85 protein-coding genes and 10 pseudogenes are annotated in these 108,742 nt (G+C 71.6%); 39 read left to right on the forward strand and 56 right to left on the reverse strand.

What is annotated here, in order from left to right; genetic code table 11:
- Positions 1-328: 328 nt before the first annotated feature.
- From WA762_RS21805 to WA762_RS21830, 6 genes are all read left to right on the forward strand, one after another.
- Positions 329-1,195: a DUF4132 domain-containing protein gene (locus WA762_RS21805; protein WP_335937665.1), complete on the forward strand. Its 867-nt coding sequence runs from the start codon at positions 329-331 to the stop codon at positions 1,193-1,195.
- Positions 1,192-6,111, forward strand: a complete 4,920-nt coding sequence (locus WA762_RS21810; RefSeq protein ID WP_335937666.1) for a DNA-binding protein — start codon at positions 1,192-1,194, stop codon at positions 6,109-6,111. Before WA762_RS21805 ends, WA762_RS21810 begins: the two co-directional genes overlap by 4 nt.
- A 136-nt stretch (positions 6,112-6,247) precedes the next feature.
- A complete protein-coding gene (locus WA762_RS21815; RefSeq protein WP_335937667.1) occupies positions 6,248-7,402 on the forward strand; it encodes an ATP-binding protein in 1,155 nt (384 codons plus the stop codon).
- Positions 7,399-11,178, forward strand: coding sequence for a vWA domain-containing protein (locus tag WA762_RS21820; protein ID WP_335937668.1), 3,780 nt, complete (start codon positions 7,399-7,401; stop codon positions 11,176-11,178). Before WA762_RS21815 ends, WA762_RS21820 begins: the two co-directional genes overlap by 4 nt.
- Positions 11,175-13,049, forward strand: coding sequence for a hypothetical protein (locus WA762_RS21825; protein WP_335937669.1), 1,875 nt, complete (start codon positions 11,175-11,177; stop codon positions 13,047-13,049). Before WA762_RS21820 ends, WA762_RS21825 begins: the two co-directional genes overlap by 4 nt.
- A gap of 211 nt (positions 13,050-13,260) precedes the next feature.
- Positions 13,261-14,409, forward strand: coding sequence for a glycosyltransferase (locus WA762_RS21830; protein ID WP_335937670.1), 1,149 nt, complete (start codon positions 13,261-13,263; stop codon positions 14,407-14,409).
- A 272-nt stretch (positions 14,410-14,681) separates the two neighbouring features.
- On the opposite strand, the gene WA762_RS21835 is transcribed toward WA762_RS21830, so the two are convergent.
- On the reverse strand, positions 14,682-15,290 hold the full coding sequence (locus WA762_RS21835) for a TetR/AcrR family transcriptional regulator (protein ID WP_335937671.1): 609 nt from the start codon (positions 15,288-15,290) through the stop codon (positions 14,682-14,684).
- Between the two features lie 141 nt (positions 15,291-15,431).
- On the opposite strand from WA762_RS21835, the gene WA762_RS21840 reads away from it, so the two are divergent.
- Both WA762_RS21840 and WA762_RS21845 read left to right on the forward strand, forming a co-directional pair.
- On the forward strand, positions 15,432-16,223 hold the full coding sequence (locus WA762_RS21840; protein WP_335937672.1) for a cyclase family protein: 792 nt from the start codon (positions 15,432-15,434) through the stop codon (positions 16,221-16,223).
- Positions 16,224-16,277: 54 nt separating this feature from the next.
- Positions 16,278-17,210, forward strand: coding sequence for a fumarylacetoacetate hydrolase family protein (locus WA762_RS21845; protein WP_335937673.1), 933 nt, complete (start codon positions 16,278-16,280; stop codon positions 17,208-17,210).
- A gap of 70 nt (positions 17,211-17,280) precedes the next feature.
- Here WA762_RS21845 and WA762_RS21850 read toward each other — a convergent pair whose 3' ends face one another.
- Positions 17,281-17,406: a hypothetical protein gene (locus WA762_RS21850; protein WP_335937674.1), complete on the reverse strand. Its 126-nt coding sequence runs from the start codon at positions 17,404-17,406 to the stop codon at positions 17,281-17,283.
- Between the two features lie 146 nt (positions 17,407-17,552).
- Positions 17,553-17,777 carry a hypothetical protein gene (locus WA762_RS21855; RefSeq protein ID WP_335937675.1) on the reverse strand — a complete coding sequence of 75 codons (225 nt, stop codon included), beginning with the start codon at positions 17,775-17,777 and terminating at the stop codon, positions 17,553-17,555.
- Between the two features lie 408 nt (positions 17,778-18,185).
- Between WA762_RS21855 and WA762_RS21860 the strand changes: the two genes are divergently transcribed.
- Positions 18,186-20,369, forward strand: a complete 2,184-nt coding sequence (locus WA762_RS21860) for a TerD family protein (protein ID WP_335937676.1) — start codon at positions 18,186-18,188, stop codon at positions 20,367-20,369.
- A 258-nt stretch (positions 20,370-20,627) separates the two neighbouring features.
- On the opposite strand, the pseudogene WA762_RS21865 reads toward WA762_RS21860, so the two are convergent.
- From WA762_RS21865 to WA762_RS21885, 5 genes and pseudogenes are all read right to left on the reverse strand, one after another.
- Positions 20,628-20,835, reverse strand: a pseudogene (locus WA762_RS21865) (DUF2201 family putative metallopeptidase); the annotation flags it as partial.
- A gap of 500 nt (positions 20,836-21,335) precedes the next feature.
- Entirely contained in the window at positions 21,336-21,965 is a 630-nt protein-coding gene (locus WA762_RS21870; RefSeq protein WP_335937677.1) for a hypothetical protein, read from the reverse strand.
- Positions 21,962-22,402 carry a hypothetical protein gene (locus tag WA762_RS21875; protein ID WP_335937678.1) on the reverse strand — a complete coding sequence of 147 codons (441 nt, stop codon included), beginning with the start codon at positions 22,400-22,402 and terminating at the stop codon, positions 21,962-21,964. Before WA762_RS21875 ends, WA762_RS21870 begins: the two co-directional genes overlap by 4 nt.
- 659 nt (positions 22,403-23,061) lie before the next feature.
- Positions 23,062-24,184, reverse strand: a pseudogene (locus WA762_RS21880) (transposase); the annotation flags it as partial.
- 137 nt (positions 24,185-24,321) lie between these two features.
- Complete coding sequence (locus WA762_RS21885) at positions 24,322-24,543, reverse strand: hypothetical protein (protein WP_335937679.1); 222 nt, start codon at positions 24,541-24,543, stop codon at positions 24,322-24,324.
- Between the two features lie 1,089 nt (positions 24,544-25,632).
- Here WA762_RS21885 and WA762_RS21890 point away from each other — a divergent pair.
- The 7 genes and pseudogenes from WA762_RS21890 to WA762_RS21920 all read left to right on the forward strand — a co-directional run.
- Entirely contained in the window at positions 25,633-25,773 is a 141-nt protein-coding gene (locus WA762_RS21890; RefSeq protein ID WP_335937680.1) for a hypothetical protein, read from the forward strand.
- A gap of 896 nt (positions 25,774-26,669) precedes the next feature.
- The gene (gene rpmF, locus WA762_RS21895) at positions 26,670-26,855 is read left to right on the forward strand and encodes a 50S ribosomal protein L32 (RefSeq protein WP_335937681.1); all 186 of its coding nucleotides are present in this window, start codon (positions 26,670-26,672) and stop codon (positions 26,853-26,855) included.
- A 29-nt stretch (positions 26,856-26,884) separates the two neighbouring features.
- Positions 26,885-27,967 carry a radical SAM protein gene (locus tag WA762_RS21900; RefSeq protein WP_335937682.1) on the forward strand — a complete coding sequence of 361 codons (1,083 nt, stop codon included), beginning with the start codon at positions 26,885-26,887 and terminating at the stop codon, positions 27,965-27,967.
- A gap of 49 nt (positions 27,968-28,016) precedes the next feature.
- Positions 28,017-29,603, forward strand: a complete 1,587-nt coding sequence (locus WA762_RS21905) for an ABC-F family ATP-binding cassette domain-containing protein (protein ID WP_335937683.1) — start codon at positions 28,017-28,019, stop codon at positions 29,601-29,603.
- Between the two features lie 371 nt (positions 29,604-29,974).
- Positions 29,975-30,988, forward strand: coding sequence for an alpha/beta hydrolase (locus tag WA762_RS21910; RefSeq protein WP_335937684.1), 1,014 nt, complete (start codon positions 29,975-29,977; stop codon positions 30,986-30,988).
- A 105-nt stretch (positions 30,989-31,093) separates the two neighbouring features.
- Positions 31,094-31,303, forward strand: a complete 210-nt coding sequence (locus tag WA762_RS21915; RefSeq protein WP_335937685.1) for a hypothetical protein — start codon at positions 31,094-31,096, stop codon at positions 31,301-31,303.
- A gap of 74 nt (positions 31,304-31,377) precedes the next feature.
- A pseudogene (locus WA762_RS21920) lies at positions 31,378-31,587 on the forward strand (hypothetical protein); the annotation flags it as partial.
- A 63-nt stretch (positions 31,588-31,650) separates the two neighbouring features.
- On the opposite strand, the gene WA762_RS21925 reads toward WA762_RS21920, so the two are convergent.
- Entirely contained in the window at positions 31,651-31,920 is a 270-nt protein-coding gene (locus WA762_RS21925; RefSeq protein WP_335937788.1) for a hypothetical protein, read from the reverse strand.
- Positions 31,921-32,749: 829 nt separating this feature from the next.
- Between WA762_RS21925 and WA762_RS21930 the strand changes: the two genes are divergently transcribed.
- Positions 32,750-32,983, forward strand: coding sequence for a hypothetical protein (locus WA762_RS21930; RefSeq protein ID WP_335937686.1), 234 nt, complete (start codon positions 32,750-32,752; stop codon positions 32,981-32,983).
- Positions 32,984-33,231: 248 nt separating this feature from the next.
- On the opposite strand, the gene WA762_RS21935 is transcribed toward WA762_RS21930, so the two are convergent.
- Positions 33,232-33,477 carry a hypothetical protein gene (locus tag WA762_RS21935; protein ID WP_335937688.1) on the reverse strand — a complete coding sequence of 82 codons (246 nt, stop codon included), beginning with the start codon at positions 33,475-33,477 and terminating at the stop codon, positions 33,232-33,234.
- Between the two features lie 71 nt (positions 33,478-33,548).
- On the reverse strand, positions 33,549-33,986 hold the full coding sequence (locus WA762_RS21940) for a hypothetical protein (RefSeq protein WP_335937689.1): 438 nt from the start codon (positions 33,984-33,986) through the stop codon (positions 33,549-33,551).
- A 196-nt stretch (positions 33,987-34,182) separates the two neighbouring features.
- Between WA762_RS21940 and WA762_RS21945 the strand changes: the two genes are divergently transcribed.
- Positions 34,183-36,459 (forward strand): ATP-binding protein, encoded by a 2,277-nt coding sequence (locus WA762_RS21945; RefSeq protein WP_335937691.1) that lies wholly within the window; start codon positions 34,183-34,185, stop codon positions 36,457-36,459.
- A 420-nt stretch (positions 36,460-36,879) separates the two neighbouring features.
- Here the strand turns inward: WA762_RS21945 and WA762_RS21950 are convergent, their stop codons facing one another.
- Positions 36,880-37,242, reverse strand: coding sequence for a M15 family metallopeptidase (locus WA762_RS21950; protein WP_335937692.1), 363 nt, complete (start codon positions 37,240-37,242; stop codon positions 36,880-36,882).
- A 336-nt stretch (positions 37,243-37,578) separates the two neighbouring features.
- Between WA762_RS21950 and WA762_RS21955 the strand changes: the two genes are divergently transcribed.
- The 5 genes and pseudogenes from WA762_RS21955 to WA762_RS21975 form a co-directional block, all read left to right on the forward strand.
- A complete protein-coding gene (locus WA762_RS21955; RefSeq protein ID WP_335937693.1) occupies positions 37,579-38,577 on the forward strand; it encodes a sensor histidine kinase in 999 nt (332 codons plus the stop codon).
- Between the two features lie 249 nt (positions 38,578-38,826).
- Entirely contained in the window at positions 38,827-39,639 is an 813-nt protein-coding gene (locus WA762_RS21960; RefSeq protein WP_335937694.1) for a DUF6042 family protein, read from the forward strand.
- Positions 39,636-39,857, forward strand: coding sequence for a P-loop NTPase family protein (locus WA762_RS35730; RefSeq protein WP_443080648.1), 222 nt, complete (start codon positions 39,636-39,638; stop codon positions 39,855-39,857). The genes WA762_RS21960 and WA762_RS35730 overlap by 4 nt, the downstream gene beginning before the upstream one ends.
- Positions 39,858-40,022: 165 nt before the next feature.
- On the forward strand, positions 40,023-40,193 hold the full coding sequence (locus WA762_RS21970) for a winged helix-turn-helix domain-containing protein (RefSeq protein WP_443080649.1): 171 nt from the start codon (positions 40,023-40,025) through the stop codon (positions 40,191-40,193).
- Between the two features lies 1 nt (position 40,194).
- Positions 40,195-40,308: pseudogene (locus tag WA762_RS21975) on the forward strand (IS5/IS1182 family transposase); the annotation flags it as partial.
- 88 nt (positions 40,309-40,396) lie between these two features.
- Here WA762_RS21975 and WA762_RS21980 read toward each other — a convergent pair.
- From WA762_RS21980 to WA762_RS22015, 7 genes are all read right to left on the reverse strand, one after another.
- The gene (locus WA762_RS21980) at positions 40,397-40,999 is read right to left on the reverse strand and encodes a 2OG-Fe(II) oxygenase family protein (RefSeq protein WP_335937697.1); all 603 of its coding nucleotides are present in this window, start codon (positions 40,997-40,999) and stop codon (positions 40,397-40,399) included.
- A gap of 476 nt (positions 41,000-41,475) precedes the next feature.
- Positions 41,476-42,699, reverse strand: a complete 1,224-nt coding sequence (locus tag WA762_RS21990; RefSeq protein WP_335937699.1) for an MFS transporter — start codon at positions 42,697-42,699, stop codon at positions 41,476-41,478.
- Between the two features lie 77 nt (positions 42,700-42,776).
- Positions 42,777-46,766 carry a non-ribosomal peptide synthetase gene (locus WA762_RS21995; RefSeq protein ID WP_335937701.1) on the reverse strand — a complete coding sequence of 1,330 codons (3,990 nt, stop codon included), beginning with the start codon at positions 46,764-46,766 and terminating at the stop codon, positions 42,777-42,779.
- Positions 46,763-49,954: a non-ribosomal peptide synthetase gene (locus WA762_RS22000; protein WP_335937703.1), complete on the reverse strand. Its 3,192-nt coding sequence runs from the start codon at positions 49,952-49,954 to the stop codon at positions 46,763-46,765. Before WA762_RS22000 ends, WA762_RS21995 begins: the two co-directional genes overlap by 4 nt.
- Entirely contained in the window at positions 49,951-51,795 is a 1,845-nt protein-coding gene (locus tag WA762_RS22005; RefSeq protein WP_335937705.1) for a non-ribosomal peptide synthetase, read from the reverse strand. Before WA762_RS22005 ends, WA762_RS22000 begins: the two co-directional genes overlap by 4 nt.
- Positions 51,762-51,941: an MbtH family protein gene (locus WA762_RS22010; protein WP_335937707.1), complete on the reverse strand. Its 180-nt coding sequence runs from the start codon at positions 51,939-51,941 to the stop codon at positions 51,762-51,764. The genes WA762_RS22005 and WA762_RS22010 overlap by 34 nt, the downstream gene beginning before the upstream one ends.
- Positions 51,942-51,984: 43 nt before the next feature.
- Positions 51,985-53,868, reverse strand: coding sequence for a SidA/IucD/PvdA family monooxygenase (locus WA762_RS22015; protein WP_335937709.1), 1,884 nt, complete (start codon positions 53,866-53,868; stop codon positions 51,985-51,987).
- 915 nt (positions 53,869-54,783) lie between these two features.
- Here WA762_RS22015 and WA762_RS22020 point away from each other — a divergent pair.
- From WA762_RS22020 to WA762_RS22065, 10 genes and pseudogenes are all read left to right on the forward strand, one after another.
- Positions 54,784-55,355, forward strand: a pseudogene (locus WA762_RS22020) (IS5 family transposase); the annotation flags it as partial.
- Between the two features lie 332 nt (positions 55,356-55,687).
- Positions 55,688-55,891, forward strand: coding sequence for a hypothetical protein (locus WA762_RS22025; RefSeq protein WP_335937711.1), 204 nt, complete (start codon positions 55,688-55,690; stop codon positions 55,889-55,891).
- A gap of 203 nt (positions 55,892-56,094) precedes the next feature.
- Positions 56,095-56,394 carry a transposase gene (locus tag WA762_RS22030; protein WP_335937713.1) on the forward strand — a complete coding sequence of 100 codons (300 nt, stop codon included), beginning with the start codon at positions 56,095-56,097 and terminating at the stop codon, positions 56,392-56,394.
- A complete protein-coding gene (locus tag WA762_RS22035; protein ID WP_335937715.1) occupies positions 56,391-56,927 on the forward strand; it encodes an IS3 family transposase in 537 nt (178 codons plus the stop codon). The genes WA762_RS22030 and WA762_RS22035 overlap by 4 nt, the downstream gene beginning before the upstream one ends.
- Positions 56,855-57,283, forward strand: a complete 429-nt coding sequence (locus WA762_RS22040) for a DDE-type integrase/transposase/recombinase (protein WP_335937785.1) — start codon at positions 56,855-56,857, stop codon at positions 57,281-57,283. The genes WA762_RS22035 and WA762_RS22040 overlap by 73 nt, the downstream gene beginning before the upstream one ends.
- A 511-nt stretch (positions 57,284-57,794) precedes the next feature.
- The gene (locus WA762_RS22045; protein ID WP_335937716.1) at positions 57,795-58,676 is read left to right on the forward strand and encodes a class I SAM-dependent methyltransferase; all 882 of its coding nucleotides are present in this window, start codon (positions 57,795-57,797) and stop codon (positions 58,674-58,676) included.
- Between the two features lie 60 nt (positions 58,677-58,736).
- Positions 58,737-59,312 carry an AAA family ATPase gene (locus tag WA762_RS22050; RefSeq protein WP_335937717.1) on the forward strand — a complete coding sequence of 192 codons (576 nt, stop codon included), beginning with the start codon at positions 58,737-58,739 and terminating at the stop codon, positions 59,310-59,312.
- Positions 59,313-59,400: 88 nt separating this feature from the next.
- Positions 59,401-60,348, forward strand: coding sequence for an aldo/keto reductase (locus WA762_RS22055; RefSeq protein ID WP_335937718.1), 948 nt, complete (start codon positions 59,401-59,403; stop codon positions 60,346-60,348).
- An 86-nt stretch (positions 60,349-60,434) separates the two neighbouring features.
- Positions 60,435-62,222 carry an ABC transporter ATP-binding protein gene (locus tag WA762_RS22060; RefSeq protein WP_335937719.1) on the forward strand — a complete coding sequence of 596 codons (1,788 nt, stop codon included), beginning with the start codon at positions 60,435-60,437 and terminating at the stop codon, positions 62,220-62,222.
- Positions 62,219-64,030, forward strand: coding sequence for an ABC transporter ATP-binding protein (locus tag WA762_RS22065; protein WP_335937720.1), 1,812 nt, complete (start codon positions 62,219-62,221; stop codon positions 64,028-64,030). Before WA762_RS22060 ends, WA762_RS22065 begins: the two co-directional genes overlap by 4 nt.
- Before the next feature lie 76 nt (positions 64,031-64,106).
- On the opposite strand, the gene WA762_RS22070 is transcribed toward WA762_RS22065, so the two are convergent.
- The 17 genes from WA762_RS22070 to WA762_RS22150 all read right to left on the reverse strand — a co-directional run bounded on the left by WA762_RS22070 (position 64,107) and on the right by WA762_RS22150 (position 81,074).
- A complete protein-coding gene (locus WA762_RS22070) occupies positions 64,107-65,597 on the reverse strand; it encodes a peptide MFS transporter (RefSeq protein ID WP_335937722.1) in 1,491 nt (496 codons plus the stop codon).
- Positions 65,598-65,634: 37 nt separating this feature from the next.
- On the reverse strand, positions 65,635-65,835 hold the full coding sequence (locus WA762_RS22075) for a Trm112 family protein (protein ID WP_335937724.1): 201 nt from the start codon (positions 65,833-65,835) through the stop codon (positions 65,635-65,637).
- A 57-nt stretch (positions 65,836-65,892) separates the two neighbouring features.
- Entirely contained in the window at positions 65,893-68,139 is a 2,247-nt protein-coding gene (gene pabB / locus WA762_RS22080; protein ID WP_335937725.1) for an aminodeoxychorismate synthase component I, read from the reverse strand.
- A 53-nt stretch (positions 68,140-68,192) separates the two neighbouring features.
- A complete protein-coding gene (locus WA762_RS22085) occupies positions 68,193-68,930 on the reverse strand; it encodes an SDR family oxidoreductase (protein WP_335937727.1) in 738 nt (245 codons plus the stop codon).
- Positions 68,927-69,898 carry an ACP S-malonyltransferase gene (locus tag WA762_RS22090; RefSeq protein ID WP_335937729.1) on the reverse strand — a complete coding sequence of 324 codons (972 nt, stop codon included), beginning with the start codon at positions 69,896-69,898 and terminating at the stop codon, positions 68,927-68,929. Before WA762_RS22090 ends, WA762_RS22085 begins: the two co-directional genes overlap by 4 nt.
- Positions 69,895-71,355, reverse strand: a complete 1,461-nt coding sequence (locus WA762_RS22095; protein WP_335937731.1) for a class I adenylate-forming enzyme family protein — start codon at positions 71,353-71,355, stop codon at positions 69,895-69,897. The genes WA762_RS22090 and WA762_RS22095 overlap by 4 nt, the downstream gene beginning before the upstream one ends.
- On the reverse strand, positions 71,352-72,098 hold the full coding sequence (locus WA762_RS22100; protein WP_335937733.1) for a beta-ketoacyl synthase N-terminal-like domain-containing protein: 747 nt from the start codon (positions 72,096-72,098) through the stop codon (positions 71,352-71,354). The genes WA762_RS22095 and WA762_RS22100 overlap by 4 nt, the downstream gene beginning before the upstream one ends.
- Positions 72,088-73,248: a beta-ketoacyl-[acyl-carrier-protein] synthase family protein gene (locus tag WA762_RS22105; protein ID WP_335937734.1), complete on the reverse strand. Its 1,161-nt coding sequence runs from the start codon at positions 73,246-73,248 to the stop codon at positions 72,088-72,090. Before WA762_RS22105 ends, WA762_RS22100 begins: the two co-directional genes overlap by 11 nt.
- A complete protein-coding gene (locus tag WA762_RS22110; protein WP_335937735.1) occupies positions 73,245-73,538 on the reverse strand; it encodes an acyl carrier protein in 294 nt (97 codons plus the stop codon). Before WA762_RS22110 ends, WA762_RS22105 begins: the two co-directional genes overlap by 4 nt.
- Positions 73,539-73,596: 58 nt before the next feature.
- Positions 73,597-74,388 (reverse strand): 4'-phosphopantetheinyl transferase family protein, encoded by a 792-nt coding sequence (locus tag WA762_RS22115; protein ID WP_335937737.1) that lies wholly within the window; start codon positions 74,386-74,388, stop codon positions 73,597-73,599.
- The gene (locus WA762_RS22120; protein WP_335937740.1) at positions 74,385-74,903 is read right to left on the reverse strand and encodes an AAA family ATPase; all 519 of its coding nucleotides are present in this window, start codon (positions 74,901-74,903) and stop codon (positions 74,385-74,387) included. Before WA762_RS22120 ends, WA762_RS22115 begins: the two co-directional genes overlap by 4 nt.
- Before the next feature lie 35 nt (positions 74,904-74,938).
- Positions 74,939-75,994: a glycosyltransferase family 2 protein gene (locus WA762_RS22125; RefSeq protein ID WP_335937742.1), complete on the reverse strand. Its 1,056-nt coding sequence runs from the start codon at positions 75,992-75,994 to the stop codon at positions 74,939-74,941.
- 61 nt (positions 75,995-76,055) lie between these two features.
- Complete coding sequence (locus WA762_RS22130; protein ID WP_335937744.1) at positions 76,056-77,105, reverse strand: methyltransferase; 1,050 nt, start codon at positions 77,103-77,105, stop codon at positions 76,056-76,058.
- Entirely contained in the window at positions 77,102-77,404 is a 303-nt protein-coding gene (locus WA762_RS22135; RefSeq protein WP_335937746.1) for an acyl carrier protein, read from the reverse strand. Before WA762_RS22135 ends, WA762_RS22130 begins: the two co-directional genes overlap by 4 nt.
- A 238-nt stretch (positions 77,405-77,642) precedes the next feature.
- A complete protein-coding gene (locus tag WA762_RS22140; RefSeq protein WP_335937748.1) occupies positions 77,643-78,698 on the reverse strand; it encodes a hypothetical protein in 1,056 nt (351 codons plus the stop codon).
- Positions 78,695-80,386 (reverse strand): GMC family oxidoreductase, encoded by a 1,692-nt coding sequence (locus WA762_RS22145; protein ID WP_335937750.1) that lies wholly within the window; start codon positions 80,384-80,386, stop codon positions 78,695-78,697. The genes WA762_RS22140 and WA762_RS22145 overlap by 4 nt, the downstream gene beginning before the upstream one ends.
- Positions 80,379-81,074 carry a hypothetical protein gene (locus WA762_RS22150; RefSeq protein ID WP_335937751.1) on the reverse strand — a complete coding sequence of 232 codons (696 nt, stop codon included), beginning with the start codon at positions 81,072-81,074 and terminating at the stop codon, positions 80,379-80,381. The genes WA762_RS22145 and WA762_RS22150 overlap by 8 nt, the downstream gene beginning before the upstream one ends.
- 60 nt (positions 81,075-81,134) lie before the next feature.
- Here WA762_RS22150 and WA762_RS22155 point away from each other — a divergent pair, with 60 nt between their 5' ends.
- The gene (locus WA762_RS22155) at positions 81,135-82,043 is read left to right on the forward strand and encodes a hypothetical protein (RefSeq protein ID WP_335937753.1); all 909 of its coding nucleotides are present in this window, start codon (positions 81,135-81,137) and stop codon (positions 82,041-82,043) included.
- 134 nt (positions 82,044-82,177) lie between these two features.
- Here the strand turns inward: WA762_RS22155 and WA762_RS22160 are convergent, their stop codons facing one another.
- The 16 genes and pseudogenes from WA762_RS22160 to yhfZ all read right to left on the reverse strand — a co-directional run bounded on the left by WA762_RS22160 (position 82,178) and on the right by yhfZ (position 99,187).
- Positions 82,178-83,248, reverse strand: a complete 1,071-nt coding sequence (locus WA762_RS22160; protein WP_335937755.1) for a Gfo/Idh/MocA family protein — start codon at positions 83,246-83,248, stop codon at positions 82,178-82,180.
- Positions 83,249-83,250: 2 nt separating this feature from the next.
- Positions 83,251-84,066, reverse strand: a complete 816-nt coding sequence (locus WA762_RS22165) for an inositol monophosphatase family protein (RefSeq protein ID WP_335937757.1) — start codon at positions 84,064-84,066, stop codon at positions 83,251-83,253.
- Positions 84,063-85,442: an aspartate aminotransferase family protein gene (locus tag WA762_RS22170; protein ID WP_335937758.1), complete on the reverse strand. Its 1,380-nt coding sequence runs from the start codon at positions 85,440-85,442 to the stop codon at positions 84,063-84,065. Before WA762_RS22170 ends, WA762_RS22165 begins: the two co-directional genes overlap by 4 nt.
- Positions 85,439-86,692 carry an aspartate aminotransferase family protein gene (locus WA762_RS22175; RefSeq protein WP_335937759.1) on the reverse strand — a complete coding sequence of 418 codons (1,254 nt, stop codon included), beginning with the start codon at positions 86,690-86,692 and terminating at the stop codon, positions 85,439-85,441. Before WA762_RS22175 ends, WA762_RS22170 begins: the two co-directional genes overlap by 4 nt.
- A 79-nt stretch (positions 86,693-86,771) precedes the next feature.
- Positions 86,772-87,422 carry a bifunctional 4-hydroxy-2-oxoglutarate aldolase/2-dehydro-3-deoxy-phosphogluconate aldolase gene (locus WA762_RS22180; RefSeq protein ID WP_335937760.1) on the reverse strand — a complete coding sequence of 217 codons (651 nt, stop codon included), beginning with the start codon at positions 87,420-87,422 and terminating at the stop codon, positions 86,772-86,774.
- Positions 87,419-88,159 carry a class I SAM-dependent methyltransferase gene (locus tag WA762_RS22185; protein ID WP_335937762.1) on the reverse strand — a complete coding sequence of 247 codons (741 nt, stop codon included), beginning with the start codon at positions 88,157-88,159 and terminating at the stop codon, positions 87,419-87,421. Before WA762_RS22185 ends, WA762_RS22180 begins: the two co-directional genes overlap by 4 nt.
- A 364-nt stretch (positions 88,160-88,523) precedes the next feature.
- On the reverse strand, positions 88,524-90,563 hold the full coding sequence (locus WA762_RS22190) for a PhoX family protein (protein WP_335937764.1): 2,040 nt from the start codon (positions 90,561-90,563) through the stop codon (positions 88,524-88,526).
- Between the two features lie 292 nt (positions 90,564-90,855).
- A pseudogene (locus WA762_RS22195) lies at positions 90,856-91,434 on the reverse strand (phosphoenolpyruvate-utilizing N-terminal domain-containing protein); the annotation flags it as partial.
- Between the two features lie 57 nt (positions 91,435-91,491).
- Positions 91,492-92,721 (reverse strand): phosphopentomutase, encoded by a 1,230-nt coding sequence (locus WA762_RS22200; protein WP_335937766.1) that lies wholly within the window; start codon positions 92,719-92,721, stop codon positions 91,492-91,494.
- A 12-nt stretch (positions 92,722-92,733) separates the two neighbouring features.
- The gene (locus WA762_RS22205; protein WP_335937768.1) at positions 92,734-93,900 is read right to left on the reverse strand and encodes an alanine racemase; all 1,167 of its coding nucleotides are present in this window, start codon (positions 93,898-93,900) and stop codon (positions 92,734-92,736) included.
- Between the two features lie 2 nt (positions 93,901-93,902).
- Positions 93,903-95,027: an aminotransferase class V-fold PLP-dependent enzyme gene (locus tag WA762_RS22210; RefSeq protein WP_335937771.1), complete on the reverse strand. Its 1,125-nt coding sequence runs from the start codon at positions 95,025-95,027 to the stop codon at positions 93,903-93,905.
- Positions 95,020-95,967: a phosphotriesterase family protein gene (locus WA762_RS22215; RefSeq protein ID WP_335937772.1), complete on the reverse strand. Its 948-nt coding sequence runs from the start codon at positions 95,965-95,967 to the stop codon at positions 95,020-95,022. The genes WA762_RS22210 and WA762_RS22215 overlap by 8 nt, the downstream gene beginning before the upstream one ends.
- 23 nt (positions 95,968-95,990) lie before the next feature.
- Positions 95,991-97,340, reverse strand: coding sequence for a YhfT family protein (locus tag WA762_RS22220; RefSeq protein ID WP_335937773.1), 1,350 nt, complete (start codon positions 97,338-97,340; stop codon positions 95,991-95,993).
- A 39-nt stretch (positions 97,341-97,379) separates the two neighbouring features.
- Entirely contained in the window at positions 97,380-97,739 is a 360-nt protein-coding gene (locus tag WA762_RS22225; RefSeq protein WP_335937774.1) for a DUF2620 domain-containing protein, read from the reverse strand.
- Between the two features lie 33 nt (positions 97,740-97,772).
- The gene (locus tag WA762_RS22230) at positions 97,773-98,147 is read right to left on the reverse strand and encodes a transcriptional antiterminator (RefSeq protein ID WP_335937775.1); all 375 of its coding nucleotides are present in this window, start codon (positions 98,145-98,147) and stop codon (positions 97,773-97,775) included.
- A gap of 101 nt (positions 98,148-98,248) precedes the next feature.
- Positions 98,249-99,187: a GntR family transcriptional regulator YhfZ gene (gene yhfZ / locus WA762_RS22235; protein WP_335937776.1), complete on the reverse strand. Its 939-nt coding sequence runs from the start codon at positions 99,185-99,187 to the stop codon at positions 98,249-98,251.
- Positions 99,188-99,782: 595 nt separating this feature from the next.
- Here yhfZ and WA762_RS22240 point away from each other — a divergent pair.
- Positions 99,783-100,031: pseudogene (locus WA762_RS22240) on the forward strand (arginine repressor); the annotation flags it as partial.
- Between the two features lie 118 nt (positions 100,032-100,149).
- Entirely contained in the window at positions 100,150-100,698 is a 549-nt protein-coding gene (locus WA762_RS22245) for an RNA polymerase sigma factor (RefSeq protein ID WP_335937777.1), read from the forward strand.
- 768 nt (positions 100,699-101,466) lie between these two features.
- On the opposite strand, the gene WA762_RS22250 is transcribed toward WA762_RS22245, so the two are convergent.
- Together WA762_RS22250 and WA762_RS22255 are read right to left on the reverse strand one after the other, a co-directional pair.
- Positions 101,467-102,306, reverse strand: a complete 840-nt coding sequence (locus WA762_RS22250) for a serine/threonine-protein kinase (protein ID WP_335937779.1) — start codon at positions 102,304-102,306, stop codon at positions 101,467-101,469.
- On the reverse strand, positions 102,303-104,114 hold the full coding sequence (locus tag WA762_RS22255; protein ID WP_335937780.1) for an ABC transporter ATP-binding protein: 1,812 nt from the start codon (positions 104,112-104,114) through the stop codon (positions 102,303-102,305). The genes WA762_RS22250 and WA762_RS22255 overlap by 4 nt, the downstream gene beginning before the upstream one ends.
- A gap of 1,006 nt (positions 104,115-105,120) precedes the next feature.
- On the opposite strand from WA762_RS22255, the pseudogene WA762_RS22260 reads away from it, so the two are divergent.
- Positions 105,121-105,492: pseudogene (locus WA762_RS22260) on the forward strand (telomere-associated protein Tap); the annotation flags it as partial.
- A 553-nt stretch (positions 105,493-106,045) separates the two neighbouring features.
- Positions 106,046-106,168: pseudogene (locus tag WA762_RS22270) on the forward strand (IS630 family transposase); the annotation flags it as partial.
- Between the two features lie 357 nt (positions 106,169-106,525).
- Here WA762_RS22270 and WA762_RS22275 read toward each other — a convergent pair.
- Entirely contained in the window at positions 106,526-107,122 is a 597-nt protein-coding gene (locus WA762_RS22275; protein ID WP_335937781.1) for a TetR/AcrR family transcriptional regulator, read from the reverse strand.
- 65 nt (positions 107,123-107,187) lie between these two features.
- Here WA762_RS22275 and WA762_RS22280 point away from each other — a divergent pair, with 65 nt between their 5' ends.
- Positions 107,188-108,264, forward strand: a complete 1,077-nt coding sequence (locus WA762_RS22280; RefSeq protein ID WP_335937782.1) for an FAD-dependent monooxygenase — start codon at positions 107,188-107,190, stop codon at positions 108,262-108,264.
- A gap of 79 nt (positions 108,265-108,343) precedes the next feature.
- On the opposite strand, the pseudogene WA762_RS35735 reads toward WA762_RS22280, so the two are convergent.
- Positions 108,344-108,742 (reverse strand): annotated as a pseudogene (locus WA762_RS35735) (hypothetical protein); the annotation flags it as partial.

Here is a 108,742-nt window from a genome sequence, read left to right on the forward strand (position 1 = left end):
GGCCGGGGCCCCCCCCCCGCCCCGGTCTTCCTGCCCCGTTTCAGTGAGAGGTGGGCGGTCCCGGGGATCTCCGCGCAAGTGAACTCGCGTCGTCCGGGCGGGACGACGAGCAGCGCTCCGACGCCCCACAGGCGGGGGGAAGCGTAGGGCTGCCCGCAGTCGGCGGCCGGGCATCCGTCCATGCCAGGCCGCCGAGAGAGCGCCGCGGACCGGCCTGCGTTGTCAGTGGCCCTCGCTAGCCTCTCCTCTCATACCGCAGTTCAGGGGCTTCGTGGCCCTTGGTTCGGGCTGCGCTGACATCTGATGGACAGGCGGAGGGGCACGGCTGATGGCGTGGCTGGCAGCGGGTGAGGGGTACGAGATCACCCTTGAGGACAGGCGTGTGGTCGCCCGGCGGGTCGGGGGGCGGCAGCTGAAGGCGCTGCCGAAGGCGTTGCGCGACAGTCCCGAGGTCGACCGGCTGAGGCAGCTGGCCGAGTGGCTGGACCGGCATGCGGCCTCGTGCGTGGCTCAGGTGGATGCCTGGATGGTGTCGTCGCTTCCGGTTCCGACCGAGCTGATCGCGCGGGTGTGGCCGGACGAGGCGTGGCAGGCGGCGCTGCGCGACATGGCCGTCGTGGGCGACGATCCGGACGAGGTCGGCTTCCTGCGGGACGTCACCGGCGACGGAGGGCTCAAGGTGGTCGACCTCGACGGTGAGACCGTGCGGCTGTCGCCGCGCACGGTGACGCTTCCCCACCCCGTCCTCCTGCCGGACCTGGACGACGTACGGGACTTCGCGGCCGATCTCGGCATCACCCAGGAAGTGGAGCAGATCCACCGGGCGACCTGGACCAGGCCGGACGGGCCGGATGACGGGCGCCCGGAGACGGCGACGGAGATACGGGACTACGCGGGCGGGAAGTTCGCCTCGCGGTTCGGTCTCGCGGCGCGCGCCACAGGCCTCGGCTACCGGGTGTCCGGTGGCTACGCCACGTGCAAGGTACGTGATGGGGGCCGCAGCACGGAGGCGTCGGTGTGGATCGGCGAGCCGTACTGGGACGGGGAGTCGGAGACCGGCGGGCTGAGCTGGCACGACGAGGACGGCCGCGCGGTGCGGCTGACCGAGGTCGGGCCGGTGGCCTGGTCCGAGGGGATGCGCATGGCCGCCGCGCTGTACGCCGGCCGCACGATCGAAGAGGGTGGGGAAGCGTGACCAGGACGGTTGGGAACGACAACGAGGAGCTGCTCGCGGCGGGCGCGGTCCTTCCGGCCGACGCGCGGGATGCGGGCCCCTCAGCCGTCGAGCTGACCGCGCGGGCCTATCGCCACGCGGTCCTCGGCGAGGACCGGGTCGTCGTGCGGCTGGCCGCGGCCGAACTGGGGCCCGCCGAGGACCGCGCCGCCGGCTTCCTCGGACTCGAGCCGCAGGGCGAGCCGGCCGTGGTCGGTCTCGGTCGGCGCCGGGAACTCGGCTTTCCCGAGTGGGTGCTGGTGCACCACCCCGAGGACGGGCACCACGCCCTGGCGGTCGTGCCGGAGCTGGACCGGCTGGCCCGGCAGGTCAAGACCAAGCCCAAGGCCGCCCTGGACGCCTGCCACGAGCTGGCCGGGCGGCTCGCCTCGGCCGTCCCGCACTTCCTGCCCGTCTTCTACGAGCAGGCCGCGCGGGTCTTCCTCGGCGTCGAGAACCGCACGTACGCCGGCCAGCTGTTCGCCCGTGCCCGCACGAGTGAGGCGCAGTACGGACTGACGGTCGACCAGGACCGGCTCGACGCCCTGTTCCTGGAGTTCGCCCTGGCCGGCGCGCTGCCGGTGAAGGTCCTGACCGGTTACGGCAAGGACCTGTCGGCCCGGCTCGCGCCCGTCGAGGCGTACGAGCGGTTCCGGCGGCTGTGCGTGCGCCGGACCGCCGGCGGTCTCGCGCCGTCCGCCCAGGCCGCGGTGGAGCTGAAGCGGCTCGCCCGCGCCGCGGCCCTGTCCGGCGACGAGGCGGAGCAGGACTACCTCGCCGAGCTCCTTCCGCTGCCGGCCAGCTTGCGGGCCGCCGCCGGCTGGTGGAAGTCGCACCGCGGCGCGCTGGTCGCGCTGGCCCGGCGCGTTCCGTCCGTGCGGGGCACGCTGCTGTCGATGACCCCGCCCGGGGACAACGGGGACATGACCGAGCTGTGGCTGGGCATCATGGCGGAGTCGGGGGCCGATGCCGGTCTCGTGGACGCCGGCCTGCCGCGGGAGGAGCAGTGCTCCGACGGCGCGGCGGGCTGGCTGGAGCGCTTTCACGGTGCCCGGCACCGCGGTTGGGGGCCGCGCCCGACGCCGCCCGCTCTGCTGGAGCTGGTCGAGCGGGCGGCCGGCCGGCTGCGTGCCGATCTGGCGGCACGGCCCGAGGGCGAACGGTTCCTGCGGATCGGCGTCGAGGACGTGAACCTGCTGGATCTCCTGCTCTCGCTGGAGATCGCGGTCGCCGACCCCGAGGAGAAGTCCGCCCACCACCAGCGCGGCGACGCCCTGAACCTGTCGGACTGGGCCCGCGGCGAAGAGCCGCGGGACCTGATCGCGCTGGCGGCCGACCCGCGCTTCCGGCCCGCCTTCGGGCGCGGGGCGAACAGCTACAACAGCGCGTCCTTTGGTGCGGACGTGATGCGGCGGCTGGCCGCCTCGCCGGGCGGCCGCCCGATGCTCGCCGAGTGGATGCGCGAGGTGGCCGCCTCGTCGGTGGCGTCCGGGCTGCCCGGTCTGCCGAAGTCGATCGAGCGGCTTTCGTGGCTGCCCTCCGAAGCGCTCGCGCTCGCGCCGCAGGAGGTCGCGGCCGCGGCCGGCGCCGATCTCGGCGAGGCCCTGGCGCGCACCCTTCGAGGCGGTCTGTGGGAGGAGCTGCGCTGGCCGGCGTGGGAGGAGGCGCTGACGGAGCTGGCACCGGAGCGCCACACCACCGAGGGTCTGACGGTCGTCGAGGCATGGCCGTACCTGATCGTCGCCAACGAGACGCAGGTGCGCGTCATCGACGCCGACTCCACCGTTCTCGTGCACGATCTGCGGGTGCCCACCACGTCCGTGTGGCGGACGGGCTTCCACTACGTGGACGGTGCGTTGCTGGTGTTCTGGAACACGTACGGTCGCGGCGAGCCGCAAGGCTACTGGCACACCGCGCCCGACACGGTGTTCGCTCTCGCCGGAATCGGCGCCGGCTCCTGGGCCATGCGTTCGGATCACCTCAGCCTGCAGCTGCCCGGCGGCGGCCGCACCACCGGCGGCGGGGTCCTCCACGGCGGCGACACGAAGCTGCCCGCGGAGCGCGCGCTGCTGTCCGACGGCACGTCGTACTGGGTGTGGCAGGACAGGGACGGGAAAGACAAGGGCGGCTGGCTCGAATACGACCCCGTGGGCGGCGCGTACGGCCGGCGCTCGCAGCCCGGATTCCTCGCCGACGCGCTGCTGCCGCACGCCCCCGGGGCCGAGTTGGCGGCCGGCTCCTGCTGGCTGCGGCCCGCCCCGGAGGTGGCGGGTTCGGCCCAGGGGACGTCCGCGGACGGGCTCCTCGGCTGGCGTGTCGTGCGGCTGTCCGACGGCGGCCACCACGGCGAGGACACCACCGGACGGGTCGTCACCCTTCCGAAGGGCGCCGACAGGCCGGTCGCCGCGCTGACGTTCCCCGGCGACGACCGGCCGCGGGCGCTGACCCAGCAGTGGCGCGAGCTGTCGCTGAGCGACCCGGAGGGCACAGTCACGACGTCGGCCCGGTGCGACCACCGCAACGAGCTGTACGCGACCGCGGCTCAGGCCCTGCCGCCGCTGCCGTACCTGCACATGCTGCGCGCGCGTGATCCGCAGGGGTCGGCGGCGCTGCGGCGCGCCGAAGCGGAGTCCGCCGGAGCCCTGCTGAAGGCGGCTCTGCTCGCGGAGCGGGCGGCGGACCTGCCCGAGCTGGTGAGCGCCGCGCTGCCGCAGATCTCGGCCCCCGAGCTGGTCGCCGGCGTGGTGAAGGAGCTGCGCTTCGCGGTGCGGCAGCAGAAGACGCTGGACGCCGTGGCCGCACGGCTCGACCCCGACGCCGAGCCCGCGGAGGTCCGGGTCCAGGGACCGAGCGACCACGCGCTCGCCAAGGCGCTGCACGGCATCGTCGACACCGGCTACCACCGCTACGGCGCGGACGCCGACGTGACCCACCGATACCTGGAGACCCTGGCGTCCGTGCGCGCGGACACCGCCGCCACGGCGCTGCCGGGCCGGCTGCACTTCGATCTGCCGTCGCTGCCCTACTCGGGACTGCCGTTCGCCTCGCTCCTGGACGAGCCGGCCGCGATCGCCTACCGGGCCGTCGCGCCCGGCAGCGACCCGGCACACCGGGCGGCCCTGCTCGAAGTCCTCGACCGGGTGGACGCGCTGGGACTGGCCTCGACGGCGGCCTCGGCCGGTCACTGGCGCCGGGTCCTGGTCCGCCTGGCGACGCCCCACCTGCACACGCCGGACGGCCAGCGGCGCAACGTCGCGCACCGCAGTGTGCTGCCCCTGGGCGGCGGCGCTGTGCTCGGCATCACCGAGCACAACTCCGGCGTCGACGACGGATGGGAGTTCGGCGCGCTGCTCCACGACCCGAGCGGCCGTTTCGAGGTGCCCGGCCCCTACACCGTGAGCGGCGACGCGCCGGTGGGCGACCGGGTGCGCGGCGCCGACTGGCTGACCGGCTTCCTCGGGGAGGCGCGGTCCCGTGAGGCGGTGCCCTTCCTGCCCGAGGCCGCCGACGAGTTCAGCCGCCTCACCGGTGTGTCCCGGGCGCTGGCCCGGATCGTTCTCGCGGGCATGCCCGATGTGGACAGCTGGGAGAACAACTTCCTGCCGACCGAGCTGCGCAAGGCGCTCGGGCTGAAGGTGGCCGAGGCGGGACACGCCCGCGACGAACTGCGCGCGCTCCCGGTCGAGGTACGCCGGGCGGTGCTCGCGGCGCTCCTGCCCGACGACCCGGCACGGCTGTGGAGCGAGGGCCCGGACGTGGCGTCGGCGGCCGCCGTGTGGAACGAGAAGGTCGGGCGGCGCCGGCAGGTGCCCGACTGGCTGGCGGCGGAGGCTGCGCGCGCCGCGCGCGGCAACTGGCCCGTGCACCGGGCGCTCCCGGCGCTGCTGGAACCGGCGTCGTCGCCGGAGCTCGGCGTCGACGTGCCGTGGCGCATCGAGGGCGATCATCCGGCGACGGCGTCCCCCGCCGATGCGCCGTTCACCTCGGCGGTGCTGGTCGGCTCGATGAGCCTGATGGCCTGGCTGGCCCACCGGCTGCCCGCCGGCGATCCGGTGCGGGCGGCGCTGCCGAGTGCGCTGACCGCCGTGCGGCAGCGTCTCGCGGCACCCGAACTGCTGCTCTCCGCGGGGCACTACACGAGCCTCGCGGACTTCCGGAAGGCGGCCGGCGCCCCGACGGAGACGGCACAGGACCACGAGCGGTACGGCGCGGTGCTCATGGCCACGCAGGACGGCCAGCCCCAGCCGGCCATACGGCCCGCCCTGCTGGACTCCACCGGCTCCGACCCGTACCTGGTGGCCCTGCGCGGCGCCGATCAGCAGCCGACCGAGGTCGAGACGGCCCTGCGGCGGGCGTACGACCCGGCGTTCGCACGGCTGCTGGCCGATCCGGGCGCGCCCGCGGCCGGAACGGCGGACGACGAGGGCCTGTGGTGGCCGCAGGATCCGTCTCGTTCGGCGCCCCAGCGGGTGGCCGAGGTCGCCGAGGCACGCGGTCTGACCCCCGACGCGGCGACGCTGTACCTGATGCTGCTGGCCATGCCCGACCCGACGGACCGCAACATCGCGCGATGGACGGGGTGGAAGCCGGCCCGTCTCAAGGCGGCGCGGGCCGAACTGGCCGAGACCGACTTGGTGGTGTCGGTCGTCCGGGCCCGGGCGGGACGCTCGCTGGTCCTGCCGGGCGCCTGGGCGGAGCAGTCGGCGCCCGTCCTGCCCGTCGAGCAGTGGAAGCTGCCGATGTACGGGGTGGTCGCGGGCGGCCGCCCGGTGCTGGGCGCCCTGGTGCCGACCGAACCGGCCGCGGAACTGTTCACCCGGGCCTGGCAGCGGATCCTCGACGGCGACCTCCCGCGCTTCGAGGAGCTGAAGGTGCGGCGTACGAGGCGCCGCCGCTGAGGCGCCGCCGAACGCTGCCCGAGCCGCCGCCGACCGGCCGCCCGTCGTCGGCACGGCGCGGCGCGCCCGCCCGGGTGCGCCGCGCCGGTCCCCGACCCGTACGCACACCTGTCGAACCATTCCGAAGGAATCCCGCATGACCGCCACCGAACAGACCGCACCCGTCCGGCAGGGCCAGCCGGCCGAGGAGCGCCACGCCGCCGAACTCGCCTTCCTCGCCGCCCAGGACCCCGGGCCGCGGCCGCCCGGCTGGGCGCTCACCCCTCGCGCGGTGGTCACGTTCGTCTGCGGCAGCGACGGCGTGGAACTGGCCCTGCCCCGGCGCCGCGCCGGTCTGCCGTCGAAGCTGCTGATCGCCCCGAAGTTCGTCGGCGAGCGCGCGCTGGTCGAACGCTGTGTGGTCACCCTCGCCGGAGAGCGCGGGCTGCTGCTCACCGGCGAGCCCGGTACGGCCAAGTCGATGCTGTCGGAGCTGCTCGCGGCCGCTGTCAGCGGGACCAGCGCCCTGACGGTGCAGGGCACGGCGGGCACCACCGAGGACGCGTTCCGCTACGGCTGGAACTACGCCCTGCTCCTCGCCCAGGGCCCCACCCCGCAGGCCCTGGTGGACTCCCCGGTCCTCGCCGCCATGCGGGCCGGACGGGTCGTGCGGGTCGAGGAGATCACCCGCTGTCTGCCCGAGGTCCAGGACGCCCTCGTCTCCATCCTGTCGGACCGCCGGATCAGCGTGCCCGAGCTGACCTCCACCGAGGACGCGGTCGTCCGCGCCGTCCCCGGCTTCACCGTCATCGCCACCGCCAACCTGCGCGACCGGGGCGTCTCCGAGATGTCGGCCGCGCTGAAGCGCCGTTTCAACTTCGAGACCGTCGACCCGATCGCCGACGCCGACGCCGAGGCGGTCCTGATACGCCGCCAGGCTGTCGCCGCCGTGCAGCGGGCGGGCGCGGCCTTCGCCGTCGACGACGCCGTCCTCGACGCCCTCGTCACCGTCTTCCGCGACCTGCGCTCCGGCCGCTCCGACGAGGGCTGGGACGTGGAGCGGCCGGGTACGGTCATGTCCACCGCCGAAGCCGTCCAGGTGGCGGCGTCGCTGGGGGTCGCGGCCGCCTACCTGCCCGGCGAGGACGTGCTCGACCTGCTGCCGGGACATCTGCTCGGCGTGGTCCGCAAGGACGACCCCGCCGACCACGCACGGCTGCTGGGCTACTGGGACGGCCCGGTGCGCCGCCGCGCCGAGAGCGGCTCGGCGATGTGGCGCCGGCTCTGGGACCTGCGCGGGAGCCTGCGTTGACGACCGTCGATCCACGGACGGCCGTGGACGCACTGGCCGCATCGCGTGCGCCGTACCTGCTGGGAGTGCGCCACCACAGCCCGGCGCTGGCCGCGGTGGTACCCGCCCTGCTGGAAGAGGCGCGGGCCGAGGTGGTCTGCGTCGAGCTGCCGACCGACTTCCAGCCCTGGGTGGAACACCTGGCGGCCCCCGAAACCGTCGCCCCGGTCGCCCTGGCCGGGGTGGGCGAGGGAGGACGGCTTTCGTTCTACCCGTTCGCGGACTTCTCACCGGAGCTCGCCGCGGTCCGCTGGGCCGGAAGCCGCGGGGTGGAGGTCGTGTGCTGCGACCTTCCCCTCGGCGACCCGCGCTGGTCGGCGGGGGCACTCGGGCCGGTGCGCGAGCGGGGCGGGAGCGAGGCCGTGCCTCCCGAGACAGATGCGCCCTCGGGGGGCACGGGTGGGGACGATGCCGGTTGGGACGCCGGTTCTGACCCCGCTCCCGGCGAGGGGACGACGCGGACGCGGCGCTCGTACGCCGAGGCGCTCGCCGCCGCCGGGACCGGCCGGGACGGTGACGATCTGTGGGACCGCGCGGTGGAGGTGCTGGCTCCGGGGTGCGCCCCGGACGCGGTGCGCCGAGCCGCGCTGGGCGTGGGCTGGGCCCTGCGCGCCGACGCCGCCGTACCCGCCGCCGACCTGGCGCGGGAGGAACGGATGCGGCAGGTGATCGCCTCTGTCTCGGGGGACGGGCGCCGGGTGGCAGCCGTGATCGGCGCCTTCCACGCACCCGCGCTCCTCACGTCCACGGAGGCGGAGGCCGGAGCGGAGGCCGGGGCCGGGACGGCGAGTGTCTCCGGCGCCACGGGGCGGGCGGCCGTCCCGTCCGAGGCCGCGCCGCGCGGCGCGGGGCCCCGCGCATGGGGGTCCGGTACGGACGCGTCAGGAGTCCGGGCGGCCGGCAGGGCCGGGGAAGACGGCGCCGCGGCGACCGAGGGTTCGGCGGTGACCTCCCTCGTGCCGTACTCCTTCGACCTGCTCGACTCCCGGTCCGGCTACCCGGCCGGAATCCGCGACCCGTTGTGGCAGCAGGCGGTGCTCACCGCCGCCGGCGATCCGGAACGGATCCGGGAGGCGGCTGCCGACGCGGTGACCGGACTGTGTCGCGAGATGCGCCGCAGAGGTCACGCCGCGGGGACCGGCGAGGCCGCCGAGACGCTGCGCCTGGCCTGCGACCTGGCCGCGCTGCGCGGACTGCCCGCGCCCGGACGCGGCGAACTCCTGGAGGCCGTCACAGCTGTCCTCGGCCAAGGCGAACCCCTCGGTCGGGGCCGGGCCCTGGCCCGCGCGCTGGAGGCCGTGCTCGTCGGCACCGCACGCGGCCGGATCAGCCCGCACGCGCCCCGGTCCGGTCTCGGCCCCTCGGTCGAGGCCGAACTCGCGGAACTGCGGCTGCCCCGGCCGGACGACCCGGACCGCCGCGACCTGCGCCTCGACCCTCTTCGTTCACGGCTCGACGGCCGCCGCGAAGTGCTGCTCCAGCGGCTGCTGGTGATCGGCGCCTCGTACGGCGAACCCCTGGACGTGGCGAGCACGGGCGACGGCACCGCGCTCGGCACCAGGTGGCGTCTGACGTGGACGCCGTCCGTGCCCGCACGCCTCGACCTCGCGGGCGTGCGCGGGGTGACCGCGGCCCAGGCCGCGGCCGGCGCGCTCGTCGCGACCGCGCGCCGCGAGGCCGCCGAGGGCGGCCCCACCCCGGCCCAGACCCTCACCGGGCTGACCGCCGCCGCGCGCTGCGGCCTGCCCGAACTGGTCGACGCGCGCCTGTGCGAGGCCTCCGTCGTGCTGCCCGACAGCGCCGACCTGCCCGAGCTTCTCCAGGCCCTGGACCTGTTGGAGGGACTGCGGCGCGGCCACTACCCCGACACGACGCGGGACGCCCGCACGACGGCCGGCGCGCTCACGGAGGAACTCCTCGAGGCCGCGGTCCGGTCCCTGCCCGGCCTCGCCGGGAGCGACAGCGGCGCGGACGCCGCGGCGCTGGTGGCGCTGGCGGACGGGACGGCCGCCCGTCATCTGGGTCTGCGACTGGACAGGGCGCTCGCCGAGCTGGCAGCCGAGGGATCCCCGCTCATCCAGGGCGCGGCCCTGGCCGTACGCGTGCTGCTCGACCTGGACGACGCGGCCGGGCTGGGCGAGCGTGCGGCCGGCTGGATCGACGGGGCCACGGCTCCGGACACGCGCCGGGCGCTGGCGAAGCGTCTTGCCGGGCTGCTCACGGCCGCCGGGCCCCTGCTCCAAGCGTCACCGGACGCGCTCGCCGCGCTCATGGACCGGGTCGACGCACTGACCGACCAGGACTTCCTCGACCGGCTCCCGGCCCTGCGCGGCGGCTTCGACGCACTGGACCCGGCCGCGCGCGACAGGCTGCTCACCACCGTGACGGAGCGGCTCGGCGACCGGCTCGACCTGTCACTCGACGCCCCGCCCGAGCTGCTCGGCCTGTGGGCGGCGGCCGACGCGGCCGGATCGGCGGCGCTGAAGGCCCTGGGCCTGCCGGGCGCGGACGCTGACGCCGACGCGGGAACGGACCCGGGCTCGGACCCGGCCGACAACCCTCGCCTCGTGCCCCCACCCGCAGCCGACCGCGCCGCCGCGGACGACGCGGACCGACAGCTCGGCCGTGCCGACCGCTGGCGGTTGCTGCTCGGCCGCCACAAGGAACGGCTCACCCGCGACGCGCGCCGCTACGCCCACGCCCTGGACGAGCTCTACGGCCGAGGGCGCGGCGAAGGCGCCCAGGACCTGGCCGACGGCGCACCGGGCCGAGGCGGCGGTCAGGACCCCTCCTTCCCCACCGCGAGGGAGTGGGCGCAGGAACTGGAGGCCCTCTTCGGCGCCGACGTACGCGAGGAGGTCCTCGCCGAGGCCGCCGGCGCGGGTCGCACCGACGTGCTCGCGCACCTCGATCCGGCGTCGGTACGCCCGTCCGTGGAGTTGCTCGGTTCGGTGCTGTCCCTGGCCGGAGGCATGCCCGAGGCCCGACTCGCCCGGCTGCGTCCGCTGGTGAAGCGGCTCGTCGACGAGCTGTCCCAGGAGCTGGCCACCCGCCTGCGCCCGGCGCTCACCGGTCTGGCCACCCCGCGCCCGACCCGACAGCCCGGCGGACGCCTCGACCTCGACCGTACCCTGCGGGCCAATCTCGCCCACACCCGACGGACGGAGGACGGCCGGCTCGTCGTCGTACCGGAGCGCCCGCTGTTCAGCACGCGGGCGAGCAAGGAGACGGACTGGCGCCTGGTCCTCGTGGTCGATGCCTCCGGCTCGATGGAGGCCTCGGTGATCTGGTCGGCGCTGACGGCCGCGGTCCTCGGCGGGGTTCCGACCCTGTCCACGCACTTCCTGGCCTTCTCCACGCAGGTGATCGACCTGACCGACCGGGTCGAGGATCCGCTGTCGCTGCTGCTGGAGGTCCGGGTCGGCGGCGGCACGCACATCGCGGCCGGTCTCGCGCACGCGCGTTCGCTGATCACCGTGCCGAGCCGCACGCTGGTCGTCGTGGTCAGCGACTTCGAGGAGGGCGCACCGCTCGGCGGGCTGCTGGGCGAGGTGCGTGCCCTGGCGTCCTCCGGCGCCCACCTGCTGGGCTGCGCCGCGCTCGACGACACCGGCACGCCGCGCTACTCGGTGTCCGTGGCGCGCCAACTCGTCGCGGCCGGTATGCCGGTGGCCGCCCTCAGCCCGCTCGAACTCGCCCGCTGGGTGGGCGACCGCCTCCGTGGAGAACCCCGTTGAGCGCCGAACTCCTGCCCCCCGTCGCCCCCGACGTCCTCGCCGACGCCGTGGAGCAGCTCAGCGCACGGCTGCGCAAGAAACTCGACGCGGCGATCTCGGGCTGCGCCGACCGGGCCTCCGCCACGGCCGGCGGGGCGGTCGAGGTCCACTTCGGCGAAGACGCCACGGTCACGCTGCGCCCGGGGCCGTCCGGCACGGTCACGCACGCGGAACAGGCGGTGTGCACCTGCCTGCTGGCCCCGCGCTGCCTGCACCGGGCCGCGGTCCTGGGCGCGGCGCCCATCGCCGATGGGGAGGGAGACGCGGGCGGGGGCGACGACTCGGGAACGGACAGGGCCGCAGTATCGGGCACAGCCTCCGGCACGGGCGCGGGCCCCGAGGAGGCCGCGCCCACAGCCCCCGCCGCCGCCGAAGTCGCGGCCGCGGTGGTCCCGTCGGCCGCCCTCACCGCGGCGCAGATCCTTGCCGCCACGGCGCTGTGGGACGCCGCCGCCGAGGCCCTGTCCGCCGGCATCACGTCGGGCGGCGCCGTCGTACAGGCCGAGCTGCTCCGTGCCGCCCACACCGCGCGGCTGGCCGGGCTGCCGCGGGCCGAAGCGGCCGCGCTGCGAGTCGTACGGGGCCTGAGGGCCGCGCGGGAGCGGAGCGGGGGACAGCGTCTCGCCGACCTCACGGGAGCCTTCCGCGAACTGCTGGCCGACACCGCCCTGCTCGCCTCCGGGGCGGCGGACACGGATGCGGCGGGCTCCGCGCGCCGGGCCTACGAACAGGGCGGCAGCCTGCGGGTGTACGGCCTGTGCCGGGAGCCGGTGCTGTCCGCGACGGGGTACGGCGGAGTGACCACGCACCTGGTCGGCTCGGACGGTGCCGGTTACTCGGTGTCCGACGTGCGCCCCGGCGGCCTCGCCCGCGCGAAGGGTGCGGGGGCCGCGTCCGTGGCGCTCGGCGGCGCCGTCCTCGACCACGCCGGGCTGGCGCGCGGGGGTCTGCGGATCGTCGGCGCGACCGTCTCCGCGGACGGGCGGCTCGGGGCAGGGCGGGGGGTCGGCGCGACGCCACTGCGCGGGGTGGACTGGTCGGAGGAACCCGCCGCCGCCCTCTTCACCCGACCGGTGCGGGAGGCGATGGCCGCTGTGCTCGCCGACGGCGCGCCCGGGGCGGGCGGACTCGGCACGACGGCGCCGAGTCTGCTGGGCTGCGACGTCGAGGTGATCGGCACGGCAGGCGACTCTGTCGTCGCCCGCGTCGCCGGTGAGGGACCGCTGCTGCGGCTCCGCCCCGCACACCCCCACCCGGATCTGCCGCACACCGCCAACCTGCGCCGGATCGCCGAACACCCGGGGCTCGTCCTGCGTGTGCTCGGCCACCCCGACCTGGACCGGGCGGCGACGCTCCGGCCGTTGGCGGTCGGGCCGGTGCCGGGGGAGTCCGCCACGCTGCGGCTGCCGGACGCGTGGAAGGGCCGTGCCGACCTGGGCTATGACCGGCTCCAGGGCGAGCACCTCCCCCGCGAGAAGGCGGGATCCGCGGGCCGCGAGCCCGTCACCGCGGGCCCCGACCCGCTGGCAGAGGCGCCGCTGTGGCGTGTCCGGCGCTTGTTGGAGACGGGCGTCGCGGGCGGTCGCCGTGCCGTGGCCGAGGCGGGCCGAGGGACGGACGCGGCCGCGCTCTCCGCCCGCCTGACCCGGGCGGAACTCGGCGTGGCGGCCCGTCTCGCACAGGCCCTGACCACGGAGGCGGGCCGCCGGCCCCGCGATGCCTTCGGCCGCCTGACCGACCCCTCGGCCGACGCCTACGCGAGAGCCTGGCTCGCCTCGGCCGTGCACCTGGCGGCTGCGGAACGCTCGCTGGTGGCCGCGTCCTGGTCGTGACCCATGTGCCGCTGAGCCTGCCGGGCCGCCTGCGCCGCCCGGTGGGCTCAGGCGGTCCCGGGCCCGAGTGCTTCCGGCGTTCCGCACCACCGGGTGCGGCAGCCCGTCTGCGAACTCCTCCACCGAGCCGCTCCCGGACCATCGGTCAATTCGGCGGGAAGCCGGTGCGTCATGATCGGATCGCCAATCGGTGAAACCTCTTGGAGTCTCCGTGACATTACGGATAGCAATCACTGCCGAGCCGATACCTTCGCACGTGTCCGCGCTCGATTACGTCACCGGCCCGGCCCTTGAGCAGGGCCACGACGTCGCGCTCTACGCCCCCTCCATGTTCCGCCTCGAAGCCCGGCGGCGAGGAGTGGAGTTCCGCAGGGCAGGAACAGACTGGACCTGCCATCCCGCCGTTCAGCGGGCGGCGAGTGGGATCTGGAGGGGGTCCGGAAACGCACCCTTCAACCGCTACGTCTTCGGTCGGCTCTGGCCGGATCAGGCCGAACCGAAGGCCCGTGATCTGATCACCGCGTGGACACGGGCGCGGCCTGACCTGGTGATCGCCGAGTGCAGCGATCTCGGCGCGCACCTCGCGGCGAAGGTCCTGCGCCTGCCCGTGTTCGCAGCGGACAACGGACTCGGCCCGGTGCTCCTGGACCTCTGGGACACCGACATCGCGCCCGCGTTGGCTCCCCTCTACGAGCAACACGGGCAGGACACACCCGTACTGCCTCCGATGCTCACCCCCGCGCCGGTCCGGTGGTTCTACGAGACGCCCCCTCCCTCGGCACGCGCCGTCCGACGTACCGTCGCGGAATTCCGCACCGCCCTCCCCGAATGGCTGGACCGCTCTCGCTCCTCCCGCCCGCTCGTCTACGTGAGCCTCGGCACGCTGACCACCACGATGTCGGGTCTCCGTGGCGTCGTCGGGAGTGCGTACCGGGAGATCATGGCCGCACTTTCCGCAATCGGCTGCGATGCGGTCGTGTCCGCGGGTGACCTCACCGAGGACCTGCGCAGCGCGGACCCTCGCATCGCAGTCGTCGAGCACGTCCCGCAGCCCGCGCTCCTGCACCGTGCCGACCTGTTCGTGACGCATGGTGGCCGGGCATCCCTGCTCGACGCGGTGCAGGGCGCAACGCCCGTCCTGGGCATGGGTGTTCTCGCCGACCAGCCCTGCAATACCGCCGCTTTCGCCCGGCGCGGCCTCGGCCGCGCGCTGGAACTCACGGCGACGCGCGGCGAGATCGCCGACGCCATGACGGCCGTCCTCGGCAACTCCCGCTACCCCGCCGCCATGAACGCCGCCGGCGCCGAGCTGTCACAGCTGCCACCGCTCGACATCACGGAACTGCGGGACAGTGTGTGATTCACGAGGCGCTCGGCCTCGGGGCGAGCGCCTTCCTGTTCATCGTGCCACGGCCGACCTCGACGGACGCCGTGGCACGGCGTCCGGTGGCCCCGGCCGGCGTGGGTGGCCACGCTCATCAAGGATCCCCGGGATGGCAGCGCCGTCCGGGCCTTCGGCGGGGCAGTGGTGACCTTCGGCAACGCAGCGGTGTCGGCGCGGCTGCGGGCGGGGCGCCTCGCCTGCCCGGCGGGGCCTGGGTCTGGCCGGTGGGGTTCGGGGGCGGGTGCGGGTCAGGTGCCGGACGGGGTTTCGGGTCCGGTGCCGGTCAGCGCGTCGGTGTAGATGCCCGTCATCGCGGTCACGGCTCGTCGGCGGTCCAGGGCGGGGTCCAGGCGGTGCTGGATGTTGATGCCCAGAGTGCTGCCGAGCAGTGCCGTCGCGACGGCGTCCGGGTCGGTGACATGTGCCCCGGTCGCGCGCAGGTGGTCGGCGTACAGGCTGCGGATCCTGGCGTACTCCTCGGCGTACGTCGTGCGCAGGGCCGACTCGCGGCTCACCGCCTCGATCAGGAGCGTCGAGAAGATGTGCGCCTCGGGCCGTGACATCAGGGCGAAGTTCGCCTCGATCAGCGCCTCGATTCCCGCGTCCGGCCCGGCGGCGGCCAGGCGTTCGCGCATGAAGTCCGTGCCCCACCGGAACGCTTCCTCGATGACCGCCTTCAGCAGCCCGTCCTTCGAGCCGAAGTGCCAGGCCACGGAGCCCCGGCTGATGCCGGAGCGCTCCGCCACGGCCTGGACGGACGCCGCTGCGGCCCCGCCCTCGGCGGCGAGTTCCCACGCGGCTGCCACCAGCCGGCGCCGGGTCTCTGCGGAGATCTCCTGTTTGCGGGTCGCACCCACGCGGTGTCCTTCCCAACGTCGCGGTGGCCTGACACGGCCGATTCTGTCACGTCGGCCGGGCGACGCCGGGGCCGGCGAACTCTTGCCTATGTCGCCCGTCCAGTTCTATGCTGAGCGTCCAATAACTAGAGAGGGCTCGTCATGGAACTGATCGACCTCACCAGGACGCTGGACCCCGCCGACCGCGAGCGGCTCCCCGAGCAGCTGCGCGCCCTCGCCCCGGTGGTCGCGCCCGCCGTGGCCTACGCGCACCCGACGGGCGAGGGCCGAGAGCAGTTCGCCGCCGCCATGCACTGCGGCGTCGAGGACCTGCCCGACGGCGAGGGCTGGGGCGCGGAACTGCTCACCGACTTCAACTCCCACCTCGGCACCCACGTCGACGCCCCGCTGCACTACGGCTCGACCTGCGAGGGCGGGCCCGCCCGCACCATCACCGACATAGCCCTGGACGAGCTGTGGTGCGAGGCACTCGTGCTGGACCTGCGCGACCGATGCGAACCGGACGCCCCGATCACCGTCGAGGCGCTGAAGTCCGCCCTCGCCGACAACGGCGCCCCGGTCCCCGCCGGCGGAGCGGTCCTCCTGCGCACCGGCCAGGAGCGGTACGGGTTGTCCGACCCCGAGTTCTTCCGCTACCCGGGCATGAGCCGCGAGTCGACGTTGTTCCTGGCAGGCCTCGGGGCCAAGGTCCTGGGCACCGACGCCGCGGGCTGGGACCTGAGCTTCTCCGTGATGGCGCGCAAGTTCCGCGACAGCGGCGACAACTCCGTGCTGTGGGACGGCCACCGGGCCGGCCGCGAGCGGGAGGTCTTCATCGTCCAGCAGCTGACGAACCTCGCCGCGCTGCCCCCGTCGGGGTTCCGGGTGGCGTTCTTCCCGATCAAGATCGCCCGCGCGAGCGCCGCCCCGGCCCGCGTCGTGGCCTTCGTCTGACCCCCCGATCCCCGCAGACCGACCCCGGCACCCTGCTGAGGAGAGGAACCGATCGTGAAACTCGCAACCGTGGAGTACGACCGCGTCGAGCGGACCGCGCTCGTACTCGACCAGGGCGAGCGCCTGCTGCTGCTCGACCGCGCCCACCGCCTGGTGACCGGCGAGCACGCCCCCGCGCTGACCACCATGCAGACGATCACCGACGGCGGCGAACCCGTACGGCAGACCCTGGAACGGCTCGCCGCACAGGCCCCGCCCGAAGCGGCCGTCGCCGCGTCCGAGGTGCGCTGGCTGTCCCCGCTGCCCAGGCCCGTGCAGATCCGGGACTTCGGCAGTTTCATGGATCACTTCCGCAACGCCCGCTCCCGGATCCAGGGCATCCCGGCCGACCAGGTCGAACTGCCCGCCATCATGCTCGAACGCCCGCTGTACTACGTGACCAACCGGCTCTCCGTCACCGGCCACGACAGCGACATCCACTGGCCCGCGTACTCCTCGGTGCGGGACTACGAGCTGGAGTTCGCCTGCGTGCTGGGCCGCGGCGGCACGGACATCCCCGCGGCGGACGCTCCCTCCCACATCTTCGGCTACACGATCTTCAACGACTTCAGCGCCCGCGACACCCAACTGGAGGAGATCGCCACGGGGCTGGGCCTGAGCAAGAGCAAGGACTTCAGCGACTCGAACGTCCTGGGCCCGTCGATCGTCACCGCCGACGAGCTCGGCGACCCGTATCGGCTCACGATGACCGCCCGCATCAACGGCGAGGAGACCAGCCGGGGCACATCCGCCGACATGCACCACACTTTCGCCGACATGATCGCCTTCGCCTCCCGGTCGACCCGGCTGCACGCCGGAGAGGTCCTGTGCTCGGGCACCGTGCCCACCGGCTGCGGACTAGAGCACGGCCGCTACCTGAAACCCGGCGACACCGTGGAACTCGAAGTCTCCGGCCTGGGCGTGCTGCGCAACCGGGTCGTGTCATGAACCGCGAAGCACTCGTCCTCGGCGTCGGGGAGGGGGCGGTTCCGCCGGCCGAACCGGGCGACGGCCAACCTCAGTAGCGGAGTGCCCGGTCGCGCTCGTCGATGACGGCGGCCCGCACCTCCAGGGTGTTCGCGGCGATCACCTCGCCCGGGGCGACGCTGAGGTCACGGGCGAGCCGCCCGGGCCGCGCGCACACGGGGCCCGTCGGGCAGCGCGACCGATGCCCCCCACGAGCAGGAGGTGCAGCCGAGGCACAGGCGTGCCGTCCAGACCCTCGGCCTCGTCAAGGTCCCAGCCCCACGGGTAGAACTCTCGGTCAGACGACGATGCTGCCGAGCGCGGTCAGCCGGTTACGCTCGCATGCCCCGGGCCGTCGACCCGGTCGACGAAGTCCGCGATCAGCGCGAGCGCGCACGCCATCGCACGCGGCTCGCTGCCCAGGACCGGCCCGGCCTGATCCCGCCATGCAACCGGATCGCCTCCCTCGAACACGACACCCACGACCTGGCGCACCATCGGCAGGTCGGACGGCTCCACCGACCCGGACCACTGGCCCACCTTGTCCACCAGCGTGTCGGTGACCGCTCGGCGAACCGCTCGCCGCCGAGCCGGCCGCCGCCGATCAGCTCCGGAGCGCCGCCGATCAGGAACACGGTTCCCCGCGACAGCTCGTGGACACAGTGGAGGGCCGTTGCCGCCGCGGCGCTCGGACAGAACCGGCCACCCGCCCGGATCCGCGGTGGACGGAGACCGGCGTGGCGGGTGCGGGCGACACGGGCACCGGGTCTGTTGTCATGCCGTGTGCGGCAGTTCGTCCCCTGCCCGGTCAGCCGGAGCAAACCCCAGCCCGGGCCCGGACGGCTCCCTCCTCGGCACCTTCATCGGCCCCTCGTCCCGCAGGGTGGCGGGGCGAGGCTGCGATGGATGTTCGAAAACCAAGTGCCTCGGTTCGTATGGGTCTGGGAACATGCCCGGATGGTCCACCGTTTCGAGCCCCTAGTCATCCGGCACGCCCACCGCCTTCCCTCCACCCCTGGTCCAAGCGGGCACGGGGATGTCGCGGCACGGCAGTTCGACGCGGCGCTGATGTCCGTGGGATTCAAGCTCTCGGCAGACCTGTTGAAGCACCTGTCGGCGCTGTCCGAGGGGACGGTCGTCGACACTGCCGTACGGACGCTGGAGACCGTCCGGGCAATGGTCGGGGACCACGTTCAGCACAACACGTACTTCGTCGACTTCCCGGCCAATGTGCCGGACACATACGAGTTCTGGCACCAGTGCATCGCCCAGGCGCTCGCCGACCACATCTCCCGCGAGGGCACGCTCGACCAGCTCCGCAGCGGCGCGGTGGACCTGCTGACCCTGCCCTCGTACGGGACGTACCAGCACACGTACGCGGCCATGCTCGCCGTGCACGACGAGCTGATCGCCGCGGCGGGCGACCGCGTGACGGTTCTGCACCTGGGCGGTGCGCCGGACGACGAGATCAGCGCGCTGTACCTGGCCCTGGCCGGGAGCACGACGCCACTGGGCGACGAGGCCCTGCTCGACCTGGCGGCGCTCGCGGGGCACTGCGTGGACGGCCCGCAGCCCGAGGCCATTCCGGTGCGGGAGAACCGCGCCGTCGTCAACCGCGCACGGCTCGAGACCGGGGCGGACCTCCTCGTCGACACCGTGACCGACGTGCTGCGTCTCGCGTGCGCGCTATCGGACGGCGATGTCACACTCACCGACCCGACCCGGTTCCGGTCGCCCTCGCGCCGGGTCCGCCGCGCTCTGCTGGCGGGCCTCGACGCCGTCGTCGCGGCGTCCCCGGCCAAGCTGGCCGACGTGGCGGCGCACAGCGAGGCGTTCAAGCGGCTCGGCGAGCGCCTGCACGCGCACGAGTACCGGGCGCGCTGGCCGCACGCCGCCGAGGTGTTCGCCGTCGCCCGGGGCGAACGGGAGGCCCGGTCCCTCGACAGCCGGGTCGAGGAACTGCTCGGCGCGGGCGACGTCACCGGAGCCGTAGGGCTGCTCACTGCCGCGCCGGGCAGGCTGTTCCGCGCTCTGGACCGGCTGCTGCGCGCCGGCGCCACCCAGGAGGAACGCGAAGCGGTGGTCGTGGCCGCCGAACAGGTGGCCCCGCAGGTGGCCGGCCGGGTCCTGCTGTGCGTACGCGAGCACCTCCACAACCGCACCGAGCAGCACGAGGACGGCGGTGGCCGCCGGGTGTTCGTCAACCGGCTCGGACGCGCCTGGGTCACCGACGACACCCGCGCCCCGATGCCCGCAGCCGAACGCGGCCGCGTGCTCGCCGCCCTGGACGCCGAGCTGGGCCGCCGCCTGCCGGCCCCGGGACACCTGCTGATCGACCCGGACGTCCTGGATGTCGCCCTGCCGCTGAGCGGCAGGGCGACGGCGGCCGGCCTCGGCGTGCTGCCCCGCGGCTCCCGGTCTCCGGTCGACGGCGAACTGCTGCGGTTCTTCGTGTACTGGAAGCAGACGAGCCGCTCCACCGACTACGACCTGTCGGCGCTGATGCTGGACGCCGAATTCCAGACCATCGGGTGGCTGTCGTACACCGCCCTCACCCAGCTCGAGGGCGAGCACTCCGGCGACATCACCGATGCCCCGGACGGCGCCTCGGAGTTCATCAACCTCCGCCTGGGCACCGCGCGCGGCGCCTTCATCGTCCCGCAGGTCAACATCTACTCGGGCGAGGGCTTCGAGGAGACCGAGGAGTCGTTCTTCGGCTTCATGCTGCGCGACGCCGACCAGCGGGGCCGCCCCTTCGAGCCGCGTACGGTCCGCATGAAGTCCGAACTGCGCGGCCCGGGCCGCGTCGCGCTGCCCCTGGCGTTCGTACGCGAGGACGACGGAAGCTGGCACGCCAAGTGGCTGCACCTGTACCTCAAGGGCAACCCCGACTCCAACCGGGTCGAGGGCAACCGCGTATCGGTCGCGGCGCTGCTGCGCGCCGTCGTCGAGCGCGAGCAGCTCACCGTCCGCTACCTCATCGACCTGATGGCCGACCGCGCCACGGCCACCACACGGTGGGACGGCACGACGGCGCCGCAGGGCCCGGTCACGTACATCGGGCTGGAACGTCCGGACGGACTGCACCCGGGCTCACGGATCATCACGCCGGAAAATCTGCGCGACTTGATCCCTGGCTGACTGATAACGTCGACCCCGGCGAGGCCATGAAGGGACTTCCTTCTCACACCACTCCGAAATTAGTCCCTTCGCTTTCCTCGTTCCCGACTTGACGCCGGGTGCCACACGGCACCCGGCGTTGTCGTCTGCCCAGGCCCGATCCGCCCCTGACCCGGGCACGCCCCGCCCCACGCCGGGCTTGCCCGGTCCGGCCGTCGAGGGTCCGAAGGCGGTAGGGGCGTACCGACGGCGCCACCCCATCGACACGCCGGACAGCCCTCAGCGCCGACGGAACACCGGACCCCGGGACGTGAAGGGGAGCGAGGCCCCCGGGACGAGGTACGCGTGTTCGGTACGGACGCGGAGCACGTCGCAACAGCCGTCCGTGATGACGAGTACGGGGCGCCGTCGGCGGGAAGTCGTCCGCGCGCTGAAGGATGTCGATGCCCAGCTGGAGAACGGTGCCGCCACGACCGTGCACACGGACCCAAAGTATCGGCCGGTGTCTCATTTCAGCGGATTGGAGGCATACGGCCGCAAGGGCAGGCGGGGTACGTACGGCGCGTGCCCCCAGGCGACGCACCCCGGCCCAGGGGCAAGAGAGGTCGCGCCGACCCTTTCCGACCGCGCCTCGAACCGGCCCTCGCACAGCCGGCGCCGTACTGGTACCACTCGCTGTGCGGCCCTGACGCGATCGCCGCCTGGCTGGCCATCACCGAGCGCCGCGACGTTCTCGCACACCGGGTCGCGAACTTCGCCCTGGCCTCGGTACGGCGGCCGGCCCGGCCCGGGGGACCGCACCGGCCTTGTCCCGGCCGCCCTGAGCGCGCTGCGCGGTCGGGGCCGTACTCCCCCCGTCCCGGACGGGGCTGACGCCGGGGCTCCGTCTGCCGTCCGCGGTGGTCGTGAAAGGCGTTCGGCGACCCGGGTTACGCGGACCCAGGCGTGGCCACGTCCTCGGGCGTGCCTGTTGTCGGCCGCCGGTTGTCACCAGGTGGTGAGGTCGACCGCGTGGGCGCAGTGCGGGTCGGTGCCGGGTGTCCAGCGTTCTCTCTCCTGTACGAGTGTCGGGAGTGCGGCGAGCAGGGCGGTCAAGGCGCCGGTGAGGCGCACATCGACCGCGACCGGCCCGGCGGCCTCCTCGACCGCGATGTAGAGCCGCATGCTGTCCTGTCCGGTGAGGAGGAAGCCGCACAGCGGGGGACTCGGCGGTGTCTCGGCGAACGGCCAGGCCAGCGTACGCAGCACGCGCAGTACACGGTCCGTGCTGGTCGGCGGGGCGGGCTCGACGGCGGAAGGGTCCACCCGGACCAGAGCCATGCCCATCACGGACGCGTCCGGCTGTGGGGGGCAGCCGGATGCGAGCGTCCGCGTCCAGCCCAGCACCAGCGGGGCGGTGACCGGCTCGTCATCGTCGTCCACCAGCGGCACCTCGTAGGCGACCAGCTCGTCCGGTGCCACGGCGTCGACGCCACCGGTCACGATCCGGACCGCGTCCCGCGTCGGCAGCACCCCACGCAGGAAGGTCCCGTCGACGAGAGGCACCGCCGTGTAGTCGAGAAGGAACTGCGTGAGGTACGCCTGCTGCTCGACCGTCTCCCCGCACAGCCCACTCACGCGTTGATCCAGGCCGGGCACTTGGTGACGCCCTTGCAGTAGGCCGTGATGACGCCGATCTTCTTGCCCTTGCCCGCGTCGTACTCGCCGTCGGCCGTGCGGCGGGCGTACTGCACGATGACCACGACCTCGACGAACCGGGTTCCGTTGCGGGCGACCCCGTAGTACTCCAGGCGCCCCCCGCTCTTCTTGTCCACCTTCCCGGCCAGAGCCGCGTCGACGACCCGGCACTTCCTGATGTTGTGCTTGCCGGAGAAGTGATTCCAGCCGAGATCGCCGTTGCCGTACCGAGTAGGGATCACCCGGCCCTCGGGATCGGTCTCTTCGCACTTCGCTTTCTTGTTCCAGTACCGCTGCGCCGCCGAAGCGTCGGGCACCGGCCCGGCAACGAGCACGGCACCCACGGCTGCTGCGGCCAAGACGCTGATCAGCTTCATGACCGCACCGTGGCACGCCCCGGCCGGTCTTTGCCGACAGGATCGTTTCCCCGCCCCCGGACGAGTGACTCGGGCCCAGCACACGAATTGACCGGCCGGGGACGGCGAGCGCCGCAGCGCCACGCCCTGCGGTCCGGACCACCGGGTTTGCTGCACCCGCCCGTTCGTCTCGCCGGGGCGCGGTCTCCGCTCTCCGTACCGCCTCCCACCCAGCACACCGTCCCGCCGGCCGGATCCGCGGCCCGTCGCCGCGTACTCCCGGCCGCTCGGCGGTCCATTCACGATTCCGATCGGATAGTTGGTTCAGGCCGAAACTCCCGCCACCCGGACGCCAACGGAATTTCATGCGGGACACGGGCTCATGCAATCCATGCGGTTGAGAGCCCGGAGGCGTCGGTCATCTGGGCGTGGGGGCGTCCCGCGCGACCGCTGACCACCAGGACGCTCGCCCCTCGCGGTTGTGCCCCAGTCCAGCGGCCGGGCACAACCGTGCCCCAGCCCAGCGGCCTCACACTCGCCCGCCCCCGAAGCCGACGACACCTCCCGCTCTTCGCCTGCCACGGCCCGACGCTGCTCCTGGCCGCGGTGCTCGTGCTCGATCGGGTGGGAGAAGCGCGGGAAGCGCCCCCGCCCCGGACGGCCTGTCAGGTGTCGGCGTGGCGGGCCTTCGGGCGGGTCCAGCCGGGTGTCTGCTTCATCAGCCGGAAGGTGTGCTCCAGATCGAAGCGGCGGAGGAACGTCTGCCACCAGCGGTCGGCGTCCGTGCCGGTGGCGCCGATGGCCGAGCACCACAGCCACAGGGGTTTCGGGTCGCGGTCGCCCGGCAGGTGCTCGACTTTCAGGCGGAGCAACGTGCCGTGCAGGACAGGCAGTTCTTCCTTCGTGTGTTCCAGCCAGGGGCCGCGGTGGGTGAGCCGGGGGTGCATGCGGTCCCAGGCCATTGCTTCGGCGGTGCCGTAGTGGGTGGTGTCCGTGGACGTGGTCACCTCGGGGGTGTGCCTGGTCTCGGGCCGGGCCAGGGCGAGAACGCCGCCGTGTCGGCGCGGACGCCCGCCCCTGGGACCGGAACGGGCCGGACCCGGGTCGCGGAGCATGACACGGTCCGAACGCAGACGCCCGAGCAGCACGAGCGGCAGATCCGCCAGCGCGTGGGAGAGGTAGGCGACGTCGTAGCCGGAGTCCATGACGATCAGCATCTTCGGATCTCCCGGCTTCCACTGCCCTGCGAGGATCAACCGCTCTGCAACGCCGCCGGGGTTGGGCTGCCGTGACGGCGGTCGCGTCGTCGGCGGGCCCCAGACGCACAGCGTCCAGCAGCGCGACCCAGGAGGTGCGGCCCGTTTCCAGGGCGGCGACGAAGGAGTACGGCCAGCCCGGCACGAACTGGTCCTTGCTGCGGGCACCGCGTCCGCAGACGTGGCAGAACAGCCGGTCGTCGCTGGTCGGAGCGTCAGGGCGGAGCCAGTTACTCACGTCCACAGCCAGTACGATCCGCCCGTCGGCCGCCTTCGGCAACGGCAGGCCTGCCGGCGTGCGCCGCAACCGCACCGGCTCTGCCCAGCCCCGGTCCAACGCTGCGTACAAAGCACCATGCCCACGCCGGTGCTCGAGGGCCAGCGACAGCTCCACCAGCGTCTTCACCGGCCCGTCCACGCACAGCACCGCGTCCGTGAGCTCGAAGAGCGCATCCGCCCGAGCGTAAAGGCACTCGTAGAACGCGACCCGAAAGCGGGACAAGACATCCAACGCCTCGCCTGCGGGCCCTGGGACAGGGAGACTCATACGCAGCGGCCGTTCTCTCGTGCTTCGTGACTCGACATCTCGAAACGTGGAGAACGGCCGCCTCAGCTGTCCCGGGAAGAACCGCAGATCAGCAGGTTGGGTGACAGGCGAGGATAAACGTCAGGCTCAGGGCTTGATCAGCTTGCGGACCGCCGTGACGCCCCCGGACCCCGCCGCCTTGAGCGCGCGAGCCGCCGCCCGCGCACCGGTACGACGTGCTCGTACCAGACGTCGCGCGGGACGATCGCGATCGGCTCGCGCTTCTCCTGGCCCTCGCCGGCGGGGATTTCCTCGTCGGTCCGGTTGTCGGCATCGCCCAGCTCAGCGAGCAGGGCTTTCACGCTGTTGGACAGGTACATCTTCCGGACGCCGAGGGCGCCGTACTCCCGTTCCTGTCACGCCTTCACGGCGTCGGTGCCGCCGGTGGCCGCAGGGTCGCCGAGCTGGAAGGGCCTGAGCCACCCGGCCTTGCGGACCCCCTGCCGCCGCCGAACGCCAGCTCTGCTGCGAGGCCGTCGAGCGGTTCGGTCCGCGCCTGGTCGCCGTCCTTGAACGGGTACCGCCTGACCGCCCCGGCTTTCGTGAAGCCGGGGCGGTCGACCCGGCCCGTGGCCGGCGCACTGGAGACACTGCCGGAGACGGGGAACTCCTTCCCGGCAGTCGTCTCGTTCGGGACGGGCCGGGCAGCGAGCCCCGCGTCCCGGGCGAGGTCCTTCCGCGTCAGGCCGCTCATCTCGGCCGCGGACGGCCCGGGGCTTGGCGGTGCTGGGAGGGGTCAGAGCGCGGAAGCCTCGGCAGCGGCGCGACGAAGGCGCCGCTCGTGCAAGGAGATCGTGCCGCCGGGCGCCGGGTCGTCCGGACGCGGCTTCCTGTGCCGGGCCGGCGACGGCTCGGGCAATCGGTACCGGTCCCAGAAGATGGCATCGGAAGGCTCCGGCCCGGCCAGGGCCAGGCAGCGCGGCCATTCTTCCGGGCCACAGGCCCCGCAGGTGCAATCCCAGACGACCGGCACGGCCGGTGGGGGCGGGGCAGGTGGTCGCCTGTGCCGGCCGATACCGGCCTCGTGATCCATGCCCTGCTCAACGATGATCTGAGGCATCGATCTCGCGCTGGCCGGGCGCGAGGGGGAAAGATCACCCGCCCGAGTTCCCAGCGGCGAGCGTGGAGATCCGGCGCGGTGACGGCCCCTCTCCCTGCGGGACTGAGGGACACCAATCAGCGGCGAGGAGCGAGCGATGGCAGCGAAGATGATCCGGCGAAGCTGGTACGTCAGGCCCGGGACCTGATCGAGGACCTCAATCACGTGGTGCTCGACGACGCGCGCACGCTGTCGGCGCCGGCGCCGTCGGAGACCGTCCAGGCGCTCAATCAGCTGGTCGAGCGACTCCTGCAGGCATTCCAGCAGACAGCCGACGTGCTGGAGATGCTGGCCGGCCGGGGACAAGGTCGTGCTGGACGGGGGCCAGGACCCGAAGAAGGCCGTGGCCGAGACCGCAGCGGAACTCCGGACCGCCGCGACCGACGCCGAGCACCTGGCGAAGAACCTCTCCGATCCCGCCTCGGCCCTGTTCCTCATGGGCGGCCGATGAGCTGAGACCCGCCCCGCTGCCCGCTGGAACACAGGAAGGAGGGGCGGACCCACGGGCCGCCCCTCCTCGCACATCCCGCCGACCGGCGCCCGCTACCAGCGCATCCCGAGCGCGTTGTGGTCCGCGCGCCGCTGCTCGGTGAGTTTGCCGCCGCGGGGTTGAGCGCCCCGCCCCGCCGACACCTCTTCGTACGCGACAGCCGGACAAGGAGGTGCCGGGTTGTTCGGGGCAGGCCGGGCGGCGCGGCGGTTCTGCCCGCTGTTCCGTCCGGCCTCGGCGTTCACGGCGCCCGCGGTTGGCGCAGGCCGATCTCTGGTGCGCCGTGGACCGTCTCGCGCACGGCGGCGGCTCCGGCTTGGTGGCCGGCGTGGGGGTACAGCACGACCATCGAGCACGTACTGATGAAGAGCCGAGGCAGGTCCGGACCGCCGGCTCCTGCACACGTCACTGACGGATACGGCTGCGTACTGACCGGCAACGCAAGGCTGATATGATGGCGAGCATGGGACTGATTGAGGTAGACAGGTTCTAGCCACCGAACTGCCGGTGGCTTTCACTCGTGTGGGCGTCGTCCACATCGGTGAACGATCGTTTCTCGACGCACGCGCGTGAGTCCGCCCTTCCGGGCGTTGACACCGCCGCGTGAATCTCGCCGGCACGTTCGCATCGCATCGCACCGACCTTGGTCCCGGGTGCATGACTGCGAACGCGCGACTACGACCTGCTGAGAATGCAACCTCCTCCTGCCCGGCATTCGGGCAGCGGCTCCCATGCCGCAGGAGCGTGGCTCTTTGCCAGTCCCACTCGCACCTCTCGCCGCATCGACACACGGCCCCGTGGTCGGTTGTCCTGCCAGTTCCGCTGGCTCACACAACCCGTTCACGAATGGCATTCCCATGCAACATCGCACCTCGCGTTCCCGCACTCGTCATCGTCGAGCGCACTGGAAGACCGGCGCTCCGGCCCTTGCCACCTGCACGAATCCCGCCTGCGGCAAGGCCACGCCCTCGCATCGCGCCTGCCAGCACTGCGGCTTCTACCGGGGGCGTGAGGTCTTGCCTCCTACCGGTGGTGACGCATGAGCACGGTCCTGACCCCAAGGAGCCGTTGGATGCGCATTCGCGATCACCTCGCGCAGACGGGCATGCCCGCATTCCGGTTTCACCAGCTCATCACCGCGTGGCAGAGCTCGACGGCCGAGACCTTCGCCGACGTCCACGCCCTCCCGGCGCGCCTTCGCGGCGAGCTCGCGGAGCGGTTCGGGCCGCTGCTGCACCCGCTGACTCCGCTGGAGGTGCAACGGGACGAGCAGGTCGAGAAGGTGCTGTTCGCATCGGACGGCGGAGCGCGGATCGAGACCGTTGTCTCGCACTATCGAGCCGGATGGGACTCCATGTGCGTCTCGTCGCAGGCCGGATGCGGTCTGGGCTGCACCTTCTGCGCCACTGGGGCGGTCGGCCTGATACGCAACCTCACAGCGGACGAGATCGTCGCACAGGTGATGCATCCACGTTGGACGCGCACGGGCCTGCCGAGGCCGGCCAGCGTCGCGTTCATGGGCATGGGGGAGGCCCTTGCCAACCCGCATGTGTTCGACGCGCTGACGCTGCTGACGGACGCCGCCTACGCCGACATGTCCGCGCGACGGGTCACAGTCTCCACGGTCGGGTTCGCACCGAATCTCGCCCGCCTCGTGGATGAGCACCCGCAGGTGACGATCACGCTCTCGGTGCACTCGCCGTTTCCGCAGGAGCGGGCGCGGATCATCCCGCTCGAGGAGACGTTCCCGCTCGCGCAGAGCCTCGACATCCTCGACCGGCACGCTGCCACGCGTCGTCGCAAGGTCTACCTGGCCTATCTGCTCATTGCCGGCGTCAACGACAGCGACGACCACCGCGCTGCCCTCGCCGAGCTGGTCCACCGGCGCTCCAGGCCCGAGCTGTTCCACGTCAGCGTCATCCGTTACAACGAAGCGGTCGGCGCGGCGCCGGAGTATCGCGCACCGTCCTCGACCCGCGTGGACGAGTTCGTGCGCGGGCTCACCGCGCGCGGCGTGCACACGACCAGACGGCGCCAGTTCGGCACGGGCATCGAGGCCGCCTGCGGGCAATTGCACGCGAGGTATTTCGCCACGCCTTCCCCGGGGGCTGCCTCAGCCGACACAGAACTGATCCCCGTCACGCCCGTCGGTTGACGGACGAGAGAAGAGAGAAGCACTGACTATGTCTACGAAGTCCGCCGTCGTGCTGCGCGATCTGACCTTCGAGTGGCCCGAAGGCACCGTCGCGCTCGCCGGTGTCAACGGCACCTTCACTGCCGGTAGAACCGGGCTGATCGGCCGCAACGGCGCCGGCAAGTCCACTCTGCTCCGGCTCATCGCCGGTGACCTGCGGCCGACCGCTGGGCAGATCGACACCGTGGGCGAGGTCGGCTACCTGCCGCAGACGCTCACACTGCGGCAGGACACCACCATCGCCGAGCTGCTCGGCGTCCACGAGATCCTCGACGCGATGAAGGCAATCGAGTCCGGCGATGTCGACCAACGCCACTTCGATGCGATCGGTGACGACTGGGACATCGAGTCCCGTGCCGACGAAGCACTGCACCAGATCGGGTTCTCCGCCGCAGACCTCGGCCGCCGCGTGGCCGAGGTCTCCGGCGGAGAGGGCATGCTCATCGCGATCACCGGGCTGCGTATCCGTCGCACTCCGATCACTCTGCTCGACGAGCCCACCAACAACCTCGACCGCGCCACGCGCGCCAAGCTCGCCGAGTTCGTCGACCAGTGGCCCGGGACGCTCGTCGTCGTCAGCCACGACCTCGAACTGCTGGAGCACATGGACAACACGACCGAGCTCTACGGCGGCACCCTGGACACGTTCGGCGGCCCGTACAGCGCATGGAAGGAGCACCAGGAGCAGGAGCAGGCGGCCGCGGCGCAGGCCGCACGCTCAGCCCAGCAGGCGCTCAAAGTCGAGAAACGGCAACGCATCGAGGCGGAGACGAAGCTGGCGCGCCGTGAGCGGACTGGGAAGAAGACCCAGAAGGACGGCGGCATCCCGAAGATCCTCGCCGGCAACCGCGCCAGCAAGGCTCAGGCATCCGCGGGATCACTGCGCTCCACTCTCGACAACAAAGTCCAAGCCGCACAGGCCGCCGTCGATGTTGCGGACGCACGCGTCCGCGACGAGGAGCACATCCATCTCGTCCTGCCCGATCCGGACGTCCCACGAGGACGACGGCTGGCGGAACTGGAGGACGAGGGCCGAACCGTGGTGATACAGGGCCCGGAGCGGGTGGCGCTCGTCGGCGCGAACGGCGCCGGGAAGTCGACCCTGATCGAGCAGCTCGTTCAGCGTGTCGAGCCGACTCCGGGGCGACCGCGCGGCCGCCTTGTCACCGAACTCATCGGTTTCCTCCCGCAACGTCTCGATGGGCTCGATGATGACGCCAGCGCGATGGAGAACGTACAGGCTGTCGCCCCAGGCACGCCGGCCGGCACCATCCGCAACCAGCTTGCCCGGCTGCTCCTCCGCGGTGACAGCGTGGACCGCCCCGTCCGCACACTCTCCGGCGGGGAGCGATTCCGGGTCTCGCTCGCCCGGCTCCTCCTGGCGGCGCCGCCTGCCCAGATGCTGATCCTGGACGAGCCGACGAACAATCTCGACATCGCCAGCGTCGAGCAACTCGCCGAAGCCCTCGACGCGTACCGCGGCGCGCTTCTCGTCGTCAGCCACGACTTCGCGTTCCTCGAACGGATCGGCGTCGACACCATCATCGAGCTCGACGGAAACGGACGGATGCATCAGCGCCGGGACCTGGGCATCTGACCGTCTCGGATCGGGCACTACGACAAGCGGGCCAGGAGGCGGGTCGTCACATGACTGCCCCGCCTCCTCGTTCGCACGCCGTTGTCACGCGCCGATCCATGCGCGCCATCACGCGCTCACCGTGCCGTGGCGCCCGTGGCGTACGGCTGGGTGAGCCCCGTCTTCGTCTGCGGGGTCCGCCATCTTCCACGGCGAGTTCGGTGAGTGTCAGATACGGCTGGGTGACCTGGCGGTGCTCGGCATCAACACCCTCTGCGGCAAGCCAACCGATCAGCCGTTTCTTCAGTCACGACGTCGTACCTGGATCACGGCACTGCACTGCCCACTCAATTCCGAGATCTTCGGCGAACACATCGAGAGGAAGAAAGAGTATGAACAGCAACCGAGATCAGACGCGGCTCACGGCGCCGCCCGTGCCCTTCGCCCCCGAACTCAACGCGGAGTTGGAGAACCTGGGCACGCCCCAGGAGAACGCGCCGACGTCGGCCGACGATATCCCCCGGTGGCGTGCGCAACTCACCACGACGGACCCTTCACTCGAGGAGCTGCGCGATCACGGCAGGTTCGAGATCCAAGAGTTCCTCGCCCCCGGTCCGGACGGAGCACCGGACGTCTCGCTCCTCTTCGCACGCCCCACCGGCCTACGCCAACAAGCGCCGGTCATCTACCACATGCACGGCGGAGGCATGATCGGCGGATCCAACCGCACCGGAATGCAGACGATCCTCCACGAGTGGGCTGAGCCCCTCGAGCTGGCGGTCGTATCCGTCGGCTATCGGCTGGCACCTGAGCACCCGTACCCAGCGGCGATCGAGGACTGCTACGCCGGGTTGATGTGGCTCGCCCGCCATGCCGGCATGCTCAGCGTGGACCGCCAACGTGTCATCGTTGTCGGCGGCAGCGCCGGCGGAGGCCTCACGGCTGCTTTGGCCCTGATGGCCCGCGACCGAAAGGGTCCCGCCATCCTTGGCCAGTTGCTGATGTGTCCCATGCTCGACGACCGCAACGACAGCCCCTCGGCACACCAGATGACCGGACTGGGAGTGTGGGACCGCCGTGCCAACAGCCTGGGTTGGACCGCTCTTCTCGGCGAGAAACGGGAAGGCTCGCAGGTCTCGTACTATGCCGCGGCCGCCCGCGCAGCGGACCTGTCCCGGTTGCCGCCCGCCTATGTGGACGCCGGTGCCGCAGAGACCTTTCGTGACGAATGCACCCAGTACGCGACGCGCATCTGGCAAGCCGGCGGAGATGCCGAACTGCACATATGGTCAGGCGGCTTCCACGGCTTCGACCAACTGGCGCCACACGCTGAAGTCTCCCGAGACGCCCGCCGGACCCGCTTCCGTTGGCTCTGCCGTCTGCTGAGACAGTGTCCTGTGCGGTGAGCCGGAGAAGTCGCTCGTAGCAGCACAGTGTCGCGGCGAGGCTGGGAAGGGCCAGGTCATTGCAGGGGAGGCGTTCGCAGTCTTCGAACGAAACGGAGATCTATCGTGTCTTCGCGTGCCCTGCGCGTCCTGCTGGTCCTGACCCTGCTGCTGGTCCTGGTCGTCGTCATCGGCCTGGCGATGGGCGGACTCGCCTACATGACGCACCAGCACCCCACCCTCGCCACGCCGCTGACGGTCGCCATGGGTGGTGCGACGCTCCTGGTGACGTGCCTCGGCGCCGCCGTTGCCATCGCAGCCCTCGCCACCCGATGACGACGCACACATGCTCCCCCCCGGGGCGGCCCCGCCGCGCCGCGGCTCGGGAGCCGAGCCCCCCCGCACGGGAGGTGCGCCCGGGGTCGCATCTACGGGTCAACGTAGCGGTGCTGCTCGCGGTCATCATCGTGTTCCGGCTGCGCCGCCGTACCGAGGCGCGCAGTCGGCTGGACGTGAAGTTCACGGTGATCACCATCCTGGCCCTGGGCGTGCTCATCGCTCCGACGCCCGTGGGCCAGGGGATCATCAGCTTCCTCGGCCAGCTCGCGAGCGGCGTCACAGTCCGCCCGCTGAACAGGACCCGGATCCGCATCGGTACCTGTTCACGTTTCCCTGGTGTCCGTTCAGGACGACGGCGGCGGGAACGTGTGATCGCGGGCGTTCAGGTACGCGCCGATCCGCTCGGGGTCGTCGAGCATGAGCGCCGCCAGTTGCGAGCCCGCCCACAGGGCGAGGGGCAGGGCCATCTCCCGTGCGTCCTCGCCCTGGTGAAAGTCGCGGAGGTACCGCAGGTACAGGGCGCCGATGCGGACGGGCCGTTCGGTTCCGGCGGAGTCCTGCGGGCGGGGGCGGCGGTACACCTCATCGCCGAAGTCACGCAGCCACCGCTCCACCCGGGCCCGCTCCCCGACCTGCCCGGCGACGTAGGCGCACAGTTCGGGATGCCAGCCACTCGACCAGCAGCAGCGGGCTTTCGCGCAGCGTGCCCTCCTTCTGCCGGCTCTCCAGCTTTTCCGTCAGCGTACAGTGCAACTCCCAGTTGGCCGGCAGCGGTCCGTCCGCGCCCGGAGCGTGCCGGGCGGCTTCATCGAGGGTCGCCGTCCTGATCAGGGCAGCGCGAACGCGCCGGGCGCGAGCCGGGCGGCGGGCCGGGGTTCGGTGGCGGTGGGGCGGGACAGCGCGTGGTGGCCCTGGTGGATCGACGGCGCCGTCGCGGGTGATGGTGAGCCGGTCGGGGCCGGCCTGCATCCACGGGGTCTCGACCGGGTCGGTCCCGTGCGGCTCGGGCGGTCCGGTGTACCACCCTGCGCTTCTTGTCCCCGGCGGCGGGTTCGAGGGCCTGCTCGCACATCCACTGCTGCACAGTGGCGAGGTCCTAGCCGAGCCGGACCGAGCGCATGCGACGGTCCGCGGCGGCAACGACGCCGACGGGCACCCGCGACGGACACCCGGCACCGGAACCGCGACCCCGACGGTACAGCAGCAACTGCGCCGGCACGGTAGATCCGAGGCCCGGCAGAAGAACGCCGACCGTATTTCTGCCGGTGGGACTGCCTGGGACCGTGCCCGTCCACCGTGATCGACTGGGCCTGCCGCAGGGGCGCTGCCCGGCACCGGCGGGCGAACGGTACCGCCGACGCACAGCGCCCCCGTCTGGACCCCCTCGGTGGTCCAGGAATGAAAAGCGGGAAATGTCGAGCAGAGCGAAAGGCAAGAGCCAGCATGAAGCAGAAGAGCATTTTGCTTACCGGTGCCGTGGCCGTGGCCGGTGGCGTCGTCATCGCGGCCGCGGCCGCGGCCACCGGCCAGGCGTCCGCGGCGGACCGCGGACGGCCCGTTTCCGCCCCCGCCCCGCACGCGACCGTGGCCTTCGGCGACCAGATGTCCGTGACCGATCCCGGCCTCGTCGCGCCGCTCGGCGAGTTTGGCACGGGTCGGCGGACGCCGCGTCCCTAAGGGCTGTCCCGTAATCCCTGGCGGGCGCGCGACGACAGCTGCGGCGCCTCGCGGCGTTGTCGGAACGCCCACATACGTACCGTATGCGGGCACCCCTCCGCCTTGCGACGCACCACATCCGACGCCGCGCGCTGATCCACCACGGATTACGGGACAGCCCTTAGCCCGGGCCCGTAGACGGACCCGACACGGGCCGCCGTCCGCCATCCGCTGCGCGCGTCGCCGCCCCGGCGGCCGGTGTCGCTCGGTCAGCGGGCGCGGGGTGGTGCCTTGTCCGCGTGTGCTGTGTGTACGTACTTCACGGCGACCTCGGGATGGACACCGAAGAGCCGGACGAGATGGACGGGGGCGGCGCTCTCCTGGGCTTCGCAGAGGATCCGGTCGGCCCATACCTGGCGGGGCAGCGGGCTGCTCTGGTCGAAGGCGGCCCGCAGGGCGCAGTAGCTGAGCTGCGGCGACGCCGGGTGCCGGTAGGTCTGCGCGGTGATGAGCATGTGCGGTTGCGCGAAGGGCCTGCACCCGGACGGGTGCAGGCCCTTCGGCGTCACTCGCCGACCGGGAACGGTCAGGGCATGGGCTCGACGGAGACGCGGTGCCAGCCGGTGCGCGTGCCATCCGGCGCGTAGTCCTGACCCCACCAGAGCCCGCCGCTGCCCTCGGCCCAGATCTGGAACTCGACGTTGTCACCGACGCGCCGGGTGGGGGCGGTGTGGACGCCGCTCTGCCACCATCCGCCCATGGAGGACCAGTTGGTGCAGTTGTTGGAGGAGGTCTTGGTGCGGACGCAGGCGGCGCGGTCGGTGCCGATCGCGAACTCGTACTCGACACCGCGCTTCGAGGTGTAGGTGCCGACGCCGTATTCGCAGATGATGGTGCCGGTGCCGGTGCCGGTGCCGGTGCCGGTGCCGCGCTGGCAATGGCTGAGGGCCTGTGCCGGAGTAGCCGCGAGGACCGTGCCGTCGACGACCGCGGCCGTCAGGATGGCCGCCTTGATCTTCTTCATCGTGCTTTTTTCTCTGCCTGTATGGATGGTGTGCCCGGGGGTGAGCGAGCGGGATCGCGCTCGCTCCCGGTCTCACCACGGCCAGTCCACCACCGGCCACATGGCCGTCACCAGGAAGTCCCGCCGGCGGAAGTAGCATGCTGCGTACTTCTGCCGGACCGCGTACCGGCCGCACTCTGTACGGGGGAACCGCACGATGAGCACCGCCGACACCGCCCGCGGAGAGTTCGGGCCGCTGCTGCGCGGCCTGCGCCAGCGTGCCGGGCTCAGCCAGGAGGAGCTGGCGCACCACGCCGGGGTGAGCGTGCGGGCGCTGGCCGACATGGAGCGGGGCCGCACCCGGGGCCCGCAGCGGCGGACGGTGGCCGCGCTGGTGGCGGTGCTCGCGCCGGACGGGGCACAAGCCGAGGCACTGGAGCGGGCGGCGGCCTCGGGCCGGCCCCGGCCGAAGCATGCTCCGGTGGCGCAGGCCGGGCTGCATCTGCCGCGTGACGTACGGGACTTCACCGCCCGAGAGGAGGACCTGGCCCGGCTGCGGGCGGTGGCCGAGGGGGAGCCCGCGCCGGTGGTGCTGATCACGGGCCAGCCGGGGCTGGGCAAGACGGCCTTCGCGGTACGGGCCGCGCACAGCCTCGCGGACCGCTACCCGGACGGGCAGTTCACCGTCGACCTGCGCGGCACGCACGCGGAGCCGGCCGCGCCGCGCGAGGTCCTGGGACGGCTGCTGCACGCCTGCGGGGTCGCCGTGGCCGCCGTGCCGCAGGACACCGAGGACCGGGCCGATCTGTTCCAGACGGTGGCCAGGGAACGGCGGATGCTGCTGCTCCTGGACGACGCCGCCGACGAGGAACAGGTCCGGCCACTGCTTTTCGCGAACGGGCCCTCGCTGACCCTGGTGACCGGCCGCGGCACGCTCGCCGGCCTGGAAGGCGCGCACCGGATCACGCTGGGGGTGCTGCGTCGTGAGGAGTCCGTCGCCCTGCTGGCCAGGGTCATCGGCCCGGAGCGGGTGGCGGCGGAGGCACAGGCGGCGCGCGACCTGGCCGACCTGTGCGGGCAGCTGCCGCTGGCGGTGCGGATCGCCGCCCAGCGGCTGGCGGCCCAGCCACAGGAACGGCTCGCCAAACTCGCGGCGCTCCTCGCCGACGAGAGCCGCCGGCTGGACGCCCTGCGGGCCGGGGACCTCCAGGCACGGGCGGCCTTCGCGCTCTCGTACGCCCGCCTGGACCCGTCGGCGCGGCGGATGCTGCGGCGCGCCACGCTGGCCGCGGGGCCCGACTTCTCCCCGCGGACGGTCGCGCTGCTTTCGGGCACGACGCTGCGGCAGGCCGCGCTGTGCACGCATGAACTGGCCGACCGCGGGCTGCTGCAGCCCGACCCGATCGCCGAGCGCTATCGATTCCACGATCTCCTGCGGCTGTTCGCCGCCGAGCAACTGGCCGAGGACGACCCCGCCGAGCTCGCCCGCGCCCGGGTGGACGCGGCCCGTTGGACGCTGGCCCGGGCCGGGGCCGCCGCCCTCCACTTCGACCCCGAACACCCGCCCTCGGGCGACCCGGACCCGGCCACCGCGCCGCGCGGCCCCGAGCAGGCGCGGGGCTGGCTGGAGGCGGAGCGGGCACAGTGGCTGGACTCCCTGCACCAGGCCCTCGCGGACGGTCACCACCGGGAGGTCCTGGACGCGGCGGAGGCCATGCACTGGTTCTCGGACCGCGTCCAGCACTGGGAGCAGTGGACGGAGGTGTTCCGCTGTTCGGTGGCGGCGGCACGGGCTCTGGGCAACCGGCGCGAGGAGGCCGTGCACCTCAACTACCTGGCCTGGTCGTACAACCTGTGCCTCCACGATCCCGTCCGTGGGCTGGCCACGGCCCGTAAGGCGCTGGCCGTGGCGCGAGAGGTGGGCGACCTCCTCGAGACCGGCTGGGCCTACGGTTACGGGGCGGGGTCGTTGTACCGCCTCGGACGGGCCGAGGAGGCGGTGACGTGGCTGGAGAACTCCGCGGCTTGCCACCGGGAGAACCCCGCGCCACAGGCCCGGCTGGCAGAACTGTCGACGCTCAACACACTGGGCGGATACCTGCGTTCCATGGGGCGGCCGGAGGAGGCCCTGACCATCCACCGGCAGAGCAAGGAGCTGTGTCTCGCCGGGATCCCCGGCCAGTCGGCGGACCTTCTGACCTTGTTCCGGGCCAGTACCCTCCACCACCTCGGCCAGGACCTCGGCGCGCTGGACCGCTGGGCGGAGGCCGGGCCCCTCCTGCGCCGCGCCCTCGACGGCCTCGAAGCGGCCGGCATGGCCGCGTGGAGCGAACCGGCCCGCCTCGACCTGGCCATCGCGCTGCGCCGACTCGGCCGGGAGACGGAGGCCCGCACGGTGCTGGAGGCGGCCCGGCGGGGGCTGGCCGAACAGAGCCACCCCCGGCTGGCGGAGGCCGACCGGGAACTGGCCGCGGCCACCGCCTCCGGCCCCTGACCCGCACGGCCCGCAGAGTCTGGATGTCACGCCGAGCGTGCGCCTCGTCAGCCGCTGAGCGCCGCTGCAGGAAGTGCACATCGGCGCCCGCCGCTCAGTCTCGCGCTCAGCTGCCGGCTGTGGACATACCCGCTGGCCGGCCGGCCGGGCTGAGAGGCCGGCGCGCACTACGCCGACATCAACGCCTCCGGTTTCCGCGAACGCCGGGAGGGTCAAGCACCGGTCACCGTCGCAACGGCGCACGGTGTGCGGTCCGCACGCCGCGCCGAGCCGCGTTGATCCGATCCGTGCTGTACCGCGCCGATCAGTGCCGCCGCGCGGGCCGGGGCCGTGTCACCCGGGACAGCCGTCGCGGCCAGTGCCATCAGCGGGTCCCTCGCAGGGGATGCGCGTCGATCCGTTGACCGAAGCCATCGCCGGTCAGCCCGCCGCGTCCGTCAGAGGGACTGGGCAGGCGCCACCGGGCGTGGTGAGCAGCTCGAAGTGCCACATCTCGTTGTTGTAGACCTGGCACAGTCCGTAGTTCTCGCCGTGGCGGATGAGCCAGTCGTCGGCGTCGGTGGGGCCGATGTCGACGGCCTTCCCGGAGACGTGGGCCGACTTGGCCGGGGTGTTCACGAACCGCCGCGCCTCCTCCGCGCTTCCGTGCCTCCGGACCGCCTCGTCCAGGAGCCGTTGCTGGTGCTCCCTGCTGCGCCAACCCGAGGTGACCCGGAATTCGACGCCGTCCTCGCGAGCGTCCCGGGCCGCATCCTGCACGGCCTTGAGCAGGCCCTTGTCCAAACGGCCGACTGCCGGGTACTGGGTGTCGAAGGGAGTGAGTCCGCTTCTCCCCGGCCGCTCCCGCGGTCCCCCGCAGCGGTGGCCCGCGCGGCCGGCTCGTCCCGGCTCGCCATGCCCCAGACTGCCGCCAGCACGACCACCAGGGCAGCCCCGGCTCCGGCGGCCATACGGACCGGGGAGCGCCGTACGGCCGTGGCGGAGCGGTTCGCGAGGGGGTCGTGGTCGTGCATGGTCGCCTCCGGGCATCTGGACAGGCGGCTCTACCTTCTTGATCGGGTTGATCGAGCCATTCGTAGGGTTGGGTCACCCAGGGGTGCTGGGTGTGGCTACCTGGCCATGCGCTTCGTGCCCGACTACCCGCTGGGCGACGTGAACCCTCAGGCCGCTGCGGTCGCCACCCGCCCGGACATCCTCCACGCCCTGGTCAAGGCGTCCTGCGTGGCCCTGTTGCTCCTCGCCCTGATCGGGCTCGCCGCCGGCTGGCTGATCGCGGGCCGTGTGCTGCGCCCGCTCCAGGACATCACCCGAGCCGCCCGCCAAGCCGCCGGCGGCTCTCTCGACCACCGTGTCGGACTCGCCGGCCCGCGCGACGAGTTCACCGAGCTGTCCGACACCTTCGACATCATGCTCGCCCGCCTCCAGCAGTCCTTCGACGCCCAGCAGCGCTTCGCCGCCAACGCCTCACACGAACTGCGCACCCCTCTCGCCGTCAGCCGCACAATGCTCGACGTGGCCGCCGCGGACCCCGACGGCCAGGACTACCGGCGACTCGTCTCCCGGCTCCGCGAGACCAACCAGCGCGGCATCGACATCACCGACGCCCTGCTCCGGCTCTCCGCCCTCGACCACGTCCCGCCCGCCATGGAACCGCTCGACCTGGCAGACACCGCCCGGGACGTCGTCGACACCGTCCGCGAGGAGGCCGGGGCACGAGGCGTAACCGTCTGCGCCGACATCCATCCGGTCCCGGCCACCGGCAATGGCGTACTCCTGCGCCAACTCGTCCTCAACCTGCTCCACAATGCCGTGCGCCACAACCTGCCCACAGGCGGATCGCTCACCCTGACCAGCGGCCCCGATCCCGCGCGCCCCGGCCGTGCCCTGCTGACTGTCACGAACACCGGACCACCGCTGTCCGATACCGTCGACCGGCTCACCGAGCCCTTCCTGCGCGGCAGCGGCCGCCTGGCCGAACAGGACCGCACCCGCCGCGGCCACGGTCTGGGCCTGACCATCGCCGCCGGCATCGTCCGCGCCCACCACGGCGACCTGACCCTGACCGCCAACCCGGGCGGCGGCCTCACGGCCCAGGTGTCACTGCCGGGCGCAGCGTAACGGCTGCCGGCCCCGGAGCCCCGCGGCCGACGGCCGCACGGAGCCCACCTCAAGCGGAACCCGGCACCTTCCGCAGCGGCCTGACCCGGCTCGCCGAGCGTACCGGCGCCCCCAGTCATGCTGCGCCGAGGCCGGCGAGGAGCCGTACGTCGCCTCCTGCCATCAGGCCTGGGTTGGGCGCGCGTGACAACGCTTCGACCACAGTGCGTACGCTGCCACCGCTGACCGTTCCTCAAGGGAGAGCTGCGGATGACTGACAACCCGTCTGTGCCCGGACCGCGCCGGGACCTGGCGATGCACAACGACTGGTGGGCATCGGGCTGGGACCACGTCTTGCCCCGCCAAGGCTTCCCGCTGACGATGCTGATCGGAACCGCGAGTCAGCCCGGTTTCACCGGCTCCCTGGACGACCTCCTGCAGGAGCTCTTTGACGGGCACTGGGACATGATCGGCGGCAATCTCGACGGCGCGCTCACGTTCTCGTGGCCCGACGAGGAATGGGACTACGAGGAAGTGCCGGAGGGACGTGAAGCGAACGAGGCACATCGCTGGGAGAAGTTCGGCGCCGCGCTCACGGCGGCCGGCTATCCGGTGCCCAAGACCGTGCGGGACCTGTCCGAGCTCTACCTGACGTGGGGCCTGGCGCGCCGCGAGGAGACACCGGATGGCCCCCGATGGTCGATGCCCGCCGCGCTGCCGTTGCCCGGTGACCTGCTGCCCCTGGACGCCGACCTCGTCAAGCGGCTCGACCGGGTCCGCTGGACGATGCGCACCGGCCCGCTCGTCAACATGCTCATCAACCACTTGGTCGACGATCTGGGTGAACCGCAGGAGGTCCTTACTTCCCTGGATCGACTGGCGGCCGCCACCAGCCAGGATACCGACGACGTCCGCATCGCCCTCGCGGAGCTCGTGAAGTCCGGGGACGCCCGCGTGCAGCGTGGCCGGGAGCCGGCCGACGCGGAACGCCTGGAGGCGCACCAGCGCTTCCGCCTGGTCATGAACTGGGACCACTTCCATCAGTACCGGGTGCAGCTGAGTGTCAAGGGCGACGACACATGACGGAAAGCGTGCTGGGCATGGTGGGAACGGAAGACACGCGGCTGATCATGATCAGGGGCAACAGCGCCTCGGGGAAGTCGTCCGTCGCAGCCGGTCCGCGCGAGAAGTTCGGCCGCGATCTCGCGATCGTCGGCCAGGACGACCTGCGCCGCATCGTGACCACTCGCGCGACTGGTACCGGGAGAAGGGCCTGCTGCCCGACGCCACGGAGACCGTGATCGACGCGGCAAGCGCCCTGGACGACACCATCCAGCAGCTTCTGAGGCCGACACCGAGGGCAAAGCGACTTGAGGGAGAGGCTCTGTATGGGGGCTGGGCGGTGGGGTGCTCAGGCACATGGGTTCGAGGCTGATTTGTGGACGTCGGAGCGAGGCGGTCTGGTCGTGGAGCGCGTGACGGGGGTGTCCCCGTCACGGGCGACGGTGTGGCGACTGCCGACCGGCCGGCTGGGCTGGAGTCTGCAACGGCCCGAGCGCCGGGCGGTCGAGCGGGACGACTCCGAGACCGCCCGCTGGACCGCCCACGAGTGGCCCCGCATCAAAAAGGGGCGGTGAACAAGCGCCGGTCGAACGAAGCATCGCGAGACTGAAGTCATGGCGCATCTACCGCAGGGCCCGCTGCAGCCCCAGCCGCATGGCGGTCATCGCCGCCGCCGTCCTCACCCTGGAGCCGTCAAAGCCGAAAAGATTCCGTGATTTGACGGGTGAGTCCACCAACAGCCGAACGTGTCATTGCCCCCGGCCAGGACGAGATGGAGTCACTGACCTTCGGGTACCAAGAACATGACCAGCGAACCGCGCACACCGGAACGTACTTCGCTCACTTCGTGCAGCAGGTCGTTGGTGCCGACGAGAATCGAGCCGCGGCGAAGGGTGAACCGGCGGGCCTGTTCGTTGTCCAGGTGAGCCACAAAATCACCCCCAGTGTAGTCATCGCTGAGGCCGATTACGATGTTGGCGCAGTACTCCGGGTTCGATTCCGAGTCGGTGTGACGTCCTATGTATTGGCCACGCCGCATGTAGTTGACCTGCGACCGTCGCACGGACACATTGTGGCCAAACAACTCGCCCCAGTAGTCCATTGCCTCACTCTTGGCAATGATCTGAAGGATCTCCTCGGCGATGTGCGGCGCTGTCACCTTATGAGGCGCGGACCTGGAATTGGACACTGCGATGTCGAAGGGGTCGACGACTATGCGCCCGACCTCGACATTGTTGTTGTCGCCGATTCCTGTATCACGCGGCAGCTTCTCGCAGAGCCCAACCAGTCTATCGATCTCCTCTGCGGAGTAGGGCCCGTCATCGGGTCCGTCGATCAACAGGACGGAATTCAGTATGAGCAGTTCGCGGTTGGTACTCATGTTTAGCCTCCCTATTGGCTTGCGGGTCAGCGAAGCACCAGCAAGCAGCACTTGACGCTGCCGCCAGCTTTGAGAAGTTCCGATACGACCACTCCGATGGGGCTGAAACCTCGTTTCTTCACTGCAGAATCAGGCCGGTGCGCCCTTGGGCAGAAGAACGTTCCGGCCGTCCGAAAAGGCGTTGAGTCCGAACACCGCGGCGTCTTCGTCCGGCGCGATGACGGCGTCTGGGAGAGTCTCCTTCAGGCTTCCTGGCTGCTGTCGTGAATGCTGCCGGACAGTGCTTTATTTCAGTATCGGAGAGTACGGCCAGGGCGGTGTCCGAGTGGTAGTGCCTCGGGTTGACCAGGGTCAGCCCCGTGACCGGAAGCCCGACGGCGGCGGCGCGGGACATCCACCGCTCCGTTCTAGAATTCGTGGTTTCCACAGGGGACGGCGTCGAACGCCTCCGATACGGCTCGATTTGAATCTGGTTTTCAGCGGCTCCGAATCTCGTCGGTGCACCCGATGCCCTCCTCATCCGCTCGCGCGTCGCCCGCCGTCCGTGCTGCCGACCGCTCTCCGGGCATCCCACGCCGAGCGGAGATCCCGAGCGCCACCGCTGCGGCGAACAGAGTGCAGACACCCATGCCGAGCATGGCCGTCCGCAGTCCGTAGGCGTGTGCGACGACACCGGCAAGAATCGGAGGGGCCAGGCTGCCGAAGGACTGCACTGCCCTCCAGAGCCCCATGACGCGTCCGTGCATCTCCGCAGGAGCGGCCTTGAGGAAGGCGATCCTGCTCGCAGGGTTGAACAGACCCGTGGCCATTCCCCAGAGGGAGATGGCAGCGAACGCCATGCCCACACTGTGGGAAGAGGCGAACAGGGATTCCCCGGCGCCGACGAACACCACGGTCATGACGAAGAACCAACGGCGGACGACGAGAGTCTGTCCCTTCGACATCGCGTACGTCGCCGCCAGGAGCACGACTCCGAAGGCTACTTGCAGAGCCGCGTACGTCTCAGCCGGCTCGGACAACACCTCGCTGACGAAGAGAATCTCCAACGGGCCGATCCAGCCCAGGGATACCCATACAATGCCCGTCAACACCAGTGCCTCACGCAGCGACGGGTCTCTGATGAGGATCCGGTGACGGCCGCCCGTATCAGCGCCCCTGTCCCTACTGCGGGAGGGCACATCAACCCGCAGCACGCAGAAGATTGCGAATCCGACCAGATGGACGGCCGCGTTCGCCCACTGGGCGCTGTTGCTGCCCCAGTTCGCCAGCATGACGGCCGACAGGGTAGGGCCGGCAACGATGGGTACGCTGCTGGCGAAGCCCAGCAGAATGCTCGATTTCACTTCTTGGTTGCTCCCCAGCACCCTACTGGGGAATGCGTCGATGGCCACCTGGGTGACCGCCCTGGCCACTCCGCTGGTCAAGGCCGCCACGAGCAACCACGGCGCCGAGTCCGCGACGGCAAGGCCGACCGCCCCGCCGATGCCGACGGCAGTGCTCGCCGCCCCCACAACGGCGGGACTGTACAGATCAGCCAGACGCCCTATCCACGGCCCCAGGAGGATGGAGGGGGCGCCCCAGACCGTGGTCAACAGGGCGAGGTACAGCTCCGTCGCCCCCAGTTCGTAGGTCGCCCGTGCCTGGTTGGCGACCAGCGCCATCCACCAGGCGGTGCTCATGGTGAGCTGCAGGGCCACCACGAGACTCAGGGGAGCGGGCCTGGCCGGTAGCCATCGTCGCGAACGCCTCCCTGCGGTCGTTTCTCCATCACCCGCTTTCATGTGTGCTCGCACAGAACGCTCTTGAAGATCGCGGCCAGCTTTTTCACGCGGTCTCCGGACATCACGCTGTAGTGATCCGCGTCGACGTTGTGGATGCGGACCTCCTTGACGAAGGCTCCGATTCCGCGGTCGGCGGATTCCCGTACCTGCCGCGGGTAGGGGCTCTCCGCTTCATCCGCCGTGGCCCTGACGAGGTCGACGACCAGTTCCGACCGAGCTGGTCGGTAGGAACGAAAGGCTTTCAAGGTCCCGGCCAACACCCGCAGCATCCCGGCCTCCGCCTCACCGGGGAGTCCGTCCGGCAGCAGCCCGTGACGACGCAGCGTGCCCACTGCCTCCTCGGGGGTATCCCCTGCGATGTCCTCCAGGCTGTCCCGGATCCAGGAGTCGATGAGGACCGTGGCCAGCGGAGCGCGTCCACGGCGGTCGAGCGCCGCAGCGAGTTCGTAGGCGACGTTGCCACCGAAGGACCAGCCCGTCAGCACCAGCTGTCGTGAGGCGGCCAATCGCTCGACGAGCGGAAGGTAGACGTCGATGAACTCCTTCACTGAGCTGGGAGTCCTGGCATCCGACTCCAGACCGGGCGCCTGAAGCCCGAGGAAGGAACAGCGGTCCGCCAGCGCGCGGCTGAGCGGAAGGTACGGCAGCGCGGAACCCGTAGCCGCGTGCACGCCGATGACCAGCGGCCCTTCCTTTCGTGGCGTCAGCGAAACGACAATGTCCTGCTCACTGCTCGTCGTCTCGCTGATCCACGCGGCCAGCTCTCGCGGCGTGGGGTGGGCGAAGACCGTCGCCACGGACGGCTTGATGCCCAGGCGCTCTTTGCACACAGCCGTGAGCTTGAGCACTTGGAGGGAATGTCCGCCCATGGCGAAGAAGCCTGTGTCGGGATCGGCCGACGGGACCCCAAGTACGCTCTCGAAGACGGCACATACCCGAGCTTCCAGCGAACCGTCGGCCGCCTTCGCCCTCCTGCCCGTGTCCCCCGTCCCTCGCCCGGAACCCGCTGTCCGCTGCCTGTCCTTCCAGACTGCCGTCAGGGCGGCTTGGTCCGTCTTGCCGTTCGGGGTGGTGGGGATGGTCTCCACCTCCACCAGGGCGGACGGGATGATGTTCCGCGGCAGCCAATGCTCCAGATGTCTGTGCAGGGCGCGTGGATCCGGTGCGGCGCCCTCCACGGGCACATAGAAACCGATCAGTTTCTGTTCGGGTCCGTTTCCCATCGCCAGCACGCGCGCGGCGGCGACCTCGGCTGACGCCAGCATCGCCTGTTCGATCTCCGCGGGTTCCAGACGGATCCCTCTCAGCTTCACCTGCCGGTCGCTCCGACCGAGGTACTCCAGCCCGCCTTCCGGCAGTTGTCGGCAGATGTCCTGGGTGCGGTACATCCGGCCGCCCGGCACTCTGCTGTAGGGGTCCGGGAGAAACTTCTCCGCCGTGGCAGCGGGACTGCCCTCGTAGCCGTCGGCCAGCCCCAGTTCACCGGCTATGTACAGCTCTCCAGGCATGCCCACAGGGACCGGCCGCAAGTCGGCGTCGAGCACGTACAGGCGTACGTAGGGCAGCGGATGACCGATGGGTACGGTCCTCGTGGCCCCGGGCCGGGTGAGGTAGTAGCTCACTGCGCCGGCCTCGGTGGGCCCGTACAGATTGATCAGTTCGGCTTCGAGCTTCCGGTGGGTCAGGGCCACCAGCCCCGGCTTGAGCTCCTCACCGGCGGACAGCACATGGCTCAGTGAAGGGCAGCCGGCGGCGCCGAGTTGCCCCAGGAAGCTCTCCAGCATCGAAGGGACGAAATTCACCACGTTCACTTCATGCCGCTGGACCAACCGCGCAAGATAGCTCGGGTCCAGGTGGCCGTCAGGCTCCGCCACCACGATCGTGGCCCCATGGTGGAGGGGCCAGAAGAGCTCCCACACGGACACGTCGAAGCCGTAGGGCGTCTTGAGGAGGAGGCGATCACCCGGGCCCACCGGTATCAGGCCCTGGAGCCAGTCGAGAAAAGCCAACGACGCGTCAGTGGGATAGGCAACAGGCTTCGGCCGCCCCGTGGACCCTGAGGTATGCAGCACGTAGGCCGTACGCTGCGACGACAGCGCGTCGGCGGCAGCGTCCGGAAGAACATCCACCACAGCGTCCGGATCCGCCAGGCTCTCAGTGCGCACAACGCCCCATGGCCCGTCGGGCACCTTGTCAGCGGTCGCGCCATGGGCGGCAACGTGGGCGATGTCCAGAGTCGACAGCATGCCGTGGAGACGTTCCTGCGGGGCCGAGGGGTCCAGGGGGACGTAGGCCGCGCCGATCGCGCACACTGCATGCAGGGCGGCAACCATGTCGAACGAGCGCTGCATGAGCACGCCCACCCTGTCGCCGGGCCGCACACCGCGCCCATACAGGCCGGCGGCGAACCGCTCGACTCTCTCCCACAGCTGTGCATAGGTGAGCTTCCCCTCGTCACCGAGGAGCGCCACGGCATCCGGTGTCCGCCGCGCCTGCTCTCCGAAGGGCTCGCTGAGGGTCCGGTACGGCACCGTCGGCCGGGGCGAGACGGCGGGCGGGACGACCGATTCCTCGTCACGGGGACCGGTCAGCGCGTGATCGGCCAGCTGGGAGTCCGGCCCATCGGTGAGCGAGCGGAGCAACTCAAGGTAGGCGTGGACGAAGCCCTCCACGAACGCCGTATCCGCCAACTCAAGGAGCCACTCGGCCTGCCCCTCGATCACACGGTCCGTCTGCTCCAGCGAGAGAGTCAGGTCGAATTTGGCCGTGCCGGTGTCCAGATGCGTGGGAGCCACCGTCCTCCCCTGCCACTGCAGCTGTCCGCCCGGAGTGTTGTGCCAGGCCAGCATGGTGCGGAACAACGCGCTCTCCGATGCGGCCCCGCTGAGGCCGAGGAGTTCGACGATGCGGTCGAACGGCGTGTCCTGGTGGTCCTGCGCCTCCATAACCGTGACGTGCACCCGCTCCAGAACGTCTCGGAAGGTCCGGGCGTCGGCCAACTCGGTGCGTAACGGGAGCGTATTGACGAAGAAGCCGACGACGTTGTCGAGGCGCGGGTCGGGGCGTCCCGCGAACGGTGCGCCGACCACCACATCGTCCACGCCGGCCACCCGCCGCAACAGCACCTTGAACGCGGACAGGAGGACCACGAAGGTGGTCGTTCCGGCCGACTCGGCGAGCCGCTCCACGGCGGAGACCGTGGAGGCCGGGATGACGAAGCTCATCAGCCTGCCGGTGGCGTGATCCGACGGCCGGCGCGGGGCGTCATTGAACGGAGTCAGCACGGCCGGGGCACCGGACAGCTTCTTGGTCCAGTACGCCTCGTCCTCGGGATCGATCGACCGCCCGGGGGCCTCAGCCACCCAGTCGAGGAACCGGAAAGACGGAACCGGGCCGAGGCTACCGCCGTTCAGCAGGGTGCCCAGTTCCTGGAGAAGGACGCCGACGGACCAGCCGTCCACGACGATGTGATGGAAGCACAACACGAGGTGCCAGCGGTCATCGGGAAGAAGGACGGCCGCGCACCGAAAGAGTGGTGCGTCGTCCAGCCGAAACGGACGCTTGGCACAGTCCTCGGCGATCTGGCGTGCCGTCTCGTCGGGGTCCGTGTCTGCGGACGGGGCCCGCAGGTCGTGCCAGACGAGGGGAACGCCCTCGCCCGGCACGACCTCCTGCCGGGGTTCACCACCCTGCTCGGTGAAGCGGCAGCGCAACACAGTGTGCCGGTCCTGCACGATGTGCAGGGCGTCCTGGAGGGCGTCATGGGACGGCGTCCCGTGCAACTCCGCCATCAGGGCGATGTTGTAGGTGGCTGTCCCTGGCTTCAGCTGTTCGAGAAACCACAGCCGACGCTGGGCGACTGACAGAGGCCCCATGGTGTGCGTTCCGGCTCCGGCTCCGGTGGTCGTCCGGCCCAGCCCCTGCGCGAGCAGCTCGGCCACCAGCTGCTCATGGCGGGAGACGGACCCGGCGAGGTGCTCGCTCATGCGCCGTTCTCCTCCAGCAGTGCGGCAGCCTTCTTCTCCAGGGCAGCCATCACCAACCGTGCCTGTCCTTCCACTGTGGGGGCGTGCATGAAGTCCCGGACCGACAGCCGGATCTCGAATGACGCCTTGAGCGCCGCCAGCACTCGCGTGGTCTGAAGCGAGTTGCCGCCCAGCGCATAGAAGCCGTCGCGACGGCCGACTCTCCGAATCCCCAGCACCTCCGACCACACAGCGGCGAGATGAGCCTCCAGAGGCGTCTCCGGTTCCTCCCAGGGCTTCTCCTCCTCGAAATCGGAGGGCCGCGGTTCGGGCAGACGGTTTCGATCGATCTTTCCGCTCGCCGTGCGTGGCATTTCGCCGAGGTGCACGAACGCACTCGGAACCATGTACCAGGGCAATCTGGACGCGGCGTGGTCGGCAAGCTCCGCGCTCCCAGCCTCCCGCCCGACGGTGTAGGCCACCAGACAGAGGTCACCGCCCGGTCCTGGACGCGCGATCACCACGCAGGAGGTGAGGGCAGGGTGGTCCAGGAGAACGCTCTCGACCTCACCGGTCTCCACCCGGCAGCCCCGGATCTTCACCAGGTGGTCGCCACGGCCCAGATAGACGATCTCACCGGTGGCTCGGCGTCGGACCAGGTCGCCGGTGCGGTAGAGGCGTTCGCCCGGCCGAGCCGGGTACGGGTGGGGAACGAAGCTCTGTGCGGTGAGGCTCGGCCTGCCCACGTAGCCGCGGGCCAGGCCGTCCAGGCCGGCCACGCAGAGCTCGCCCGGCACATCGTGGGGTACAAGCTTCTGCGACTCGTCCATCACGTAGAGCCGGTAGGCACCCACCTGCGTGCCGATGACCGACAGTTCGGGGAGGGCGTCGCCATCGCCTTCCCATACAGCGACCTCGGAGGTCTCGGTCTGGCCGTACTGATTGTGCACGGGCACGCCGAAGTGCTCCACAGCCCGCTCGATCAGGGCGGCCGAAGCGGCCTCTCCGCTGAGCGTGACCCACTGGAGGTGGGGGTATTCCTGCGAGACGGTTCCGTCGAGATAGACCTCGAGCATCGATGGCACGAAGTGCGCCAGCATGACGGGGTGCTCTCGGAGGAGTTTCGCGATGTGCTGGATGTCGGACTCGGCTTCGGCATCCGCCATGACGACGGTCGCACCGGTCATGAGGGGGAGGAAAATCTCCCAGATCGCGACGTCGAAGATGAGCGGCGTCTTGTAGAGCACCGCCTTCCCGCTGCCCAGCGCGTAGCGGCGCCGCAGCCATTCCAGACGGGTTCCAGCGCACGAATGATCGATGGCCACGCCTTTGGGCTTACCGGTCGAACCCGACGTGTAGTACACGTAGGCCAGGCCGGACGGACCAGTGGTGCGGGCAGTCAGGACAGCTTCCGGAACCGGTTCTGAATCGGGGACGAGCAGGGGTGCCAGGCCGTCGAGCAGTTCGAGGCACTGCTCGTCGGTCACGACGAGGGCGAGTGAAGCGTCATCGGCTATTCCCGCCAGACGTGCCCTCGGGAGGCGCGGGTCGAGCGGCACGAACGCCCCGCCGGCCTTCAGTATCGCCAGCAGCGAGACGATCTGCTCAACCGAGCGCTGCATGCATACACCGACGACGGACTCCCGGCCGACGCCTCGTTCGGCCATGACAGCCGCCAGTGCGCCGGATCGCCGGTCCAGTTCAGCATAGGTGATGTTCGCTCCGTCCGCAACGATCGCGGTCGCGTCAGGGGTTCGGGCGGCCTGTTCTACGACAAGGCCGTGCAAGGTCCAATCGATCTGGTAGGGCTCCACGCCCTGCGCGGTGTCCCGGAGGATTCCGGCCCTCGTCTCCTCTGAGAGCAGCGGAGCCTCCCCGACGGGAAGGGAACGAGAAATCGGCGCCCTGCGCAGCAATTCGCCGAATGCCAGGCCGAATTCCTCGGCCCAATCGGCGTCGAAGGTGTCCGTCGCGTATTCGAGCTCGCAGGTATACGTGTCCGAATCCCTGACAACGGACAGCGTGAGGTCAAACTTTGCCGTTCCGTTGTGGACGTGCACCGGCTCCGTCCTGCAGCCAGGCAGGGAGAGAGTAGTTGCCGACCTCGTGTTCTGCATGACGAAGACGGAGTCGAACAGGGGGTTCGCATCCGCGCTCCGATGTGGTGCAACGGCGCTCACAACCTCGTCGAAGGGCAGTTCCTGGTGGCTCAGGGCCTCGCGCATGCGCTGCCCGACACTCTGGACCACATCCGTGAGCGAGGTTCCCTTGTCGAACTCGGTGGGAATGACCACGGTGTTGGCGAAGTAGCCGAGTATCGACTCGCTCTCCGGGGTCGTCCGGCAGGCCACCGGCACCCCCGTGCTCACCACATCATTCAGCGAGTAGCGGTGCAGCAGCGTCTGGAAGGCCGCCAATAGGACGGAGAACGGCGTCGCCGAAGCCTGGGAGGAGACCTCCTCCACCGGTGCCGCGGGAACACCGAACCGATAGATCGCACCCCCACGCGGGCCGTCGGCGGCACGGTTGCGACGCGGATGGATGGAGAGGGGCGGATATCCCTTTGCGAGCGCCCCTGTCCAGTACTGCCGGGATCGCCGGGCCTCGTCGCCGGACAGCCAGCCCTCCTGCCACTGGGCATAGTCCCCATACTGGTGGGGTATGGCCGGCAAGGCCACTTCAGCGCAAGCAGCGTTGAGATCGCCGAAGAAGATGTCGAGCGACCACGCGTCGATCACGGCGTGGTGGAAGACGAACAAGAGTCCATGACTGCCGTCGGCAAGCGCGTAGAGGTGGACCCGCAGCAGCGGCGCGCGGGAGAGGTCGACGGGCTTGCAGGCGTCCTTGTGCGCGGCACCGATGAAATCGTCGACAGACTCCGCATTCCTGAGCTCAACCACAATGGGCGATGGCTCGGATATCTCCTGGCGAAGGCCGTCGGCGTCGACGACCAGTGCTGTGCGGAGCGCCTCGTGGCGTTCGACGACCCGGGAGACACCGCGCTCCAAGGCCTCGGCATCCAGCGGGCCGTCGATGTGGAAGGCCACGGGCACGTGGTAAGGAACGGTGCTCTCGTCAGCTTCCGCGAGGAACCAGAGCCGGCGCTGCGCCGCCGATGCCGGGGCCCGGTCGGCCGTCCTTCGCTTGGGGAACCCGGCCGCGGGTGGCGCCTGCCGGAGCCGGTCGAGCAGGGACAGGGGCTCACTCATAACGGTATCCCGGGGGAATTGAGGTTCTCGAACCGACGCTCGAGGACTGTGGCGATGGAACGTACGGTGCCGGCCGTGAAGAATTCCTCCACGGTGAGTTCGAGCCCTGTCAGCCGGCGTAGCCGACCGACGAGTTGAACCGCTTTGAGGGAATCGCCGCCCGAGTCCAGGAATTCCTGATCGATCGACACCAGTGACCGGCCCGTCACCCCCGCCCACACTTCGGCGACGGCGACGTGCAGCTCCGAGGCGCCCTCCAGGGACCCGGCCCCGACCTCCGTACCGAGCGCGTGTACGGGCAGGGCGTCACGGTCCAGCTTGCCGTTGCGGTTCACGGGGAACTCGTCCAGTACCACGTAGTGCGATGGCACGGCGGCGGCCACGAGGGTCTCGGCGAGAAGACGCCGTGCGTCACCAGGGTTGAAAGGAAAGTCCGTGAGCACGTAGCCGACCAGCCGTCCACCGGTCTCGTCGGGCACGACCTTGGCGGCGGCCTCCCGGACGCCCGGCAGCTTCCGGAGAGCGGCTTCCACCTCCCCGGTCTCGATGCGGTTGCCGTGCAGCTTCAGCTGACTGTCGGTCCTGCCCAGGTACAACAACCCGGCCTCGGGGTCATGCCTGACCCGGTCCCCAGTCCGGTACATGCGCTCACCGGGTGCGCCGAACGGGTCCGGCAGGAACTTCTCGGCCGTGAGGACAGGCTCCTCCAAGTAGCCATGCGCGAGGTTCCCGTCGCCACCCAGGAAGAGCTCACCGGCCGCACCGTCGGGAACCCGATTGAGGTGCTCGTCGAGGACGTAGGTACGGAACCCCGGGATGGCTTCCCCGATGGGCGTCGAGGCATGGCCGTGGTTCTCCCGGTAGGTCCACCAGGTGCACTCGCCCGCCTCCGTGGGCCCGTACTGGTTGTCCACCCGGATACCCAGCTTCTGGTGCACAGCTTCTGCCAGTTCGGGGGAGAGCGCCTCGCCACTGGCGAACAGGTGACGGAGCGAGGAGGTGAACTCCGACACGTCCTCCTGGTCGAGGAAGATGCGCAGAACCGACGGAACGAAATGGGCGACAGTGATCTGCTCGTCCCTGATCAGTGTGGCCACTCGCGCCGGATCCCGGTGATCTCCCGCGGAGGCGAAAACCAGGGTGGCACCCACGGACAGCGGCCAGAAGAACTCCCAGAACGATACGTCGAATCCGTAGGGTGTCTTCTGGATCACCCGGTCGCCCGACCGGAGGCCATACGTCTCCTGGAGCCAGCGCAGCCGGTTCACCGCACCTGCATGGGGGTAGACGACACCCTTGGGTTTCCCGGTCGATCCGGAGGTGAAGAGCACGTAGGCGGCAACCGTGGGAGAGACCGCGACGCTTGGCGCCTGCCGCCCAGGCGTGTGCTCACCTGCGGGCACCGGTACCACGCCGAGGTCCGCCCAGTCGCGCATAGCTCCCGCACCGCCGGTGAGCACCACCCTGGCACCGGATGTACGCAGCATTCCCCGCACCCGAGCGTCGGGAAGTTCTTGCTCAATCGGTAGGTACGCGGCACCCGCCTTGAGGATGCCCAGCATGCCGGCAATCAGGTTGAACGACCTTGGGCAGGCGACGGCCACCACTTCGCCCGGCAGCACCCCCTTCTCGACAAGTATCGCGGCAATGCTGTCAGAGGCCCTCCGCAACGAGAGGTACGAGTGATCCATCCCCTCTGCCCGCACAGCCACCGCTTCGGGAGACCGGGTCGCTTGGTGGTCGAACAGCTCGTGCACACTGCCTGGTTCGGCATTGCTCATCGAGAATTCCCCCACAGCGCCGACCATCACCGCGCGCTCTTCGGACGCATGTCCGTCCACAGCTCCTCGATACGATCCAGGCATTCGGCCCTCTCCGCCGGCTCGCCCACCACCGTCCAGCCGTCCGGAATTCGTCGACCGACGCACCAGATCGAGTACTGCTCTTCAATGTTGCGGACAACTACATATGTTCTAGGGTTTTCCATGATTCCTCGTCCAAGTTCCAGTCAGCTGCGGCAGAGGAGCGCTTCACTGTTGGTGTATTCGGGCCACAAAGTCATGGTGCTCGTCGCCCGCGCCCTCACGGAGAACCGCCATGGCACGCTTCCGGTCCTCGTCATTCCGATCCTGGGAGAGCTTGAACCGGCCGGTCAACGATTCGATGTCCAGCTCGAACCCTACGATTCCGCCGATGAGCTTCTCGATACGTGAGTCGTTCTCATCCAAGCGGTATGCGCCCTCCGACCGATCAGCCTTCTCACTGATGCTGGCGAGACCCGAGACAACCTGGTCCTGGTTCTCCAGAACGCGCACGCGGCCCCGCACATGGACAGCTACGTAATTCCAGGTCGGCAGCTGGTCCGTCGTGTAGGTCTTGGGCGATATATAGGAATTCGGACCATGGAATACTGCTAGCACTCGGCGGCCGTTAAGATTCGGGACCTGAGGGTTTCCGATGTCGAGATGGCCGAACAGCACCCCCTGCTCTCCCCGTTCCCGGTCCAGGATCAGCGGAAGGTGCGTCGCGAACACCTCACTATCCTCATCCGAGGAGATCAACGTCGCGAGCGGGAAGCGCTGCACGGTTTCCAGAATTGCTTCCCTGTCTGGCTCGATGTGCCGAGCCGGCGGATATTCCACTTCATCTGCTGAGGGTACTTCCGACCTCTTCCGCACGTCTTCCACTATCTCGGCGGACCTGAAGGGCAGAAGCGAAAGCAAGGTGTCGCCAATACCGTGCGACAATTCCGTGAGGCCCTGAAAATAGATGCCTGCCGTCAGTTCTGGTGCACTGTCTGCTCGGTACGCACGACTGACCAGGAAATTACCTGACTCGTTCTGCCGCAGATGCGGGATGACGTCCCGGAAAATCTCGGGATCGAGCTCGCGGTGGTAGCCGGTAGCCAGCACGAGGCCGTCCAGGTTCAGGCTCCGGCTACCCTCCTGGCCACCGACGGTCACATCGATTCCCGTCGGGCCGGCGTCCGCCGACAACAGCCTGCTGGACCGGCAGAGCGTGAGCCGCGGCACATTCCCACGGACCTGATCCTCATAGCCCATGTGATATAGATCTTCGATGAGGCCAAGGTCCACGACGCCGTAATTGGTGCTGCGCGCCTCCGCCAGCCGAGCCGCGCGGTCGTGGGCGGTGAAGTGGTCGTCAACCTCGGCGGAGAAGAAGACCTCGTTGCTGTACGGGCTGTCGTCCGCAGGCCGGAAGGAGTATCCGGGGAGAATCGCGTAGACGCGGCTCAAGGGGTACTTCGCGAGGATGTACTCAATGATCTCTGCGGCAGACTGACCGCCGCCGACCACTGCGAACGACAGATCCGCCGAGCGATCAGGGAAGCTCTCCGGGAAACGCTCAAGGAATTCTGCGGTGTGAATGACACGCTCGTCACGCGGAGCCACACCTGCGATCCGATTCGGAGTTCCGCCCGGGGCGTACACGACGTTCCGCGTCTGATAAGTGACGCACTCCCCGGAATGCGCGAGTTCCGCTCTGACCGTGAAGCTGCGCGCCATGCCGTCGACGCCGAAGTCCGGACTGACCGACGCTACGCGCGCCCCGAAGACAGCTTGGTGCTCGAAGTGCCCCGCTACCCAGCGAAGGTAGTCCTGGAATTCAATGCGGGAGGGGTAGAATTCCCGGAGATTCGCGAACTCCTCCAGGCGGCCCTTGGCCTTGAGGTACGCAAGGAAAGAATAAGGGCTTTCCGGATTGCGCAGCGTTACTAAGTCCTTCAGGAAAGAAATCTGCATCCGGGCGCCATCCAGTAACATTCCCGGGTGCCAAGCAAATCTCTCTTTGCCCTCCAGGAAGAGTGCCCTCGGTGGATTCTCCTCCTCCGCCATGGCAGCGGCCAGCGCCACATTGGACGGGCCGAATCCAATCCCCAGCAGATCGAGCATAGACCTTCTCCTCAATAATACAGAAATTATCTTGGTCCGGGCGGCTCAGTAAAAGTTGGCATGGCGGACAGAAGTCACTTGAGGGTGCGATGCGGCACGGCTCTTCAGCTATTCATATCAGAAACGCGCACAGTTGCGTAATCTCTCGAAGCCGGCCAGTGCCAGCGTCGATGGATGAGGGTTTATCCACCCTCCGCCGCAAGCGATCGAGTGCCGCATGAAGGCCTAAGAAGGCCTGAGGCCTACCAATTTAGCAAATACTGCCAAGACCCCGCCCTCTCATTTGCCCCCGGTGCGCATGTACTGACAAGCATGCACGCTCACCCCCACCCCGGAGCGCCCCAAAGTGCTAGGGCCGGCTGCAAATTGTCGCGCCGGAGTGACGCGCGCGCAAGGCCGCTCTCATAACCACCTTTTAATACAATGAAGTTGATTGCCTGTCAACCATCAACCTCCGCAGCCTTTACGGCCTCGGGACCGGTAGGCCCGCATGTTGAGACGTCGCCTATTGCGTGACTGCCGCTGCTCGATATCACCGTGAGTGACGAGGTTGGGCCCAGCTGTTCGGTGATCTGCCTACGTACTCCATGGCACCGTCGCGGTCGTCTCGATCCGGCTGTGGCGCAGCGCCTGAGACAGAGGCGCTCGTTTCCGGTGCACCGCTCACATGAGAGGACGATTGGAAGACGCGTACGCGTCCGCGATGTTGAAGACGCTGGCACGGCGTGGGCATTCCGCCTGGCCGAAGAGGTGGGTGATTCGCTCGGCGAGCGCGACTTCTCCGTCACGTACGGTGGTCTCGTGCATCCGACGACCGGGGCCGGAGAGCGCCTCGGGGGACGCCGGCCGCAGGTCGCGTCGGTCCATGTCGCCTCGGACCTGTCTGATAATTGATCTCCTGGCCGCCGGTGCCCGCAAAAAGGGGCGGCGACGGGGGACGAACTGGAAGGTCCGGCACGTCCGTCGGCTGGCCAGGCGCTCGGCCGGTCACGCGGCGGGCTGACCACCAAGGTCCACCTCGCCCGCGACGGCCGGGCCCGACCCCGGCCGTCGTCGTCACGCCCGGCAATGTCAACGACTCCACGGTCTTCGATGCGGTCATGGGCTCTTTGAGAGTCACCCGGACCGGCGTGGGGCGGCCCCGCCGCAAGCCCGACGCGGTCATCGCGGACAAGGCATACCCGTCCCGGGCGATCCGCCGGGATCTGCGCAGGCGAGGCATCCGAGCTGTGATCCCGGAACGGGCTGACCAGAAGGCCAACCGACTGCGGCGCGGCCGGAACGGCGGCAGACCGCCGGCCTTCGACCGCGAGCTCTACAGGTCCCGCAACGTGGTCGAGCGCTGCTTCGGCCGCCTGAAGCAGTTCCGCGCGATCGCCACCCGCTTCGACAGACTCGCCGACCGCTGCCGAGCCGGAGTCCACCTCGCCGCACTCATCCTCTGGCTCCGCGACCCCCTCCAAGGCCCTTTGTCAGACAGGTCCTAACGGCCCCGACCGCACCTGCGGTTCGCCGACCGAGCAGGGAGCATCCGTACGAGGGAGCCCGGTCACCGACTCGCCCGGCACCGGCCGCACGACCCGCCCCTGGCCCGTAGACATGAAGGGCAGCCGCGCCCGCCGACAGGACCGGGCCGGCTGCACCATCGCCAGCCGTGCCAATGCGCCTTTTCAGCGTGGCCACCGATCGGGTGACTGGGGCGGGGTGTCCTCACGCTGAATATGCTCACTGAACGCCGCGCTTTGAAGGCGCTCGGCGCTGGCTGGACCGTTGTTGGGAGGGCTTGTTGGCGAGCAGGGCATGGGATTGACTTCATGTCATGAGGATCGATTGGTTGACACCCTTGGTCATCTTCTACAACCTGCTTCTCCTGCCAGCTGTCCCCACCGAGACCTATGCGCTTTTGGGGCCCGGTGTCCTCGCCGCCGTCGCGGCCACAGCGACGGTGCCGGCTCTCATCGGCCTGGAATACCTCTTCTTCGCCCATCTCGACACTCGGGATGAACCCCACGGAGGCGGGTAGGGGTTGCCCAGTACTCCAGCCGTAGACGTTATGGCCCGGATCGGTATCGTCGCCGTATGCCTGAACTGATCGCGCCCACCGCCCACTTGCACGCTGCTTGACTCGAGGCGCATTACGAGCGGGGCCCTGGCCCCCATGGAGCTTCCCCTTGATCGTGGGCACCTGGAGACCGGGACGTGTGAGCCCAGGGGAAGCAGTGCCGGGTGGGAAATGAGTACACGAAGCGGTACACCGCGGAGTTCAAACGGGACGCGATCGCGCTCGTCGACTCCACGGGCCGCACGGTGACCGAGGTCGCCCGGGAGCTGGGGGGCAGCCCGGAGTCGCTGCGCGGCTGGTACAAGCAGGCCAAGGCGGACCGAGGTGAGGGCCGCCGCGGCGAGCTCATCACAGCAGAGCAGGAGGAGCTCAAGCGGCTGCGCAAGCTCGCTGCCGAGCAGGCCAAGACGATCGAGGTCCTGCGAAAAGCCGCGGTCTTCTTCGCGAAGGAGAGCGATCGATGAACGAGATATACGCGTTCATCAAGGCGGAGAAGACCACCCATGGCGTCGCTTTCCCATGGCGGCTGCTGAAGGTGGCCCGCTCTTCCTTCTACGCCTGGCTCACCGCGGCGAAAGCCCGGACTGTCCGCAAGGCGGCCGACGAGGCCCTGACCCACGAGATCACCGTCATCCACGTCGCCTCCCGGGGCACCTGCGGTGTCCCGCGCGTCCACGCCGAACTGCGGCGTCCGGGACGGCGCGTGAACCGCGAACGGGTCGCGCGCCTGATGCGCGACCACGGCATCCAGGGCGCCCACCGCCGCGGACGCCTGTCGCTGACCCGGCCGGACAAGAAGGCGAGGCTGGCCCCGGACCTGATCGGCCGCGACTTCCACGCCGAGACACCCGGCACGAAGCTGGTCGGGGACATCACCTACCTGCCCACGGCGAGGGCCGGCTCTACCTCGCCTGCCGGCTGGACCTGGCCACCCGCGAGGTCGTCGGCTACGCCATGGCCGACCACCACCGCGCCTCCCTGGTCATCGACGCGCTGAAGACGGCCCACGGCCGGGGCTCTCTACAACCTGGATGCATCGCACACTCAGATCGCGGCAGCGAGTACACATCCACTGAAGTCCGACGCGAGATACGCGAGTCGGGGCTGCGGCGGAGCTGTGGACGCACCGGGTCTTGCTTCGACAACGCCGCCGCGGAGAGTTTCTGGGCCCTGCTCAAAGAGGAGATCGGCATTCGCGTCCGGCCCGACCGGGCCACCGCCCGCGCCGAGATCTTCGCCTTCATCGAGGCCTTCTACAACCGCCGCCGTCTGCGCAAGCACAAGGTCTACGGCTACCTCACCCCGGCCGAGACCAGGCAACGGCATCAAGACGCCCTAAGGGCTGTCCCGTGATCCCTGGCGGGCGTGCGACGACAGCTGCGGCGCCTCGCGGCGTTGTCGGAACGCCCGCATACGTCCCGTATGCGGGCGCCCCTCCGCCTTGCGATGCACCACATCTGACGCCGCACGCTGATCCACCACGGATTACGGGACAGCCCTTAGCGGCATAACGAACACGCGTCCAACATCACGGGGAAACTTCACATAGGACACGGTCTACAGAGCGGGACGGTTGACGTACCGTCCGCCCGCTGCCAACAGGCTGGAAAGACACGCTGTCCGAATAAGTCCGGTTGACCGTCTCCTGAGTGATCGACATGCTGAACGCAGGGCAGGGGGAGGCACCGAAGCGTCCGTGCCCCGTTCTTCGGCGTGCTCGAAGACGGCCGCGGCGTCCCCCGCGGCTGGGCCGGCCGCAAGACAGCACCGGGGACACCCCGAGGCCCAGGGCTTCCGTCCCGGCCGGAACGGGTGGCAACCGCATGTACACACCCACCGCGCGCACCACTGAAAGGGGCAGCCCTTGCCAGGAACCAAGCCGGACCTGAAGTCGCTCAGGGCGACGAAGTACACCTCGTCGACGCGCACCGCCGGAAGCCTGGAGCGATTACGCCGCCTGGGATACAACGCCGGACTGCAGGTGCTGGACCTGTGGGACACGCTGCGCGGCAGGGACCACCCGCTGCTGCCGCCCCGACGCCACCGTCGCTTCATCGGCAATGGTGACTTCCTCGAAGTGGGCCGCCAGATCACCGCGTACATGCGGGACGAACTCGGTGTGGGCCCCGGACACGACGTCCTGGACGCGGGATGCGGTGCCGGACGCATCGCGGTGCCGCTCACGGACGTGCTCACCGAAGGTTCCTATCTCGGCTTCGACATCGTGCCGCACGCCGTCGAGTGGTGCTCCCGCACGATCACTCCCCGCCATCCGAACTTCCGCTTCGCCCACGTCGACATCCGCCAGGAGATCTACAACCCGCAAGGGACCCTCTCCGCGGCCGACTTCCGGTTCCCCGCCGACGACGCGGCCTTCGACACCGCCGCGCTGGTGGGGCTCATCAGCCATCTCCGCCCGGCCGAGCTGGACAACTACCTGGCGGAGTCCGCCCGGGTCCTGCGGCCCGGAGGGCAGTGCTTCGCCACGGCCTACCTGGTGGACGACACGGTCGCCGCGAACATCGCGCGCGGCACGACCGCCTTCGAGTTCACGCACGACCACGGTGACTACTACGTGCACTCCGAGGAGGAACCCACGTACGCCATCGCCTACCGGCTGGAGCACATCCTGTCGGTGGCGGAACGGCACGGTCTGCGCATGCTCCGGGACCCCCGACCGGGTACCTGGGGTGTGTCCACACGACGTCCGGCCTCGATGGACCTACTGGTCCTCGAACGCGCCTGAGACGACCGGGTGCCGCAACGGCACTCGCATCCCCGCACAAGAGAGGAAATCCATCCGTCCATGACCGACAGGACCAACCCCACCGCCGTCCCCGGCGACGGGAACCCCGGCGTCATCGTCATCTCGGGCATCTCCGCCGCAGGCAAGTCCACCGTCGCGCAGGCCCTCGCCGAGCGCCTGCCCCGTTCGGCGCACGTACGCGGCGACACGTTCCGCCGCATGGTCGTCAACGGGCAGGTGCACATGACCGCCGAGGCCCCGCCGGAGGCCGTCGCGCAGCTCCGTCTGCGGTATCGCCTGGCCGCCGCGTCGGCGGACGCCTACGTCGAGGCCGGGTTCACGGCCGTCCTCCAGGACATCCTCCTCGGCGAGCACCTGCTGGAGATCACCGAGATGATCAGAAGCCGTCCGCTCGCCGTGGTGATGCTGGCACCCGACCCGGACGTCGTGGCCCGGCGCGAGGAGAAGCGCTCCAAGACCGGCTACGGACCCGACTGGCAGCCCAAGGACCTGGACAAGGTGCTCCGGGACAGCACGCCCCGCATCGGGTTGTGGCTCGACACCTCCCACCAGACGGTCGACGAGACCGTCGACGAGATCCTCAAGCGCGCCTGGGGCGAGGGCGCCGTCTCCTGATCACGCCGACGGGCTCCCGCGGCGCCGCCCCGGGAGCCCGGTCCGGCCCTGGGACCCGCCCTGCCCGACATCCAAGGAAGGACACGCGTTGCGCACCCTACGGATCGGCCCCGGAGACGCTTCGGTGGGAGTCGTCGGCCTCGGCTGCATGGGTATGACCTACGCCTACGACCCCGCCGGCCGCGACGAGAACACCTCGATCTCCGTGCTCCACCGCGCTCTCGACCTCGGCGCCGACCTCATCGACACCGCCGATGTCTACGGCCCCTGCACCAACGAGGAGTTGGTGGGCCGGGCGCTCGCCGACCGCCGTGAAGAGGCGTTTCTCGCCACGAAGGTGGGATTCGTCACCGGGGAGACTCGGCTGCGCCGTGACGGCAGGCCCGAGCACGTCCGCGCGGCCATCGACGCGAGCCTGCGCCGGCTGCGCACCGACCACGTGGACCTCTACCAACTGCACCGGGTCGACCCCGAGGTGCCGCTGGAGGAGACCTGGGGAGCGATGGCCGAGGCCGTGAAGGCCGGCAAGGCCCGGATGCTGGGCCTGCCCGACGTGACCGTCCCCCAGATACGCCTCGCCCAGAGCGTGCACCCCGTGGCCGCCCTTCAGACGGAACTGTCGCTGTGGAGCCGGGACGCCACGGCCGAACTGCTGCCCCTCACCGCGAGGGAAGGCATCGCGCTCATCGCCTGCTCGCCGCTCGGCCGCGGCTTCCTGGCGGGCCGCTTCGGCTCCGTCGAAGACGTGCCGGACGGCGACTACCGACGCCACAACCCGCGCTTCCAGAAGGAGAACTTCGCGGCCAACCTCCGGCTTCTGGAGGGTGTCCGCACCGTGGCGCACCGGCGTGGCATCACCCCCGCCCAGGTCGCGCTCGCGTGGGTGCTGTCCCGCGCCCCGCACGTCGTCGCCATCCCGGGGACCAAGAACATCCGCTATCTGAACGACAACGTCGCTGCCGCCCACCTCCGGCTGGACGACGACGACCTCGGCCTGCTGGACGCACTGCCGGCCGCGACCGGAGCGCGCCAGTGACACCGGGCGTCTCGCCCTGATCCGCCCCGCCCGGGGTCGCACCGTCGGGCGGACATCCACGACCCGCACGAAAGGAAACCTCGCCCGTGCCCGCAACCGACCGGTCGACCCTGCGCCGGGGCCTGGGGGTCCTTGCCGTCGCCGTACGGGAGGAACCCTGGATCTTCTGCGCGGCCCTGCTCGCCAGCGCCCTGTACGGCGTGGCGCCGGTCGCCACCTCCTGGACGCTGGGCCGCATCACCGAGGACGTCATCCTGCCCGCCTTCCAGGAGGGCCGGACCACCGCGGCCGCCCTGGTCGCCGCCGGCCTGGCCGTCTTCGGGGTGGCGATGCTGCGGGTCGTCGGAGTGATCGGACGCCGCGTCGGTGCGGGCATCATGCAGTTCCGGCTCCAGGCGACGTACCGCCGCCGGGTCGCCCACCGCTATCTGCGACTGCCCGTCTCCTGGCACCAGCGCCACCCGGCCGGCCAACTGCTGTCCAACGTCAACGCGGACGTGGAGGCGGCCTGGGCGCCCATCGTGCCGCTGCCCACGGCCATCGGCGTCGTCGTCATGCTCACCGCCGCCATCGTCTCGATGTTCGCCGTCGACCCGGTGATGGCCGCCGTCGCCCTGCTCGTCTTTCCCGCCATCGGGCTCCTCAACGTCTTCTACCAGCGCAGGCTCACGCCACTCGCGGCGCGCGCCCAGAGCCTGCGAGCCGAGACCAGCGACATCGCCCACGAGAGTTTCGACGGCGCCCTGGTCGTCAAGACACTCGGTCTGGAGGAGCACGAGACGGCCCGGATGGCGGATGCCGCCGCCCGCCTGCGCGACGCCAACGTGGCGGTCGGCCGCACCCGCGGGTCCTTCGACCCCCTGCTCGACGCGCTCCCCAACCTGGGCATCCTCAGCGTGCTCGCGGTCGGGACGGCGAGGCTGGCCGCGGGAGCCGTCAGCGTCGGCGAACTCGTCCAGATCTCCTACCTGTTCACGATGATCGCCTTTCCGGTCCGCGCGTTCGGATGGGTCCTCGCCGAGTTGCCGCGCAGCTCCGTCGGCTGGGCCCGGGTGAGGCACGTCCTCGACGCCGAGGGCGACCTGCCCACCGGGCGGCTGAAGCTGTCGGACGCCGGCCCGATCAGCCTGGACACCCGGGGCGTCAGCTACACCTACGATGACAACGCCGTCCTGCACGACGTGACCCTCAGCGTGGACTCCGGGCGGACCGTCGCCGTCGTCGGGCCCACCGGCGCGGGCAAGTCGACTTTGGCGACGCTGATGGTGCGGCTCGTCGACCCGGTGCGCGGCGACGTGCTCATGGACGGTCTCGACGCCCGTGAGATGCGCTCCGGTGAGGTGTCGTCGGCGGTGGCGTTCGTCCCCCAGGAGACCCTGCTGTTCGACGACACGGTCCGCGGCAACGTCCTGCTCGGGCTGGAGGTGCCCGACGACCGGGTCTGGGAGGCGTTGGAGGCGGTCCAGGCCGCGGATGTGGTCCGGGCGCTGCCACACGGCCTCGACACCCGCGTCGGGGAGCGCGGCGCGACCCTCTCCGGTGGGCAGCGTCAGCGGATCGCGCTCGCGCGGGCCCTGGTGCGCCGTCCCCGCCTGCTGGTGCTGGACGACGCCACGTCGAGCATCGATCCCGAGGTCGAAGGCCGCATCCTGCGTGGTCTTCGTGACGCGCGGGTACCGTCCACCCTCGTTCTGGTCGCCTACCGCCAGTCCGCCATCGCGCTCGCCGACCGCGTCGTGTATGTGGAACGGGGCCGGGTGGTCGACAGCGGCACGCACGAAGAACTGCGCAACCGCTGTCCCGGCTACCGCGGCCTGGTGACCGCCTACGAACGGCAGGGACAGCGGCAGCACCCCGATGGGAGGACCGCGTGAACAGCCGCGTCGAGGACCGGACGGACAGCCGTGTCGTGGGAGAGCGGCGGGGGAGCCTGGGCACGCTCCGGCGGGCGCTGGAGGTCTCGCCCGGGCTGCGCGAGGGGCTGCTGACGGTGTTGCTCCTGGCCCTTCTCGCCGCGGCCGGCCGGGTCGTGGTCCCCATCGCCGTGCAGCTCACCCTCGATGAGGGATTCCAGGCGGAGGGCGGTCCGCGTACCGGCTTGGTGCTGCTGATCGCGGGCGTGTGCGCCGCCGCCGTCCTGGCCACCGCCTGGATCACCTCCCGGATGAACCACCGCCTGTACCGCAGCGTCGAGGCGGGACTCGCGACGCTCCGCGTCAGGGCGTTCCGTCGGGTGCACGACCTGTCGGCCCCCGCGCTGACCGGCGAGCGCCGCGGTGACCTGGTGGCCCGGGTGACCGCGGACATCGACCAGTTCAGCACCTTCCTGCAGTTCGGCGGCATGTTCCTGGTCAGCCTGTGCCAGCTGTTCGTCGGCAGCGTGGTCATGTTCGTCTACTCCTGGCAACTCGCCCTGATGGTGTGGGTGGTGTTCGTGCCGCTCGTCCTGGTCCTGCCCGGCCTGCAGCGCCGGCTGTCCGAGGCGTACGGCCGGGTGCGCACCCGGGGCGGCGACATGCTCGCCGCGACTGGCGAGGCCGTCGTGGGCGCCGCCGTCATCCACGCCTACGACGCGGGCGACCTGATCGGGCGCAGGATCGACACGGCGGTGGAGGAGCACCGGCGGGCACAGAGCCGGGCCCAGCGGCTGGTGGCGGTCACGCTCTCCAGTGGTGAGGTCGCGGCCGCGCTGGCCATCGGCGGCGTGGTGAGCCTGGGGGTGCTGCTGGGTGTCGGCGGCCGGCTGACCGCCGGCGAGCTGGTGGCGTTCCTGTTCCTCGTCACCCTGTTCATCGGACCGGCCCAGATGAGCACCGAGGTGCTGAACGAACTGCAGAACGCCCTCGCGGGCTGGCGCCGTGCCCTGGCGGTGCTCGACACACCGGTCGACGTGCCCGATCCCGGGCCGGCCGGCACGCTCCTGGACGGGGGACCGGTGGAGGTGCGGTTCGATGACGTCGGCTACGCGTACCCGGGCGGTCCGCCGGTGCTGCGCGACGTCTCCGTGCACATCGCCCCGTGCGCCCGGGTGGCCGTGGTCGGTGAGACCGGCTCGGGCAAGTCGACCTTCGTCAAGCTGCTGATCCGGCTGGCCGACCCGACCTCGGGGCGGATCGCACTGGGCGGGGTGCCGCTGACCGAGGTGCCCTTCTCGTCGCTGCGCCGACGGGTCGTCATGGTGCCGCAGGACGGCTTCCTCTTCGACACCACCGTCGGAAGGAACATCGCCTACGGACGGCCGGGCGCCACCGCCGACGACGTACGGCGAGCCCTGTGCGACCTCGATCTGGGCGATTGGCTGGCCGGGCTGCCGCGCGAGCTGGAGACCCCGGTCGGACAGCGCGGCGAAGCCCTGTCGGCCGGTGAGCGCCAGCTCGTCGCGCTGGCACGGGCCTACCTCGCCGACCCCGACCTGCTCGTACTCGACGAGGCCACATCGGCCGTCGACCCGGCCACCGAACAGCGCCTGCAGCGGGCGTTGGAGAACGCCACCCGTGGCCGCACGTCGGTGTCCGTGGCCCACAGGATGTCGACGGCCGAGGCCGCCGACCACGTGCTCGTCTTCGACCGGGGCCGCATCGTCCAGCAGGGCAGCCACGAGGAACTGGTCGCCCGGCCGGGCCGGTACGCCGAGTTGTACGCGGCGTGGATGTCGGCGACCGGGGCGACCGGAGTGCGGTGAGCGGACGGCCCCGGCCGGGCCGCGGCCTCGGACGGGGCCGTCATGGACGCTCGGCGGCGGGGCGGCTCCGGGTGCATCAGCCGACCCCTCGCATGAGGCTGCGCAGTCGTGCGCGGGACAGGGCGAGGGCCGCCGCACAGAGCATGGCGGCGGCCCCCAGCATCGCGAAGTAGGTCCCGGACGACCACACCGTGGAGAGCCGCACCACCTGGGCGCTGAGGGCACTGCCCAGCGCCACCGAGAGGAACCACAGGCTCATGATCTGGTTGGCGAACCGAGTCGGCGCCAGTCGGGTGGTGACACTCAGCCCGGTGGGGCTCAGGCACATTTCCGCCATGATCTGCACGAAGAAGGCCACGACGAGCCACAGCGGGGTGACCCGGCCGCCGTCCGCGGCGGCCCACCCCGCCCCCGCCATGATCAAGGTGGCCAGACCGAGCCCGAGCAGTCCCAGGGCGAACTTGGCCGCCGTGCTGGGCTGGCGCTCGCCCAGCCACAGCCACAGCGCCGCGAACGCGGTGGCCAGCACGATGCTGTAGAGCGGCCCCAGCGACTGGAACCAACTGGTCGGGAACTCCCAGCCGAACAGCGTGCGGTCCACGTGGTCGCGCGCGAACAGGCTGATCAGCGAACCGCCCTGCTCGGCGATCATCCAGAACACGGTGGCCGCCAGGAAGATCCACACATAGGCGGTCAGTCGGCGGCGGTCCACCGGGGCCAGGCCGGGAGCGCGGAACATCGCCGTGAACCAGACCGCGGGAACGGCGATGGTCAGTACCGTGACCGCCTGGACCACCGCCTGGGTGGGCGGCTGCCCCCACAGCACCGCGACGGCGGACACACCGGCGAGGAACACCACCGCCCCGCCCACGGCGAGCAGGGCACGGCGCGGCGCCCCCGGGGAGGCCACCGGCCGGTCCGGCGCGCCGGGCATCCGGTCGCGTCCGCGCACGCACAGCAGCAGACCGAGCAGCATGCCGACCGCGGCCGCGCCGAACCCGGCGTGCCAGTCGACACGCTCCCCGAGGAAGCCGGTCACCAGCGGAGCGGCGAAGGCGCCCAGGCTGATGCCCATGTAGAACAGTGAGAAGCCGGCGTCGCGCCGCGCCGCCCGGCCCTCGTCGGCGCCCTCGGCGTCGTACAGTCGGCCCACGAGCGTGGAGATGCCCGGTTTGAGCAGCCCGGTACCGATGGCGACCAGCACCAGGCCGGTGTACGTGAAGGCGGCGCCCGCCGGTATCGCGAGGACCGTGTGCCCCGCGGTGATGACCACACCGCCCCGCACGACCGCCCGGTACGAGCCCCACAGCCGGTCGGCGAGCCAGCCACCCGGCAGCGCCAGCAGGTTCACCAGCGCGCCGTACACGCCGAAGACGGCGGCCGCCGTGTGCGGTGCGAGGCCGAGACCGCCGTTCCCGACAGGCGCGGCGAGGAAGAGCACGAGAATCGCCCGCATTCCGTAGAAGCTGAACCGCTCCCACATCTCGACGCTCCACAGCGTCAGCAGGCCGCGCGGGTGGCGGCCGCCGGCCGGGCGGGCCCGTGACGCTTCCCCCGTCTTCACCATGTCGCCCCTCACTCCCTCGGCGGCGTGCGCGGCGTGGTCAGCTGTCCAGCGAACCGGACACCGACGCGGCCGCCAGCTCCTCGTCGGCTATGAGGACCGGGATGCCCCCGACAACCGGGTAGGAGCGGCCACAACCCGCCTCCCCGCAGGTCAGACTGGTTTCCCGGTCATCGGCCCGCAGCGGTGCGGTGCACACGGGGCAGGCGAGGATGTTCAGCAGGCGGCTGTCGACGGGCATGGTGTTCTCCTTCGGTGAGTGCGGGTGTGACGGCGTTCCGGTCCGGACGTCGGCGGATCAGCCCGGAAGGGCGGGGACGTCGAGAGCCGGGACGGTGACGGGGGGTGCGTTCGTTCCGCTCGCCGCGTGCAGCAGGGCTCGCACCGGAGCGGCGGCCTTGAGGAGCACCTCGCGGTACTCCTCGGCGGGGTCGGAGTCGAGGACGATCGCCCCGCCCGCCCCCACGGACCAGAGGCCGCCCGAGCGGACGGCGGTACGGATGACGATGTTCAGGTCGGCGCCCCCGGTCAGCCCCAGGTAGCCGATCGAACCCGAGTACAAGCCACGCGCGGCGCCTTCCAGCCGGTCGATGATCTCCATCGTGCGCAGCTTGGGCGCACCGGTCATGGAGCCGCCCGGGAAGCAGGCGCGGACGCAGTCGATCGCGCCGAGTCCGGGCCGCAACGTGCCGCGGACGGTGGACACCAGCTGATGGACCGTCGCGTAGGTCTCCACGTGCATCAGCCTCGGGACGTGCACGCTGCCGATCTCGCACACCCGTCCCAGGTCGTTGCGGAGCAGGTCCACGATCATCAGGTTTTCGGCCCTGGTCTTGGCGTCGAGGGTCAATGCCTCCCGCAGTCGGGTGTCCTCGACGGGGTCCGCCGCGCGCGGCGCGGTGCCCTTGATGGGTTTGCTCTCCACCCGGCCGTCCGGGGCGATCCGCAGGAAGCGCTCCGGGGAGGAACAGACCGCCTCGATGTCACCGAAGTGCAGGAACGCGGCGTACGGCGCCGGGTTGAGCCGTCGCAGGACGGCGTGCGCGGACAGCCCGTCCGTGTCCGCGGGCACGTGCACCGTGTCGGTCAGACAGATCTCGTAGCTCTCGCCCGCGCGCAGCTCCGCCTGGCAGCGCCGGATGTCCGCCAGGTACCGCTCCTCGCCGCGGGACGGTCGGATCACGGGGAAGCCGCCGGACGGCGGCGCCGGGAGGCCGCCGTCCGGCGGCAGGGCGGTGAGACGCGCACCCGTCCGCCGCAGCCATGCCTCGGCGCGTGCCCCGTCCGTCCCGTCATCGCGCGCCAGACACAGCAGATACGTTTCCCCGCGCTCGTGGTCCACGGCGACCAGCCGGTCGGCGAATATCCAGGCGGCGTCGTTCCCCGCCGAGGGCCGTGTCAGCGGCGAACCGCAGTCGGCGCGCAGTTCATAGCCGAACCAGCCGACATACCCGCACGTGAAGTCGAAGGGCAGTGCGGGCGCTTCGACACGGCGTCGGGCCAATTGCGCGCGCAAGTGGTCGAAGACGGTGCCGGGCACGGTGGTCGTGCCGCCGCGGTCCGTCACCTCGACGCGGCCGGAACCCGCGCGGTAGCGCACGATCTCCGCGAGGGGTCCCTCGGCGTCCCCCAGGAAGGAGAAGCGCGCGAGTCCGGACCCCACCCGTGAACTGTCCAGCCAGAAGGAGTGGCTCGCACGCGCGAACAACGCACGGAACAACTCCTCGGTGTCCGGGGCCAGGGGGAGCCTGCGCACGTGCAGACGGAACGGGGGGCGAACGGCCGCCGTGGGTGCCGGACCCGGGGCGGACGGCACCGGCGATTCCGGGGAAACCCCCGCATGTCGCGCGCTGCCCCGTCCGTGACCGACCGCGCGGTCGGCGGACCCCGCCGGGCCGCCCACGCCCGACGGCCCGGCAGGGCTCCTGCGGTGCTCACCCGAGGGGCGCGAGGGGCGCGCCCCTCGATGGGCGCGGACCAGCCGTGCGAAGTTGGAGATGAGCCGCTCGCCGTACTCCGTGGCCACCGATTCCGGATGGAATTGCACGCCCCAGCGCGGCAGCGACCGATGGCGCACGCCCATCACGACACCGTCCTCGGCCCATGCCGTGGCCTGCAGCACCTCCGGAAGCGGCTCCTGCACGGCGAGCGAGTGGTAGCGGACGCCGGTGAAGTCCTGGGGGACGCGGGAGAACAGCCCGTCGCCCAGATGTCTGATCGCGCTGAGGTGGCCGTGCCGGGGCGTGGGCGCGGGGCTCACACGCGCGCCCGCGGCCAGCGCTATCGCCTGATGGCCCAGGCAGACCCCGAGAACGGGCAACGACGGACCGGTCAGCAGGCCCGCCGCGAGACCGAGGTCACGGTCCCGCCCCGGGTGCCCGGGCCCCGGGGAGACGACCAGGGCGTCGAAGTCCTCCGGGTCGAGCCACCGCAGCGCCGCGGCGTCGTTGCGCAGCACCACGGGTTCGGTGCCGGTCGTGCGGGCGATCAGCTGGAAGAGGTTGTGACTGTAGGAGTCGTGGTTGTCCACGAGCAGTGTGCGCATGGGGGCTCCAGGACGGGCGTCGGACGGGATGCCGGAAGGGGGCGGGTGGTGGCTCAGTGACCCATGGCCAGTCCCCCGTCGGCGGGGATGACGGCGCCGGTGACGTAACCGGCCGGCTCGGAGGCCAGGAAGGCCACGACGGCGGCGATCTCCTCGGGGCGTCCGGCCCGGCCGAGTGGAGTGGCGGCCAGGATCGCGGCGCGCCGGCGCGGCGGGAGGTCCGAGGTGAGCGCCGTGTCGACGAACCCGGGCAGGACCACGTTGCAGGTGACACCGTGGGGACCCAGCTCCCGTGCGGCGCTGCGGGACAGCCCGATCAGACCGGCCTTGGCCGCCGCGTAGGCGGCCTGCCCGGTCGTGCCGAGCACCGCTGCGACGGACGAGACGAACACGAGCCGGCCCCACTCGCGCTCGGTCATGGCGGACACCGCCCGCCGCGCGATCCGCCAGGACCCGGTGAGGTTGGCGTCGGTCACCTGCCGGAAGGCCGTCTCGCTGGTGCGCTGGAGCAGCCCGTCGCCGCGGACGCCGACGCTCGCGACGACGATCTCCACAGGCCCCTGGCGGGCCTCCGTGCGGGCGAAGGCGGCGTCCACCTGGCCGGCGTCGGTCACGTCGCAACGCACCGCCGGAAAACCCGCGGGTCCCGCCCCGCCCGTGGTCACACCGCGGGCGGCGACGGTCACCCGGTGACCCTGGTCCGCCAGGGCGCGCGCGACGGCCAGGCCGATGCCCCGGCTTCCGCCGAACACCAGGGCGGAGCGGCCCGACGTGCGGTCATCTCCGGTCACGGCAGGGGCACCGCCTTCTCGAGCGGATGCATGAAGTTCAGCGCGACCGGGGCGAGCTCCGGGTGCAGGGCGGCGGCCCGTGCCAGGACCTGGCCGGGGCCGGAGTCCAGGACGGTGGCGACGCCAGAGGCGACGAGGGCGCGCATGGCGTCGTTCCACCGCACCGGAACGGCGAGCTGTTCCAGGAGGTCCGTACGCAGGGCGCCCACCTCCCGGGTGATCCGTCCGGTGCTGTTGAGCAGGAGCGAAACGGCCGGCGGTGACAGCGGCACCGCGGCCAGCTCGGGCCGCAGCGCCTGCTGGACGGGTTCCATCAGCGGGGAGTGCGACGCCACACCGGCGGACAGCTCCTTCACCCGCGCGCCGTCCTCCGCCCCGGCACGACCGCCGACCCAGCGCACGGCGGCCGCGTCACCGGACACCACGGTCTGCTGCGGACCGTTGAAGCAGGCCGGCACCACCACGCCGTGCTCCGGAGGGCACGCGGCGCACCACTCGGTGACCTGCTCGGGCGACACCCCTGCCAAGGACGCCATCAGCGCGGGCCGCGCCCGCGTCTGCTCACCCATGAGCCGCGCCCGCCGGGCCACCAGGCGCAGGGCGTCGTCGAAGTCCAGGGCACCGGCCTCGACGAGGGCGGCGAAGTGTCCCAGGCTGTGGCCACCGACGACGGCCGGCGGCGCCCACCACTCGCCCAGATGCCGACGAAGCGCGGCCGTCGCCGCCAGCGCGGTGGCGACGATCGCGGGGTGGGATATCTCCGCCGTGGCGAGTTCGGCGGGTTTGCCCTCCCGGCAGAGGCGGACGAGGTCGAGCCCGGTGGCCTTCGCCGCCCTCTCCAGCACGTCCCGCGCGCAGTCGAAGGAACGGCACAGCCGCCGTGCCATGGAGGGGAGCTGCGATCCCGCACCGGGCAGGAGCAGTGCGTACCGGCCCTGGGACACGGCGTCGAGCACGGTGGTCGTCACGGGGCGCCCTCCTGTCCACGGGCCTGTACGGCCTCCTGCCACAGCCGGGCGGCGTGCACCTTTCCCGTCCCGGTCCGGGGCAGCGCCTCCCGCAGGTGGAAACGGGTGGGGACCTTGTACGAGGAGAGGGCGCGCGCCACGTGCCGGCGCAGGCCGGACTCGGTGACCCCCTCCTCGACGGCGACGAAGGCCGCGAACCGGTCGCCGTGTCCGGCGCTGCCCTCGGGCGGCGCGGCGACCCAGCACTCGCGGACGCCGGGCACCCGCAGGACGGCCCGCTGGACCTCGTCGGGGTCGACCTTGCGGCCCGCGACCGAGATGCGCCGCGTGGTGCGGCCCTCCACGACGACATACCCGGGGGAGGGAAGCCGCCCGGTGTCACCGGTGCGGAACCAGCCGTCGACGAGGGAAGCGTCGGTCAGTTCGGGCAGTCCCCAGTAGGTGACGGGACCGGCACCGGCCTGGCGCAGGTGCAGCTCTCCCGAGACGTCCGGGCCCGGCGCGGCGAGCCACGTGCCGTCCGCGGCGCGCAGGCGGGCCGTGACACCGGGCAGCAGGCGCAGCGGTGCGCCCGGGACACCGGTGGTGTACGCGATCTGGCCGAATTCGGTGGATCCGTATTGGTCGCGCAACGGCACGCCGGTGGCGGCGTGCCAGTCCTCCGCCAGCGCGCAGGGCAGCGGCTCGCCGGCGCTGACGCAGATCCGCAGGGCGGACGGTGCGGGCGGCTCGCCGCTGTCGAGCACGGCCCGGTAGAGGAACGGAACGCTCTGCACCACGGTGGCGCGGCTGTCACGGAGGAGCCGGGCCAGTGCCATGGGCGCGGCCGGATGCGGGGCCAGCACCAGGGTGCAGCCGGTGACCAGCGCCGGCAGCACGGCCACGCCGAACGCGTAGGCGTGGTGCACGGGGGTCGTGCACAGGAGGCGGTCGCCCTCGCGGTAGCCGGCGAGCGCGGCGAAGTCCGCCGCGTTCGTGAGGGCCGTGTGCCACCGCTTGCGCACCACTTTCGGCAGTCCGCCGGTGCCCGAGGTCACCAGGCCCAGGTGGGGAGCCGGTGCCGGCCCGCCGGACGCGGTGGCTTCGGCGCCGACGGGGTCGTCCGCGTGGTCGGCGGCCGACGGCGTGTGCCATCCGGCCAGCCCGGCCAGCGCCGCCACCTGGTCCTGTTCGGCGGCTGTCGCCCGGCCGTCGTTCAGGACGACCTCTCGTCCCTCGGCGGTCGCCGCCAGCAGCGCGACGAGCGTGTCGGGATCATTGCGCGCCAGTATCCCGATCCGGGCCCCGGGCGTCTGACCGCCCCGGCGCAGCCGGGCCCTGGCACGCCGCACCCGGTCGGCGAGCCCGGCCCATGTGACGGTGGTGCCCCGGTGCTCCACCGCGGGCCGCGCAGGCGTGGCCGCGGCCCGTGCCGCGAGCAGGCCCGGCAGGGTGTCGTGAGGCACGACCGCGCTCATGCGGTGCCTCCCGGGCGGAGCACGAGGAGCGAGCCGCCCCCGCGAAGCTCGGCAGGCTTGGCGGGACGTCGGCGGTGCCAGTCGGCCAGGGCGGCGAACGCCTCGCTGGGGTCGGTCCGCTCGTGGTTCGCGTCGTTCGCGTCCCGCACGGCGGGGTGGCTGCCGCCCGGGCGCCAGCCGCCGACGTCCCCCCAGCCGCCGGCACCGTTCAGCACCACGGCGGCGGTGCGCAGGCGTACCGGTCCGGTGTCCCGAGGATCTTCGGGCGGCGGCCAGTGCGCGGCGGCCACCAGGACCCGGCGCAGCCGGCCCGACGCGATCATGGCGGCGCCGTACCCCAGGGCGTCGACCCCGCTGGAGGCTCCGGTCAGGGTGACCGCGGTGCCGTCCAGGCCGAGCTCGATGCACAGCCGCCCGGTCAGCGAGTGGGCCGAGTAGTGCAGGAAGCACTCCGGAGCGAGCCAGCGGGGTCCGTGGGAGTCCAGGACCTCGGCGATGTACGCGGAGGTGGCGGAGGTGGCGCGGCGGGAGGCGGTGACACAGCCCAGTGCGTGCGCCTCGTCGGGGGCGATGCCCGCAGCGGCCAGCGCCTCCCGTGCGGTGGCGAGGAGCTCGGGGCCCAGCACGTCGCGCACGGCGAGTGGCATCCGGGGGAGGTCGGCCGTCTCGCTCGGCATGCGCGGGAACTCCCGCTCGGTCAGGCGCACGGCGGTCGCGGCGATCCGCGCGGTCTCACGCGTCACGGCCGAACACCACCGCGACGTTGGAGCCGCCCAGGCCGCACGAGAGGGTGAGCGCCGCCCGCGGGGGCCGGTCGGGCTGCTCGTCCCCCAGGTTCAGGTGGTCCCAGCGCGGGTCGCGGTCCTGCAGGCCGAGCGTCGGCAGCACCTCTCCGCGCAGCAGGGTCAGTACGGTCATGATGGCCTCCACTGTGCCTGCGGCGCCCTGGCAGTGGCCGAGCGCCGCCTTGCTGCTGACGACGGGGACGCGGGGGAGGCGGTCGCCCAACACGTCCGCCAGCGCGCGCAGTTCCGCCACGTCCCCGTGCCGGGTGCCGGCGGCGTGCGCGTTCACGTATCCGATCTCCTCGGGCTGGGTACGGGCGTCCGCCAGGGCCCGCCGCATCGCCTTGGCGACCCCCTCGAAGTCCGGCCGGGCGGCCTGGCTCGCCTCATTGCTGCTGCCCCAGCCGCGCAGGTGGGCGAGCGGTCGGTCCGCAGTGCGCTCCAGCACGACGGTGGCGGCGCACTCGGAGATCCGGATGCCGGAGCGGCGCGCGGCGAACGGGCGGCAGCCGCCGGGGCTGAGCGTGCGCAGCGAGGCCAGGCCCTGGAAGGCGGTCTCCGTGATGGTGTCCACCCCGCACACCAGCACCCGGTCGGCGAGGCCGTCGCGCAACAGGTCCGCGCCGACCCCGAGAGCGATGGCGCCCGCGGCGCTGGCGTTGCCCACCTGCACCACCGGCCCGTCCCAGGCGGGAGGGGCGTACGGGCTCCAGGCGGCCCCGGCGGCCGGAGCGCGTCCCTCGTGCCACGCCCGCCAGGCGGCGGCGGACGGGAAACCGCCGCTGTCGGTGGTGCCCAGCACCAGGGCGGTGCGGCCGACGCGGCCCCGGCCGGTGCGCGCCTCGGCGTCGTTCAGGGCCTCGTGCGTCGACCGGTGCACCAGGTACGGCAGCCGGGCCGGGTGCCCGGGCGGCGGGACCCCACGTCCGGTCGCGTCCTCGGGCACCAGGCCGACCAGGTGCGCGCCGGTACGGGAGACGTCGAAGTGCTCCACCGGCCGGAAGGCGACCTCGCCGCCCGCGCACGCCCGCCACAGGGCGTCGACGTCGGCGCCACCGGGCGAGAGCACCCCGAGTCCGGTCACGACGACGGAGGAGGGGGCGCTCATCGGGCCTCCCCGGGAAGCCGGCCGTGCTCGGACAGGTGGCGGACGAGGGCGCCGACCGAGTCCGCGATGTCCCACAGCTCGCCGTCGGCGATCCGCTCGACGGCGCACTCCCGCTCCAGCGTGGCCAGCACGGTCACGATGTCCAGCGAGTCGATGCCGAGTTCGAAGAACTTGTCCTCCCGGGCGATGCTCCGGGCCAGATCCCTGCCGACCCGTTCGGCCAGCCGCTCGCGGACCAGGTCTTCCAGCGCGGCGGCGGGTGCCGCCGGGCCGTCGTCGGTGTGCCGCATCTGTGTCCTCTCGTGTGCGCAACCACCACCGCCGTGCCGGCGGAAGGCGGGCGGTGCCTCAGCCGATCGGCGTGCCGGCCGTCAGATCCGTACGTGCGTGCGTGTGCACGCGTCTGCCGTGCCGGACCGTCACGGCCGCGGCGTAGCCCGGGGCGTGGGCCGGGACGGTGCGCACCGACCAGCCCGCCAGTTCCTCCGGGCCGGCCACGGTCACCTGGCCCGTGGTGTCGACCCGCGCGCCCATACGGGCCAGTGCGTGACCGAGTCCGGTGCCGGTGGCCTTCGCATACGACTCGGCGCTCGTCCAGACCCGTAGCAGGACGGCTTGCCGCACCGACGCGGACAGCCGGGTGAGCCGGCCGCTCTGCTCCGGGCCGAACAGCCGGGGGGCCAGCGTCTCGACCTCCGCCGCGCGGTCCGCGGTCTCCACGTCCACCCCCACCGGCCCGGCCCCGCGCCCCAGCGCCACCGCGGCCAGGACCCCCGAGTGCGCGATCGACACGGACCACTCCGCACCGCCGGTCCCGGCGAGCCGCACCGGACCGTGGCCGGCTTCTCCGCAGGCCGGGCAGCGCGCCGCGAGTGCGACGCGCCCCGGCGGTACTCCGAGACGTCCGGACAGCGCCGAGCGCAGCAGTCCGCGTGCCACGGTGAACCGGGCGGCGGCCCGCTTCGCCAGCAGGCCGGCCCGTTCGCGCTCGGCGGCGTCGAGGAGCCCGGCGCAGCGGCGGACGGCCTCGGGAGTCACCAGCGCCTGGTACACGCAGACCTCCCGGCCGTCCGGGACCGTGGCGCCGGGGTCCGCCCGCGTCCCGGGGCGCGGCGAAGGGGTGGGGGCCGCACCGGTCATGACAGCGCGCTCTCGTCGAGGCGGTCCAGGATGTCCCGGACGGTTTCCTCCTCCTTCTGGCCGGTCGTGTCCAGCCACAAGCCGATGCGCGCGGTGTCGCGGCGGAACACCTCGTCCAGTTCGCGTGCCCCCCAGCCCTGTCCGTCGTACGCCTGGCGGGCGCGGCCCGCGTCCCGGCACAGGACGGTCTCCGGCCGCGGGGCCAGCACCACCACATGGCAGGGGCGGACGTCGCCGAGCATGCCGATGAACCGTTCCAGGTGTTCGCCCAGCAGGTTGTCCTCGGCGATCACGGTGAAGCCCTCCGCGGCGTACGAACGGGTCAGCATGGCCAGGTGACGCAGGCGCAGTTCGTACTGGCGCAGCGCCTGCGGCGACGGGTCGGGGGACATTTCGGCACGGCCGGTGACCACCATGCGGCGCAGCACGTCGCCCTCGATCAGCACGGAGGGGTCGAACCGGCGTGCCAGCAGCGTGCCCACGGTGGACTTGCCGCTGCCGGGGATGCCGGTCACCACCACGACGCGAGGCCCGGACGGGGGACGGGCGTTCACCGGGCGGCGCCCGCGGCGGCCGGCTCGGGGGCGAGGCTCTCGCCGCCCCGGTGGACCTGCCAGCGCAGCGGGGGCTCGCGGAAGGTCAGGAGTTCCACCAGCAGGCGGTTGCCGACCGGTTCCACTTTCTGGAAGACCCGTTTGACGGCCTTGGTGCCGGCCGGGCCGAGTGCGTCGGGCAGGTATTCCTTGATCTGTTCGAACAGCAGCCATTGCCGGCCCTTGCGGTTCTTGACGACCCGCTCCACGTAACTGGGCCTGATGCCGTACTTGGTGGCGAAATGCTTGAGGGTCTCGGCCGTCCACGCGTCGCTCCAGCGCAGCATGAAGTACGGCAGGTCGGCGAGCGCGAAGGGCGGCGGCATCCGGTAGGTGATCACCGAGCTCGGTTCGAACCACACCGTGCCGCCGGCGTCCAGCACCCGCTGGCTGAAGTCGAGGTGCTCGCGGGTGGTCAGCAGCCCCTCGTCCATGCCGCCGACCTGGTTGAAGACCGAGCGGCGCACCAGCGCGCAGTGGAACTCGATGATGTCGCACGCCTGGCGGCGCATCTTCTCGGCGGGTACTTCCGAGACGTGCTTCATGAAGTACCGCTGGGTCTGGGTGAATTCGCGCGTGCCCCAGACACCGGAGAACTCCATGTCGCCGCCGGCCATGTGGACCGTCTGCTCCTCCAGCGGTCCGTGCAGGTAGAGCGGGCCGACCATCGCGGCCTTCTCCTCGTCGGCGCAGGCGATCAGCGGCTCCAGCCAGTTGTCCGTGTACTCCACGTCGTTGTCGAGGAAGACCACGTACTCGCCCTCGGCATAGCGCAGTCCGATGTTGCGGGCGCAGTTCGGCGAGACGTACTTGTTCACGCGCACCGCGGTGAAGCCGTGCACGTCGCCCAGTCGACGCAGTCGTTCCCAGCGCTCCTTGGGGGAGTTGACGTCGACGTACACGACGTGGCAGGGGACATCGGTGTGGGCGAAGAAGTTCTTGAGGGACTCCTCGGCGTACGAGAAGCGCTCGCGGCTGGTGATGACGGCGGTGACGCGGGGCGGGCTGTCCATGTGGTCTCCCGTTCGGGTGCGGACGTCCGGTGGGCTTCGGTCCGGCAGGGCCGGGCCGGTGTCAGGCGGGGCGTGCGGTGAGCAGGGAGTAGTGGCCGTAGACGGGCGTGACAACGCAGTCGGTGAAGCCGGATCCGTCGAGCAGCGCGACGAGTTCGGGACATGTGCGCAGCCGGCCGCCGGTCATGACCGCCAGGGCGAGCGAGTAGCCCGTGACGGTGGGGGAGCGGCGGGCCGCGTCGTCGGGCAGCACCTGGTGCACGAGCAGCCGACCGTCGGCGGACAGGGCCGCGCGAGCGCGTTCCAGCAGACCTCGGCAGTGTGCGTCGTCCCAGTCGCTCAGCACGTCCGCGAACAGCACCCGGTCCTGGCCGCCCGGCCATGGGTCGGCGAACATGTCGCCGGTGCGCAGGCGGACCCGCCCGGCGAGGTCCGTCCGGTCCAGCAGCCGGTTCGCCTCGCGCTCCACCACGGGCAGGTCCAGGACAGTGGCCGTGAGACGCGGATTGCGGCGTGCCAGCGCCATCGCGAAGGTCCCCACGCCGCCCCCGACCTCCAGCAGCGCGGCACAGTCCGTCAGGTCCAGACGGTCGGCCAGGGCCGCGGCCGGGCCGACGGAGTGCGCGTGCATGGCACGGGCGAACTGCTCGCCGTGGTGGGGGGAGCGTTCATGGGTCTCCCAGATGTCCTTGCCGCGGTAGCCGTGGGGGGAGCCGGTGGTGATCAGCCCGCGTACGGCGGCGCAGCGTTCGTCCCAGCCGAGTCCGAGCATGGGCCCCCAGTAGCGGCCGCCGTCCGGGAGCAGGAAGGCGCGGGCGGCCGGGGTCAGGTGGTACCGGCCGCCGTGCACGGACAGGTATCCGAGGGCGGCGAGGTATTCCAGCACCACCGCCGTCCCGGCCTGGTCCAGACCGCGTGACGCGGCGAGTCCGGCCGCGTCGGCCGGTGACTGGGCGAGCGTCGGGAAGAGACCGAGACGGTCCGCGGCGGCGACCGCCGGAAGCCGGTACTGCGACATGAAGGTGTCCATGAGGAGCCGGTCGTCCGGGCCCGACGCGTGGGTACCGGCTTCCGGCAGGACGCCGGACGGGGCGAGGGCCTTTGCGGTCACCGGGCCTCCGCGGCGGCCTCGGAGATGCGCGTGGCCAGGACGTCCAGCAACTCGCCGACCGTGGTGTAGCGCAGGGGGTCGATGTCGTCGTTCTCGAAGGTCAGATCGTGCTTCTGCTCGAAGTAGGTGAAGACATAGGCGAGCGTGATGGAATCGAGCCCGAGTCGGCTCATCGGGTCGTTCTCGGTGAGTTTTCCGGCGACCTCCGGCGGGGTCTCGCACTGTTCGACGAGAATCGTGCGCACCTCGTCGAAGAGTTCCGTGCGGTCCGTGGATCCGAGACTGTCTACGCTGCTCATCTGCAAGCCCACCCCTCTGTTTGCCGTGCCCTGCCGTGCGGCTACGCGAAATCCGGGCCACACGCTAAAACCATCGATCAAGACTGTCAAATATTTCGAAAATTGCGGTCGATATTTTTCTCCCCTATTCAGGGAATGGTTTTCCGACCCTGCGGGCAGGCCCATTCCGAGCGATTGTCCGCAGGGTTTTCCGGTTTTTCTCAAGTTTTTCCGGGCGGCTTCCCGCGCCCGTGTGGGCTCAGGCGAAGGACAGCTCGGGCAGCCGCCCGCCCTCCCCGAAACACCACTCGGCCTCGCCCCGCAGACGCCGTGCGAGACGGGTGCCGTCCCCCTCGGCGTACGGGCGCTCGGTCCCGGCGTGCCGGCACATCGCCTCCAGCAGTGCCTCCAGCGCGTTCGCCAGCGTGGCGATCTCCTCATGGGCCATCGCGTAGACGCCCTCCGAGCGGTAGCGGTGCAGCCCCAGCAGCAGCAGGCCCAGCTTCTGGGCCCGGCCCGCAGCCGCGAGCGCCGCACGGGACACCGCGACGGTGCGCGGCTCCTCGGCACCGGCCAGGGCGTGCCCCAACAGGAAGAGCTGCGGCTGCACGTCCCCGAGCACCCATACGTCCATCCCCTTCGCCAGCAGCAGGGGCAGGCGCGCCCCCGACCACACCTCGCCGTGGAACGCGCGCAGTTCGGCGACGTCCTCGCCGAGCGGGACCAGGGAGGGCGGCACCAGTGCGGCGGCCGCCTCCTCGGGGCGCCGGGCGTCCGGCGGCGCGATCCGCTCCACGACCGCGTACCGGGTGCACGCCTCGCGCAGTGCGCCGGTGACGGGCAGGACCCGCCGATGGCCGTCCTCGGCCGGTGCGTCGGTGTCCAGGACATGCAGCCCCCGGTCGTCGATCCGGTGGGCAAGCACCATGTGGTGGTGGTAGTGCTCCTTGCCCTCGTGGTCGTCGCCCGGCCAGTGGTGACCGTCCGGCATCAGCACCACCGGTGTCCCGGAACCGACCAGTTCGGCGACGCGGGGCCAGTGGCTCCGGCCCGATCCGACCCCGGTCAGGTGCCAACGGACCGCGCACGCCGGGAATTCGCTCATCGGCCCGTACCACTCTCCGCGCCGCACCAGGTCGAGCGGTACGGCGAGGCCGCGTGCCACCGCGTCTGCGCCGTAACCCCGGTGCAGCAGCACGGCCTCGACCGAGCGCATGAAGCACCCCAGCCCGTCCAGGCCGATGTTCTTCCAGCCCAGTGCGGCGGCGGGGTCGAAGGCGTAGGGACGGATGTCCTCGGCGGTCGTGTCGCTCACGTCGTCCTCCTGGTGTTGCGCAGCACGGTGGCGGTGATCGTCAGAGTCGGGTTGTGCGCCCCGGAGGTGGGGAAGAGGCCGCCGTCGGCGACGAAGACGTTGTCCAGCGCGTGCATCCGGCCCACGCCGTCGGTCACCCCCGTGCGAGGGCCGTGGCTCATCCGCAGCCCCCCGAGGGTGTGGAAGTTGCCGGGCACGGTGCCGGGTTCACCGGGAAAGGCCCGCGAGCGCGTCTCCGGCACCGCGGCCACCGCGTCCGCGCCCGCTGCCTCCAGCAGCGCGGCCAGCCTCGGCAGGTAGAAACGCTGGGCCGCGGTCTCGTGGACGTGCGGGGCCCACGAGACGCGGGGCACCGGTAGCCCCAGCCAGTCCCGGACGACCGGATCGAGGCCGACGCGGTTCTCCCGCTGGGAGACGTCCTCCCCGTGCATCTGCACCCCGAGCAACCGGTCCCGCAGGGGGCTCTCGCGCATCAGCCGTTGGAAGGCCCGGCCGTAGGGCACGTCCGTCAGCTCCGGCAGGAGCCGCCGGTAGAGAAGGCCCTCCTGAACGGGGCCGGGCTGCCCGCCCCCGAGTTCGACCACGCCACCCCGCAGATACGGCAGTCCCGCCGCGCGTGCGGCCTCGCGCGCGCCGGGGCAGTCCGGGTCGGCGAAGTCGTCCAGGGCGTGGGTGATGTTCCGGCCCCTCGGGCTGCGCACCCGCTCCCCGAGAAACAGCCCGTAGGCGACCGAGTACCAATGGAACATCAGGTGGCGCCCCAGCAGCCCGGACGGATCGGGCAGCTCCGACAGCAGGGCCAGCCGGCAGCTCTCCACCGCGGACCCCGCGAGCACCACCCGGTCGGCGGGCAGTTCTGTCCGGACGCCCTCGGCATCCGCGTACACCACCGCGCGTGCCCTGCGTCCCGTGTGCCGCACCTGCACGGCCGTTGCCAGCGGCAGTACCTCGGCGCCCGCCAGGACCGCGCGGCGCAGCGCCGTCAGGGCGCTGCCGCGGGAGAGGTTGGGGCAGCCGTAGCCGCAGCACGCGCCGCAGTCGGTGCAGGCGGGCCGCTCGTCGTAGGGACGGGAGTTGGCGGCCATCGGCATCGGGTAGGGGTGCAGGTCCAGTGTCCGCGCGGCTTCGGCCACGCGCACCGATGACGTCTGGTCCGGCCCCGGCGGCATCGGGAAGTCCCGGGAACGCGGGGCGTGGCGCAAGGTCGTCGCGGGCAGGGCGGCACGGTCGCCCTGCACACCCAGAAGTGCCTCGGCCTCGTCGTAGTAGGGAGCGATCTCCGCGTAGTCGAACGGCCAGTCCACGATGTCGCAGCCCGGCAGCGGGCCCAGCGCGGAATGCTTGGCGAAGTCGAGGTCCCACAGCCGGGGCGTCTTGGCGTCCCAGTGCACCGAGCCGCCGCCGACGGCCGCCGGCAGGGCGTTGACGAACCCGGTGACGGGCTGCCCGGGGAAGGCCCGGTCGTGGTAGACGCGGGGCTCGGCGAGCGGGTCCGGGTATTCGAAGCCGCGGACCGGGCCCTTGATCTCGTCGGCGGAGAAGACATGGCGCGGAGCCGGCGCCGAGAGGTCCTCGAAGTGGTTGGGGCCGCGCTCCAGGACGGTGACGTCCCAGCCCGCTTCGGCGAGCACCATCGCTGCCGTCGATCCGCCCGGGCCGCTGCCCACGACCACCGCGCGCTCAGCCACCGTAGCCCCCCGACGACGCGATCAGCCGTGCGGCCCCGGCGAAGTGTTGAGCGAGGGCGGCGACGGGATCGGGCCCCTCGCCGGCGTACGGCTCCACGGCCGCGGGCCGGTCCGTCGCCTCGGGCGCGTTCGTCCGTGGCGGTCCGGCGGGCGCCGTGGCCGTCTCGGCGCCCCGGGGCGCCGGCAGACCGAGCAGGACGGGGCTCGCCGGGGCGGGCCGGCCCCGGTAGACGGGGGCACCGTAGGTTCCCTCGACGGCGTGGTCGAAGAGCTGGTCGCGGAAGACGGCCGCCTCGGCGTCGCGCAGGGCCCGGTGCCGCGATGCGGGCGGGGCGGAGGCGAAGTCGCCCCTCGCCAGGCGGTCCAGAACCGTCACGCCCGTGCGGTAGGTGCGGCGCAGTTTCGAGACCCGGCGGCGCCATCCCCTTCGCTGGGCGGGGGTGAGGGGGAGGAAGGAGCCGTCGGGGCGGCCGGAGGCGTACACGAGGGGCGGCTCGACGGTGAACGCGCCGAGCAGCTGGTCGGCGTACCGGACGGCGTCCGCTTCGCGTGCACCGGGGCCGGGCTCGCCCGGCGCGTCGGCGGGGCCCGGGACGAGCAGCGCCATGGCCTCACGGACCACGTCCGCCTCGTGCGGGGTGAAGAAGAGCCAGTTCCGGTCGTCCGGTCCCAACTCCTCTATGGGCAAGGCGATTTGATGATAATCATGGTATTCGTTCACATTTGCCCTTCGGTCAAGGAGACCCGCATGAGTCAGTCCGGAGCCGTCAGTGCCGGTGACGTGCAGGATGTGTTCGCCCTCACCCGACGGCTGCTGGCCACGCAGCCCCCCCGATTCACCGGCGAGCACGGAGTGGAGGTGCACAGCCTGGTCTCCTCCGACCACGTGCCGCTCTACCTCTTCGCCGCCAAGTCGCTGGCCCGTTTCTGGCCCGAGGTGACGCCCGTGGTGCACGACGACGGCACGCTCACCCCGCGCGACACGGCCCGGCTCCGCCGGCACGTGCCCGACGCCCGGATCCTCGGGCGCGCCGAAGCGGACCGGCGCGTGGAGGAACTGCTCGCGGACCACCCCACGCTCGCCGCGGTGCGCCGCAACAACGTCCGTATCCTCCAGCTCGTCGACTACTACCTGCTGAGCCGCGCGCCGTCGGTCGTGAGCATGGACAGCGACGTGGTGTTCCTGTCCCGTCCGCGCGCCCTCGTCGACTGGGCGACGGCCGCATCGGACGAGCGTCCCGCCTTTCTCTATTCGCCCGAGTTCGGGTGGGAGCCCCAGGGCGTGCACTGGATAGCGGACCACCTGCCGGGCACCCCCTACGTTCCGTACATGTGCTGCGGCTTCGCCGCCGTCGACTCCGCCGCCTTCTTCGACGCGGACTTCCTGGAGCACACCCTGCGCGCGCTGCCCCGCGAGATCAGCTTCGCGCCGCGCTACGTCACCCAGATGTCGTACTCGCTGCTCGGAGGGCGGCTCGGCGGGGGGCGGACGCGGAACCTGGGAGAGCCGTACCGCTCCGGCCGCCTGGAATGGCTGCCCGCCATCGACGACCGGGTGATCTGCCACTACTTCGCGTCCCACGAACGCTCCACCACGTTCGACAACCTGTCCGAGGAGGGTCCGCTGCTCGCCCGTGCCATCGGCGCGGGCGGCTGATCCGCGCACGCACCGGCAGGCCGTCCCCGCCGGTGCGTCGCCCCGGCGGGGACCGTAGGGGTGCGGTGGGGTCCACGGATCCTCCACCGCACCCTTGCGGCCGCCACGCCACCGGGAGGGTGCGGCCGGCGGACTCATACCGCCACCACGCGACCGCCCGCGTCCGCCGAGGCGTAGGCCGCCTCCACGACCCGCGCGGTGTCCACGATCTCCCGCGCGCACATGCCCCACAGTCCCGGATCCGAGAGCACCCGCCGGAAGTCCTCGTACATGGGCATGAACCACTCCAGGTGCGCCTGGTCCTTGTTCGGCGAGACGAGGGACCGCCGCCACTCGCTCCCCGCCGTGCGACCGGTCACCTCTCCGTCGTCGATGCGCACCAACCCGGCGGAGCCGCGGACCGCGTAGTGGTTGGACCGCTCGTCGCTCGTCCAGCTCAGCAGGATGTCGCACCGGCCGTCGCCGAAGTCCAGACGCAGCCGCGCGGCCTCGTCCACCGCCGCAGGATCGCCGTCCGGCCGTTCCACGGTGCAGGACAGCTTCACGGGGGCCCGGCCGAACAGCCGCAGCGCCATGTAGACGCAATGCGTCCCGTGGTCCAGCAGGATTCCCCCACCGGCCAGTTCGGGGGACCGGCGCCAGTCGGGGGAGTATCCCGGGACCCCGCGTGCGTGCCGGTCGCGCAGGATGCGGAAGGTGGCCGATTCCAGACGCCCCACGCTGCCGTTCCCGGTGCGGGGGTTTCCGGCAACCGCCTCGCGCAGCGTCCGCATGAGGGGTGATGTCCCGTAGTTGTGCGACGGGAAGAGCAGCCGGCCCCGGGCGCGGGCCAGCTCCGTCAGCTCGCGCGCCTCGGCGCCGCGCGCCGCGACCGGTTTCTCGCAGATCACGTGACGGCCCGCCGAGAGCGCCGTCCGGGTGAGCGGGCCGTGGAAGGCGGGCGGCGTGCACACGTCGACGACGTCCACCGCGGGGGCGGTCGCCATCGCCTCGTCCAGTGAGGAGAACACCCGGCCGTGGGGCAGGAGACCTGCCGCCCGCGCCCGGCGCTCGGGTGACGGGTCGACGACCGCCGCCACCTCGACGCCCGGTACGGATCCGTACCCGCTGAGCCGGGCGCCACCCGCCGTGCCGAACCCGACGACGACCACCGAGACGGACCTGTCCCGGCCGATCGGCACCGGCGTCAGGGGTGTGCCGTTCACGCTCATGCCTTTCCTCCCGAGGCCACCGGCGGGCAGGAACCCCCGGCCTCGACCAGTTCCCGGTGGACGGTCCGCGACGCCGCGACGATGTTGTCGTGGCGGGACGTGAAGGCGTCACCGCCCCATCCCGTGACCACGCCGCCCGCTTCGGTGATCAGCAGCGCACCGGGCACGGTGTCCCAGATCCCGATGCCGAACTCCAGATAGCCGTCGTACGCCCCGCAGGCCACGCGGCACAGCCCGGTGGAGGCGCTGCCCGGTTCGCGTATCTCGAAACCCGCGTCGAGCAGTCGGTCGGCCACCGAACGCTGCCGTCCGCGCACCACGCCTTCGGTCCCGAAGCCGGTTCCCGCCAGCGGTCTGCCCGGCGGACGGTCCGCGATGCGCAGGGGCATCTCGTCGCGGAACGCGCCCTGCCCGGCCACCGCCCGGAACACCGTGCCGGACTCGGGGAACCGGATCAGGGACAACCGCGTGACACCCTCCACGACCAGCGCCAGGGCGACCGCGTAGTCGGGCAGTCCGCGCAGGTAGTTGGTCGTGCCGTCGAGCGGGTCCACGATCCAGGTCGGCCGGCCGTCCCCCGGTGCGACGGGATCGGACTCCTCCGAGACGATCCCGAAGTCCGGTGTGTACATGCGCAGGATGGCCAGCGCCTGGTGCTCGGCGGCCAGATCGGCGTCGCTGACCGGCGCGTCGCCTTCCTTGGTGCGTACGGTGGGCCGGGCGCCGCGCCAGCGCAGCAGTTCCTTCGCGGCCTCCGACGCGGCGTGCGCCGCCGTGGCGGTGAGGCGGTCGGTGTCGAACACGACGGTCACCCCTCGCCCTCCATGCCGATCAGGGTCTCGCGGATGATGCCGACGGCGGTCTCCACCTGTGCGCGGTCGACGGTGAGGGGCGGGTACAGCCGCAGTGTGTTGCCGCCGAGCATCACCAGGACGCCTGCTTCCAGCAGTTCCAGATAGACGCGTTGGACCAGGCTCTTGGGCGCCGGCTCACGGGTCCGCTTGTCCACCACCAGCTCGATGCCGAGAGCGAGTCCCGCACCGCGCACGTCGCCGACCAGTGGGGCGAGTTCCGTCAGATCGGCCAGCTGATCGAGCATCTCCCGGCCTCGGGTGGCGGCGTTGTCGACCAGTTTGTCCTCGGTGAGGATGCTCGTGGTCGCGGCCACCGCCCGGCACGCCATGGGGAACGCCCCGAAGCTGGACGAACTCGCACTGGGCTCGGAGAACGGGGCCGCCGCCATGGTCTCTGCCGAGGCGACGACTCCGGTGACCGGGTAGCCGCCGCCCATGCCCTTGCCGACGGTCAGCACGTCGGGGCGGACCTCCTCGTGCTGGTAGGCGAAGGCGGCGCCGGTGCGGCCGAAACCGGTCATCATCTCGTCGGCGATCAGCAACGCGTCGAACTCGCGGGCAACCTCGCCCAGGGCCGCGAGGTAGCCCCGGGGCGGCACCACGTTGCCGGACCTGCCCTGCACGGGCTCCACCACGATCGCGGCGAGAGCCCCGGTGGAGTTCTCCTTGATCACGTCACGGGCGTGATCCACACACGCGAAGCCGCATTCGGGCGCCCGCAACTTGAAGGGGCAGTGGTAGCAGTTGGCGTACGGGGCGGAGAAGTAGCCGGGCGGGAGCGGCCCGAGACCCGAGCGGGCGCCGGCGGTCAGGGCCAGGCTGCCCATGGTCTTGCCGTGGAACCCGCCCCAGAAGGAGAGGAATTCGTGCTTTCCGGTGACGGACTTCGCCAGGCGCAGCGCGGCCTCCACCGCCTCCGTGCCGCCGCTGTACAGCTGGATCGTGTCCAGGTCCTCGGGCAGGAACTCGCGCAGCACCCGCACCATGTCGAGCCGGGCGGGACTGCCGAAGGCCCCGGCGGTGGCGCGCGTCAGTTCCTGGGCGAGGGCCGTGGTGAATCGCGGCTCGGCGTGGCCGATGGAGTTCACACCGCCCGCACCCTGGAAGTCGATGACGCGGTTGCCGTCGACGTCCACGATCTCGGTGCCGTCCGCCTCCGCCACGCACAACCGGGACAGCAGCATCACGGCCTGCAGACCGGGGCCGATCACCTCCTGCTCCTCGGCCCAGTGGGCCTCGCTGCGTACGCGTGGGCGCAGCATCCCGAAACCGTGTCCGGCACCGGGCGCGCCGCCGTCCCCCGCAGGCCCGGCGCCCCGCTCGTGGTCGGTCATATCGCTCCGTCCTCGGTCCGTCGGCGCGACGGCAGCCAGCCGCCCTCCGCAAGTGCCTCGAAGCCGCGCCGGGCCGCACCGACCGCCGTGTCGACGTCGTCGTCGGTGGTGGACGCCGAGATGAACCAGTGGTGGTTCGGGTGCAGGAAGACGCCCTCGCGGATCGTCGCCGCGTAGAAGGACCGCTTCGCCTGCTGGTTGCGGTCCTCGTCGCCGAAGCGGAAGTCCAGGAACGGCATCGGCGGGTGCCCCACCACGTCGACCGGTGCCCCGAACTCCTCGGCCAGCGCACCCAGGCCGCCCTGCAGCCGCTCGCCCATCTGCCAGATCCGCTTGAGGTGGTCGCCCGACCGCAGCTTGCGCACCGTGGCCAATGCGGCGGCCATGGCGTCGGCATTGGCGTAGTAGGTGGACGAGATGTGCACCGTGTCCAGGGTGCGTAGCACATCGGCCCGCCCGGTCAGCGCCGAGATGGCGTATCCGTTGGCGAACGCCTTGCTCAGCGTCACCAGATCGGCGGTGACTCCGTAGTACTCCTGCGCGCCGCCGAGGGCGAGCCGGAAGGCCGAGCGGATCTCGTCGAAGACCAGCAGAATGCCGTGTTCGCGCGTCAGTTCCCGCACGCCCTGCAGGAACCCCTCGGCAGGCCGCTCGACCATGAACGGCATCATCACCAGACAGGCGATCTCCCCGCGGTGACGCTCGAAGACCGCCCGCAGCGAGTCCAGGTCGTTGTAGGTGAACGTGTCCACCAGCGCTCGGCTGACGGCGGGGATGCCGCGGTCCCACTGGGCGCACCAGTCGTGCCAGCCGTTGTAGCCCCAGCGCACCACCCGGTCCCGGCTGGTGAAGGCCCGGGACAGGCGCACGGCCGCAGCGGTGGCATCCGATCCGGTCTTGAGCAGCATGCCCATTTCCGCGCCCGGCACGATGTCGAGCAGTTCCTCGATGAGTTCCGTCTGGACGGGCTTCATCAGCCCGGTCGCGAAACCGCGTCGGATCTCGCGCACCACGGCCTCGTCCACGTCCGGATCGGCGTGGCCGAGGATGACCGTGCCGTAGGACAGGAAGAAGTCGAGATACCTGTTGCCGTCCACGTCCCAGAAGTGGGCCCCGTGGGCCCGGTCGGCGAAGACCGGGTAGTGCCCCTCGACCATCTGGTCGGAGGCGATCACTTTCTTCCGTTTGGCTGCCAGAGCGTCGATCTGCTCGGCCCTGCGGTCGAGTGCGAAGGAACGGTCCAGGCCCAAGGGTCTCCCTTTCGTGAGGACGGCTGAGCGGCGTGCTGCGGGAAGCAGCGGACGCCAGGACGGCGGGGCCGGCGGGCGCTCAGCTCCGGGCGGCCCGGACCCGGTCCAGGAGATCGGTGGCCCGGTGCCGCACCTCGGCGAGGTTCCCGCCATGCAGCGCGTCACCCACGAGGGGCCGACCGAGCGCCGCGGCGTGCGCCCCCGCGGCGAAGTAGTCGCCAAGGTCGTCGGCGGTGATCCCGCCGGTCGGAACGACAGGAATGTCCCCGAACGCCATGGTGAGCGAGGCCAGATAGGCCGGTCCGCCCAGCCGTGCGGGGAAGAGCTTGACCAGCGCGGCGCCGAGCCGCCACGCCTCCATGACCTCGGTCGTGGTGAACGCACCGCACACCACGGGCACCCCCAGCACCCGGGCCTCGTCGAGCACCTCCGGAAGCACGCCGGGGGTGAGGAGGTAGTGCGCGCCGGCGCCCACGGCACGCCGGGCGGTCTCGCGGTCCCGCACGGTCCCGGCGCCCACCAGCGCGGCGCCCGTGGCCACACTGCGCCGGACGGCGTCGAGCGCGTCGGGGGAGGTGAGCGTGATCTCCACGGCCCTCACACCCGCCTTGCCCAGTTCATCGGTCACGGCCGGAACGGCCGGGGAATCCGGTTCGGTGAGCATGGCGATGAGCGGCGCTCCGGCCACCTCGGCGGCCAGGTCGATGCTGTGGTCCCCGGACACGCTCACCCCCGCTTCTCAAGAACGATGATCTGCCGCCGGGTCTGCCGCTTCACCGGGCGGTCCGGGTCCGGCAGCGCCCGCAACTCCCTCACCAGGGGAGCCACTTTCTCCTCGAAGACCGCGTCGTCCACGGCCCACAAGTGGTAGAGCATGCGCTGTTCGAGTCCGGAGGCGATCTGTTCCGGGCTGTGTTCGTGGGTCGCCGCGTCCAGTTCCCCCACCTCCACGGCGGTGAAGCCCACCGACTCGGCCAGCGGCAGGATGCGCTGGGCCCGGTCGTCCGCCTCCGCCGTGCGTGACTGGATCTCCTCCATGATCCTGCTGACCGGGTGGTCGTCGAAGAGGATCATGCCGGGGATCACCACGTAACGCCCACCCGGCTCCAGCACGCGGTGGACCTCCTGCAGTCCCTTGCGCAGGTCGCCCACGACGTGGGTCACCCACACGCTGTACACCTGCGAGAAGGATCCGGCCGGGAACGGCAGCGCGGTCAGCGAGGCCGCCGCGGCCGTCTGCCCGACGCGGCTCACGGCCTTCGCGAGCATGGAGTGCGACAGGTCGATCCCCACCACGGAGTACCCGAGGTCGGTGAGTGCCAGGGCCACCACGCCGGTACCCATGCCCGCGTCGAGGATCAGGCGGTCCTTCGCCGTGCGTTCGGCGATGGCCGGCGCGATCCTTCGGCCGCGTGCCTCACCCCCACGCGTCTTGTCGTAGAAATCGGCTGCCGGGGAAAAGTTCACAGACGACTGCACTGTCACCCACTCACTGGTTGTGGAGAATGCTGCCTGAAGCCCGTTCGGTAAAGGGATTTCGCACCGGAAAGTTCGGTGCGGCGACAGGGGAGAAAATGGCTGTTCACCCCGGAGGGAAAAACGGTCCCGCGGGCGGGAATTCCGATCGGTTGTCCGCCGGTGACCACAGGGCCCGGCGGATTGCTACTGAACCATAATTTCCTGCGGGGGAGGGTCCGCAAGTGGGCCGGACATGATTGGCGACGATGATTCGATGATGGCGCGAAAGCAACCTGATTCGCCGGTCCGTCGGGCGCGCCACCCGGCCCAGGTGCCCCGTTGGCAGCGCCGCCGTGGCCGCCGGGGCGCGGCGCTACCGCCGTCCGCCCAGGAGGGGGCCGCCGTCCCTGCGGCGCACCGCGACGACGGCCGCCCGGGGCTGGGCGGACCCGCCGTCCGGCCAGTGGGACGCGGGCCGCTGCGGACTGGCGTCGGGCACCTCTCCGGGATGCTGCACCGAGACCAGCACGAAATCCGGCCCGATCACCGGTCCGCAGCATTCGGCCCCCGTGGGCACCGTGAGGAACCGTTGCACCCGTCCGCGTTCCGGACCGCTGAGCGGCACCATGTACAGGCCGTCGTTGCGGCCGCCCCGGCCGTTCGCGTCGGTGGCGATCCACAGGTTGCCGTGGTCGTCGAAAGCCAGGTTGTCGGGCGAGGAGATCGCGCTGACCAGGCTCTTGTCGACCCCCATGTAGTACGTCCCCGGTGACTCCGGGTCGCCACAGACCAGCAGCAGCCGCCAGCCGAAGCGTTCAGCCGTCGGATCGTCCCCGCGTTCGCACAGCTCCAGGACGTGCCCGTCGCGATTGCCGGAGCGTGGGTTGGCCTCGTCGGGAGCCGGCAGACCGGGAGCCCCGCGCTGGTCGTTGTTGGTCAGCGAGGCGTACACCCGCCCGGTCACGGGGTGAGGTTCGACGTCCTCGGGCCGGTCCATGGGGGTGGCCCCCGCGCGGTCGGCGGCGATCCGGGTGAAGACGTACACCTCGTCCGCGCGCATGCCCGGCACGAAGCTGAGGTCGTTGTGCGCGAGCGGAATCCACCGCCCCGTCCCGTCGAACGCCCCGTCGGCCGGCAGCCGGCCGGATCCGTCGATCTCCTCAGCCGGGCTGTCTCCGTCGAACCGCGCGACGTAGAGGGTTCCGGAGTCCAGCAGACGCTTGTTGTGCGCGCGGCTGGCGGGATCGTCACCCGGCCGCATGCGCCCGTCGGACACGAATTTGTATATGTACTCGAACCGTTCGTCGTCCCCCATGTAGGCCACGACCCGTCCGTCCGGGGCGGTCGAGATGTTGGCTCCCTCGTGCTTGAAGCGGCCCAGAGCCGTGTGCTTCACGGGCACGGAGTCGGGCTCCAGCGGGTCCACCTCGACGATCCAGCCGAAGCGGTGCGCCTCGTTGGGCTCGCGACCGAGGTCGAACCGCGTGTCGTACTTCTCCCAGCCGCGCAGGGAGGGCCCCTCGGGGAACCCGTACCGCCTCAGCCCTTCCGACACCAGGGGGTCCGTCACCTGGTCGGCGTGGGCGAAGGGCATGTGCACGTTCTCCTCGCCCGACAGCACGGTGCCCCACGGGGTGGTGCCGCCCGAGCAGTTGGCCATCGTGCCCAGCACCCGGGTACCCGCCGGATCGGCCGAGGTGCGCAGCAGCGGCGATCCGGCGGCGGGCCCGCGGACCTCGAAGGGGCTCAGCAGGGTGATGCGGCGGTTCCACCGTCCGTCCACCCTGGTCCTCAGCCTGCCGTCGTCCGCCCGTTCCACGAGTACGACCGACAACCCGTAGGCCATCCAGGCCGTCCGCACGTGGGCCTCCGTCGGCTCCTGCGGATTCCAGTCGGGGAACATGAGCGGCTCGGTGGCGTACTCGTGGTTGGAGACCATCAGCCACCGTCCCGCGGCGCGCAGCGGGACGAGGGCGCAGTAGTCGTTGTTCACCCCGAACTGCCGGGCCTGCGCCGCCTCGTCCTGGTGGTCGAAGTCGAAGGCCGGGGCGCCCGGCAGGACGGCGTCCCCCCAGCCGATCAGCACCTCGTGGGTGAAGCCTTCGGGAACGGTCACGCGGTCCCCGCCGTCGGGCGGCACCGGCACGAATCCGCGCTTGTCTCTCCCTCGCACGCGTGGTCCGGGTCCCTGGGCCCGGGCCGCGGGCACGGCCGCCGACACCACGGAGAGCGTCCCGCAGCCGAGCAGGGCCCTGCGCGACAGAGCCCTGCGCAATAACTCGCCGAAATAGGTGTTCCCGGAGGTGTTCGGCGCGTCGCGAGCACAGGCGTTCCCGCATTTGAATGTGCACGTTTCCGGGGAGCGCCGGATGTCGTGATCGGTGGTCAGCAGGGGGAGTTTCCGGGATGGCACGCTGAGAGAATCCTTCCTCGGGAGCGCCTGTGCTGACTTCAGCCGTCGGTATGCACGGGCCTTGCAGAGGCGACCGGCCACGCTTCGCAGGATTATTTCGGACCAGCATTCCTTCATGCATAGCAAAGGTAAAGTGCCGGTATCGTCATTGACCGGAAATCATCGGCCCCGCATGCACGTCCCGCCCCACGGGGATCCCGAGGAAACGCGTCGTCGGCCGCCCCACTCGTCACCCTCGACCGCGGCTGCGCGACCTCCACGACCTGCCGGGCGTCCGGCTGGACATCGCGTCGGCTTCTGCGACGGCGCGCGGGGCCTGGTGCTGGGCGGCGTCGTCTGGGCCGAAACCGAGCACCAGTGCGGGGTTCAGCAGGACGGTGTCCGCGGGGGCGAGGTCCCGGGCGACGAGCACGTATGGTTCGTCGCCGTCGGGCAGGCCGGGCATGGGCACGCCCAGAGCAGATGGGCGACGAGACGGTCGCGCACGTCGTCGAGGTCGGCGACGCGCCCGCGAAGTAGTCGTCGGCCCGGGTCAGCAGCTCCCGGTAGGCGGCGAAGGCGTCGTGGACGGCGCGTGCCGCCGAACTCCCCGACGCGATACGGCGTTCGACGTCGGCGGCCGGCTCCGGGTCCTGCGCGATCAGTGCCTGCGCCTCGAGCACCGCCTGTGCCTGGCCGCCCGCCCGCGCGCCGCGCGCCGTCAGCTCCGCGGCGACGGTCCGGCCGCGTCGCGGGCACGCTCCTGCTCGTGAGGCGCCCGGTCGGCCGGGATCTGCTCGGATCCGGGATCCAGCGCGGCCGCCCCCATCCGGCGGACAGGCCCGATCACCGTCCCCCGGCTCACGCCGAGCCCCTTGAGCGTTTCGTTCATGTCGGAGATCTCCTGAGTGTGCGGGCAAGGGATGCCCGGTGCGTCGACGACGCGGCGTCAGCAGGCCTGCCGCGAAATGCGCAGGGCGGTCCCGTTGGCCAGCCTGTCGGGGGCGACGCCGAGGCACGCGGCCGCGGTCGCGCCCAGATCGGCCAGGCTGCCGGCGTCGGGCAGGTGCTGCGGGGCCGAGCCCGGCCGGTGCATCAGAACCGGAACGAACTCGCGGGTGTGGAACGCGTGGCCGATGGTGGGGTCGTTGCCGTGGTCGCCGGTGACGATCAGGCAGTCGCCGGGGGCGTCGAGCAGGGCGATCAGTTCGCCCAGCTGCTGGTCGGCGCGTTCCAGCACGGAGCCGTAGCGGGCGGCGTCCTGCTGGTGCCCGGCCAGGTCGGTCTCCTGGACGTTGGCGACGACCAGGGCGTCCCCGTCGGCGCGGACGGCGTCCAGGGTGTGCGCCAGAACGTCCGCGGTCGCCACCGCCGGACGGCGCACCGCGGCATCGCAGGCGAGGATGTCGGCGGCCTTGCCGACGAGCGTGACCGGGATCCCGGCGCGGGCCGCGAGGTCCGGCAGCTGCCGCGTGTGGTCCAGCGGCGCGCCCAGATGCTGCACTTGCAGCCCGCCGTTGCGGTAGAGGCCGCTGGCGGGTGTGTCGAGGCCGACGGTGCCGCCTTCGCCGGGGCGGACGAACTCGGCCAACGGCGCGTCCGCGCGGCCGCCGACCGCGATGACGCGGGCGACCGGTGCGACCGAGCGGACGGTCGCGGCGATGGAGAGGATCTGCTTGAACGGCAGGTCGTCGAGCCGGCCGGAGACGTTCCAATTGATGCCCGGGTCGGCTTCCAGGTTGTCGTGCACCAGCACCACGCCGTCCACGAGCAGCACCGGCAGATCGCCCAGCGGCTCCGCCTCGTGCCCGGCGGCGCGCAGCGCGGCGGCCACGGCGTCGAGGTGGTCGGTGAGCAGGGCCACGGTCACCGTGCTGAAGTCGGCTCCCATCATGGTCTGGTGGCCCGCGTAGGTGTCCGCTCCCGGGTAGCCGAGGGCGGCCCGGCCCACGGTCACCGGCAGCGCGGTGCGCGCGGCCAGGTCCGGGTGCGGGCGGACCACGCCCAGGCCGAGCGCCGACAGCGCGGGCAGGCGCAGCGCCCGGCCCCGGGTGCGACGGCAGTGGTCGAGGAGATGGCCGCACGTGTCGGCGGCGGCGTCGCCGGGCCGCAGGGCTCCGGCGTCGGGCATCGCGCCGACGCCGAAGCCGTCGAGGACGACGATGACGGATTTGCTCATGGGTGCTGTTCCTTAGTCAAGGGCCCGGCCCAGGGCGTCGTACAGGCCGCGCAGCCGGGGCGTGCCGGACGACAGTCCGGCGACGACGGCGACGTTGCTGCGGGTGACGAAGATCTGGGTGCGGAAGGCGAAGACCGCCGTGTCGCCGAGCCCGGCGTCGCCCGGCGTCGCGGGTGCTTCCAGCAGCCGGTAGTAGTCGATGTTCTCGGCGGGCGCGTCGTGCACGGCCAGCCGCACCCCGGAGCGCGGCAGGAACGCGTCCTTGATCCGGGCACGGGGGTAGAAGCCGCCGCCGTAGACGGCCGGCCGGCCGTCGGCGAGCGTGTGCGCCACCTCGCTGACGTAGACGTAGCCCGGGCGCTCGCTCTGGCCCGGGTCGACCGCGTGCAGCGGAGTGGTACCGGTCAGCGCGTGACCGGGCTCGGCGTGGGTGGCGCCGTGCCGCGCCAGCAGCGGCAGCGTGGCCACCGAGCTGGCGCTCGGCGCGCTCAGCTTCAGGCCGCGGTGCCCGCGCGCGGCGAGCCGGTCCCGCGCGGCCAGAGCCAGCGGCAGGTTGGCGGTGGGCTCCGGCTCGCCGGTGTCCGGGTCGCACAGCACGCACGGGAAGGCGGTGACGCCCGCGATCCGTACGCCCGGCAGCCGCTCCACCCGCTCCGCGAAGTCGTCCAGCCCCTCCAGCGGGACGCCGCCCTCCTGCCCCGGGTGAACCGTGCCCGGCGCGCCCTGGAGCCGGACCAGCACGTCCTGGACGAATCCGAGCCGCTGCGCCGCCCGGCTCACCGCCTCCGCGTTGGCCACGTCGTAGACGGTCACGGTCTCCGGACGCCAGGCGAGCATCTCCGGGAGCGACCGGGTGGGGATCTGCACCAGGTGTCCCAGGTTTCCGGCCTGTGCACCGGCCGCGTGCAGGATCCGCGCCTCCGGCGGGTCGATGGCCGCGAACTTCGGGATGTGCCGGGCGATCGCCCGGATCAGCTCGGGATTGCGGCCGAACTGCTTGGCCACGAACCACAGCGTCAGGCCCTGCCGTTCGGCTTCGGCGGCGAGCAGCCGCGCGTTGGCCTCGACGGCGTCGAGGTCCATGACGTAGGTGTCGGGCGGGATCGCGCCGCTCTGGTGCAACACGGCGGCCGCTTCCACCAGTTCCGGGTTACGGGCCAGCACGGTGTCGAGGAACACGGTCAGTCGTCCTTGGGCTGGTGCAGGTCGGCGAGCGAGCGGCGCAGGATGTCCAGCACCAGGTCCGCGCCGGCGCGCATGGGGTTGATGCGGATCGTCCAGTCGGCGAGCTCGGGATCGTCGTCGAGGCTGGAGCCGGACATCCGGTAGAAGAGCGGGGCGATCTCGTAGCGGGAGTTGGAGCCCACGGGATAGGGCGCGGCGCCGTGGCGGGCCGCGACGGCAGGCAGCTCCCGGGCCACGGGCCGGGCCAGACGGACCAGCACGCATCGGTCCTGGGCGTTGGCGATCCGGACCTCGGCGACGCCGTCCACCTCGCCGCCGGCCAGCCGCTCGGCGACCTCCGTGCTCACCTGGGACTGCACGGACCACAGCACCGGCACGTGGGTGAGCGCGCGCAGCGCGTCCAGCGCCTGGTGGCCCTGGACCTGGCCGCCGCCCGAGTAGTTGTCGGCGTGGACCCGGTCCACCAGATCCCGGGATCCGGCCACCACGCCGACGCCCTCGGGGCCGTGCAGCTTGAACAGCGAGAAGCAGGAGGCGTCCGCGCCCAGCTCGACCCCGCACGCCGGGACGCGCATCACCGCGTAGTTGTCGTCGACGACGGTCCGCACCCCGTGCGCCCGGCAGGCCGCCAGGACCTCGCCCGGGGCGTAGCGGTCGGCCAGCCGCTGCCGGGTGTGCTGGACGTACGCCCAGGCGAACCGTCCGGACGCCAACGCCTCCTCCAGCGCGCGCGGGTCGTTGAAGTCGACGGCGACGGTGCGCACGCCGAGGCCGCGCAACGTCGTCTGGGTGGTGCGGTAGAGCGGCGCGCCGTGGATCAGCAGCTCGGCGTCGGCGTCGAGCGCGGCGGTCAGGCAGGCCCGGATCGCACCGGTGCCCGCGCCCTGGACGAGGGCGGCGGCCTCGGCGCCGAGGAAGTCGGCGAGGACGGCCTCCACGCGCGCGGTCGTGCGCGGGCGGCCCAGTCCGGGCACGACGCCCGCATCGGCCGCGAACAGCTGCTCGCCCTCGAAGTGGCGGGCGGTGCACTCCAGCAGCCGGAACTGCTTGGCGACGGCGTCGGCCAGCGGCACGGTCGGCAGCGGGAAGGTCTGCGGCAGCCGCCTTCCGGGACTAGGCATCGGACTCCTCCTGCGTGTCGGCGCCGGTCAGGAAGCGCAGCGGGTTGCGACGGGTCATCAGGTCGATCAGGTCCGCGTCGACGCCTGCCGCGCGCAGCCCGGGCAGGAAGGAGCGGAACAGGTGGCCGTAGCCGGTGCCGCCCTCGCCGGTCAGGTAGCCGTGGCGGGAGACGTCGCAGGAGAGCAGCACCCGGTCGGCGTGCCCGGACTCGATCAGCGCCAGCAGCAGCCGCAGCCGGGTCGCGTCGCTCTGGTAGCTGTTCTTGCCGACGGTGTCGAAGGCGACGTACGCGCCCTCGGCCGCGAGACGGCGGTGCACGGCCGGGTCGTCGAGCAGGTCCTGATGGCCGAGGGCCACGCGGTGCGGGGCCAGGCCCTCGGCGGCGAGCAGGTCGAGCTGGGCCGGGCCGCCCACGCCGAGGTGGGCGTGGGTGGCCAGGGACAGCCCGGTGCGGGCGGCGGCGCGGGCGGCGGCGGTGAGCGTCCGCCGCTCCGGCTCGCTCGGGTGCTCCCCGTGGCTGCCGACCTCGCCGATCACTCCGGGGCGGATCCCGGTGGTCCCGACACCCTGCTCGATGTCCCGCACGAGTGCGTCGGTGAGCTGCTCGACACCGGCCCCGCCCACCTCGTCCGGGTGAAACGGCTCGTAGTACCAGCCGGTGGCCGCGACCACCGCGACCCCGGACGCCGCGGAGACACGGGCCAGCGCGTCCGTGTCGCGGCCCATGCCCCGGCAGGTCTGCTCGATGACCAGGGACAGCCCGAACTCCTCGCGCAGCGCGGCGAGTTCACCGGCGACCGGTTCGATGTGCCGGGCGTCGAGCACGGCCTCGTGGTCGCTGTCGCGGCGCAGGTCGAGGGCGATGTGCTCGTGGGCGAGGACGGGGCCGGTGACGGCGGAGGGGTCGAGTGGACCGGTGACGGTCCGGATGGTGTGCATGCAGGCGCCTTCCAGGTGTCCGTTCAGCCCTTGACCGGGGTGAACAGGTGCAGCCAGTACAGGACGTTGAGGAGGATGCCGCCGACGACCACCGCGGCCGGTGCGGCGGCCATGCGGACCACCGGCCGGCCCATGGCCTCGTTCAGCAGGTACAGCCCGCCGACGACGAGGATGCCGAGCCCGCCGCCCATGGTGTTGGCGGCCATGAGGGAGCCGAAGAGGATCGCCAGGCCGAGGGTCTCGCCGATCGCGCTGCGCAGGTGCTCCGAGCTGTCCCGGACCGACGGGAACACGCTCAGCAGTCGGCCCAGCCGTGACAGCAGCAGCACCTCGGCGGCGAAGACGAGCGCACCGCAGACCAGGGCCAGCCACGGGTTCGGCATCAGGTAGCCGATCGGGTAGACCAGGGTGAAGCCGGCGATGCCGTACGCGCCGGAGGCCAGAGCGGTCGTCGCGATCAGCGGGATGAAACCGAAGACGCGGTAGAAGTCGACCTGGGCCGCCGCGCTGTAGTCGTGCTTGGCGATCAGGAAGCTGGTGGCCTCGCCGCCGCCGAAGACGTGCATCTGGGCCAGCAGGCACACACCCGCGCCAAGCACCATGAACAGCGGCAGGTGCCTGCGCAGCCGGGCCGCGCTCGCGCCGAACAGCGACGCCATCGGATCGTCGTCCCCGGCCGGACCGGCTGCGGCGACGGCGGCGGGGTCGGCCTTCTCGGCCCGGCGCTGCCGGATGTCGCGCAAGGCGGCGAAGCCGATCAGCATCAGCACGCCGACCGCCATCGCGATCGAGCCCGCGAACACCTTCGGCCACAACTTCATGGTGGCGACGACCAGGGCCAGTTCGACCACGCCCGCTATGCCGCCGCGCAGCCTGCCGAACTGCTTGGTTATGGCGAGCACGGGGAACAGCGCGAACAGGAACAGGATCGGCGTCGACATCTGCTGCAAGGCCGTCAGGAAGTCGACCGGCAGGCGGTGCGCGACGGTGTTGGCCCCGCCGAGCCCGAAGACCACGACGGCGCCCCAGGCCGCGCCGAGGATCGGCGCCAGCCACTTCCTCGGCGAGAGGATGCCGAGGATGTCGGTGGGCAGGAAGAGCAGCCACGGGTTGAGCACGCCGGTGGACAGCGCCATCGGCGCGCCGAGGCCGAAGATGAACCCCGCGGACAGCCCGAACGAGACCGCGGTCGTGGCGCTGCGCGTGCTGTCGCCGCGGATGAAGTCGAGGAGGAAAGGCCGGACCCCGTCGTTGAAGACTGCCAGTGCCTGGTGGGCGATGAAGGCCGTCAGCGCGCACAGGGCGATGACGACGAGCTCCTGCGGCAGCGAGAAGCTGAGGCTGGTGCTGTCCGCGGCGAGATACGAACTCAACGGTGACTCCCTTGTCCTACCGCTTTGAAGTGGGTCCGGTCAGCCGGAGTGCGCGGCGATGGCACGGGTGATCACCGGGGCGACGGTGTCGATCTGGTCCATGCTGAAGCCGAAGACCTTGGTGCCACCCGTCAGCAGCGCGGCAACCTCGTCCTCACTGGGCACGGAACGCCCGAAGGTGTGGCATGCCTTCTTGCCCATCAGGCCGACCAGCACGCCGAGCGACGCGCCGGCGCCGGTGTGGCAGGTGCCCAGGAAGTAGTCGGCCTGGCCCGCGCGCAGCTTCATCGCGGCGTCCATGTCGTTGGAGACGGCGACCTCGACGCCGTCGACGGCCATCGCGGTGATGGTCTGCGCGACCTCGGTCTTGCCGACGCCGCCGGTGAGGATCTTCTTCATGATCGTTCGTTGCCTTTTCGTACTCGGGGTGGGTCAGGCGTGCGAGCGCTGCGCCAGAGCGGCGAGGTGCATGCCGAGGAAATTGATCTCGGACTCGGGCAGTGCCGCGCCCAGCGCCGCCCGGGCCCGCCCGGCCACGGCGCGGGCCCCGGCCACGGCCTCGGGGTGTCCCGCCAGCTCGGCCGCCACCTGCTCGTCGGTGAGGAACTGCTCGATGGCCTCGCCGTTCAACAGCCGGGTGAGCGCCATCACGAGATGGCTGGTCAGCATGCCGGCGGTGTCCTCGGTGACAACCTGTCCGCCGGCCGCCAGCACGTCGAGTTCGCCGATGACGAAGTCGACCACCCGCGGCTCGACCTGGCCGCCGTCGCGGAACATCTGCAGACGCAGTGCAAGCCGCTCTTCCATCCGCGCTCGGTCCTTTCATGACCACTGCCCATTTGGCAGTAACCGGGATTCTGGATCATCAGTGCACGCTCGGCTCCTCGCGGTGCGGGAAGCCGGCGCGGTCAGTAGGAGGGGATGCGCTCGCCGCGCAGCACCTCGTCCTGAAGCGTCGTCACCAGGCCGATGTCGAGGGCCTTGCGCACCACACTCAGGGTCCGGGTCACGCCGGCCCTGCCGACGATCGCCGCACAGGAGTTGCGCAGGGAGAGCTCGCGGGTGATCTCGTCGCCCAACGGCAGCGTGTCCACCCCGTCACCCATCCGGCCCTGCACCTCGTCGAGGTTCCACACGCTGGCGTCCGCCTCGCCGCGGGCGAACAGGTCCCGCAGCTGCATGTAGGACGCCTCCACCCAGCGCACGTCCGCGCGTCCGGCGAACATCCGCTCGGCGAGCAGCTCGAGGTCCTCGGAACTGCGGTCGACGGCGACCCGCAGCCCCGGAGAGGCGAGGTCGACGCCGCCGCGCACCAGGACGCCGTGCGCGCCGACGTAGGTGGCCGCCCCCAGGTCGGCGACCAGTTCGAGCGGGTGCTCGGCCATCAGCCGGTCGGCTGCGAAACGCGAGAGCACCACCAGGTCGACCTTGCCCTCCAGCAGCGCGGAGACGCGGGAGTGGGCGCCTCGCATGAAGGTGACCGCGAACGGCGCTCCGGCCTGCTCGAACGCCGCGCGCAGGCCCGTGGCCAGCCCCTCGTAGCGGCGCGAGTACGGCAGCGGCATCGCGGCCAGCAGGGTGCCGAGCCCGGCCAGCCGCCACAGGATGGCGCGATCGGCATGCACGAGGAACGTGCCCAGGTGTCCACGGGCGACCGTCTTGATCGCGCCGGCTTCCTCCAGCAACTGAAAGGCCGCCTGGACCGTGCCGTTGCCCACTCCCAGCTCATCCGCCAGGTCGCGCAGGCGCGGCAGCCGGGTGTCCGCCTCGTGATTGAGCAGTGACGCAGCGAGCTGCCTGGCAGCCAGACCGTTCCGCGTCAGGAGTCGCTCGTCGATACTGTTCACGAGAGGGACAGTAACCAGTATTCTGGTTTTTGCCTAGAGGGGCCCAGAGCCCGTGGGCGGTGACCTCGACTCCCGCACACGAGCCCGAGTCGGCCCACGGCCACGGGTTCACCGCGAGGCGTCCTCCCGAGCCCGCGCGACCCGCGCACGTGCCCGGGGCCGCCGCGCCGCCGAATCTCGACCGGCGAAAACTCGGGCCCCGTTTCCCCGCGACTACTGGACCGGGTGGCCGGACGGTCCACCCGGTGCGGACATCTCCGGGGGAGGGAAGGTGCGTTCTCGCGTGCGTGGGGCGGCACGGTGGTCGTGGTGCCGGGCAGCCTCCTCGTGGCGGGCCGCGACGGCGGGGCGGCGACGCGGCGAACCCCGCCGCCCGGCGATTACGGCCAGGGCCCGCGACTCGGGAGTCCCGGGCGGCGGCCGCACCACCCCACACGGCGAGGCGCCTGTCGACGAAGGCGCGATACCCGGCCATCTCACACCCGGTCCCGGGGCGCTTCGGGCCGGGCCCAGGAAGCCCGCACGGCGGCCCGCACCCACGCCCTACGCTGTCGCCATGACGCCCGCTACCCCCGCCACGGCCACGGCCGCGCTGACCGCGCGGGCCGAGCGGATGCGGCGCCTCTCCCAGGAGCTGCTGATCTCCGCGGAGGCCTCCGCCAACCTCGTGGTCCTGCGCACCCCGCCGGGTGCGGCGCAGTTCCTGGCCTCGGCCATCGACCTCTGCACGACATCCTCGGCACCATCGCGGGCGATGACACGCTCCTGCTGATCAGCCGCGGCTTCGAGCGGCGGCCAGGCGCTGGCGGACCACCTGCCGCGGCTGGCGCAGAACGGGCACTGACCGGGATGCGGGGCCTGGCCCGGCGGCGGAGAATGGGTATGTGATCTTCCGGGACGGGCGGGCCATCACCTGGCGGCCGTCGGCGGTACACAGACGTCCGCCGGGTTACCGGTTCCCGGTGGGGCGCCTCTCGGACGAGGCTCTGCTGTCCGGACTGGCCGTCGGCGACTCGGAGCTGGCCGTCGTCTTCGTGCGGAGGTTCCAGCACCGGGTCTTCGGTGTCGCCATGGCCGTCACCCGGGACCAGCAACTCGCCGAGGACGTCGCCCAGCAGACGTTCGAGCGCGCGTGGCGGCACGCGCAGATCTACGACTCGCGTCGCGGCTCGGTCAGCACCTGGCTGACGACCATCGCGCACAACCTCGCCATCGACACCGTCCGGGCACGCCGAACGGTGCCGATGGCACCGGAGGACCTGGACACCTTCATCGGCGTCGTCACCGAGACCCCCGAGCGGTGGGCGCTGGCCAACGAGGCCTCCGCCCAGCTCCGGGCCGCCGTGGCCCGGCTGCCCCGGGAGCAGGCCCGGGCCCTGATGATGACGGGCGTCTACGGGATGACGGCTCAGCAGGTCGCCGACTCGGAGCGGATTCCGCTGGGCACCGCGAAGACAAGGATCAGGGCGGCGATGGCGAAACTGCGCACCACCCTGGCGGCTCCGGAATGATGGGGACTATGTCCAGGGGTCCGGCCTGCGCGAAGCTGCGGGAAGTCAGCGCCGAGCTGGCACTGGGAGTGCTGCCCGGCCGGGAGCGGGCCGAGGCGGTCGCCCATCTGGACCGGTGCGCCGAATGCAGGGAGTTCGTCGAGCAGCTCTGCCTCGTGGGCGACCGGCTGATCGGCCTGCTGCCGGACACCGAGCCGCCACTCGGGTTCACGAGCCGGGTGGTGCGCGGTCTGGCCCAGCAGGCGGCGGCACCGGAGGAAAGGGCGAGAGCCGCGCGCGGCCCGGGCCTCGCCCTCCCCGGCCCACGCGGCCCCGCGCGCAGGGCCCGGGGGTGGCTCGCGGTGGCCGCGGCGGTCCTCGCGGGGTTCGCCGGCTGGGCGATCGGCACTCGCCGTCCAGGAGCTCACCGCCTCACCCCCGCGCGCCGTCGAGTCCGAGCCCGTGAAGGCCGGGGACATCACCTCGGTCGCCCGAGGTGCCGTGACCGCTGGGATCGACGACCACGAAGATCCTGCCGGGGCTGCCGGGACGGGCGTAGATCTCGCCGGTGGAACCGGCAGGGTCACCTGCCTGCTCAAGCACTCGGAGGGGACGACCGTCCGCGTCTGCGATCTCTCCGTCCGAAACGGCATGCCGTGACCCCGGTCGACTCGAACACGCTCTCCGGCGCTCGTCGGCGTCTGCCGACGGCACCGTCCTTGCCACGGCTCCCGCAGCCCGCCAGGTGCCGGCCCGGGGAGGCATGGGCCCCGCTCCGACCGGGCAGCGTCACTCGGGCAGCGCCCCCTTGAGGGCGGCGGCCAGTCCGGAGACCGTGGGCCGGGACGACGGATCGGCTCGCAGACAGCTGTCGACGGTGGCGGCGAGAGCGAGCGGCAGGCGCCGCCGGGACGCGATCGGCGGGGCGGCCTCCTCGAGCTGCCAATACCGGTCATCGGTGTCGTGGCCGTCTGCCGCGGCCGTCCTTGCCCTGCAGGCGACCGGCTTCTCCCCGCAGGCCGCTTCGAACAGCGTGATGCCGATGCCCCACACGTCGGCGGTGGCCGTGAGCGGCCCGCCCCGGGCCTGCTCCGGGGCGAGATAGCAGCACGTGCCCAGCCCCGCGGGCGCGGGCCCCGGCGGCCGGGCCACACTCAGGTCCAGTACCTTGACGTGGCCGCGGTCCACCACCACGTTGGCGGGCTTGAGATCCAGATGGAGCAGGCCCCGACCGTGGAGGTAGTGGACCGCCGAACACATCTGCACCCCGAGCAGCGCCACATCGGCGGCGGCTGGCCGCCGCCGCAACCGGTGCACGAGGTGGGACAGGGTCTCACCGGTCAGCGTCTCCAGGACGACGAGCGGCTCGGGCGACTTGAACGCCTCGTAGCCACGGACCAGGTGTGGATGGGCGAAGTCCCGCAGCCACCGCCCCTCGCGCAGCAGCCGCTCGTCCAGCCGCTTCTCTCCGCGGTGGTCCGCCCGCACCACCTTGATCACGCACCGGCAGTCGCGTTCTTCGCTCCAGGCGTCGTAGACGTCGAGCCAACCGGTGCGCGTCAGGTGCTCGAGGATCACGTAGCCCTGCATCGGTTCCGTGCCCGGAGCCCAGGGGGCGGGGGCGCTCATGACAGCACCGCGCCCGCGCCGAGCCGGTGCAGCCGGGCGTACGCGCCGTCGCGGCCCAGCAGGTCGTCGTGGGCGCCGTGCTCGACGACCCGTCCGTGGTCGAGCACCACGATGCGGGTGGCGTCCCGGACGGTCAGGAGGTTGTGCGAGATGACGACGGTGGTCCGCCCGGCCATGAGCCGGCGCAGCGGGTCCATGATCCGTCGGCCCGACCCGACGTCGAGCCCGGTGGTCGGTTCGTCCAGCAGCAGCACGGGCGCGTCCCGGATCATCGCCCGGGCGATCGCCAGGCGCTGGCACTGTCCGCCGGACAGCGTCCGGCCGCGCTGACCGACCAGCGTGTCATAGCCTTCCGGGAGCCGCTCGATGAACTCGTGCGCGTCCGCCGCGCGTGCCGCCGCGACGACATCGGCGTCCGTCGCGTCCGGCCGGCCGTAGGCGATGTTCTCCCGCACGGTGCCGTGGAAGACAAGGGTCTCCTGGAGCACCACCGCGACGTTCTCCCGTACTTCGGACAGACTCAGGTCCCGCAGGTCGGTCCCGTCGAGCAGAACCGCGCCCCGGTCGGGGTCGTAGAAGCGCAACTGGAGCTTGGCGGCCGTCGACTTGCCGGCCCCGCTCGCCCCGACCAACGCCAGCGTCTCGCCCGAGGCCACGTGGAAGGACACGTCCGACAGCGCCCACGAGGAGGCATCGGGATAGCGGAACCAGACGCCGTCGAACTCCACGTCGCCCCGCGCGCGGCCGATCCGCCGGGCGCCCGGAACCTCGACGACCTGTGGCCGCTGGTCCAGCAACTCGATGATCCGCTCCGCCGAGGCGGAGGCCGCGTAGAAGGTGTTGCCGAGCCGGGCCAGGCCGCGGACCGGGCTGTAGAGCTTGCCGATCAGCGCGAGGAAGACCAGCAGTCCACCGAGGGTGAGCTGTCCCTGGGCCAGCTTCCAGGTGCCGAGGCCCATCACCGCGAGGCCGCCGGTCACCTCGATGACCTCGACGACGGGCGAGTAGACGGCCCGGATCCGCGTCGAGGCCATCGCTGCCCGGAACTTGCCGACGTTCTCCCGCTCGAACCGGTGCTCCTCCCACCCCTGCCGGTTGTACGCCTGCACGAGCGCGACGTTGCCAAGGGCTTCCTCGGCCACCGCGCTGATCGAGCCGCCGCGGCGCCTGCGCTCCCGTGACGCGGCCTTGATCAGCCGCGAGAAGCGCCGGGCGGCGGCCCAGAACAGCGGCACGATGGCGAGGGCGAGCAGAGTCAGGTCCCACTGCAGGTAGACCAGCATGCCGAGGTAGACCCCCAGACAGACCACGTAGTAGAGGGCGTTCGCCACCCCGGAGAGCAGGAACGTCTCGACCGCGTCGACGTCGCCCGTGATGCGGGACAGCAGGTCCCCGAGCCGCCGGCGTTCGAAGAAGCCGAGCGACAGCCCCTGGACGTGCCGGAACACAGCGGCGCGCAGCGAGAGCAGGAAGCGTTCGCCGACCCAGGTGGACGTCACGTCGTCGGCGAACCGCAGCACCCCGGACAAGACGATGAGCCCGAGGTAGACCGGTGCGATCCAGAGCAACGGCCGCAGAGCACGGGGGACGAGCACAGCGTCCACGACGGTTTTGAAGAGCCAGATCTCCGAGGCCTGCACGGACGGGCCGACCAGGCTGAAGAGGAGAACGGGGACCAGCCATCGCCGACCGCCGCGCGTGTAGGGCCAGAACCGCCGGAACACCTCACGCGGCGCCATCGCGGGCGCGGTCGCCACGACTGCGTCGGACGCCTCCACCGACAGCAGACGCCGCAGGACATGCATCATGGGATGCGCACCTCAGGGTCCGAGGAGCGGACCGGGGCATTCAGTCGCCGGCCCGCTCAGCACTCGTTCGGTCAGTGGCTGCTGTGTCCGCTGCGGTGATCCGAACGGCTGCGGTGATCCGAACGGCTGCGATGATCCGAACCGCTGCTGTGCCTCGACGATCGGAGGCCGTCAGACCTTGCGGGCATGAGTTTGCTGAAGATGGCCATCGTTCCTCCTGAACCTCGCTGGGGAACTCTTCCTCACTGGATACGTCTCAGGGGCGGATTCGGATGGCTTGCTTCGAAAAAAATGCCGTTCTCAGCCCCATCGTGCCGCCAGCCCCCCGGTGCAGCGCACCTCGTCGCCCGCTGGCCAGCGGCGAGGTCACGGCCAGCGGCGAGGTCACCCTGCCGCCGCGCGCCCCGGGGCCGATCTCCAGCATCCTTTCGGTCAACCGTCCAGCGTCCTACAGCCCCACCTGTGGTCGAATCTGCGGTCCCCCGGCAACCGGGGCTGGGCGAGCGCCTGCCGGACTGGCGGTCGAGCGAACACTGGTCATCGGAACCTCGCCCGTGCCGATACTGCTCCCGTCCCACGAACCTGCGTGATGAGGAAAGCGTGCCGTCGCACAAGACGTGTGCGGAAGTGCGGGGACCATGGCAGCGGGCAGGCTCGTAGCAGGGACCGATGAATGGCTCCGCTCATGCTCAGAGGCCGGGGCGTCCCGCAGCGCCGCCGCCGCGACAAGCAGGGGGCCTCGAACAAGGCGCCGGCCGTCGCCGTGTCCTGCGCCGGCCCGAGGGCCCCCGCGGACTGAACCGCCTGGCCCCACCGTCGGAGGACCCGGCGACCGCCGCACCCTCGTAGCCCGTGCTGCTCCTGGGCGTGCTGCTGCAAGCGCAGCACTCGTACGAGTCGGCGGCGTCGACACTCCGGACTGCAGCACAACCGGAACCCGGCCGTACGCGACGTTCCCTTTGCCGGTCGGAGCAGAAGGCGGGAGCCCCATCCCCCAACGCAGGTGCAGGCTCCGGTCGCCCCGGCCGCGCCCCAGCGTCCCACCCGTCCGACGATGTCGTCCCGGCGCCCGGCGGCGAAGAAGGCCGCCGCACCCGCGACCGACCCGCGCTTCCCCCACGGCCCGCTCGCCGTCCTCGATGGCGACGGCTCCGCGTACGGCGTCGGCGGGATCGTGCTGGACCGCCCGGCCACCACCGTGGTGGAGCTGGTGGAGTGGACGCTGCGCGAGTCCGGCCTCGGTGCACCGAAGCTGCACCGCCACGGCAAGGACGCCGACCCGCTGATCGTCCTCGCGGCGGCCGCGGCCGCGAAGCTCGGGCTGCCCGAGCGCCTGGAGGACCGGCGCGGCCTGCGCATCCCGCACCCACTGGTACGCCTCTTCGTGCAGGAAGCCGCCCTTCCACCCGGAGTGGTAGATCGCCGGGTGCTCGGGCTGGCCCTCCGGCGGTGCCGGGTCCATCGGCTCCGTGCCCAGCGAGCCGGGGTTGAGGCCGGACACCCAGTTGCCGGTCTCCTCATCGCGCACCGGCCGGGTCGGCGGGCGCAGCGCGGTCATGAGCTCCAGGCCGTTGACCGCCGTACCGCGCCGAGCTCCTGGGCGTAGGCGACGGTGTGCGTCTGGTACCAGGCCGGGCCGGTTACCGCGTTCCTCGCCGCCGCGAGGCTGACGGTCGGCCTGTCGGAGCCGGTGCACTTCGTGAACCCGGCCTTCAACGACCAGTGGCCGGACACCGCGGCCGCCTCTCCCCGAAGCTCGCCGCGCACGTCACCGCGGTCGCCTTCCACGCAGAACGTGGACACGCTCACCGATGAGGAGTGCCTGCTCCCCTTCGTGGTGGGCCCTCGGGGTGTACGCACAGCGGGTCATCACCCCGCGCGACGGGACAGCTGGACCTGCGCCCGGACTCGCCCGCGTACGCCACGCAGCTGCGCCTGACCGGCTCGAAGTCCTCGTACGCGACCGGCTCAAACGCCTCCAGTACCGGCCCGACACCCTCGACGGCTTCATAGCCGGCACCGGCCTGACCCTGGACGACCCTGCCTCACCCTGACAATCGTGGGCGAGGCCGTGACTGTTCGACATCAAGGTGCGATCTCTCGCCTTCATGCCAGTAAGCGACCTGCGCCCTAGACGACCGCCCCGACTTGAAGATCGTGCTGGAAGTGGTCGATGAGCGCGCCACTACGCCGCGCTAAGGGCTGTCCCGTAATCCGTGGTGGATCAGCGTGCGGCGTCGGATATGGTGCGTCGCAAGGCGGAGGGGCGCCCGCATACTGGACGTATGCGGGCGTTCCGACAACGCCGCGAGGCGCCGCAGCTGTCGTCGCACGCCCGCCACGGATTACGGGACAGCCCTTAGGTGAACGCTTCGCCCCTTGGGGATAGGGCCGTCGCCGTCGACGCTTCGTCAGCTCGGTCGATCCGGCGCGGCCGGGGGCAGGAATGCGCTGAGCACCGTGCGGATGCCGGGTTCGGGGTCGAACTCCGCATCTGGCATGACGATCTGATTGAACATCAGGCCGTCGAGGTAGTCGAAAAGGATCCTGCAGTGCTCCCGCGGTGCGGGCGACCCGAGGTCCGCCAGCCACTTCGAGGTCAGTTCGATCATCGACTCGCGCGCGCGGCTCAGCGGCTCGCGCACCGCGGGGCGGACGATGCCCTCGAGCGTCAGCGCGTAGCGGGCGGTGGTGCGGTGCCGGGCGGGGCCGAGCACGTGCTGGACCGTGCGGGCCAGGGCGCAGGCCAGCCCCTCGGGGGCGCCGTCCACCGGGGTGGCCGCGAAGCGCTTCCAGTCGCGGGCATCGAGCGCCTCGAGATGGGCCACGACGCCCGTCACGAGGAGGTCGCGGCTGCGGAAGTGGTTGGACGTGGTGCCGGCCGGCACCACGGCCGCCTTGTCGACGGCCTGGTACGTCAGGCCGCGCAGGCCGCTGGTGCCCAGCACCTTCACGGCTGCGTCCAGTACCTGATCGCGCCTGCCCGGCATCCGCGCCCGTTTCTCCATCGGCCTGTCTCGTGTCCTCTACTGTAAACATAGTGCTCCTACTACAAACATAGTAGCGTGGTGGCATGCCCAGAAAAGCGATCATCGTGGGCGGCGGCATCGGGGGCCTCGCCGCCGCCGTACACCTGCAGGCCGACGGCTGGAACGTCGAGGTACACGAACGAGCCCCCGCGCCGCCCGGCACCGGCACCTCGCTCGGCCTGTGGCCCGGCGCGCTGCAGGCGCTCGACACTCTCGGCCTCGGGGACACAGCCCGCCGGCTCGCCCGGCCGGCGGCTTACGGCACCTTTGTACACGCCGACGGCGGCCTCATCGGGAACGTCGACATGGCCGCTCTTCGCCGCCGCACCGGCGACGCTGTGCACGTGACCGCCCGGCCCGCGCTGCTGCAGACACTGGCCGCCGCGCTCGCCGACGGGGTCGTGCGCTACGGCTCCGCGGTGACCGACGTCCGCGAGCTCACCGGCTACGACGTGGTCATCGCCGCCGACGGCCTGCGCAGTCGGGCCCGCACGGTGCTCTTCGGCGACGCGCACCGCCCCCGCTACTCCGGCGTCACCGCCTGGCACGGCACCGCCGACCTCGACACCGACGGGATGACCGAGACCTGGGGACGGCGCGCCCGCTTCGGCGTCATCCCGCGCGCAGGCGGCCGCACGAACTGGTTCGCCTGTGCCCCGGCAGCCGAGCGCATGCCCGTGCCCGGCGGCGATCTGGCAGCCCTGCAGGCGTGGTTCGGCGACTGGCACCCCGGCGTGCGCCGGGTCCTGGACCACCTCGCGCAGACCGGCGGCACGGGCGTGCAGCGCAACGACCTCTACGACCTCGCCACGCCGCTACCGAGCTACGTCAGCGGCCGCATCGTCCTCATCGGCGATGCCGCTCACGCGATGACCCCCGACCTCGGCAGGGGGGCGTGCGAGGCGCTCATCGACGGCGTCACCGTCGCCCGTGAGCTCACCGCACGCGCGCGCGTCGAAGACGCCCTCACCGCCTACGACGCGGCCCGTCGCCGCTCCACCCAGCGGCTCGCGCGCGCCGCCCGGCTGATGAACCGCGCGGTGCACACGCGGCGTCGGATCGCGCCGGTACGGAACGCGGCCATGCGGCTGTTCCTGACCATCGGCAGGCCACCGGCCTGACTCCCGCCAGGCGCCTCCTGCACCACCGCCTCCGAGTCAGCCCTCTACTGGGGGTTCAGCCAAGGTGAGCCCAAAAGGGTCAGTCGTTCTGGAGTGCGGCGAACTCGGCGTGGGCCTGGGCGACGGCTTCGGGGTATGCCTGGCGCTTCTCGTGCTCGGCGAGTGCCCGGTAGATGCTGGCCAGGCCCGGGTTCTGGCCCTTGCGCGACGTGATCGGTCTGGTGCTGCTCGGCGTCCTGGTGCTCGCCGTCGGCCGGTGCGGGTGCGTGGTGTGGGCGGATCGCGGCGGGCCCCGATGGGTCCGTGCCGTGGCGGCCGTGACCCTCGCCGCGGGCGAGCGGGTGCGCCGCTCCTCGCGGAACCGGCGCCGACGCGTGAACGGGAACTCCGGCGACGGCCAGCCGTGCTGACGGGGCGGGGCCGACGGGCCGGCGCGGGGGGCGGATACTGGATCACGGTCCGCCCGGTGGTGATCCGT

Origin of the sequence: Streptomyces tyrfis (genome assembly GCF_037034285.1) — a bacterium.
In the GTDB taxonomy this organism is placed as follows: Bacteria; Actinomycetota; Actinomycetes; order Streptomycetales; family Streptomycetaceae; genus Streptomyces.

Bases quoted from the DNA above. Each gene is read 5' to 3' on its own strand.
- WA762_RS22230 (WP_335937775.1), bottom strand. From the start codon at position 98,147: ATGGAAGAGCGGCTTGCACTGCGTCTGCAGATGTTCCGCGACGGCGGC.
- rpmF (WP_335937681.1), top strand. From the start codon at position 26,670: ATGCAACATCGCACCTCGCGTTCCCGCACTCGTCATCGTCGAGCGCAC.
- WA762_RS22250 (WP_335937779.1), bottom strand. From the start codon at position 102,306: ATGAGCGCCCCCGCCCCCTGGGCTCCGGGCACGGAACCGATGCAGGGC.
- WA762_RS22025 (WP_335937711.1), top strand. From the start codon at position 55,688: ATGAGGATCGATTGGTTGACACCCTTGGTCATCTTCTACAACCTGCTT.
- WA762_RS21900 (WP_335937682.1), top strand. From the start codon at position 26,885: ATGCGCATTCGCGATCACCTCGCGCAGACGGGCATGCCCGCATTCCGG.
- WA762_RS21980 (WP_335937697.1), bottom strand. From the start codon at position 40,999: ATGAGTACCAACCGCGAACTGCTCATACTGAATTCCGTCCTGTTGATC.
- WA762_RS22095 (WP_335937731.1), bottom strand. From the start codon at position 71,355: ATGAGCGCGGTCGTGCCTCACGACACCCTGCCGGGCCTGCTCGCGGCA.
- WA762_RS22070 (WP_335937722.1), bottom strand. From the start codon at position 65,597: ATGGTGAAGACGGGGGAAGCGTCACGGGCCCGCCCGGCCGGCGGCCGC.
- WA762_RS22210 (WP_335937771.1), bottom strand. From the start codon at position 95,027: ATGCCTAGTCCCGGAAGGCGGCTGCCGCAGACCTTCCCGCTGCCGACC.
- WA762_RS35730 (WP_443080648.1), top strand. From the start codon at position 39,636: ATGACGGAAAGCGTGCTGGGCATGGTGGGAACGGAAGACACGCGGCTG.
- WA762_RS22170 (WP_335937758.1), bottom strand. From the start codon at position 85,442: ATGACCGACCACGAGCGGGGCGCCGGGCCTGCGGGGGACGGCGGCGCG.
- WA762_RS21805 (WP_335937665.1), top strand. From the start codon at position 329: ATGGCGTGGCTGGCAGCGGGTGAGGGGTACGAGATCACCCTTGAGGAC.
- WA762_RS22105 (WP_335937734.1), bottom strand. From the start codon at position 73,248: ATGAGCGCCCCCTCCTCCGTCGTCGTGACCGGACTCGGGGTGCTCTCG.
- WA762_RS21815 (WP_335937667.1), top strand. From the start codon at position 6,248: ATGACCGCCACCGAACAGACCGCACCCGTCCGGCAGGGCCAGCCGGCC.
- WA762_RS22135 (WP_335937746.1), bottom strand. From the start codon at position 77,404: ATGAGCAGCGTAGACAGTCTCGGATCCACGGACCGCACGGAACTCTTC.
- pabB (WP_335937725.1), bottom strand. From the start codon at position 68,139: ATGCGCACACTGCTCGTGGACAACCACGACTCCTACAGTCACAACCTC.
- WA762_RS21960 (WP_335937694.1), top strand. From the start codon at position 38,827: ATGACTGACAACCCGTCTGTGCCCGGACCGCGCCGGGACCTGGCGATG.
- WA762_RS22225 (WP_335937774.1), bottom strand. From the start codon at position 97,739: ATGAAGAAGATCCTCACCGGCGGCGTCGGCAAGACCGAGGTCGCGCAG.
- WA762_RS22115 (WP_335937737.1), bottom strand. From the start codon at position 74,388: ATGACCGGTGCGGCCCCCACCCCTTCGCCGCGCCCCGGGACGCGGGCG.
- WA762_RS22010 (WP_335937707.1), bottom strand. From the start codon at position 51,941: ATGGAAAACCCTAGAACATATGTAGTTGTCCGCAACATTGAAGAGCAG.
- WA762_RS22215 (WP_335937772.1), bottom strand. From the start codon at position 95,967: ATGCACACCATCCGGACCGTCACCGGTCCACTCGACCCCTCCGCCGTC.
- WA762_RS22125 (WP_335937742.1), bottom strand. From the start codon at position 75,994: ATGGACAGCCCGCCCCGCGTCACCGCCGTCATCACCAGCCGCGAGCGC.
- WA762_RS21995 (WP_335937701.1), bottom strand. From the start codon at position 46,766: ATGAGCGAGCACCTCGCCGGGTCCGTCTCCCGCCATGAGCAGCTGGTG.
- WA762_RS21910 (WP_335937684.1), top strand. From the start codon at position 29,975: ATGAACAGCAACCGAGATCAGACGCGGCTCACGGCGCCGCCCGTGCCC.
- WA762_RS22255 (WP_335937780.1), bottom strand. From the start codon at position 104,114: ATGATGCATGTCCTGCGGCGTCTGCTGTCGGTGGAGGCGTCCGACGCA.
- WA762_RS22015 (WP_335937709.1), bottom strand. From the start codon at position 53,868: ATGCTCGATCTGCTGGGGATTGGATTCGGCCCGTCCAATGTGGCGCTG.
- WA762_RS22000 (WP_335937703.1), bottom strand. From the start codon at position 49,954: ATGAGTGAGCCCCTGTCCCTGCTCGACCGGCTCCGGCAGGCGCCACCC.
- WA762_RS22200 (WP_335937766.1), bottom strand. From the start codon at position 92,721: ATGAGCAAATCCGTCATCGTCGTCCTCGACGGCTTCGGCGTCGGCGCG.
- WA762_RS22075 (WP_335937724.1), bottom strand. From the start codon at position 65,835: ATGCCCGTCGACAGCCGCCTGCTGAACATCCTCGCCTGCCCCGTGTGC.
- WA762_RS21935 (WP_335937688.1), bottom strand. From the start codon at position 33,477: ATGCTCATCACCGCGCAGACCTACCGGCACCCGGCGTCGCCGCAGCTC.
- WA762_RS21840 (WP_335937672.1), top strand. From the start codon at position 15,432: ATGGAACTGATCGACCTCACCAGGACGCTGGACCCCGCCGACCGCGAG.
- WA762_RS21875 (WP_335937678.1), bottom strand. From the start codon at position 22,402: ATGAAGCTGATCAGCGTCTTGGCCGCAGCAGCCGTGGGTGCCGTGCTC.
- WA762_RS22050 (WP_335937717.1), top strand. From the start codon at position 58,737: ATGACCGACAGGACCAACCCCACCGCCGTCCCCGGCGACGGGAACCCC.
- WA762_RS22035 (WP_335937715.1), top strand. From the start codon at position 56,391: ATGAACGAGATATACGCGTTCATCAAGGCGGAGAAGACCACCCATGGC.
- WA762_RS21885 (WP_335937679.1), bottom strand. From the start codon at position 24,543: ATGTACCTGTCCAACAGCGTGAAAGCCCTGCTCGCTGAGCTGGGCGAT.
- WA762_RS21940 (WP_335937689.1), bottom strand. From the start codon at position 33,986: ATGAAGAAGATCAAGGCGGCCATCCTGACGGCCGCGGTCGTCGACGGC.
- WA762_RS21955 (WP_335937693.1), top strand. From the start codon at position 37,579: ATGCGCTTCGTGCCCGACTACCCGCTGGGCGACGTGAACCCTCAGGCC.
- WA762_RS21860 (WP_335937676.1), top strand. From the start codon at position 18,186: ATGGTCCACCGTTTCGAGCCCCTAGTCATCCGGCACGCCCACCGCCTT.
- WA762_RS22110 (WP_335937735.1), bottom strand. From the start codon at position 73,538: ATGCGGCACACCGACGACGGCCCGGCGGCACCCGCCGCCGCGCTGGAA.
- WA762_RS22275 (WP_335937781.1), bottom strand. From the start codon at position 107,122: ATGGAGAAACGGGCGCGGATGCCGGGCAGGCGCGATCAGGTACTGGAC.
- WA762_RS22155 (WP_335937753.1), top strand. From the start codon at position 81,135: ATGAGTCAGTCCGGAGCCGTCAGTGCCGGTGACGTGCAGGATGTGTTC.
- WA762_RS21945 (WP_335937691.1), top strand. From the start codon at position 34,183: ATGAGCACCGCCGACACCGCCCGCGGAGAGTTCGGGCCGCTGCTGCGC.
- WA762_RS22280 (WP_335937782.1), top strand. From the start codon at position 107,188: ATGCCCAGAAAAGCGATCATCGTGGGCGGCGGCATCGGGGGCCTCGCC.
- WA762_RS21930 (WP_335937686.1), top strand. From the start codon at position 32,750: ATGAAGCAGAAGAGCATTTTGCTTACCGGTGCCGTGGCCGTGGCCGGT.